General features: G+C 37.9%; 85 protein-coding genes, 1 tRNA gene, 1 pseudogene and 2 CRISPR repeat arrays. Of the genes and pseudogenes, 75 read left to right on the forward strand and 12 right to left on the reverse strand.

The window, feature by feature from the left end:
• Nucleotides 1-49: 49 nt before the first annotated feature.
• The 4 genes from NPA36_RS07265 to NPA36_RS07280 all read left to right on the forward strand — a co-directional run bounded on the left by NPA36_RS07265 (nt 50) and on the right by NPA36_RS07280 (nt 3,730).
• Nucleotides 50-123: transfer RNA gene (locus NPA36_RS07265), tRNA-Pro, on the forward strand.
• Between the two features lie 145 nt (nt 124-268).
• Nucleotides 269-730, forward strand: a complete 462-nt coding sequence (locus NPA36_RS07270) for a CtsR family transcriptional regulator (protein WP_256945461.1) — start codon at nt 269-271, stop codon at nt 728-730.
• Nucleotides 731-809: 79 nt separating this feature from the next.
• Nucleotides 810-3,320 carry an ATP-dependent Clp protease ATP-binding subunit gene (locus tag NPA36_RS07275; protein WP_256945462.1) on the forward strand — a complete coding sequence of 837 codons (2,511 nt, stop codon included), beginning with the start codon at nt 810-812 and terminating at the stop codon, nt 3,318-3,320.
• A gap of 86 nt (nt 3,321-3,406) precedes the next feature.
• Entirely contained in the window at nt 3,407-3,730 is a 324-nt protein-coding gene (locus NPA36_RS07280) for a hypothetical protein (RefSeq protein WP_256945463.1), read from the forward strand.
• Between the two features lie 505 nt (nt 3,731-4,235).
• On the opposite strand, the gene NPA36_RS10245 is transcribed toward NPA36_RS07280, so the two are convergent.
• Nucleotides 4,236-5,117, reverse strand: coding sequence for a PucR family transcriptional regulator (locus tag NPA36_RS10245; protein ID WP_256945464.1), 882 nt, complete (start codon nt 5,115-5,117; stop codon nt 4,236-4,238).
• A gap of 293 nt (nt 5,118-5,410) precedes the next feature.
• On the opposite strand from NPA36_RS10245, the gene tadA reads away from it, so the two are divergent.
• The 6 genes from tadA (at nt 5,411) to csn2-St (ending at nt 15,429) form a co-directional block, all read left to right on the forward strand.
• Nucleotides 5,411-5,911 carry a tRNA adenosine(34) deaminase TadA gene (tadA, locus tag NPA36_RS07290; protein ID WP_407932805.1) on the forward strand — a complete coding sequence of 167 codons (501 nt, stop codon included), beginning with the start codon at nt 5,411-5,413 and terminating at the stop codon, nt 5,909-5,911.
• Between the two features lie 101 nt (nt 5,912-6,012).
• On the forward strand, nt 6,013-6,813 hold the full coding sequence (locus tag NPA36_RS07295) for a formate/nitrite transporter family protein (protein WP_256945466.1): 801 nt from the start codon (nt 6,013-6,015) through the stop codon (nt 6,811-6,813).
• 58 nt (nt 6,814-6,871) lie between these two features.
• Nucleotides 6,872-9,019: a CRISPR direct-repeat array (repeat unit 36 nt; unit sequence GTTTTAGTGATAGGAAATTATGGAGAGTGCAAAAAC).
• Between the two features lie 500 nt (nt 9,020-9,519).
• A complete protein-coding gene (gene cas9 / locus NPA36_RS07300; protein WP_256945467.1) occupies nt 9,520-12,939 on the forward strand; it encodes a type II CRISPR RNA-guided endonuclease Cas9 in 3,420 nt (1,139 codons plus the stop codon).
• Between the two features lie 224 nt (nt 12,940-13,163).
• Nucleotides 13,164-14,084 (forward strand): type II CRISPR-associated endonuclease Cas1, encoded by a 921-nt coding sequence (gene cas1 / locus NPA36_RS07305; protein WP_256945468.1) that lies wholly within the window; start codon nt 13,164-13,166, stop codon nt 14,082-14,084.
• Entirely contained in the window at nt 14,074-14,397 is a 324-nt protein-coding gene (gene cas2 / locus NPA36_RS07310; RefSeq protein WP_256945469.1) for a CRISPR-associated endonuclease Cas2, read from the forward strand. Before cas1 ends, cas2 begins: the two co-directional genes overlap by 11 nt.
• Entirely contained in the window at nt 14,398-15,429 is a 1,032-nt protein-coding gene (gene csn2-St, locus NPA36_RS07315; protein ID WP_256945470.1) for a CRISPR-associated protein Csn2-St, read from the forward strand.
• Between the two features lie 114 nt (nt 15,430-15,543).
• Here the strand turns inward: csn2-St and NPA36_RS07320 are convergent, their stop codons facing one another.
• A complete protein-coding gene (locus NPA36_RS07320) occupies nt 15,544-15,726 on the reverse strand; it encodes a hypothetical protein (protein ID WP_256945471.1) in 183 nt (60 codons plus the stop codon).
• 418 nt (nt 15,727-16,144) lie between these two features.
• Nucleotides 16,145-18,224: direct repeats of the CRISPR family, unit length 36 nt; unit sequence GTTTTAGTGATAGGAAATTATGGAGAGTGCAAAAAC.
• Between the two features lie 583 nt (nt 18,225-18,807).
• Here NPA36_RS07320 and NPA36_RS07325 point away from each other — a divergent pair.
• Nucleotides 18,808-18,954: a hypothetical protein gene (locus NPA36_RS07325; protein WP_256945472.1), complete on the forward strand. Its 147-nt coding sequence runs from the start codon at nt 18,808-18,810 to the stop codon at nt 18,952-18,954.
• Nucleotides 18,936-19,247 (forward strand): phospholipase D-like domain-containing protein, encoded by a 312-nt coding sequence (locus tag NPA36_RS07330; RefSeq protein ID WP_256945473.1) that lies wholly within the window; start codon nt 18,936-18,938, stop codon nt 19,245-19,247. The genes NPA36_RS07325 and NPA36_RS07330 overlap by 19 nt, the downstream gene beginning before the upstream one ends.
• A gap of 133 nt (nt 19,248-19,380) precedes the next feature.
• Here NPA36_RS07330 and NPA36_RS07335 read toward each other — a convergent pair whose 3' ends face one another.
• Entirely contained in the window at nt 19,381-19,863 is a 483-nt protein-coding gene (locus NPA36_RS07335) for a DUF3955 domain-containing protein (protein ID WP_256945474.1), read from the reverse strand.
• Between the two features lie 353 nt (nt 19,864-20,216).
• Here NPA36_RS07335 and NPA36_RS07340 point away from each other — a divergent pair, with 353 nt between their 5' ends.
• The 3 genes from NPA36_RS07340 (at nt 20,217) to NPA36_RS07350 (ending at nt 25,118) form a co-directional block, all read left to right on the forward strand.
• Nucleotides 20,217-21,821: a PTS transporter subunit EIIC gene (locus tag NPA36_RS07340; RefSeq protein ID WP_256945475.1), complete on the forward strand. Its 1,605-nt coding sequence runs from the start codon at nt 20,217-20,219 to the stop codon at nt 21,819-21,821.
• Nucleotide 21,822: 1 nt separating this feature from the next.
• Entirely contained in the window at nt 21,823-23,154 is a 1,332-nt protein-coding gene (locus tag NPA36_RS07345; protein ID WP_256945476.1) for a 6-phospho-alpha-glucosidase, read from the forward strand.
• 575 nt (nt 23,155-23,729) lie between these two features.
• Nucleotides 23,730-25,118, forward strand: coding sequence for a gluconokinase (locus NPA36_RS07350; RefSeq protein WP_256945477.1), 1,389 nt, complete (start codon nt 23,730-23,732; stop codon nt 25,116-25,118).
• A gap of 198 nt (nt 25,119-25,316) precedes the next feature.
• On the opposite strand, the gene NPA36_RS07355 is transcribed toward NPA36_RS07350, so the two are convergent.
• Together NPA36_RS07355 and NPA36_RS07360 are read right to left on the reverse strand one after the other, a co-directional pair.
• Nucleotides 25,317-26,033, reverse strand: a complete 717-nt coding sequence (locus NPA36_RS07355; RefSeq protein WP_256945478.1) for a MurR/RpiR family transcriptional regulator — start codon at nt 26,031-26,033, stop codon at nt 25,317-25,319.
• Complete coding sequence (locus tag NPA36_RS07360) at nt 26,033-26,542, reverse strand: glutathione peroxidase (RefSeq protein WP_256945479.1); 510 nt, start codon at nt 26,540-26,542, stop codon at nt 26,033-26,035. The genes NPA36_RS07355 and NPA36_RS07360 overlap by 1 nt, the downstream gene beginning before the upstream one ends.
• Nucleotides 26,543-26,687: 145 nt before the next feature.
• Between NPA36_RS07360 and NPA36_RS07365 the strand changes: the two genes are divergently transcribed.
• From NPA36_RS07365 to NPA36_RS07375, 3 genes are all read left to right on the forward strand, one after another.
• A complete protein-coding gene (locus tag NPA36_RS07365; protein WP_256945480.1) occupies nt 26,688-27,977 on the forward strand; it encodes a DUF2974 domain-containing protein in 1,290 nt (429 codons plus the stop codon).
• A 27-nt stretch (nt 27,978-28,004) separates the two neighbouring features.
• Complete coding sequence (gene gloB, locus NPA36_RS07370) at nt 28,005-28,706, forward strand: hydroxyacylglutathione hydrolase (protein WP_256945481.1); 702 nt, start codon at nt 28,005-28,007, stop codon at nt 28,704-28,706.
• 65 nt (nt 28,707-28,771) lie between these two features.
• Complete coding sequence (locus NPA36_RS07375; RefSeq protein ID WP_256945482.1) at nt 28,772-29,203, forward strand: pyridoxamine 5'-phosphate oxidase family protein; 432 nt, start codon at nt 28,772-28,774, stop codon at nt 29,201-29,203.
• Between the two features lie 235 nt (nt 29,204-29,438).
• On the opposite strand, the gene citG is transcribed toward NPA36_RS07375, so the two are convergent.
• The 4 genes from citG to NPA36_RS07395 form a co-directional block, all read right to left on the reverse strand.
• Nucleotides 29,439-30,353 (reverse strand): triphosphoribosyl-dephospho-CoA synthase CitG, encoded by a 915-nt coding sequence (gene citG, locus NPA36_RS07380; protein ID WP_256945483.1) that lies wholly within the window; start codon nt 30,351-30,353, stop codon nt 29,439-29,441.
• Complete coding sequence (locus NPA36_RS07385) at nt 30,346-31,044, reverse strand: GntR family transcriptional regulator (protein WP_256945484.1); 699 nt, start codon at nt 31,042-31,044, stop codon at nt 30,346-30,348. Before NPA36_RS07385 ends, citG begins: the two co-directional genes overlap by 8 nt.
• 395 nt (nt 31,045-31,439) lie before the next feature.
• Nucleotides 31,440-33,077, reverse strand: a complete 1,638-nt coding sequence (locus tag NPA36_RS07390; protein WP_256945485.1) for a phosphoenolpyruvate carboxykinase (ATP) — start codon at nt 33,075-33,077, stop codon at nt 31,440-31,442.
• 245 nt (nt 33,078-33,322) lie between these two features.
• Nucleotides 33,323-34,669, reverse strand: a complete 1,347-nt coding sequence (locus NPA36_RS07395) for a CitMHS family transporter (RefSeq protein WP_256945486.1) — start codon at nt 34,667-34,669, stop codon at nt 33,323-33,325.
• A 375-nt stretch (nt 34,670-35,044) separates the two neighbouring features.
• Between NPA36_RS07395 and NPA36_RS07400 the strand changes: the two genes are divergently transcribed.
• From NPA36_RS07400 to mscL, 34 genes are all read left to right on the forward strand, one after another.
• Nucleotides 35,045-35,380 carry a hypothetical protein gene (locus NPA36_RS07400; RefSeq protein WP_256945487.1) on the forward strand — a complete coding sequence of 112 codons (336 nt, stop codon included), beginning with the start codon at nt 35,045-35,047 and terminating at the stop codon, nt 35,378-35,380.
• Nucleotides 35,381-35,392: 12 nt separating this feature from the next.
• The gene (locus NPA36_RS07405) at nt 35,393-35,788 is read left to right on the forward strand and encodes an acetyl-CoA carboxylase biotin carboxyl carrier protein subunit (RefSeq protein WP_256945488.1); all 396 of its coding nucleotides are present in this window, start codon (nt 35,393-35,395) and stop codon (nt 35,786-35,788) included.
• Nucleotides 35,789-35,819: 31 nt separating this feature from the next.
• The gene (locus NPA36_RS07410) at nt 35,820-36,941 is read left to right on the forward strand and encodes a sodium ion-translocating decarboxylase subunit beta (RefSeq protein WP_256945489.1); all 1,122 of its coding nucleotides are present in this window, start codon (nt 35,820-35,822) and stop codon (nt 36,939-36,941) included.
• Nucleotides 36,942-36,995: 54 nt separating this feature from the next.
• Nucleotides 36,996-37,136, forward strand: coding sequence for an OadG-related small transporter subunit (locus tag NPA36_RS07415; RefSeq protein ID WP_256945490.1), 141 nt, complete (start codon nt 36,996-36,998; stop codon nt 37,134-37,136).
• A gap of 93 nt (nt 37,137-37,229) precedes the next feature.
• Nucleotides 37,230-37,538: a citrate lyase acyl carrier protein gene (citD, locus tag NPA36_RS07420; RefSeq protein ID WP_256945491.1), complete on the forward strand. Its 309-nt coding sequence runs from the start codon at nt 37,230-37,232 to the stop codon at nt 37,536-37,538.
• Nucleotides 37,526-38,413, forward strand: a complete 888-nt coding sequence (citE, locus tag NPA36_RS07425; protein ID WP_256945492.1) for a citrate (pro-3S)-lyase subunit beta — start codon at nt 37,526-37,528, stop codon at nt 38,411-38,413. The genes citD and citE overlap by 13 nt, the downstream gene beginning before the upstream one ends.
• A 2-nt stretch (nt 38,414-38,415) precedes the next feature.
• Nucleotides 38,416-39,951 (forward strand): citrate lyase subunit alpha, encoded by a 1,536-nt coding sequence (citF, locus tag NPA36_RS07430; protein ID WP_256945493.1) that lies wholly within the window; start codon nt 38,416-38,418, stop codon nt 39,949-39,951.
• A complete protein-coding gene (gene citX / locus NPA36_RS07435; RefSeq protein ID WP_256945494.1) occupies nt 39,941-40,489 on the forward strand; it encodes a citrate lyase holo-[acyl-carrier protein] synthase in 549 nt (182 codons plus the stop codon). Before citF ends, citX begins: the two co-directional genes overlap by 11 nt.
• A gap of 16 nt (nt 40,490-40,505) precedes the next feature.
• Nucleotides 40,506-41,900, forward strand: coding sequence for an oxaloacetate decarboxylase subunit alpha (locus NPA36_RS07440; RefSeq protein ID WP_256945495.1), 1,395 nt, complete (start codon nt 40,506-40,508; stop codon nt 41,898-41,900).
• 353 nt (nt 41,901-42,253) lie between these two features.
• Nucleotides 42,254-44,308 carry a BglG family transcription antiterminator gene (locus NPA36_RS07445; protein ID WP_256945496.1) on the forward strand — a complete coding sequence of 685 codons (2,055 nt, stop codon included), beginning with the start codon at nt 42,254-42,256 and terminating at the stop codon, nt 44,306-44,308.
• Nucleotides 44,305-44,586, forward strand: coding sequence for a PTS sugar transporter subunit IIB (locus NPA36_RS07450; protein WP_256945497.1), 282 nt, complete (start codon nt 44,305-44,307; stop codon nt 44,584-44,586). The genes NPA36_RS07445 and NPA36_RS07450 overlap by 4 nt, the downstream gene beginning before the upstream one ends.
• A gap of 22 nt (nt 44,587-44,608) precedes the next feature.
• The gene (locus NPA36_RS07455; RefSeq protein ID WP_256945498.1) at nt 44,609-45,973 is read left to right on the forward strand and encodes a PTS ascorbate transporter subunit IIC; all 1,365 of its coding nucleotides are present in this window, start codon (nt 44,609-44,611) and stop codon (nt 45,971-45,973) included.
• 23 nt (nt 45,974-45,996) lie between these two features.
• Nucleotides 45,997-46,854 carry a transketolase gene (locus tag NPA36_RS07460; RefSeq protein ID WP_256945499.1) on the forward strand — a complete coding sequence of 286 codons (858 nt, stop codon included), beginning with the start codon at nt 45,997-45,999 and terminating at the stop codon, nt 46,852-46,854.
• Between the two features lie 3 nt (nt 46,855-46,857).
• Entirely contained in the window at nt 46,858-47,826 is a 969-nt protein-coding gene (locus tag NPA36_RS07465; RefSeq protein ID WP_256945500.1) for a transketolase family protein, read from the forward strand.
• A gap of 351 nt (nt 47,827-48,177) precedes the next feature.
• Complete coding sequence (locus NPA36_RS07470) at nt 48,178-49,224, forward strand: Gfo/Idh/MocA family oxidoreductase (RefSeq protein WP_256945501.1); 1,047 nt, start codon at nt 48,178-48,180, stop codon at nt 49,222-49,224.
• A 282-nt stretch (nt 49,225-49,506) separates the two neighbouring features.
• Nucleotides 49,507-50,886 (forward strand): MATE family efflux transporter, encoded by a 1,380-nt coding sequence (locus NPA36_RS07475; protein ID WP_256945502.1) that lies wholly within the window; start codon nt 49,507-49,509, stop codon nt 50,884-50,886.
• 32 nt (nt 50,887-50,918) lie between these two features.
• Nucleotides 50,919-52,238, forward strand: a complete 1,320-nt coding sequence (locus tag NPA36_RS07480; protein WP_256945503.1) for an HdeD family acid-resistance protein — start codon at nt 50,919-50,921, stop codon at nt 52,236-52,238.
• Nucleotides 52,239-52,417: 179 nt separating this feature from the next.
• Nucleotides 52,418-53,767 carry a carbohydrate ABC transporter substrate-binding protein gene (locus NPA36_RS07485; RefSeq protein WP_256945504.1) on the forward strand — a complete coding sequence of 450 codons (1,350 nt, stop codon included), beginning with the start codon at nt 52,418-52,420 and terminating at the stop codon, nt 53,765-53,767.
• Nucleotides 53,768-53,902: 135 nt separating this feature from the next.
• Nucleotides 53,903-54,787 (forward strand): carbohydrate ABC transporter permease, encoded by an 885-nt coding sequence (locus NPA36_RS07490; RefSeq protein ID WP_256945505.1) that lies wholly within the window; start codon nt 53,903-53,905, stop codon nt 54,785-54,787.
• A 10-nt stretch (nt 54,788-54,797) separates the two neighbouring features.
• Nucleotides 54,798-55,676 (forward strand): carbohydrate ABC transporter permease, encoded by an 879-nt coding sequence (locus NPA36_RS07495; RefSeq protein ID WP_256945506.1) that lies wholly within the window; start codon nt 54,798-54,800, stop codon nt 55,674-55,676.
• Between the two features lie 54 nt (nt 55,677-55,730).
• Nucleotides 55,731-57,902, forward strand: a complete 2,172-nt coding sequence (gnpA, locus tag NPA36_RS07500; RefSeq protein WP_256945507.1) for a 1,3-beta-galactosyl-N-acetylhexosamine phosphorylase — start codon at nt 55,731-55,733, stop codon at nt 57,900-57,902.
• Nucleotides 57,899-58,072 carry a DUF6903 family protein gene (locus tag NPA36_RS07505; protein WP_256945508.1) on the forward strand — a complete coding sequence of 58 codons (174 nt, stop codon included), beginning with the start codon at nt 57,899-57,901 and terminating at the stop codon, nt 58,070-58,072. The genes gnpA and NPA36_RS07505 overlap by 4 nt, the downstream gene beginning before the upstream one ends.
• A gap of 15 nt (nt 58,073-58,087) precedes the next feature.
• A complete protein-coding gene (locus tag NPA36_RS07510) occupies nt 58,088-59,542 on the forward strand; it encodes an arylsulfatase (RefSeq protein ID WP_256945509.1) in 1,455 nt (484 codons plus the stop codon).
• 128 nt (nt 59,543-59,670) lie between these two features.
• Nucleotides 59,671-59,892: a hypothetical protein gene (locus tag NPA36_RS07515; protein ID WP_256945510.1), complete on the forward strand. Its 222-nt coding sequence runs from the start codon at nt 59,671-59,673 to the stop codon at nt 59,890-59,892.
• Nucleotides 59,893-60,087: 195 nt separating this feature from the next.
• The gene (gene tmk, locus NPA36_RS07520; RefSeq protein ID WP_256945511.1) at nt 60,088-60,735 is read left to right on the forward strand and encodes a dTMP kinase; all 648 of its coding nucleotides are present in this window, start codon (nt 60,088-60,090) and stop codon (nt 60,733-60,735) included.
• Between the two features lie 36 nt (nt 60,736-60,771).
• A complete protein-coding gene (locus NPA36_RS07525) occupies nt 60,772-61,101 on the forward strand; it encodes a cyclic-di-AMP receptor (RefSeq protein WP_256945512.1) in 330 nt (109 codons plus the stop codon).
• Nucleotides 61,102-61,110: 9 nt separating this feature from the next.
• On the forward strand, nt 61,111-62,073 hold the full coding sequence (gene holB / locus NPA36_RS07530) for a DNA polymerase III subunit delta' (protein ID WP_256945513.1): 963 nt from the start codon (nt 61,111-61,113) through the stop codon (nt 62,071-62,073).
• A 67-nt stretch (nt 62,074-62,140) separates the two neighbouring features.
• Nucleotides 62,141-62,947 (forward strand): PSP1 domain-containing protein, encoded by an 807-nt coding sequence (locus NPA36_RS07535; RefSeq protein WP_256945514.1) that lies wholly within the window; start codon nt 62,141-62,143, stop codon nt 62,945-62,947.
• A gap of 48 nt (nt 62,948-62,995) precedes the next feature.
• Complete coding sequence (locus NPA36_RS07540; RefSeq protein WP_256945515.1) at nt 62,996-63,343, forward strand: DNA replication initiation control protein YabA; 348 nt, start codon at nt 62,996-62,998, stop codon at nt 63,341-63,343.
• A gap of 320 nt (nt 63,344-63,663) precedes the next feature.
• Nucleotides 63,664-64,410 (forward strand): tRNA1(Val) (adenine(37)-N6)-methyltransferase, encoded by a 747-nt coding sequence (locus NPA36_RS07545; RefSeq protein WP_256945516.1) that lies wholly within the window; start codon nt 63,664-63,666, stop codon nt 64,408-64,410.
• Nucleotides 64,394-64,750, forward strand: a complete 357-nt coding sequence (locus tag NPA36_RS07550; RefSeq protein WP_256945517.1) for a GIY-YIG nuclease family protein — start codon at nt 64,394-64,396, stop codon at nt 64,748-64,750. Before NPA36_RS07545 ends, NPA36_RS07550 begins: the two co-directional genes overlap by 17 nt.
• A 5-nt stretch (nt 64,751-64,755) precedes the next feature.
• Nucleotides 64,756-65,676: a 16S rRNA (cytidine(1402)-2'-O)-methyltransferase gene (rsmI, locus tag NPA36_RS07555; RefSeq protein WP_256945518.1), complete on the forward strand. Its 921-nt coding sequence runs from the start codon at nt 64,756-64,758 to the stop codon at nt 65,674-65,676.
• Nucleotides 65,677-65,678: 2 nt separating this feature from the next.
• Nucleotides 65,679-66,695 carry a YdcF family protein gene (locus NPA36_RS07560; RefSeq protein ID WP_256945519.1) on the forward strand — a complete coding sequence of 339 codons (1,017 nt, stop codon included), beginning with the start codon at nt 65,679-65,681 and terminating at the stop codon, nt 66,693-66,695.
• Between the two features lie 381 nt (nt 66,696-67,076).
• The gene (gene mscL, locus NPA36_RS07565; RefSeq protein WP_256945520.1) at nt 67,077-67,454 is read left to right on the forward strand and encodes a large conductance mechanosensitive channel protein MscL; all 378 of its coding nucleotides are present in this window, start codon (nt 67,077-67,079) and stop codon (nt 67,452-67,454) included.
• Between the two features lie 51 nt (nt 67,455-67,505).
• Here mscL and NPA36_RS07570 read toward each other — a convergent pair whose 3' ends face one another.
• Nucleotides 67,506-68,633, reverse strand: a complete 1,128-nt coding sequence (locus NPA36_RS07570; protein ID WP_256945521.1) for an NAD(P)/FAD-dependent oxidoreductase — start codon at nt 68,631-68,633, stop codon at nt 67,506-67,508.
• Nucleotides 68,634-68,779: 146 nt separating this feature from the next.
• Here NPA36_RS07570 and glmU point away from each other — a divergent pair, with 146 nt between their 5' ends.
• Both glmU and NPA36_RS07580 read left to right on the forward strand, forming a co-directional pair.
• Nucleotides 68,780-70,156: a bifunctional UDP-N-acetylglucosamine diphosphorylase/glucosamine-1-phosphate N-acetyltransferase GlmU gene (glmU, locus tag NPA36_RS07575; RefSeq protein WP_256945522.1), complete on the forward strand. Its 1,377-nt coding sequence runs from the start codon at nt 68,780-68,782 to the stop codon at nt 70,154-70,156.
• Between the two features lie 99 nt (nt 70,157-70,255).
• Complete coding sequence (locus NPA36_RS07580) at nt 70,256-71,233, forward strand: ribose-phosphate diphosphokinase (protein WP_256945523.1); 978 nt, start codon at nt 70,256-70,258, stop codon at nt 71,231-71,233.
• 444 nt (nt 71,234-71,677) lie between these two features.
• Here NPA36_RS07580 and NPA36_RS07585 read toward each other — a convergent pair whose 3' ends face one another.
• Nucleotides 71,678-72,379 carry a Crp/Fnr family transcriptional regulator gene (locus NPA36_RS07585; RefSeq protein WP_256945524.1) on the reverse strand — a complete coding sequence of 234 codons (702 nt, stop codon included), beginning with the start codon at nt 72,377-72,379 and terminating at the stop codon, nt 71,678-71,680.
• A 302-nt stretch (nt 72,380-72,681) separates the two neighbouring features.
• On the opposite strand from NPA36_RS07585, the gene NPA36_RS07590 reads away from it, so the two are divergent.
• The 12 genes from NPA36_RS07590 to NPA36_RS07645 all read left to right on the forward strand — a co-directional run bounded on the left by NPA36_RS07590 (nt 72,682) and on the right by NPA36_RS07645 (nt 85,472).
• Nucleotides 72,682-74,853 carry a transglycosylase domain-containing protein gene (locus NPA36_RS07590; RefSeq protein WP_256945525.1) on the forward strand — a complete coding sequence of 724 codons (2,172 nt, stop codon included), beginning with the start codon at nt 72,682-72,684 and terminating at the stop codon, nt 74,851-74,853.
• Between the two features lie 258 nt (nt 74,854-75,111).
• Nucleotides 75,112-75,939, forward strand: coding sequence for an exodeoxyribonuclease III (locus tag NPA36_RS07595; RefSeq protein ID WP_256945526.1), 828 nt, complete (start codon nt 75,112-75,114; stop codon nt 75,937-75,939).
• A 393-nt stretch (nt 75,940-76,332) separates the two neighbouring features.
• Entirely contained in the window at nt 76,333-77,721 is a 1,389-nt protein-coding gene (locus tag NPA36_RS07600; protein ID WP_256945527.1) for a DUF2130 domain-containing protein, read from the forward strand.
• The gene (locus NPA36_RS07605) at nt 77,718-78,182 is read left to right on the forward strand and encodes a phage tail protein (RefSeq protein ID WP_256945528.1); all 465 of its coding nucleotides are present in this window, start codon (nt 77,718-77,720) and stop codon (nt 78,180-78,182) included. The genes NPA36_RS07600 and NPA36_RS07605 overlap by 4 nt, the downstream gene beginning before the upstream one ends.
• A gap of 28 nt (nt 78,183-78,210) precedes the next feature.
• Complete coding sequence (locus tag NPA36_RS07610; RefSeq protein WP_256945529.1) at nt 78,211-78,558, forward strand: tRNA-binding protein; 348 nt, start codon at nt 78,211-78,213, stop codon at nt 78,556-78,558.
• A gap of 16 nt (nt 78,559-78,574) precedes the next feature.
• The gene (locus NPA36_RS07615) at nt 78,575-79,408 is read left to right on the forward strand and encodes an HAD family hydrolase (protein WP_256945530.1); all 834 of its coding nucleotides are present in this window, start codon (nt 78,575-78,577) and stop codon (nt 79,406-79,408) included.
• Between the two features lie 291 nt (nt 79,409-79,699).
• Nucleotides 79,700-80,527: an alpha/beta hydrolase gene (locus tag NPA36_RS07620; protein ID WP_256945531.1), complete on the forward strand. Its 828-nt coding sequence runs from the start codon at nt 79,700-79,702 to the stop codon at nt 80,525-80,527.
• A gap of 106 nt (nt 80,528-80,633) precedes the next feature.
• Nucleotides 80,634-81,800 carry an ATP-grasp domain-containing protein gene (locus NPA36_RS07625; protein WP_256945532.1) on the forward strand — a complete coding sequence of 389 codons (1,167 nt, stop codon included), beginning with the start codon at nt 80,634-80,636 and terminating at the stop codon, nt 81,798-81,800.
• A 27-nt stretch (nt 81,801-81,827) separates the two neighbouring features.
• Nucleotides 81,828-82,568 (forward strand): esterase family protein, encoded by a 741-nt coding sequence (locus NPA36_RS07630; protein ID WP_256945533.1) that lies wholly within the window; start codon nt 81,828-81,830, stop codon nt 82,566-82,568.
• A 48-nt stretch (nt 82,569-82,616) separates the two neighbouring features.
• Nucleotides 82,617-83,786, forward strand: a complete 1,170-nt coding sequence (locus tag NPA36_RS07635) for an ATP-grasp domain-containing protein (RefSeq protein ID WP_256945534.1) — start codon at nt 82,617-82,619, stop codon at nt 83,784-83,786.
• Nucleotides 83,787-83,861: 75 nt separating this feature from the next.
• Nucleotides 83,862-84,443, forward strand: coding sequence for a hypothetical protein (locus NPA36_RS07640; RefSeq protein ID WP_256945535.1), 582 nt, complete (start codon nt 83,862-83,864; stop codon nt 84,441-84,443).
• Nucleotides 84,444-84,992: 549 nt separating this feature from the next.
• Entirely contained in the window at nt 84,993-85,472 is a 480-nt protein-coding gene (locus NPA36_RS07645; protein WP_256945536.1) for a hypothetical protein, read from the forward strand.
• Between the two features lie 146 nt (nt 85,473-85,618).
• Here NPA36_RS07645 and NPA36_RS07650 read toward each other — a convergent pair whose 3' ends face one another.
• Nucleotides 85,619-86,509 carry a LysR family transcriptional regulator gene (locus NPA36_RS07650; RefSeq protein ID WP_256945537.1) on the reverse strand — a complete coding sequence of 297 codons (891 nt, stop codon included), beginning with the start codon at nt 86,507-86,509 and terminating at the stop codon, nt 85,619-85,621.
• Nucleotides 86,510-86,665: 156 nt separating this feature from the next.
• On the opposite strand from NPA36_RS07650, the gene NPA36_RS07655 reads away from it, so the two are divergent.
• The 9 genes and pseudogenes from NPA36_RS07655 to NPA36_RS07695 all read left to right on the forward strand — a co-directional run.
• Nucleotides 86,666-87,232 (forward strand): sugar O-acetyltransferase, encoded by a 567-nt coding sequence (locus NPA36_RS07655; RefSeq protein WP_328516871.1) that lies wholly within the window; start codon nt 86,666-86,668, stop codon nt 87,230-87,232.
• Nucleotides 87,233-87,301: 69 nt separating this feature from the next.
• Nucleotides 87,302-87,823: a cyclophilin-like fold protein gene (locus tag NPA36_RS07660; protein ID WP_256945538.1), complete on the forward strand. Its 522-nt coding sequence runs from the start codon at nt 87,302-87,304 to the stop codon at nt 87,821-87,823.
• Nucleotides 87,824-87,950: 127 nt separating this feature from the next.
• Entirely contained in the window at nt 87,951-88,751 is an 801-nt protein-coding gene (locus NPA36_RS07665) for a carbohydrate deacetylase (RefSeq protein WP_256945539.1), read from the forward strand.
• Nucleotides 88,752-88,957: 206 nt separating this feature from the next.
• The gene (gene kduI, locus NPA36_RS07670; protein ID WP_256945540.1) at nt 88,958-89,797 is read left to right on the forward strand and encodes a 5-dehydro-4-deoxy-D-glucuronate isomerase; all 840 of its coding nucleotides are present in this window, start codon (nt 88,958-88,960) and stop codon (nt 89,795-89,797) included.
• 14 nt (nt 89,798-89,811) lie between these two features.
• Entirely contained in the window at nt 89,812-90,603 is a 792-nt protein-coding gene (locus tag NPA36_RS07675; protein ID WP_256945541.1) for a gluconate 5-dehydrogenase, read from the forward strand.
• A gap of 59 nt (nt 90,604-90,662) precedes the next feature.
• Entirely contained in the window at nt 90,663-91,454 is a 792-nt protein-coding gene (locus NPA36_RS07680; RefSeq protein WP_256945542.1) for a hypothetical protein, read from the forward strand.
• 59 nt (nt 91,455-91,513) lie between these two features.
• Complete coding sequence (locus tag NPA36_RS07685; protein ID WP_256945543.1) at nt 91,514-92,278, forward strand: IclR family transcriptional regulator; 765 nt, start codon at nt 91,514-91,516, stop codon at nt 92,276-92,278.
• A gap of 24 nt (nt 92,279-92,302) precedes the next feature.
• Nucleotides 92,303-92,950 carry a bifunctional 4-hydroxy-2-oxoglutarate aldolase/2-dehydro-3-deoxy-phosphogluconate aldolase gene (locus tag NPA36_RS07690; protein ID WP_256945544.1) on the forward strand — a complete coding sequence of 216 codons (648 nt, stop codon included), beginning with the start codon at nt 92,303-92,305 and terminating at the stop codon, nt 92,948-92,950.
• Nucleotides 92,951-92,952: 2 nt separating this feature from the next.
• Nucleotides 92,953-93,168: pseudogene (locus NPA36_RS07695) on the forward strand (PfkB family carbohydrate kinase); the annotation flags it as partial.
• Between the last annotated feature and the right edge of the window lie 229 nt (nt 93,169-93,397).

The raw sequence follows: 93,397 nt of genomic DNA on the forward strand, positions 1-93,397 counted from the left end.
CTACGAATCAAGCGGTTACAGGTTCGACTCCTGTTGGGTGCATTTTTTACGGGAATTAGCTCAGCTTGGTAGAGCACTTGGTTTGGGACCAAGGGGTCGTAGGTTCGAATCCTGTATTCCCGACTAAGAGTAAAGCTTATCGTTAGATAGGCTTTTTTTGTTTTTTCTAATTGAAGTGTATGGACCAGAACTAATTACTTTTCAAATCAGCAGATATCTTGTATAATAAAAGTCAAATATAGTCAAAGTAAAACGAAGGAGGTAAATGATGCAAACTCCCAACATGTCAGATTTAATTGAAAATTATTTGAAAAATGTGTTAACCAGTCAAGAAAAAGTTGAGATTAGAAGAAGCGAAATTGCCGACCGATTCAATTGTGTCCCTTCACAAATTAATTATGTTATCAATACTCGTTTTACTGTGCAGCAAGGCTATCTTGTGGAAAGTAAACGTGGAGGTGGGGGCTACATTCGAATCATGAAAGTTAACCTTGTCAGTGATATCGAAGTGATCCATTCTCTCTTGGCTATTTTACAAGAAAAGTTATCTGCTAAACAGGCACTTCATATGGTGCATAACTTATATGAGAATGATATTGTTTCAAAACGTGAAGCAGAATTGATGCTGGTAGCTATGGATCATGAGGTTTTGGTCCATGCTGAGGAAAAGGAAGATCTAATCCGTAGTCAAATGATGAAGGAATTTTTGAACAACTTAAAATATGAATAGTTGTATCGATAGAGTAGTGGTGGTTGTTTAAATAAATGCTCTTATGGCATGATTTTAAACGTTTAAAGGAGGAAAAAGAATGAGTGAATTATTTACTGAAAAAGCTAAAAGTGCGATGGTCTTATCTGCTCGTGAAGCTATTTTGTTTAAGCATCAATCGGTTGGAACGGAGCATATGTTATTAGGACTTACTATGGAACAAGAAGGCATTGCTGGAAAAACATTGAGAGCTTTTGGCATTACTCCAGAAGTTATTCGTCAAGAAATAGAAGCATTAACTGGTTATGGTTCTAATAGAAAACAAATGGATCCATATTTAATGCCTTACTCACCTAGAGCTAAAAAAGTTGTTGTTTTTGCTTCGTCAGAAGCTAGTCGCTTGGGTGCACCATTAATTGGAACGGAACATTTATTATTGGGTCTTTTAAAAGAAGAGGTTTTAGCTACCAAAATTTTACGTGATGCTGGTTTGGATCCAGTTGAAGTAGCCAAAGAAGTTTACAATAAAATTGGTATCCGTCAACCGAATCGTTCTGCTGGGCGAAATGGTAAACAACAAGCACAGGCTAAGGAAAGTGGTACACCTACATTAGACTCTCTAGCCCGTGATTTGACAGAATTAGCTCGTAGCGGAAAAATTGACCCGGTTGTTGGGCGTGATGATGAAGTGCGTCGTATTGTTCAAGTCATTAGTCGTCGTACTAAGAACAATCCTGTTTTAGTTGGGGAACCCGGTGTTGGGAAGACAGCTATTGTCGAAGGCTTGGCACAACGAATGGTTTCTGGACAAGTTCCCGAAGAAATAGCTAAGAAACGCTTGATGATGTTAGACATGGGTGCCTTGGTTGCTGGAACAAAATACCGTGGTGAATTTGAAGAACGTATGAAAAAAATCCTGGATGAAGTTTATCGTGAAAATGATGTAGTACTCTTTATTGATGAGTTGCATACCTTGATTGGTGCGGGTGGGGCTGAAGGGGCTATTGATGCTTCTAATATTTTAAAACCTGCTTTGGCACGTGGTGAGTTGCAAGTTATTGGGGCAACTACACTTGATGAATACCAAAAATATATTGAAAAGGATGCTGCCCTAGAACGACGCTTTGCATCCATTCATATTGACGAGCCTACACCAGAAGATTCTATTGAGATTCTGAAGGGATTACGCTCACGGTATGAAGAACACCATCATGTTGAAATCACTGATGATGCTATTGAAGCGGCAGTTCAGCTATCTGTTCGTTATATTACTTCTCGTAGATTGCCAGATAAAGCCATCGATTTGATGGACGAAGCTGCAGCTAAGGCACGCTTGGATATTACCCAAGCCAAGACACCACTTGCCAAATTAGAAGAAGAATTAGACTTGTTGGCCAATCAAAAAGAGACGGCTATACAAAATCAGAACTTTGAAGCTGCTGCTAAAATTCGTAAGAAAGAAAATACGAAGCGTGAACGTTATGAAAAATTACTCAAAGCTAGTCAAGAACAAGAAAAACCTAACTTTATCACGTCTATTGATGCCAATGATGTAGCCGAAGTAGTGGCACAATGGACAGGGATTCCATTGAAACAAATGGAGAAGAAAGAAAGTGAACGACTAGTTTACTTAGAAAAAGACTTGCATAAACGTGTCATTGGACAAGAAGAAGCAGTTTCTGCTGTGGCTCGCTCTATTCGCCGTGCTCGTTCTGGTTTGAAAGATCCAAATCGTCCAATTGGTTCTTTCCTCTTCCTTGGACCAACTGGTGTCGGAAAAACAGAACTGGCAAAAACGCTAGCTGAATCCATGTTTGGTGATAGTGATGCTTTAATTCGAATTGATATGTCAGAGTATATGGAAAAACATTCTGTATCTCGTTTGGTAGGTTCTCCTCCAGGCTATGTTGGTTTTGACGAAGGAGGTCAGCTAACCGAGAAAATTCGTCAAAGACCTTATGCGGTTATTCTGCTTGATGAGATTGAAAAAGCCCATCCGGATGTGTTTAACATTCTTTTACAAGTATTGGATGATGGTCATTTAACGGACTCCAAAGGACGAAAAGTTGATTTTAGAAATACCATTTTGATTATGACGTCAAATCTTGGGGCGACAGCTCTGAGAGATGAAAAATCAGTTGGTTTTGGTGCCAAAAGTGTTCAACACGACCATGTTGCCATGGATAAACGCATTCGTGAAGAATTAAAAAATACCTTCCGACCTGAGCTTCTCAACCGTATAGATGAAACGATTGTCTTCCATAAATTAACGAAGGATGAGCTGCATGAGATTGTTGGTTTGATGACCAAGGAAATTGTTAAACGTTTGGCAGATTTAACCATCCATTTGAAAATTACAGCTGGAGCTATCGATGTGGTTGCTAAGGAAGGGTTTGATCCAGAATATGGAGCTCGACCAATCCGTAGAGCTATCCAAAAACAAATTGAAGACCCATTGAGTGAAGCCATGCTTAGTGGCAATGTTAAATTCGGTGACCAAGTAACGATTGGCGCTAAAAAAGGAAAAATTTATATTTCATCTAAATCGCCTGAGGATAAAACGTTAACCACTAAGACGAAAACAGCAGATAGAGAAGTTGTAACTATCTAAAAAAACATGCTTTTGAAACGCTATCATTCGATAAAAATCATGAATTGTGGTAGGATGATAGTACAAAAGAAAAGGGGTTGATTTACATGGCAAAGTGCAATAAAAAAGTTGTATGGTTAGGAATTGGTATAGCAGTAGCGGCCGCTTCAGCTGCACTACTTTTAGCATCCAATGATGAAACACAAGAAAAAATCACTGCTTTTATCAACAAGCAGAAAGTTAAATCTTACGTTCGTGATAATCTGAATGGCAATGAAAAAGCTATGAAGATGATTGACAATATGAACGATGGGGATATCAATAAATTTATGTCTTTATTGGCGAAAACATCTGACTTGAAAGATAATTTTTTAGATAATGTTGAGTCTGCAAAAGATTTTCTGGTGGAAAAGAAGAAACATCTTTTCTAGATAAATCTCAATATGAACAGCGTGCAATGACGATAATCATTCGTTTATTGCACGCTGTTTTTGTATTAAGTGTGTTGAGGAAAAAAGGAGTAGTATGGACTCTATATAATTCCTATTAATCAAACTATCGAGTGTAGCATATAATGGATTCTCCTATTGTCTGTCTTGGCTAATTCAATCAAAGGAAACAGTAGATGCTTGATATCAAGTTATATCTGGACTAATGTGGTGTGGAAAATAATAAAAAGGATTGCTAAAATAAAGATAAAGATGGTCGGATACTAACAATTTTGCTTATTCACGGAAACGATGAAGCGTATGAAGTGACTGATCAGGAGGATGTCTTTTCAATTGAGAGAGATGAGATTGAAAAAGTAATATGGAAATCAAAAACAAAATCAAGAGTTGATGAATAGCCCATCCTAACATATTTTGTTAGAATGGGCTATTTTTGGCGGCGGATGTTGGCTTACCTACCGTTTTAATCTAGAAAAGAAGATTATATTTAACAGGTTGACTTTTGTAGAATGAAATAGCAAGCTGCTAGGTCATCGATTTGCTTTAAGGAAAATCCGCTTAAATCTTGGAATCGGTCAATTCGGTATTGTAGGGTGTTTCGGTGTAAGAATAATTGTTGAGCTGTTTTGCTTAGGTTTCCTTGTTGGTGCCACATGGTTTCAATTAATTCTTTGCTGGAGTCAATTTGGGTTAAGGAATGTTCTATGATGGTGACTAATTCATCTGTTGCTTCAATCGCATGTAATAGTGACCAAAGAAATAATGGAGAGAAATCAATCAATGATTGTCGGCCAGATTCTGCCAAATAACTATAGAAAATATCTCTTTCTGCCATAAAAACTTGAGACCAATTGTAAGAATTATGCCAACAGTGACCATGCATAATGTGCAACTGAACGCCAAAATCTTCCTCTAGTGCCGGTATTAATGCTTGTAAGTCATCTTTTAATGGCATGAGGGTACTTTGGTCAACAACTAAGACGAAGAGATTGTCTGAGAGTTGGAAGCTTGCTAGTCCGTTCGGGAAAAGTTCTTGAATCGTTTCTAGCCATTCCCATGATAAAAAGGATTCTTGCTCAGATTTTTGCAATTGGAAGTAGATAAACTGAACGACTGAAAAAGTTTTTGGTCTGTTCAAGTTTTTTCCTTGCAGGTATAAAGACCAATCAGTCTCTCTTGATACACCAAGAGTGGAGCTATTAGTGGGTAGAAGGCTGTTTAATAATAATCGTTCACGTTCAGTTAACTGATTGAGCGCAATATGGAGCCATTCGGAGTCCGAAATGGGGATGGCTATGTCTTGCGACTCTGTTTGGTTGTGGTGGAGTATTTTAGAGGTTGGGAATGCTTGTTGGATAGGGTGAGTCACTTTGGGCCTCCTTAATTGGTTGTTCTTTATGGTTTTATACTAAAGAAATGATTGGAGAATTTTATATTGTCGAGTTTTTGCACTCTCCATAATTTCCTATCACTAAAACAAATAAGTTGAGAAAGAGACACAAAAAATTTTTGTGCTTACTATAATCTCTTACTACTAGGAATATTTGGAATTAGACAAACATAAAAGGTAACGTTACTCCTGTCTTTCTATTTAGTATACTATTTTTCTATATTTTTTGGTATGATTTATTTGTTATGTATGTATTTGGAGGTGGAATTTTGCTGACTGAGGTTGAACGAGACGAGTTTTTTATGAGAGAAGCCTTATTAGAAGCCAGTAAAGCTTTTGATTTGGGTGAGGTGCCAATCGGGGCAGTGGTCGTTCTTGGAGACAGGATTATTGGTAGGGGACACAATTTGCGTGAACTTGAACAAGATGCGACCTTGCATGCGGAAATTAAAGCCATTCGACAGGCAAATCATAGTCTAAAAAATTGGCGTTTAGAAGAGTGTGAACTTTTTGTAACTCTGGAACCTTGTCCTATGTGCAGTGGTGCGGTTATTTTATCTCGACTGAAACGGGTTGTTTTTGGTGCTTTTGACCCTAAGGCAGGAACTGCTGGAACTTTTATGAATTTATTAGAAGATAAACGCTTCAATCATCAGGCCCAAGTAGTGTCGGGAGTTTTGGAAGAAGAGTGTAAGATCGTTTTACAGACCTTTTTTTCACAACTTCGTCATCGAAATAAACAGCGTAAACAGGAGAAACTAGGAGAAAAATGAAAAAATTGCAAAGGTAAACGGTTGCTTTCATTAAAGGGATACCTTATTGTGAATAAAAGTGATATACTCTAATCACTAATGAAAAAATAGGAGTGAAAAAATTGGAAGTACAACATCGTGGATTAATTTATAGTATTATTAACAGCATCCAAAAGAAATCCGAGTTATTTGAACATAGTTATGCTAGATATGCAGCTCGCTCAATGCTTGCTACGCTTTTCTTATCAATGGGAGTCGCTATCGCATCATATATCGCTAATCGTGCAGATGGTATTGTAATGGGATCAGGTAAGTTTTTTTATGCCTTTATGTTTAGTTGGTCTCTTGTAATGATTATTTATATGAATGCCGAATTGGGTACATCTAATATGATGTATATGACAGAAGCTATTCACCGAAAAATTTTAAAACCAGGTCTAGCTCTTAAAATTTTAGGAACCTGTATTTTGTTTAATTTCATTGGAGCTGTGGTATTTACTTTCTTACTATCTTTCACAGATGCCTATTCACATGTCACTCCTGACCATTACTTAATTCAAGCAGCGACTGCAAAATTGGCTAAACCACCAATGACCCAATTGATTGAAGGGATTTTCGCCAATGTCATTGTAAATACTGCTGTTTTCGTATCCATTCGAATGAAAGATGATGCCGGTAAAGTTATCTCCATGATTTTTATTATCTTTATCTTTGCATTTCTAGGTTTCGAACACGTTATCGCTAACTTTTCAACATTCTCATTAGCCTTTTTTGCAAATGGTGGTCCAATAGAAGGAATGACTGTAGGTAGCGTGCTATCTAACTTCTTTTTCTCAGGAATTGGCAATTATATTGGTGGTGGTCTATTAATCGGTTTGCTTTATAGCTGGTTAAACCAATCCACTGATTTGTATTTGGATTAATAATGAATTTAAGCACCGTCTATTCGTACTGGAATAGCGGTGCTTTTTGGTGTGTGGTATTTTAATGATTTGGAATTGTTGAGAGTGCAAAAACCAGCGCCCACGATTACAATAATTTTTTTAGGTTTTAGTGATAGGAAATTATGGAGAGTGCAAAAACAGTACAAGTCTTTAATAACATACCAATCAAGTTTTAGTGATAGGAAATTATGGAGAGTGCAAAAACAAAGATAAAAAGGGGTGATACAATGACTAGGTTTTAGTGATAGGAAATTATGGAGAGTGCAAAAACACTTATTCAAGCATAAATTTAAAACGCGCTGTTTTAGTGATAGGAAATTATGGAGAGTGCAAAAACACATATACTTTAAGGGTGTACCTTTCAACTGTTTTAGTGATAGGAAATTATGGAGAGTGCAAAAACCCGCGGCTGGAATATACACACAAGAATTGCGTTTTAGTGATAGGAAATTATGGAGAGTGCAAAAACATCGCCAATGTTAACCGTTTCTGGTAATAGGTTTTAGTGATAGGAAATTATGGAGAGTGCAAAAACAGGCAAGGTATTTCCTGTCAATGTGCCTAGGTTTTAGTGATAGGAAATTATGGAGAGTGCAAAAACACTCCTCTCCACCTAGCCACTTTGTTATGAGTTTTAGTGATAGGAAATTATGGAGAGTGCAAAAACGGGACAAAGTCTTTATAGTTCGCGTAATCAGTTTTAGTGATAGGAAATTATGGAGAGTGCAAAAACACTTGTCGCTGTAATGATTTCCCCCGATTCGTTTTAGTGATAGGAAATTATGGAGAGTGCAAAAACACAGTTCGACTCTTTGGAACTCACACTACGGTTTTAGTGATAGGAAATTATGGAGAGTGCAAAAACTAGCGAATCCTTGTACTAAATATGCACCTGGTTTTAGTGATAGGAAATTATGGAGAGTGCAAAAACTATCAACTACCTTCATCAATTCAGTTATGAGTTTTAGTGATAGGAAATTATGGAGAGTGCAAAAACTACCCCAGCCAGGATTGTGAACTCGGTGAGGTTTTAGTGATAGGAAATTATGGAGAGTGCAAAAACAGAGAGGTTAAAGGTTAGGTTCCCGCAAGCGTTTTAGTGATAGGAAATTATGGAGAGTGCAAAAACGTCAAGCAGCTAGAGAATCTGACGGCTTTGGTTTTAGTGATAGGAAATTATGGAGAGTGCAAAAACGGTGGTTATGTCAAGCTTATCTGTCCACATGTTTTAGTGATAGGAAATTATGGAGAGTGCAAAAACAACCACCGTTTCTAGTTCTGTGGCCGTATTGTTTTAGTGATAGGAAATTATGGAGAGTGCAAAAACAAAACGATATTTGAATCAGATCAGTTACATGTTTTAGTGATAGGAAATTATGGAGAGTGCAAAAACTACTTGAAGAAAAAAGAGGCAATCGAACACGTTTTAGTGATAGGAAATTATGGAGAGTGCAAAAACAGGAACGCGACTACATCAAGATGAAGGCGGTTTTAGTGATAGGAAATTATGGAGAGTGCAAAAACGAACAGAAAACATCTAAAGAGTTACTGAAAGTTTTAGTGATAGGAAATTATGGAGAGTGCAAAAACACAGCTTTTTATTTTCCATGTCTATTTTGAGTTTTAGTGATAGGAAATTATGGAGAGTGCAAAAACTGAAGTTTGAAGCTCATGCCAATGCCGCTGGTTTTAGTGATAGGAAATTATGGAGAGTGCAAAAACAAGCCACAAGAAACCTTTCTACCTGATAACGTTTTAGTGATAGGAAATTATGGAGAGTGCAAAAACCTAATTGATAACCGTCACCACCTTCACCACTGTTTTAGTGATAGGAAATTATGGAGAGTGCAAAAACTTGTCGTTGATGAAGTCGAACAGCGTGTTAGTTTTAGTGATAGGAAATTATGGAGAGTGCAAAAACAAATCAAGTAAATATTGATGCTTTGTTTCAGTTTTAGTGATAGGAAATTATGGAGAGTGCAAAAACCATAAGATGTGAGAGGCAAAAGTGCTTCACGTTTTAGTGATAGGAAATTATGGAGAGTGCAAAAACTGGAGCCAATTACAATCAGATGGTATGGCAGTTTTAGTGATAGGAAATTATGGAGAGTGCAAAAACCAAACGTCACCATAGAATTAAAGAATTTTGGTTTTAGTGATAGGAAATTATGGAGAGTGCAAAAACCTCAAATTGTTTTAAAATTATCGATTTTTGCTTTCCTGTCAAAATGATAAGCTTATGTTACTGAAGATAAGTCACTATTTGACGTCTCAAAATGGATATCTTCTTTGAACACTGTGCTTAACGCTTTTATAATAACATATCTTTGTTCATATTCAAACATTCGAAAAAAATATAGTGCTGATCAAAAGTTAGAGTTTCAAAGATATTATCTAAGAACTAGAAAGTAGAAAATAAGTTGGACGGTATATTTTACTATAAAACAGCGATAACTCTAGAAAAAAGCACATAATAATCTGAAAATTAAAAAATAATTATTGCACAAATGGTTAGAATAGTGTATTTTATAAATATATAGCGTTTACAAAGACAAAAACCTAAGAGAAGTTTATGGTGGAAAGTAAGGACGTTCACCTTTTTTTGTATTAGGGGCTTTATAGAAGCTTAATAAGAAAATTTTCAAGGTATAGGAATTTATAGAAGAATGAAAGCGAGGAATAATAATGAAACAGTATAGCATTGGTTTAGACATTGGCATAGCCTCTGTAGGATGGTCTGTCATCAATAGCGAAACGGGATATATTGAAGATTTAGGTGTTCGTTTATTTAGTTCGAGAAACAGCGATGCGAACAAAGAAAGAAGAAATGCTCGTGGAACTAGGCGCTTAAGTGGTCGTAGACGTACTCGACTTAATGATGCGAAATTTTATCTTCAGAAACATGGCTTTAAAAGAGATAGTAAGCATCAAGTTGAAAATCCATATGAATTGAGAGTCAAAGGGCTAACAGAGGAGCTTAATAAAGAACAGATCTATGCTGCTATTACACATATCTTAAAAAAACGAGGTATTAGCTATTTAAGCGATGAGGATGCAGAATCTAGTGGCACAGATGGGAAAACTTACACTGAAGAGGTCAACCGGAACCGACAGTTGTTAAAAGAGTTTACACCTGGACAAATTCAACTGCATCGTTTGAATGAAAATGCTAGAGTTCGAAGTGGTGTAAATCCTAAAGGAAATTATCAACTAAATATTTTTACGGTTTCCGCTTATGCTAAAGAGTTAGAAAGTATTTTAAAAACGCAAGCCAAATATCACCCTGAAATTACAGACGAGTTTATCAATTTTTTTGTTGGAAAAGATAATGCACAACACTTAGGTTTGGTCTATCGGAAACGACCTTATTATCATGGTCCAGGAAACGCTGAAAATCCAAGTAAATACGGACGTTGGGCAGATTATCCAACAACTGGAAAACCAGCTGATAACATTTTTGATAAGTTAATTGGAACGGATCTAAGAGGCCTTGTTCGTGCCAGTAGCAATAGCATATCTGCACAAAAATTCAATCTATTGAATGATTTGAACAATCTAACCTTACCTCGTGAAGACCACAAACTAACTACTGAGGAAAAACAAGATATCCTTGCTAAACTTCTACATGAGGATGTAAAGTCATACGGACCAAATGATTTGGCAAAATCATTGGGATTTACAGCTAAGGAGATTAATGGGTGGCGGAAAGATAAAAATGAAAAACCATTAATTCATAGCCTAAAGCGGTATAGAAATTGGCGAGGGATTTTTGCTGAGTATGGTATTAATATAGCGACTATTAATGATGCTACTCTAGATGAAATCGCCTTTATCACAACGTTGAATACAGACTTGGATGCTATAGTAGCAACAATTGAAAGTCGAATACCAGAATTAGACGAAAATGTTAGAAAAGTTGTTGAGGAAAGATTTAGTGACCTACGAAAAAAAGAATCAGAACAAACCTGGCATAGATTTTCTTCTAGTACACTTAATCTACTAATTCCAGAACTTCTTCATACATCAGATGAACAGAATACTATTTTAGAGCGCTTAGGTGTTAAACAAACGAATAGAAACCAATATGCAGCTTATCACAAGTTGCCTACAAAAGAGATTATTCAAGAAATTTTCAATCCGACAGTTTCCAAATCCATTAATCAAGCGCTCAAAGTTTTTAATCAGCTAATAAAAAAATATGGAAAAGAAAACATTGTTTCGGTAGTTGTAGAAATGCCACGTGACAAGAATGAAGATGATCAAAAGAAGATTATATCTACTATCCAAAAGAAAAATGAAGGAAGAAAACTAGATAGTAAGAAGTATTTTTTAGAGAAATCTGGATGGTCTGAAATAAAATTTGAGACAGAGTTTAGAAAAAGTCGTTTTGCTCAAAAGCTGTTTTATTATTTTGAACAGGATGGAAAATGTGCCTACACAGGAAAACCCATTCAACCTGAAGAGTTATTAAGTGGTGTTACGGAAGTTGATCATATTATCCCTCTATCAATTAGTTTTGATGATTCGTTGAACAATAAAGTCTTAGTTACCGCACATGCCAATCAAATAAAGGGCCAGCATTCACCGTATGAAGTGATCGGGGAGAATAAGTTGATTCAACGATCATGGTCTGATTTTGAAGAGTGGGTGAAAAAGAATAAGTCCTTCAACAAATATAAGAAGAGAAATCTGTTGGATACCAGATCCATGTTAGACCCAGCTGTCAGAGATGGATTTATTGCTAGAAATTTAAACGATACTAGATATGCCAGTCGAGTTGTTCTTAATACCATTCAAAGTTTCTTTAATCAACAGAATGCTACAAAGGTTTATGTAATCAATGGTTCATTTACACACACGTTGAGAAAAAAATGGGGTAAAGATTTAGACAAAACAAGAGAAACACACCACCATCATGCAGTTGATGCAACATTATGTGCTGTTAGACCATATGTTAACGTAACTCCGTTTGAATTTGAATATTCTGATGAAGGAAAATTATCCCGGGTTGTAGATTTAGACACTGGTGAGATATTGACACCTAGAGAATTTATGCAAAAAGATTTTTACGACAAGAAAAATTACGTACCACAATGGGACAACTTTATTGAACAGTTAGTACCATTGAAACTGCATAAGCGCATCAAATTTTCTCATCAAATTGATAAGAAATCTAACCGAAAAGTTGCTAACGCTACATTGTATTCAACGAGAGGTCGAATTGAACTAGCGAAATCAGCTAAGGATAAAGAAAAAATTGAAGATTATATAATTGGTACTATTAAAGATATATATACTGATGAAGGATATAAGGCTTTTATCAAACAAAAAGATAACCTTTTGATGAAAGATATTGATCCCAAAACCTATGAACATTTGATGAAAATTAGTGCAGAATATCCTGATACCATTGAGAAAGTAGAATCAAGTGGCAAAGTCACTAAAGTTGGTGTTTCACCATTCAAACTTTACTGTGAGGACAATGGAATCCCGGCTATTCAAAAATATTCACGAAAAGGAAATGGACCAATTATAAGAAAAGTGAAATATTATGATAAAAAATTAGGTTCACATATCAATATCACTAAGAATCAAGAGGGGTACTTGATAGATAAGACGGATAATGGTAGAAAAGTATGTCTCACAAGTCTAAAGCCATGGAGAGCGGATGTTTATTACAATCCAGAAACAGAAAACTTTGAATTAATGGGTATCAAGTATAATCACCTAAAATTCTATCGGGGTGCATACGGAATTCCTAGAAAAGATTATGAAAATTTAAAAATTGAGGAAGGTATTGGGGCTAAGAGCGAATTTAAATTTAGCTTGTATAAGAGGAACGTAATCCAAATTGAAACAGACAAAGAAATATTTGAAGGCTTATTTAGTTCAAAAATTTCTGGAAAAAATAAAATAGAAATAAAGCCAATTTGTAAATCTAAGTGGGAAAGCAATGAACTATTAAAAGTGATCGGTAAGTCCGATAGTTCGGGACGCGTTAAAATAGTGATTAAGAATAGGACATTAGCAAAAATAAATACCGACATATTAGGAAACCAACACAAGATAACATCCGAACAATTAACAGGGATTATTGAGGATTAATGGGTTAATATAGTAGAATGGGTGGTAAAAGTTGTAAATACGCTTGTATGTTGTAGATGCTATAGTATTATTTGAATGTAGCTAAGACTACCACATTCGACAGAATGTGCTCAAGTAATTTTTATGATTAGAAATTATTGGAGAATCTGCAAAGATAAGGCTTTATGCCGAATTTACCGCCCGTGTATTGGGCGGTTTTTTGTGCATAAGTAGGAGGGGTAATCGTGGGTTTTAGAACAGTATTTGTTAAAAATGGTGAACGCCTAAAGTTGAAGCTTGATAATTTAGAAGTAAGCAAGGAAGGGGAGTCATTTACAATTCCTTTAATGGATATTGACACCGTTATTCTAGAAGGAGATAAAACGACCATTACAACACGAATCATGTCAAAATTGGCTAAATACCATATTGATCTAGTCATATGTGATAATACTTACCTACCATGTGGCATATTTTTGGGAATGGGCCAATACCATAAAAGTGCCAAGCGAGCTATTTGGCAGGCAGATTGGGAAGAATTGTTAAAACAAAATGCCTGGACGAGTATTGTTTCTCAAAAAATAAAAAACCAAATTGATGTTGCAAGGCATCTGGATGTTGACGAAGAACGGCTGCAATTAATGCAAAATTTTTTAGAAAACATTTTTCTAGGGGACGAGACCAATCGGGAAGGACATGTCGCTAAAGTTTACTTTAATTCTTTATATGGGCAAGGATTCACTAGAGATGACAATACTTTACCGAATCATTGTATGGATTATGGCTACAGTATTGTGCGTGCCCAAGTAGCTCGGAGTGTCTCGGCACTTGGTTTATTGCCAATGCTAGGTATTTTTCATCGTAATGAATACAATAGCTTCAATCTCGTTGATGATTTGATGGAACCATTTAGACCAATTATGGATTATTATATTATCAGTCAGATATTACGGACAGAAGTAGAGTATCTAACCTATGAGACCAGGCTTAAATTAATTGATTTCCTGAATCAAAAAATTAAGATAAAAGGGAGAAAAGTATATATTAATCAAGCTATTGCAGATTATGTTAACTCTTTTATCCGTGCCATGGAACAAAACGATGTAAGGCAATTATTATCAATACAATTCACAGACTATCTGGAGTGTGAGGAAAGTGAGATTTGAGCAATTGAGACTATTATGCATGTTTGATCTTCCCATGGAAACACCGCGTGAACAAAAAGATTACCGTATTTTTAGAAAGTCGTTGCTAGAGAATGGATTTACTATGATGCAGTATTCCATATACTATCGTACCTTGCCAAATCGGAGTGCTTTGAAGAAGTTTGAAGATATTTTGAAGAAGAAAGTTCCTAAAAATGGAAATATTCGACTAATTTATGTAACTGAAAATCAGTTCCAAGAAATGCTTTTGTTATCAGGTAATCGAAGTCGTCAGGAAGCGGTCGTAGGTATAAATAGACTGGTGGTGATTTAATTGCAAATTGAAATTAGAAATATTCATGAAAGTTATGCATTTGATTTATTTGACTATCTAATATTTGTTGGTAGTAATCAAGTAGGCAAACAACGAATATTTAGTTTGATAGATCGGTACTTTGCTTCCGCAAGTTATAACGAAGTGGAAGAGGAATATTTTGGTGATAATGGGATAGAGATATGTATTGAAGGAAAGAAAATAAGAGTTAACTCCTGCTTATTTATGAGTTTATCCAATGTAGATGATCTATTACTACAGTTCAAACTTACCAAGAAAAGTCTTTTGTATTCTAGCTTGTGTGATTTGGGACAGGACATAGAGGTAAGCCAACAGATGATGCATGTTAATGACGAGTTGCTTAAACTTGAAGCGATGATTGGTCATAAACAATCATCTGTTTTGGGAAATATCGGCTACTTGATTTCTGATTTAACCTTTGAGGATATCATTGGAAAGTTAATGACGACTTCTTATAAAAAGAATAATCGAGAGATTCCAAGCTATTTATTGGATGGGGAGGATATGATTGATGGCTTTTTAAAGCTCGTTGAGCAGTATATGTCTATAACAGGAAAGCAAGTATGGATTTCAATTAATAATCCCGAAAATTTTCTATCCGTTGAGGGAACTCATAGATTGATTGAGGGGTTGAAGAATTTAGCTAGAATTAGCAAACAACTATATTTTTTTGTTTTCCATCAAAGAAATAATACGCTTTATGATGTGGAAGATATCCATCATACAGTTGTTTGTGCAAGTGATATTCAGCAGCTACCTGATTTTGAAACTTTTCTGCAGAGTGTTGAAAGGAACTATCCAGGGAATTATCAATTTGATTCTGAAGAGTTAGCGGAATCCTTTTATAGAATTTGTTCCGAAATTGGAGTTAATAAATCTCTGAAATATCCTAGCATGACTAGAGATGTAGTTTTATTGAAGGTGATATGCGAATTATTTGAGGAAGATATTCAATTTGAGACATCAAATAATGACATATCATTTCTTGAGCAGACGTATTTGTTAAGTTAACCATTTTGGGATTTAAAAAAAGTTTGAGGTTTTGCACTCTCCATAATTTCCTACTACGTAAAGCGATTTATATAAAAAATAGCAACCTTCCTAAAAAACTTGTTAGGAAGGTTGCTATTCGTCAACTCTTGATTGTGTCGACGATTTCCATACTACTTTTTCAATTTCATCTCTCCGAATTGAAAATACGTCTTCTTGATCGGTCACTTCATACGCTTCATCATTTCCATGAATAAGCAGAATCGTAAGTCGTCTACCTTCTTTTGTGAGAACAACATCATACAACTCTATTTCCATTTGTATCTTTTCTTCTCCTTTCTATGAGTCTGAAAATATTTATCAGCTTCACTTCGTTCTTATCTTCACCAATCCAAATTATTAACATTTTAGTGGGTTCTCCAGTTTTCAGTATCAAAACAACATAAGATTACCCTATTCATGATGCCACATATAATTAGTGAGACTAAGTTTACTGTTCTCTTTAACTCTATTTTAGCATTCCTATCTGAACCTTTCCACACTACTAAGTGCTTTTCGTCAAATTCATTATTAATAATACTTAAGTTTCTGGGACGAAATTTTAATTACTTAATTGTAAATCTCAACCAAGACGGTTAATTTCTTTGGGAGCGCAACCGATAAGCACTCTGGTAAGCTTGATTTATCGTATTTGTTTCATTGAGTAAACGTGATAATAAATAAGTTACATTCTACAGTTTTAGTGATGGGAAATTATGGAGAGTGCAAAAACGCGCCTGAACATCTTGACGACTACATCCACGTTTTAGTGATAGGAAATTATGGAGAGTGCAAAAACAAGTTCAACAGCTCAAGTTGGTGCTACATTGTTTTAGTGATAGGAAATTATGGAGAGTGCAAAAACCGTTGATATAATTAATACACAACTTCCATTGTTTTAGTGATAGGAAATTATGGAGAGTGCAAAAACTAGCACTCAGAACGGTATGTAACGCCTTTTGTTTTAGTGATAGGAAATTATGGAGAGTGCAAAAACATATTCAAGGCTTTACTTGCACCAGTGAAAGTTTTAGTGATAGGAAATTATGGAGAGTGCAAAAACCCAAGATATCAAATGGAGTGAGCTAGTAGAGTTTTAGTGATAGGAAATTATGGAGAGTGCAAAAACTAGAGAAGCAGCAAGGTCTACTGGTGTGGTGTTTTAGTGATAGGAAATTATGGAGAGTGCAAAAACCAGGGTAGTCAATCAATGTCAACCCGATTTGTTTTAGTGATAGGAAATTATGGAGAGTGCAAAAACCATCTCCCCATCTATCTCATAAACTTTCAAGTTTTAGTGATAGGAAATTATGGAGAGTGCAAAAACTAGTGGGTGGTCCCTCCACTGGGGTCCTTTGTTTTAGTGATAGGAAATTATGGAGAGTGCAAAAACAACCACCCATCAGGCTGTGCAAATCCTAGTGTTTTAGTGATAGGAAATTATGGAGAGTGCAAAAACCAGACAATTCTGGGAATTTCCGCTCTTGCGGTTTTAGTGATAGGAAATTATGGAGAGTGCAAAAACAGTGCAATCTAATGCACGAGCATAAGACAAGTTTTAGTGATAGGAAATTATGGAGAGTGCAAAAACGCAGTCCTAGCCTTGAATATTCAGGTTCATGTTTTAGTGATAGGAAATTATGGAGAGTGCAAAAACACTTAATTGTTTTTGAACTTTACACAAAAGTTTTAGTGATAGGAAATTATGGAGAGTGCAAAAACTCTTTGAAGTCGATGATGACTACTTGGAAGGTTTTAGTGATAGGAAATTATGGAGAGTGCAAAAACGAAAACAAATGATAATCTGGTACGTTTCTTGTTTTAGTGATAGGAAATTATGGAGAGTGCAAAAACCACCGCCCGAATTATTGACAAAGTTAGCGGGTTTTAGTGATAGGAAATTATGGAGAGTGCAAAAACTAGGACCACCTGCAACAACAAACAAACCAAGTTTTAGTGATAGGAAATTATGGAGAGTGCAAAAACTGTTCAAGCTATCTAGACAATCCTCTTTTTGTTTTAGTGATAGGAAATTATGGAGAGTGCAAAAACCCTTTTCCATGAACAAATAGCATTTTCTGGGTTTTAGTGATAGGAAATTATGGAGAGTGCAAAAACAGTGCTCTCATCCAAGAGAGGACCTCAGTGGTTTTAGTGATAGGAAATTATGGAGAGTGCAAAAACAAGGCTTGCTCTATATCAATCGAGGAGTATGTTTTAGTGATAGGAAATTATGGAGAGTGCAAAAACTCGCCGGTCTGTATGGTGTGTTTCACAATGTTTTAGTGATAGGAAATTATGGAGAGTGCAAAAACAATTGTCTGTTTTATCTGTTGTGGATAATGGTTTTAGTGATAGGAAATTATGGAGAGTGCAAAAACAGTTAACGTTACGGCTCAGAGAGCCAAAGCGTTTTAGTGATAGGAAATTATGGAGAGTGCAAAAACAGATGGGGCATACCGTGTAACCTTCATCCTGTTTTAGTGATAGGAAATTATGGAGAGTGCAAAAACTGGTAGGTGGCACGCTACCCGTGTACTGTCGTTTTAGTGATAGGAAATTATGGAGAGTGCAAAAACAAACTGGTTGCACCACGGATTGTATTTGAAGTTTTAGTGATAGGAAATTATGGAGAGTGCAAAAACTAAGGCAACCCCAGAAGCTTCACCAAAGTTGTTTTAGTGATAGGAAATTATGGAGAGTGCAAAAACTTGTTCTCAATCGAACTCAAACTGATTTTAGTTTTAGTGATAGGAAATTATGGAGAGTGCAAAAACCTCAAATTGTTTCAAAATTATCGATTTTTGCTTTCCTGTCAAAAAGATAAGCTCATATAATAGAGGATAAGTCACTATTTGACGTCTCAAAATGGATATCTTCTTTAAATACTTTGCTTAACGCTTTTATGATAACATATCTTTGTTAATATTCAAACATTTGCAGAGCTTAAAGTGCTATATAATCGTTATTATAATCAAGAAATTTAATAAAACATACGTCGAGCCAAAGTATTCACACTTTAAAATGCAGAACATTTATACAACTATAGTGATGATGCTAATAAAGTACATACTGACAATCTAAGAAACAAATACAAGATATCATCGGAACAATTAAAAGGAATTATTGAAGATTAATGGCATAATCAGTAGAAATAGTTGATAAAAATGAAAAAACGCTTGCATTTTTTTAGGATTATGGTATGATATAAATGTAGTTAAGACTACCACATTCGACGGAATGTGCTCAAATAATTTTTAGTGATAGGAAATTATCGGAGAATCTGCAAAAATAAGGCTTTATGCCGAATTTACCGCTCATTTATTGGGCGGTTTTTTTGTACTAAGGAGGAGATGCTAAATGAGTAATGAAGAGCGAATCTATTGTATGGAGGATGGGCGTATTGTCTCTTTAGTTGCTTCTTACAAAGACTATTTTTCAGATGAAATGTTTGTGGTATTAATTTGGCTACTGTGCAAGAGGGAGTATTGGTATTACCATATTTAAATAGAGTGATGTTCAATCAGCTAACCTCCATCACAAATGGTGAGAAAATTACCTTGATATTACCACACAGTTCCTTAGTTTCTGAGGAAAGTAAACAGATTTATCAGGAGCGGGTAGATAAGCTAGCCATGTTAGGCTATACTATCAAATTCAAAAAGCAATTATCGCAGTATTTTGCCATTTTGGATAATAATATTGTCTGGATGTTACCGAGTGGTTCAGAAAATACCGTTGCTTTAAGAATATTATCCAAAGAAATTGCCAAGCGCCTGCTTGATTACTTCGGGAAATAGACTTTATCTTAAAGTAATAATCTCTGTATCTTTTATTTGTTCAGCCATTAAATTAAAAAAAATATAACTTCCCACTAAGTAAGCAGGACAAATATCCTGATTGCTTAGTGGGAAGTTTTTTACATATTAATTCTTACTTTTTCTTACGAGCAAAGAATTCTGTTAGAGACTTAATGGCAACTGCTAGAATGACTAAGCCGCCACTGATAATGAAGAGCATTCCAATTGGAATTAAAAAGAAGTTTTCGTGTAAGAAACCTTCCGCATCAATATACTCTACTGAAATTGATTTTATAAAGAGTAGAGTTGCTCCAAAAAATAGGAGAAAGGCGCCAATAGAGCTTGTGATGAGGTTAAATTTAGCTCTTCTTGTTTCACTACCATCTTTAATTAGTTTTTCTGTCATCTTGTTCACTTCCGGACCCCCTAAAATTAATTCGTCAAGAGTGATATGGTAAATACTAGAAATAAGGATTAACATCTCCAAGTCTGGGAGGTTACGATTATTTTCCCAATTGGATACGGCTTGCCTTGTGACGTTTAAACTTACTGCAAATTTTTCCTGTGTTAGATTATTTTTTGTTCTGACCTCTTTGATTTTATCTCCAAATTCCAAAGTATTCTTCCTTTCCTTGACCTGTATTCATCATAGGCTGATGGGGCTCTATTAACAAGATAGGTGTGCTTGCAGTCCACGAAAAGTAAGGGGAAAGAGCTGCTTTACATCCTGTTTTGCTTATTATATCGGTGTTTGTAGGTAGGTGTATGAAAATAGAAATTTTAAAAAATAATGCACTTTTTTTGATTTATCTCAGAGTAGTATAGACAAATTCTTTTTCTTTAGCAAGTCAACCAGCTCTGAAACCTGTTCCACAAGATGAAATAGAATTCATTGTTACCGTTTTCTATTTCAAATAGTGGCATTCAGTTTTATACTAGCTTTATCAATTAAAAAAAGGAGTTACATGTATGAAAGCAAAATTAATGGATATGATGCAAAAGTTTTCTAAAGCAATGTTCGTTCCGGTTTTAATCTTACCAATTGCTGGGCTCTTAATTGCTATCGGAAATATTTTTACCAATCCAAGGCTGATTGCCCAATTTCCATTTTTAGATAATCCATTCACCATGGGGTTTGGGAGTATTTTATCAGCAGCATTATTACCGATACTTACTAACTTAGGGGTTATCTTCTGTGTGGGGATTGCTTTAGGTTTGGCGAGAAAAAAGAAGGCTGAAGCGGCTTTTACGGCATTATTAGGCTATTTGGTATTTTTATTTGCTATGAACAAGTTTTTGGATATTCAAGGGATGCTTGTGGCTAGTGATAGTTTAAGAGGCTCTGGACAAACCATGGTGATGGGGGTTCAGGTTCTGGATATGGGTGTCTTTCTTGGAATTATTCTTGGAGTCATTGTAGCTCTCGTGCATAATCGGTTTATTGACACCAATTTTAACAATGCTTTCCAAATTTATGGTGGAGCTCGTTTTGTTTTTATTGTCTTAATTCCAATCTTAGTCGCATCAGCTATTCTATCTTCCATGGTTTGGCCAATTGTGCAACATGGGATTGATGCTTTAGGCTTGGTAATTCAACAATCAGGAAACTTTGGGGTTTTCCTTTATGGGTTCTTAGAAAGACTATTGATTCCAACTGGGTTGCATCACTTAGTCTATACGCCTTTCCTATACACGTCTCTTGGCGGTGTAGCTGAAGTTGGTGGGCAAGTATTTGAAGGTGCGAGAAATATTTATTTTGCAGAAATTGCTGACCCTGCTGTAAACATTCTATCGAACAGCGTTATCTGGGATGCGCGTGGAATTTCTAAAATGTTTGGCTTAATCGGTGCTTGTTTGGCTATGTACCAAACGGCTAGACCAGAGAATAAGATGAAAGTTAAAGCTATTCTAATTCCAGCAGTTTTCACATCATTTATCGCTGGTGTAACGGAACCGATTGAGTTTTCGTTTATGTTTGTAGCGCCTTTGCTATTTTTACTTCATGCAACCTTGAGCGGATTAAGCATGGTGGCCTTGAATGTTTTAGGTTCTAGAGCAATAGGTCCAAATGGTTTTATCGACTTTCTATTGTACAATCTACCATTAGGAGTTGAAAAAACAAGATGGCCAGTCTATATTGGAGTAGGGATTGTCTTCTTCTTTATCTATTACTTCATCTTTAAGTTCATCATCACTCATTTCAACCTTCAAACTATCGGGCGAGAGGTAGATAGTGACAAAGAAACAAAACTCTATTCTAAAAAAGAATACGAACAGATGAAAGCCGCTGGATCCCCAGAACAAGGCAGTAAGGATACTAAGCTTGGGGAAACTATTGTCAAAGGCTTAGGTGGAGCGGATAATATTTTAACTATTGATAATTGTTATACACGGTTACGTCTGAAAATTAAACAACCGGATTTGATATTGGAAGACGTGCTTAAGAATGAAACAGGTGCAAAAGCTATTATTCAAAATGGTGAAAATGTACATGTCGTATACGGCTTAGAAGTCGGTCAAGTAAGAGAAAATCTTGAGAACTACTTAGGCCGAAATTCAGAAAGTGAGGAGTAATATGCAAACTTTTAATGTAGTCATTGCGGGAGGAGGTAGCACGTTTACACCTGGTATTGTGATGATGCTGCTAGACAACTTGGATCGTTTTCCAATAAAAAATTTGAAGCTATATGATAATGACCCTGAAAGACAAGGGGTTCTTGGACAAGCATTGGAAATTCTTTTAAAAGAACAAGCACCTCAAATAAACTTTTTGTATACTAGTGACCCAAAAGAAGCTTTTACGGATGTTGATTTTTGTATGGCTCATATTCGCCAAGGCAAATATGCTATGCGTGAGATGGACGAAAAAGTTCCACTTCGTCATGGAGTTTTTGGTCAAGAAACCTGTGGCCCTGGAGGTATGGCTTATGGCATGCGTAGTATTACTGGTATGTTGGAAATTATTGATTATATGGAGATGTACTCTCCAGAGTGTTGGATGCTTAACTACTCCAATCCAGCAGCCATTGTTGCGGAAGCTTGTCGTGTCTTACGACCTAAGTCACGTGTGTTAAATATCTGTGATATGCCAGTAGGAACTTTACGTAGAATGTCACAAATTATCGGCAAGTCACCTCAAGACTTGGAAGTTCGCTATTTTGGTCTAAACCATTTTGGTTGGTGGACTAGTGTCAAGGATAAGGAAGGGAACGAATACCTTGATACCATTCGTGATTATGTAGCAGAGAACGGTTATTTGACGCAGGTTGAAGTGGATACGCAGCACACTGATCCTTCATGGCAAGCGACACACCGTAAAGCTAAGGACTTGTTGGCAGTTGACCCACAATATTTGCCAAACACCTATTTAAAATACTATTTTTACCCGGATTATGTCTTCGACGAGATGAAAGATAGTCCAGACTACACTCGTGCTAATGAAGTCATGGATGGTAGAGAAAAGTATGTCTTTGATCAAGCAAGAAGTATTATTCAAGCAGGGTCTGCGAAGGAATCCGCCTTTGAAATCGATGCCCATGCTAGTTTTATTGTTGATTTGGCTAGAGCTATTGCCTTTAATACACATGAACGCATGGTGATGATTGTTGAAAATAATGGTGCAATTGCTAATTTCCCAGATGATGCTATGGTTGAAGTGCCCTGTATTGTAGGGACGGATGGACCAGAGCCTTTAACGCAAGGAAAAATCCCTGCCTTTCAACAAGCGTTGATGTTCCAACAAGTGACGGTTGAAAAATTAGTTGTCCAAGCTTATGTTGAAGGTAGCTACCAAAAAATGTGGCAAGCCTTAACCTTATCTAAAACAGTGCCTAGTGCACAAGTTGCCAAAGAATTATTGGATGACTTGATTGAAGTCAATGGCGATTTTTGGCCAGACCTAAGTTAAAGTAGGCTAAAAAGTCTGTAATAAAATTCATTCTAAAGCATAAAATAGTTCTGCAGAAATCTATAAAAAATGGGAACGGTGGCGGAGCTGGGCAAAAAGTCCATGCTATTATTTAAACAAAAGAGTTTTGCAAAAAAGGTTATCAGAAATAACGGTGTAAAGCATAGCTGGCGTACAGTGAATGTTTGGCGCTTTCGCCGATTATATCCACGTAGACAGCTAAGCCAGTGAGACCTTGGCTCACGGCGGTGCCACCGTTCTCATTTCTGATAACCTTTTTTGCAAAACTCTTTTGTTCTTTAAAAAATAGATATCAGTCATTATGGACTTTTTGTCCAGCCCCGCTACCATTTTGATTCCTGACAAACATTAGCAAGGAACTTTTTTGTTTAGATGATCAATTCAAATTATCCTAGCTCTTATAGGAGTGGAGATAGGTTTAGTTTTGTGGATAAGTCTTTTTAGTGAAAAACGATAAAAATATGTCTTAAAGGTCAAATATGGTTTTAATAATGATAGAATTAGATATACGATTTAATAAAATTCCATGACGTTGTCAGGTGGAGAGGTGCCGAATGAACCATTTATTTTTAGGAATTGATATAGGAACAACAGCCATAAAGTTGGGGGTTATTGCTGACAATCAAATCATTTACCAAAATCAGATACGTTTAACTACTTACCATGAAGAGAACCGTCACTACCAGCTACCACAAGAGATTTTGGATAAACTAACGGATTTATTACTGGATATTCCAAAAGAGATGAAGCCTCAGCTGAAGAAAATGGGGATTTCTTGTGCTATGCACAGTCTTATACTACGCCATGAGCAATTGGAGCCTTTAATTTATTTATGGTCAGACCAACAAGCTGCAAAGGTAATTCAAGAGTTTAAAACTAAGGAGTTGGCTGAAACATTTTATCTTGAGACAGGAACACCTATTCATAGCATGTCACCATTTGCAAAAATTGCTTATTTTAAAGAGAGTTTGAAGAAGGAGGTCTATCAAGGTGTTACTTGGTCTGGCATAAAAGAGCTGGTTATGGAATTTTTAACGGGTCAAGCGGTACTTGATTACGCAACAGCTTCGGCGACAGGTTTATTTTCTAGTGCAAGCTTAGACTGGTCTGCCCAAGTTTTAGAGTATCTGGAGCTTGATCCTAGTCATTTGTCAAAGTTGGTGGATTCTAAGCAAGGTTTTCTGATTAGTGAGGATCGAGCTAGAGACATAGGCTTGCCACTAGATTTATTGGTTTATGCAGGAGCTAGTGATGGCTGCTTGGCGGCATATGCTAGTTATTATCTTACCGGAAATGCTAGTAGTTTAACGATTGGCACCAGTGCTGCCGTTAGAAAAGTTGTGACAGAGCCTCGTTATGATTGGGGTGGACAAAATTTTTCTTACTATTTGACAGAAAACTGCTATGTGATTGGAGCGCCCTCCAATAATGGCGGCATTGCCTTGGATTGGTTAGCCGGAATCCTGTATGATAGCCGACAACAATTATATGACATTCTTCCTACTGTTTTAGCAGAAACGCCAATTGGCAGTCATGGACTTGTCTTTAAACCATTTTTAAATGGAGAAAGGGCACCTTATTGGCAACAGAATCTTAGTGCTAGTTTTCAACAGTTGACCATCAAGACGAGTAGACAGGATATCATTAAAAGTGTGGTTGAAGGGATGCTCTTAAATATTAAGCAGTTGGTTGACCTATTAGGTATTAAAGAGACAGTCTCGATGAGTGGAGGGTTCTTTCAAATTCCGGGAATGAGCCAACTTCTAGCCAATGTCATTGATTGTCCCTGTTATTTGTCTGAACAAAATGAGCCGATTTTTGGACTTTACTATTTACTAGAGGCACCAAATTTACAACAAATAACTCCTCATCAGGAAAAGATTGAGCCACAACCTAGGGAAGCTGAAGCTTATCAAGAGTTGTCGGAAAAATACTTTTCCTAACGGTTTGAGTCCCCAGAGTATCTATCGGAAATTCTTTTGTGATTTAGAAATAGAAGTTACACTTTACGGCATTTTTACCTATGCTCTGTTTCTGAACGATAAGTTTAACACTTACAAAACAATAAACACTGTGTAATCCCTTGATAATAGAGAGATGTCACAGTGTTCTTTTATTTTAGCGGAGTATAGATAATACCCTTAAGTTTTCGTCAGCTGATGAACCACCAGTTCTAGCAAAAGAATTAAGTTGGCGAAAAAGTGGTTTTGGTGACGATTTTGACTGTCAGTTGGAGAATCGTCTTGAAGTTGTAACGTAATGCTTGCTAATTTTGCGGCACTCGAATTGAGATTGCCAGTGAAGAGTACCGTTGGAATATTAAAAGTATTTACAAAACGCATTTTTTCGATAACTTTTTCAGTTTCCCCAGATTTGGAAATACAGATGAGCATGCTCATATTGTCGGTATTATTGGTGATGATGCCTGATGAGTCGGTCGCATTGACAAACAAAGACCTAACCCCGTTGACCAGTAATTTTTTATGCAGGTACTCTCCGATAATTCCAGAAAACCCATTGGCATAAATGGTGATGTATTGACGTGGGTCTTTGCTATATATTTGCTTTATTTGTTCAATGGCATCTTGATAAGCCCCTATATCAAGGTTGAAGGGTTTCTGATTAGTTAGGGCAAGTGTCCCGTGATGACTCTTTAAAAAGTAAAACAACTCTAAATAGCCTGAAAAATTTAATTTTTGCGCTAGTCGAACGAGGGTGGCGGGTGATGTATATTGAGATTGAGCGATTTGCCTTAGGGACATGCCTTCTAGTTGATCAACATGGCTTGCTAGGTAAAGTAGAAGGTCGCTTTCAGTAGTTGTTAAGGCTTTTCCTTTTGTTAAATATTCTAAATCCATCAAGAAGCTCCTTTATCATTAGCAGTACTTCTTTGATGTAAGGCCTTTGAAATGGCTGGTGCTATGTCTTTTGGCTCAACGGTCGGGCCAAAGCGTTCGATGACTTGGCCATTTCGACCTACTAAAAATTTAGTGAAATTCCATTTGATAGGACGTGCCAAAAAGTTGCCACTAGATTCTTTTAGAAACTGATAGAGGGGGTGGGTTTCAGAGCCATTAACTTTGATTTTCCCAAAAGTTGGGAAGGATACGCCATAAGTCAATTGACAAGATGTAGATGCTTCTTGGGCTGACAGAGGTTCTTGACCAGCAAATTGATTGCAAGGGAAACCTAAGACCACAAAACCTTCCTCCTTAAATGTTTGATAAAGCTCTTCTAATCCTTGGAATTGTGGCGCTAAACCACAGCCACTAGCTGTATTCACAATCAATAATACTTTATCCTTATAGGTAGATAAGGAGACTTCTTGGTTTGAAACATTTGGAACAGAATAGTTAAAGACATTCATGTGGGGTACCTCCTATTTAGTGTGTATGACTGATGTTTAAACATTCTTACTGGTGTATGTCACCCTTAGTATATCAAACTTTGGCAACAAACATGATATAATAAGTTTAATCAGTAGACAAAGACAAGGTGTGAGGAGAGAGCTTATGTCAAATACGATTCAGTATGTAAAGCAATATGCAAATGTGACATTTGACCAGATGCCACTAAACGCAATAGATATTTTAATTTTGACCGAGATTGGGTATCTAGAATTTGAAGATATCATATCTAACAGTTTGGACCAACGTCAGGGACGAACATTAAAAGAAGCGGCTGATCTGTATATGACCGTTAAGGATGAACGACTGAAAAATAACTGGGTATTAAATACCAAAAATAGAGTGACACTTCTCAGTGAAGCTGGTCAAGTTAAGCGGTATGAAAGTATTTATATGTATGGTTATGTTAATGAAATCGATTTAGAAATTCAAAAGCAATTTTCTGCCATAATGTATGGTGGACTTCCTGATGGGGTAATTCTGGCTTTTCGTGGCACGGATGATACGCTAATTGGTTGGAAGGAAGATTTTCAAATGACCTACCTGAAAAAGATTCCTTCACAAGAGTCAGCAAAAGAATACTTACAAAAGTTAGTTGATGTTGGTCAGGAACCATTTATTATTACTGGGCATTCCAAAGGTGGTAATTTGGCTGTCTATGCGGCTGCTACTGCCAAGCGACAAGTTCAAAAGCAACTTCAAGCTGTCTTTAGTTTTGATGGTCCAGGAACTAACAAAACTCTTGTTCAAAGCCGAGGCTATCAAGCAATCCGAGATAAAATCCATGCCTTCATTCCTCAAGACTCAGTTGTGGGAAAAATGTTAGAAAGCGATGTGGTTGCAACTGTCGTAAAAAGTAATGCTCTGGGCTTGATTCAACACAATAGTTTTACTTGGCAGATCAAGGATAATAAGTTTGTCGAATTGCCAGAGACGACTAAGAGTAGTGCAGAGATTGACAAGACCTTAACAACTTGGATGTATTCCTTAAGTGATGAAGAGTTAAAAGAATTTTTTGACATCTTCTTTGGATTATTGTTTCAAACTGGTGTTAAAACCTTAGGAGATGTATCTGCAGATATCTTTAAAACCCTCCAAGCCGTATTAAATGAAAGTCGCCAATTGGATGATAATAAACGTGAAATGATGATAAGAATTGCTCGATTATTATTTGATACTCGTTATGAAGTTTGGGCGGACAACTTTAAAAAGCAAGTAGAGAGCTTGGGGTTATCAAACTTTGAGTTACCTCAAGTTGATTTGGCAGCCATGAACCCTGTAGACAAACTATTGCCAAAGAAAACGGGAAATATCAAATTAAATCCAGAATTGTCCGAAGAAAGTGAACGATTGCGTTTAGAGTACCAAAAGAAAGGCAAAGAAATGAAAAATTAAGATTTAAGAAATAATGGAGGTGTACCCATGCAAGTGATTGGATTAAAGGCATTTAAGGATAATTATATTTGGGTGATACAAGAAGGAGAGCAACTTGCTATAGTTGACCCAGGGCAAGCAGAACCTGTTCTAGACTTTTTAAGGAATAATCAACTAAGCCCAAGCGTTATTTTGCTTACTCACGAGCATAATGACCATATTGGTGGTTTAGCACAAATGCTTGAGCATTACCCAAATTGTCAGGTGATTGGGCCTAGTGAAGTCAGCGGTTTGGTAGATAAGGTTGTGAAAGATGGCGATAGTTTTGACTTGTTTGGCTATCAAGTTGAGGTCTTCAAAACAGCAGGGCATACGAAAGAACATATCTCTTACTTGGTAGATGATAAACTATTTTGTGGAGACGCCTTATTTTCTGCTGGCTGTGGTCGTGTATTTACTGGAGATTTTCAAGCACAATTTGAGGCTTTGCAAGTCTTTAACAGCCTTGGTGATCAGATTTTGGTTTATGCAGGGCATGAATATACGTTAACCAACCTTGCGTTTGCTATGGAGATAGAGCCAGATAATCGGGAGATTGCTGACGTCTATAAAAGAGTGAACCAGCAAAGAGAAGATGGACTAGCTAGCTTACCATCAACAATTGGGCTAGAAAAAAAGATTAACCTTTTTATGAGGGCTAAGTCAGTTGAAGAGTTTACTAAATTGCGTAAGAAACGAGACCAATTTTAGGTAATTATACTGCTTCGTAAAGCTGTTGTGATATAATGAACGTAAACAAGATGGGAGTGGTGATGATGGAAACCAATGACATTTTACAAATATTAGAAGAGATGGGGGTTGCGGTCTTCGCAACGGTTGATGCTGAAGGAAAACCACATGCGAGACATGCACATGTAGGGGTTGCAAACGATAAGGGTATCTTTTTCATGACTAGCCCTAAAACAAAATTTTACGCACAGATGATGGGAAATCCAAATATTGCTATTACGATGATGACCCAAGAAGGCTATTTGATTCAAGTTATCCGTATTGAGGGCAAGGTACGTAAAATTGGACGTGAACGCTTGGAAGAAGTTTTGGTAGGTAACGAATACGTTCAACATGTCTACCCAAACGAAAGTGATATTCAAGAAGTACAAGTCTTCCAACTATATGAAGGAGATGGTTTCTACCACAGTATGACTCAAGGACACAAGTATACCTTTAAGATTCAAGCGGATGATTAAAGGTTGGGTAAAAACAATGAATCAGATATAAGGGTATAGTTTGCTGTTAAGATTATAGGCAAAAAGTTTGTAATAAACTAAAAGCATTCTAAATCATAAAATAGTTCCCCAGAAATCTCTCGAAAACTCTATTATTTTATTATTAGAAGAACTTTTAGTCTACTCATACTCTACAGATAAGGTATTAAAAAAGTCTAGCTACTTCGACGTTATGAAGTAGCTAGACTTTTTGTGATTAGGCTTCTAGTTGAAGGTAACAATTTTCTAATAGGATAAAGAATATTCCTAGCGACAGTAGGTCAGCTGCGCCTCCAGGGCTTAAATGCCGTTGGATTAATAGTTGGTCATAAGTAGTTAAATAATTCAGTAAATCTTGGTCTGATAGGAGCTGCTCATGAATTTCACCAGTCTCTTTTTTTATCGTTTGCCAAGCCTCAATACCACCTCGATGAATGATATTGCCATCTTCTACCTGACTCATTAACAACAAGAGAGCCCGCAATAGAACCAGTTGATTACGCTCATGGCCTAAAGGTAGGTCGCTCCATAAGTTTTCTCTTAGATAAGGAAGCAAAAGGTCAGTTAGATTAGGGTAGCCTTGACCGGCTTCACCACGGATACCAGTAATACCATGCGTCAGATAAAGTTTTTCACCATACGAGAGTTCCTTCTTATGGCTCAAACTAGCAAAATCCTGCTCTATCAAACTCACAGTCATTTCGCCAGCCAAAGCACAGATAGCGGCACTATCTACTTCAGAAAAGGCCAGTTTTTTCTTATCCTGCAAGTAGTAACCACAAGCCCCTAGTAAAACAGCAAATGAAAAATTAGCACCTTTATGGGTGTTGATACCATCCGTCGCCTCCAGCATGGCAATTTCTGCTTTCTTACCTTCTTGCCTTAGATGAGCAAACAATTCATCTAAACCTTCTTTTTCCTTATAGCCATAGGATAGATAGGCTTCAAAAAAAGGAGAAAGGGCCACAGCACTGTCAATAAAGGTAAAAAAAGTCATATCTTTATGGGCGCCATTTGTTAAGCGATCAACCAAGCCTGGTTTGGGGCTGAGGGCTGCTTCATAAAAAAGAGCACTAGTTGCTAAAGGGGCAATTTGCTTAAGTGAATGAATTTGTTTTCTCTTATTAGTCAATCTGACGACGCTCCATTTCAGAAAGGATAAAGATCAAGGAGCGATCCAAGTGCTCATGTGTGATAAGCGTAATCTGCTCAATATTTTTGTTTTTCATACCACGGTAAATGAGCCGGTGTTCATCTAGAGCAATCTGACGTCTTTTGGACGAACGAATAGAAATATCTCTAAAATAGAGTAAGTAAGCTTGGAGTTGGGTTACAATGGCAGCTAATCTGACCATTTGGCTTTTTTGATAGATAAAGGCATTAAAATCAGTAAAATTTTGTAATACTTCGTCTATTCGGTCATGTCTGCTGTCTTCTTCTCCTCGCTGTAACAGCAAATCCATTTCGTGGAAGTCCTCATCGGTCATTTTTTCCATAGCTTGTATAGTAGCTAGGGTATCTAGAGATTTCCTGATTTCAAAAATCTCAACAGCATCTTTTCGGCTGATGCCTTTGACAACGACACCAATTCTTGGCAGATGGTCAACTAATTTTTCTTTTTCTAATTCTTTTAAAGCGAAGCGAATAGGCGTACGGCTGATATTTAAAACATCAGAAAATTCCTTTTCATTGATACGTTGTCCGGCTGGTATATCGCCTAAGACAATTGTTTTTTTGAACGCTTCATAGACAGATATTTTTAAAGGGACATTTTGTGAAATATCAAGATTCTTTTTTACGGCCTCAATAATAAGTGAACTCATATTGCCTCCCATAAGTACAATCATTTTAAAGTATCATATAGCAAAAGCTAAGAAAAATCCAATATTTTGTGAAAAATGTATTATCATTCGATTATGCTATTTTTATTTTTTTGGATTAGGACAGAACTATCTTATTAGGAATAGATTTTTTCAAGGATAGAAGAAACTCCAGCCTATCTGTCAAAAATCACGGTGTAAGGCATAGCTAGCGTACAGCCGTTACACGGCGTTTTTACCGGATTACGGATGACTAGAAGTCTGAGACCTTAGCTCAGATCAATGCTACCATTTGATTTTTGACAGATAGGCTGGAGACACGGGTAGATACATTACCTAATTTCTGTCATAAATTGTGAGAACAACCATATCTAGAGATTACTTTTACAAACTTTTTATTAATTTAAATGACTGATAACAGTCTTCAAGTTGTCAATCGCTTCAGTAGGTAATGGATGGCTCTCATGGTCTTGGTTAAATTTGACCAAATAATCCAGACGGGCTTGTAGGCGGTCACGAATTAGTCCTACATATTTTGCATCAAATTCCGGTACGTCATATCCATCAACTTCAAGGTAGTCAAACCCCTTAACCGGGCCAAATGGTTTAAACTCAGCAGTGCGGTCAACGACAGCTTCAATGGAAGATAGAGAAGCTGCAGGGGTAACTTTCTTACCTAGGTAGAAACCAGTATTGATAATATAACAGTCAACCCCAGACTCAAATAAGGTTTCGAATTTTTTATAGTCATCTACCAGTGGGTAAACACGGAATGGGTTGGCATAAGGCTCGATAACTAGAATATCGACTGGTCCAGCAGCATTTTCAGCATTGGTCCGTTTGGTCATTAAGGTACAGCCCATGGTAGAAGCAAGGACTGGATCGGTTACTTTGACTAGTGGTGGTAAAGCATCATCTTTCATAATCCAAAAAATGGATTGGATTGGGTGAGAGATTTTGTCAACGCGATTTGGTGTGGAGTAACGAGATTTGACGGTGCGTCCATTTCCGTTACGGATATCTTCAGTTACCAAAGTTCGTTTGCCTTCTTGATTGAGGGTTAAGCCACAGTTTTGAACGGTGACAAAGTAATCTTGTTCAGGATGTCCTGCAGGGTAGTCATTGGTTTTATCAAAATATGCTGGTTCTAAGGCAACAGAGGAGCCGTCTTGTGTAGAAATAACGAAGGCATCATCGTGAAGCACTTGAATATCATATTTTTGATTATGTTTGGCATGGGTTAGGGTTGATTTACCAGATCCGGAAAGACCGAAGAAGGATGCTACATAATTGTCGTCGGCTGTTTTGAAGCTCTTTAGTCCACCGTGACATGAAACATAATGATTTCTAGCAGCAATTCCCCAAGCTAAGGTCAAGGTACCTTTTTTAATTTCACCAAAGTAGTTCATTCCTAAAACGCAAGCGACATTATGTTCTGTATCAAAATAAGCTAGCCCATGCGGGTAATCGGGGTGACTCCAAGTTGGGTCAAAGAAGAGATAGATATCATTTTCATCATATTCTTTGGAATTTTTTAGACGTTCTGCATACTCTTCATTTAACATTTGGAAGTTCAGTAGCCAAGAGTATAAGTTGTTGATTTCGTGCTCTGGCATGGTAATGTGGGCTCTGACCATAAAGTCTTCATCCAAACCAACAACTGCAGTAGCTTTATAAAATGGGAAGAAAGAAGCTTGATAGATAGCTTCACGAATAATCGGCAGCAATTTGTCGTCTTCTGCTGGGTTTTCACCATAGATTCGTCTTGCTTTTGCTGTTCGTCCAACGATGGCTCCGTCATTGGTTAGGAGAACTTTTGCATCGTCTGGAAGACCTAATTCGCTTGCGTGAGCAACTGGTAGGTCAAGTGGAATAGTGTTGGCAGCCACCAATGCTTTTTCATAGGCGTCACGTAGACTAGTGATCTCAGTGACATTGTTGGTGTAAAAGGCAGTTTCAATAGTTGTCTTTAGTGGTGACAACTTTGGGTTGCTTTTACGAATACTATCAGTAGAAAAACGTTCAATTGTAGCCATAATCATCAACCTTTCTTTACTTGTTAATTTTTTATATAAGCTAATTATACACTATTTTTCTTAAAATGTAAGTGTTTTCTTTTTTTGCTTTATGAGTCTGGTTTCGGCAGGCTCTGTGGTGCTTTACATATAAACCTTTATTCATAATGGACATTTATCTAACCTACACTTGAAAAATAGCAAAGAAAAACCACCAAACGATAAGGCTTAGAACTATACACGTTTGGTGGTAGATATATTTTAGATTATTGAGGTAGGTAGAATGGTAAATGACCGAATAGGACAATGGTTACAACGAAGATAACAAAGATTCCTAAGGCATATTTAGCAGATTCTTTTTGCCACTCACCCATATCTAAACCAGTTAGACGAAGCAATAGGTAGATGAAGGCAACTAATGGGCTTAGTAAGTGGAATGCTTGACCCATTAGGGAAGCTAGAGCCATTTGCATGTTAGTGAATCCATAAGCTGAACCAGCTTCTGCAAGGACTGGTAAAACACCGAAGTAGAAGCCATCGTTAGAGATGAAGAATGTACCAGGTGCAGAGATGAAGGCAATGATTAGTCCCCAGAATCCAGCTAATTGTTTAGGAATTAAATCAACAAAGCTGTTAGCTAAAGCGACTGCCATACCAGAGTCTTGGAATAATCCCATGAATACTCCAGCAGCAAATACTAAGATAACGACTTGAACTGCATCTCCAGCATTTGCAGCAATACGAGCTGATTGGTCTTTTAGTTTAGGGTAGTTAACCATTAAGGCAATACAGGTACCCACTAAGAACAATAGTAGTGGTGGAACTGAGATAGCTTTAATGAATGAACCAGAAACTAACCAAGCAATTAGACCAATTGTAAGAACAGCGTTGAAGATAAAGTTTTGAGGGCGACGGATTTCTAAAGTTTCAGGATCGTCAATTTTTGTTAATTCTTCTAATTCTTGATCAGACAATTCAATAACGCCTAAACGTTTGCGTTCTTGTTTACCCATACGAACGGCAACGTAGAAGATAACATATAGAACAGAAAGTACCATACCTGGCATCAAGTAAGATAAGATATCGGCTTCAACGTTTAGAACGGACATGGCACGAGCTGTAGGTCCGCCCCATGGTAGCAAGTTCATGATAGTGTTTTGTAGGATAATCAATACCCCAAGGTTCATCATCCGCATGTTTAGTTTTTTATAAATTGGAATAAATGCAGAACAGCAGATTAAAGTGGTTGTTGTTCCATCACCATTAAGTGAAACAGCAGCTGCTACAACAGCTGTAGCGATTAAAACTTTTAAAGGATCGCCTTTTGCAAAGTAGATCATTCTTTTGGTAACTGGATCGAATAATCCGGCATCAAGCATAATAGAGAAGTAAAGAATGGCGAATAAAAGCATGATTCCTGTTTTAGAGGTCGTGGCCACCCCATTTAATACGAAATCACCAATGGTCCCTTCGTTGGCTACGCCAGCGATGACCGCGATCATTGCGAAGATTAAAGGAATAATAACTAAGGCAGTAAATGGTGACATTTTCTTTTTCATGATGACATACATAAAGACGATAATCATCCCGTATGCTAATACAGTTAGTAACATTTGTTTTCCTCCTAAGATTTAAAATTGTAAAAAGTATGATGACAGAAACCGTTATCTGAAACCGTTGCCACTGTCTTGCAAAAAAATAAAACCGAAAGCATTTTTCAAACCTAAACATGTTTAACGTTATGTACATAGAATAATAAAAAAGTTGTCATAATGAAAGAGGCTTTTCTAAAAAGAACATAGAAAAAACACTTTTAAACCAAAAACGATAAGAACTTCTATAAAAAACGCAAAAAAATCAGATTATGAGCAAAAAACAATAGAGACATTAAAAGAACACTGGAAGTGCAATATATCTCTATACCTTTCCTACTAGTTTTCGCTAAAATAGGAGTATAGGAATCAGAGATTAGAGAAAGGAGATAGAAAATGAGTTTCTTCAAAAGATTGTTTGGGAACAAAGAAAAAGAAGATAGTCGTCAACAGATTCAAGAACAAGCATTAGTCACAAAAGAAATAGACGAAGAAAATCAATGGCGAGCGATTCCAGCATTTATTGAAGCCAATCCAGAAGACCATTTATTAGTCAGCCAGATTGCAACAGCCATAGCGTCAGGAGATAATCCAAAGTCGACCTTTGTCATCAAGAGTATTAAACAGAAAAATCCTGAAGCTACACTAGTTTCTATAGTAGCTGCAAGTCTGGCAGGAGAACTTGCAAGCGATAGCCATTTTAAGGTCAAAAAAATATCCATTAAAAAATAGGAGGAAAAGAGAATGTTACGTAAGTTCAATATTAAGATTGATGGGAAAGAATATTTAGTAGAAATGGAAGAAATCGGTGGTGTGCCACAAGCACCAGCTCCAGTAGCACCGGCTCCAGTAGCAGCGCCAGCACCAGTTCAAGAAGCACCAGCGGCTCCGGCAGCACCAGCACCGGCTCCAAATGTACCTGCAGGAGCGGATGCAATGAAATCACCAATGCCAGGAACAATCTTAAAAATCTTGGTTAACGTTGGTGATACAGTGAAAGAAAACCAACCATTAATGATCTTAGAAGCTATGAAGATGGAAAATGAAGTTGTTGCTGGTCACTCAGGAACTGTTCAGGCGATTCACGTAACCCCAGGTACTGTTGTAAATGCTGGTGACGCCTTAATTACATTAGGCTAAAAAAACTATTACTGTAGAAGGAAGTGAGTATATGGAGACTCTGATTCAAGGGATTGTGTCGATTACCCCAGGACAAATTATCATGATGGTAGTCGGTTTTATATTAATGTATTTAGGAATAAAGAAAGAGTATGAACCAACCTTATTAGTACCGATGGGTTTAGGAACATTATTAGTAAACTTTCCAGGTACTGGAGTGTTAACGCAAGTGGTTAACGGCGTGGAACAGGAAGGTGTTTTCGATGTCTTATTCAATTTCGGTATTGGAACTGAGTTATTCCCACTACTAATCTTTATTGGGATTGGAGCAATGATTGACTTTGGTCCGCTATTGCAAAATCCTTTCATGTTACTCTTTGGTGCAGCAGCACAATTTGGTATCTTCTTTACCATCGTAGTAGCGGTTATCTTTGGATTCGATATTAAAGAAGCGGCTTCTATTGGTATCATTGGTGCAGCTGATGGCCCTACTTCAATCTTTGTTTCAAATCAACTAGCACCAAACTTGCTTGGACCGATTACGGTTGCTGCTTATTCTTATATGGCACTTGTGCCGATTATTCAACCAATTGCTATCAAAGCGGTAACGACTAAAGCGGAACGTAGAATCCGTATGACTTACAAAGCTGAAGATGTTTCAAAGCTAACTAAGATCTTATTCCCAATTATTATTACTATTGTAGCTGGTTTTATCGCACCAATTTCCTTACCTTTGGTTGGCTTCCTAATGTTTGGTAACCTCCTAAGAGAGTGTGGCGTTTTAGACCGTTTATCAAATACGGCACAAAATGAATTGGTTAATATTGTAAGTATTCTATTAGGGTTAACCATTTCTGTTAAAATGCAGGCTAGTCTATTCTTAAATACACAAACTCTAATGATTATCTTGTTTGGTTTAGTAGCTTTTGTCATGGATTCGGTGGGTGGAGTATTGTTTGCCAAATTATTAAATCTCTTCCGTAAAGAAAAGATTAACCCAATGATTGGAGCAGCAGGTATCTCAGCATTTCCTATGTCAAGCCGTGTTATTCAAAAAATGGCGACAGAAGAAGACCCTCAAAACTTCGTATTAATGTATGCAGTTGGTGCCAACGTGTCAGGACAAATTGCATCTGTTATCGCAGGTGGTTTATTGCTAGCATTCTTTAGCTAATTCAACATAAATAACATCCAATAGAAATCAAAATGAGAGAAAAGAGGTGGACATATGTCGTTTAATGTAGAACATTTTTGGACAGCAATGTATTTGATGGGGTTTGGAATGGGCGGTATTTTCCTAGTGTTATTCATTCTCTATCTAGCATCACAGGCTTTATTAAAAATTTTTCCAGCCCATAAAGGTAAGTAAAGAAAAGGGGAGCGTCACAAAACGACTCCCCATTCATCGATTGGAAAATGATACCGTTTTACAAAACAAAAATTTAGTTATGAGGTGAAAGAAGTGGAAATTTTGACAACAGCTGTTGCCGGAACTGTCGAATCAAGTGATATTATGGTAACTATTGAACCAAATCCTAATCACAATCTCGATATCACTCTTGAAAGTAGTGTAGAAAAACAGTTCGGCAACCAAATTCGTAAGGTAATTAAAGAAACAGTAGAAGCTCTTAAAGTAGATCAAGCCATTATTACTGCAGTCGATAAGGGAGCTCTTGATTGTACAGTTCAAGCTCGTACCATCGCAGCCGTTTATCGTGCAGCTGGCAAGAGTGAATTTGATTGGAAGGAGATTGACACATGGAACGCTTAAGAAGAACAATGATGTTTGTCCCTGGTGCTAATGCAGCTATGTTAAGAGATGCGACCATTTATGGTGCTGATTCAGTCATGTTTGATTTGGAAGATTCCGTTTCATTAAAGGAAAAGGATACAGCACGCTTACTAGTTCATTTTGCTTTGAAAACGTTTGATTACTCTAATGTAGAAACAGTTGTGCGTATCAATGGTTTAGATACTGTTGGGGCGCAAGATGCTGAAGCCGTAGTGATTGCTGGGGCAAATGTGATTCGTTTGCCTAAGACAGAAACAGCACAAGATATTGTGGACGTTGAGGCTGTAATTGCAGCAGTAGAAGAAAAATACGGTATCCCTCTAGGAACAACTAAGATGATGGCTGCGATTGAATCGGCTGAGGGTGTCTTAAATGCTAGAGAAATCGCCAAAGCTTCTGATCGTTTGATTGGGATTGCGCTAGGTGCCGAAGACTATGTTACCAACATGAAAACTAAACGCTACCCTGATGGACAAGAGTTATTCTTTGCTAGAAGTATGATTCTACATGCCGCTAGAGCCGCAGGAATTGCAGCCATTGATACAGTTTATTCTGACGTGAATAATGAAGAAGGCTTTAAAGCTGAAGTAGAACGTATCAAACAACTAGGCTTTGATGGCAAATCAGTCATCAACCCACGCCAAATCCCAATTGTTAACAGCATTTATGCTCCGACAGAAAAAGAAATTGAAAATGCTAAGCAAGTTATCTGGGCTATTCAAGAAGCAGAGGCTAAAAAATCAGGTGTTATTGCTTTAAACGGTAAGATGATTGACAAACCAATTGTAGAACGTGCCCAACGTGTGATTGCCCTAGCAAAAGCTGCTGGATTAGTATCTGAGGAGGAATTATAATCATGGTCTTAAATAAAGAAATGCGAGATATTCCTCAAGAGTACGCTGATCAATTTGGCGTTTACCAAGGAGAACTCGCAAACATTAAAAGTTATCAAGAATCAAGTCGTAAGATTAACCCAGTAAAACCTGGCGACAAAAAACTCTTAGGTAGTATTAGAGAAGCTATTGAAAAAACTGGTCTTAAAGACGGCATGACCATCTCATTCCACCACCATTTCCGTGAAGGAGATTATGTGATGAATATGGTTATGGCAGAAATTGCCGCTATGGGGATTAAGAATTTAAGTATTGCACCTAGTTCTATTGCCAATGTACACGAACCATTGATTGACCATATCAAAAATGGTGTTGTCACTAATATTACTTCAAGTGGTTTACGTGATAAAGTTGGGGCAGCTATTTCTAAAGGTATTATGGAAAACCCAGTTGTTATTCGCTCACACGGAGGCCGTGCCAGAGCTATTGCTAGTGGGGATGTACATATCGATGTGGCTTTCCTAGGCGCACCTAGTTCCGATGAGTACGGTAACGCAAATGGTACAGTCGGAAAAGCAACTTGTGGCTCATTGGGATATGCTATGATTGATGCCAAATACGCTGACCAAGTGGTTATCATTACGGACACCTTAGTCGATTACCCAAATACACCTATCAGCATCCCTCAAACAGACGTAGATTATGTTGTTGTGGTAGATGAGATTGGTAACCCATCCGGAATCGCAAGCGGAGCGACTCGTTTTACTAAAAACCCTAAAGAATTATTGATTGCTAAATATGCAGCTGAAATCATTACCAAATCTCCTTACTTCAAAGAAGGATTTTCTTTCCAAACAGGTACTGGTGGAGCTTCTTTAGCCGTATCAAGATTTGTCCGTGAAGAAATGATTAAACAAAATATCAAGGCTCGCTTTGCTTTAGGTGGTATCACCAATGCCATGGTTGAGTTGCTAGAAGAAGGTTTGGTTGAAAAACTAATTGATGTGCAAGACTTTGACCATCCATCAGCAATTTCATTAGGGAAAAACGCTAACCATTATGAAATTGATGCCAATATGTATGCATCTCCATTGAGTAAGGGTTCCTTCATAAACCAATTGGATACTGCTATCCTATCTGCACTAGAAATCGATACGGATTTCAATGTTAACGTTATGACAGGTTCTGATGGGGTTATCCGTGGAGCATCAGGTGGGCACTCAGACACAAGTTTTGCTTGTAAGATGAGTTTAATCGTTTGCCCATTGGTACGTGGTAGAATACCGACAGTTGTTGATAAAGTGAATACCGTTATCACCCCAGGAACTAGTATTGACGTTTTGGTGACTGAGGTAGGGGTTGCTATTAACCCTAATAGACCAGACTTAGTCGAACACTTCAAAAACCTAGATGTACCACAGTTTACGATTGAAGAGCTCAAAGAAAAAGCTTATGCCATTGTAGGTGACCCTCAACCAATTCAATACGGTGATAAAGTTGTTGCCCTAATTGAATATCGTGACGGTAGCTTGATTGATGTCGTGAGAAATGTTGATTAATCTATTTGATGGACCACAGGTAAACTTGATGGATATGTTGGCAGCTCGGGAAAGAAGACAAGAGCGTCAGTTAGAGCTCTTGTCTAAAGCCCCCGATAAGTCTTTGATTTCCATAGGGTTAAACATCCCTGGTCCCGTTAAAACTTCTAAAGGCCTAGAAAAAATCTTTAAACAAGTCTTAGTGTTACTTTTACAAGAGTTGGAAAAATCTGGTATTGACGTAATAGAAAGCCATATTCTTGATGAAGATACGGGTAACCAAGCCTTTCTAGTGGTTGAGTCCCCAGCTTTAGACCTGAAAAAAATCACTGTAAAAGTGGAACAAGCCAATCCCCTAGGTAGATTGGTTGATATGGATGTTCTTTATTTAGAAAAAGGACAACTCGAGCTAGTCTCAAGAAGTGACCTAGGTATGGAGCCAAGACAGTGCTACATCTGCCAAGATAATGCTAAAAACTGTGCTAGATCAAGAAAACATTCTATAGAAGAGATTAGAAACCATATAGAAACAATAGCCGGGCAAGACCTGTTGCTATAAAGAAAGGAGTAGCTATATGACCAAGAAAATCCGTTTCACGGAAACGGTCTTAAGAGATGGCCAACAAAGCCAAATAGCAACACGAATGAAAACTGAGGATATGCTACCTATCATCCAAACCGTGGATGAAGCAGGATTTTATGCCTTGGAAATGTGGGGAGGAGCAACCTTCGATTCTTGCGTGCGTTACTTGAACGAAGACCCATGGGAAAGACTACGTCAAATCCGTGCCCTCACAAAAAATACCAAGCTTCAAATGTTATTACGTGGTCAAAACCTACTAGGCTACAAAAACTACGCTGATGATGTTGTTCGATTGTTTATTGAAAAATCCGTTCAAAATGGGATTGACATTGTACGTGTATTTGATGCCTTAAACGATACAAGAAATCTTGCAACTTCCATTACAGCTACTAAAGAAGCCGGCGGACATTGCCAAACGGCTATCTCCTATACCACTAGCCCAATCCATACGGTTGATTACTTTGTTAAGTTATCAAAAGAAATGGCAAACTTTGGAGCAGATTCTATTTGTATAAAGGATATGGCAGGCGTATTAACACCAGCGACTGGCTATGAATTAGTGTCTAAAATTAAAGATGCTATTGACTTGCCATTAGAAGTTCATACCCATGCAACAAGTGGTATTTCAGAGATGACTTACCTAAGAGTGGCTCAAGCTGGAGCTGATATTATTGATACTGCTATCTCATCATTTTCAGGTGGTACTAGCCAACCTGCAACTGAATCTATCGCTATTGCTTTAGAAGAAATGGGATTTGACACCAACCTTAAGATGGATAAATTGACTGAGATTGCTGAATACTTTAACCCTATTCGTGACCGTTTTCGTAGCGAGGGGATCTTGAATCCAAAAGTTAAAGATACAGAGCCAAAAACATTAATCTTCCAAGTACCGGGTGGCATGTTGTCTAACTTATTGAGCCAATTAACTGAACAAGGCTTAGCAGACAAGTATGACCAAGTTTTGGCAGAAGTACCTAAAGTACGTGCCGATTTAGGTTACCCACCACTAGTAACACCGCTATCACAAATGGTAGGTACACAATCCTTGATGAATGTTATTTCAGGTGAACGCTACAAGATTGTGCCAAATGAGATTAAGGACTATGTCAGAGGCTTATATGGACACCCACCTGTAGCTATCGATGATCAAATCAAAGAAAAAATTATCGGACAAGATGAAGTTGTAACCGTTAGACCAGCTGATCTTATCGCACCACAACTACCAGCCTTACGAGAAGAAATCAAAAACTATGCAAAATCTGACGAAGATGTCTTAATGTATGCTGTTTTCCCTAAACAAGCCCAAGACTTCCTTGGCAGAAGAGAAGACCCATTCTATGATGTGCCAGTTCAAGAGGTTACTGTAACGATGGATATGGCTTAAAGGTGTAGAAAATTTCTTCATTATCCTTAGTTTAAATGAACCAAACCAACCTACTTAGAAAAGAGTTAAAACTCCTTTCTAAGTAGGTTGGCTTTTTTGATTGGTATATATTTAGATGTTTTTGCTTTCTATAAATAATAAAGTGGAATTTCAATCACGATTTTCCAGGAGACAAAGGCAAGGCCTAGTGTCCAACTAAACGAGCTTGGCATTCTATGCTAGAATAATTTAACGTTGATGAAGACGCTTTTAGACTTCGGTCCAGTCAAATTCAAATTTCAAAATTAGATTGTGCCCAACTCTTGTGGGTTTATAGATAGACTTATTATATATTATAAGTGGGGAGAGAGAAAATGATAAATTACAAAATGAGTTGTTTGATGGATATACCTGCTGATGAAATATCTATGTTTGAAGCTATTAAAACAAGTGGTATGAACTATGAAAACCTACTAGCAGAAGTTGAAAAAATAAACCAAATTGCGAATACATTTGAACTCCCATCTATTCTTATAAGAGGAGATACCTTCAAGATTCCTAAAGAGATTGAAAGGAGATGGTTGGATCTTGTTTTTGAAAAAAGAGAAGTCGAGTGCATCTATTCAGAGCAAGAGAGACAATGGATGATTTATCTTTTGGTATTCATGGGAAATGAAGAGTATTCAGTATTTCATTTTCAAGAGTTTTTTATGGTAAGTAAGAATACTATTTTAAGTGATTTGCGAAAGTTAAGAGAACAATTAAGTCAATCGGAGCTATCTCTAGACTATTCGAGAAAAAAAGGCTTTGTCCTAAGCGGAGTAGAATTAGTTATACGGTCAGTAGCCTATCAAACAGTTAGTAATCTAATTGGCTGTGAGCATGGTGAACGTCTCTTAACAAAAGGATTGTTCACCAAAAATAAAAGTTTCTATGCAACGGTTCGAAAACATTTTTCAAAAACGATTAGAGAGTTTGATTTGGTATTTGTTCCCATTCGATTTGAAGAGATGGCTTACTTTAATGCCTATCTTCTTGGTCGAAGTGAAGTTCATGAGATCTGCATTGCTGATAAGGATAGAAAATTATTACAACAGTTACTAGTCTACAAAGCCAGCAGTTGCTTTCTATCAAACTTTTCAACTATTAAAAATGTTGATATGGAATGTGACTATTTTACGATTATTTTTATGACGGTAATACAAGGAGAAACTGAGGATAAGTCACTAGAATTTCTATTGGAATGTGCCAGCGACATTATTCATGAAGTGGAAAGACTAGCAGCTATTGAATTTAGAAATTATAGAAAATTATTACTAGCTTTATTTTATCATCTTGTTCCAGCATATTTTCGTATTCGATTCCAGCTTTCTTTTAGTAATGTTTTAATTGATGAGATAAAAATGCAATACAGTGAAATCTTTGAAATTACTAAGTTAGCACTACTTCCCTTAAAAAGGCTTGTTGAGGTTAGCATTCCTGATGATGAGATTGGCTACTTTTCGATTTTATTTGGAGGAGAAATAAGAAATCAAAAGGAGCGAAAGCAAGAGGCACAATTAAAGGCAGCTATCTTATGTCCAAGTGGTATCAGCTCTTCATTAATCATGAAATCTGAATTACAAGAGTTATTTCCACAAATTGATTTTCGTGAAGCACATTCAGTAGAGAGTTTTACCTCGCAAGAATGGGAAACAGAATTTGATATGATCTTTTCTAGTGTTCCTATTGATACAAAGAAAAAACTATATGTCATAAACCCAATAATGACACAACTTGAAAAAAATGGATTAATGGCAACTGTTCAAAATGATTTTCTTTTCCCACGAACAAAGATCCCTTCCGTTAAGGAGATTATTGATCTCATTCTACCTTATGTTGACTTAAAGAAAGGTAACTCGAAGGAAAAATTATATAACATTGTAAAAAGAAAAATAAATACAGAAATGAAAAGAAGGGAAGATAATCGACCGATGCTATCAGAATTATTAACGCTTGATATGATTCAATTATCCGATGCAACCATGAGTTGGGAGGAGGCAATCGAGCTTGCTGCAAAACCAATGAAAGATACAGGAAAGATTGAAGATAGCTATATTGTAGCAATGATAAACAAGGTAAAGGACTACGGCCCATTTATTCATATTGGCAAAGGCGTTGCCTTACCACACGCACGACCTGAGGATGGCGTGAACCAATTGGGTATGTCCTTATTGAAAGTGGAAAAACCAGTTTTGTTACTGGACGATGAAAAACATGCTATTCAAGTATTTATCTGTTTAGCTGCCATTGATAATGAGGTTCATCTAAAGGCTTTGGCAAGTTTAACCAGAATTTTGTCAAATAAAGAAAAACTTGATGCTTTATTATCGGCTAGTTCAAAAGAAGAAATCTATAACATTATAAGAGATGGAGGAGAAGAGGAATGAAGTTTGCAGCAGTTTGTGGATCAGGATTAGGATCAAGTTTTATGGTAGAAATGAATATCAACACTATATTGAAGGAGTTGGGCGTAAGTGATGTAGAGGTTGCCCATTATGATTTAGGAAGTACGACTCCAGAATTAGCAGATGTTTTCTTTGTTGGAAGTGACCTTGCTGATAGTGCACAACATTTGGGTGAGGTGGTTGTTTTAGACAGTATTATTGATATGGAGGAATTAAAAGAAAAGGTTCAGGCAGTATGTCAACAAAAAGGTTTGCTTTAAAAAGATAAGGAGGAAAAAGTAAATGGATAAAGTGTTAGATATTTTAATAGATATTGCAAGTACGCCTGCAATATTAGTTGCTCTTATTGCTATATTAGGAAACATTTTACAGAAAAAAGATATTGCTACGACTGTTAAAGGTGGTATCAAGACCTTTGTCGGTTTCTTAGTCGTTACGGCAGGGGCAGGTGTTATCGTTAGTTCCTTAGAACCATTCGGTGAAATGTTTAAAGTGGGCTTTAATATGCAGGGAGTTGTCCCTAACAATGAAGCTATCGTGGCAGTAGCTTTAACTAAGTATGGAACCTATACAGCACTGATTATGCTAGCTGGTATGGCCTTTAATATCTTGATTGCAAGAATTACAAAATACAAATATATCTATTTAACTGGTCATGCAACCTTGTACATGGCGTGTATGATTGCAGTGATTTTAAGTGTTACTGGTATGAATATGTTTAATATGGTGCTATTTGGTGGTCTTACTCTAGGGATTTGTAACACTATTTTCCCAGCTATCGCACAACCATTTACCCGTCAAATCACAAAAAATGATTCCGTAGCTATGGGGCATACAGGAAGTGTTGGATATGCTTTAAGTGGTTTTATCGGAAAGTATGTTGGTAATAAAGAAAAATCTACAGAAGATATCAAGTTTCCAAAAGGTTTGTCTTTCCTACGTGATTCAACTGTCAGCATCACTATTACTATGGCAATCGTGTATGTTATTGTAGCTATTTTTGCTGGAAGTGAATTTGTTACTACAAATTTAAGTAATGGCACCAACTACATTATCTATGCCATCCAACAAGCAGGGTCTTTTGCAGCAGGAGTATTTGTTATCTTAGCAGGGGTACGTCTAATTCTGGCAGAAATTGTTCCAGCATTTAAAGGAATTTCTGAAAAATTAGTACCAAACTCAATTCCAGCTTTGGATTGTCCAATTGTCTTTCCATATGCGCCAAATGCTGTTTTAATTGGATTTTTAACTAGTTTTGCTGGTGGGATTGTCAGCCTAATCATCATGGTAATGACTGGAACAACTGTTATTATTCCAGGAGTTGTTCCTCACTTCTTCTGTGGTGCAACAGCTGGTGTCTATGGAAATGCGACTGGTGGTGTTCGTGGAGCGGTTATAGGTTCATTTGTCCATGGAATTATTATCAGTTTTATGCCACTGTTGCTAATGCCAGTTATGGGGGATCTTGGCTTCCAAGGCTCAACCTTCTCAGATACTGACTACGGGGTAGCAGGTATCTTCCTAGGCAACCTAGCTAAATCTGGTGGACAGATTGTTGTTATTTCTGGAATTCTTGCTGTATTAGCAATACTAATTGGTTTAACGATGTTTAAGAAAAAGAACCAAACAACAAGCGTTTCTGAATAAAAGATTCTCTAGGAGGTATTTTTGTGACAATCAGTGATGACCAATTAAAGGAACTAGAATTGTTAGCGACAAAGATCCGTTTAGATACACTGAAAAGCATTCAACATATGGGGCAAGGACACTTAGGGGGATCTTTCTCAATAGTAGAATTATTAGCAGTACTGTATGGCAAGCAGATGAAAATAAATCCAAAGAACCCTAATTGGCCAGACCGTGATTGGTTGGTATTATCAAAAGGACATGCTGGAGCAGGTTTATATAGTGCTTTGGCAAATGTGGGGTATTTTGATAAAGACTGGCTCTTTACTATCAACGAAGGTGGAACCAGATTGCCATCACATCCAGACCGCTTGCAAACTCCAGGGGTTGATGTGACCACAGGCTCATTAGGGCAAGGAACCTCCATGGCAGCTGGAATTGCCACTGGACTGAAACTGGCAAATAAAACCAATGACGTGTATTTGATTGTAGGAGATGGAGAGTTGAACGAAGGACAATGTTGGGAGGCTTTCCAATATATTGCCCATGCCAAGTTACATCATTGTATTGTCATCATTGATGATAATAAAAAGCAATTGGATGGTCCAACTGCAGAAATTATGAACCCATTTGACCTACAAAAAAAGATGCAAGCTTTCGGTTTTCATACCTTGAAAGTCAAAGGAGCAGAGATTAAGGCCATTGATGCAGCAATTAATGACTGTAAAAGTATAGAAAATAAGGCTGTTTGTATCATTCTCGATAGTATTAAAGGGCAAGGTGTGCCATATTTTGAAACGCTTGAGGAAAATCATTCGGTTAAGTTTAACAATGACCGGGTTAATCAAGCTGCTGAACAAGCTGTTCAAGAGCTAGAAGCAAAAATTGTGCAAGGGGTGTAGGAGATGTTTACACTAGTTAAATCAAGAAAAAATGGTAAAGAACTTCGCACCTGTGTCGTCGATACGCTTAATGATTTGATGAAGGGTGATAAAAAAATTCTGGCTTTGGATGCAGATTTAGGTGCTGCTAGTGGCTGGACTAATCTAGCGAAAGAGAATCCACAACAATTTATTAATATGGGAATTTCTGAAGCCAATATGGTAGGCGTTGCTGCTGGCTTAAGCCTAACTGGCTATACACCATTTATTCATACCTTTGGCCCATTTGCCACAAGACGAGTATTTGATCAACTCTACATTTCTGGTGGTTATGGTGGGAATACTATCAATATTTATGGCTCTGATCCTGGATTTGCAGCTGCACAAAATGGTGGGACCCATACGACATGGGAAGACATGGCCTTGATGAAATCAATTCCTAATTCTGTTGTTTGTGATGCCGCAGATGAAGTACAAATGGAGTGGATTATTAAAGAATTTAGCCAAATAAGAGGAGTCCACTATGTTCGTGGGAATCGTAAGAGTGTTCCTGCTGTTTATGAAAAAGGTTCTACTTTCCAATTAGGAAAGGGAAATCTTCTGCAAACAGGGACAGATGTGCTTATGATTGTTGCTGGTCAATTAGTTTCTGAAGCTTTACAAGTTGCTGAACGACTAGCAGAAAAAGGAATCAGCTGTGAAGTGATAGATATGTTTACCATCAAGCCTCTTGATAAAGAATTGATTTTGAAAGAAGTGAAAGGCAAACAACAAGTGGTCACTATCGAGAACCATTCAATAACGGGAGGTTTGGGCAGTTCAGTAGCAGAAGTTTTGGCGGATAATGGCATAGCAATCCCACTTAAACGAATCGGGGTTGATGAACGCTTCGGTCAAGTAGGAACAGAACAGTTTTTACAAGAAGAATATGGATTGAGCGCAGATGCTATCTATGATGTGGTAGAAGGTTTATTCCAAAATAAAAAGTTCTAGATAATGTGAAAGGCTATACATCATCGTTAACGAAAATGATGATGTATAGCCTTTTTTGATAGGTAGTCATTTGAGTTTCTGATGAATATTCATGCAAAGAGATGGGGAGAAAATAATCATGTACAAAATAAATTTGTTTTTTAAGTTACGAAAGAGTCTCCAGATAAGCGTTAGAAATATCGGAGTAAAGCATAGCTGACGCTCGGTGTCTGTAATAACATCGATTTTGTCTAACCTCAATAGATTACATCTTATTATTTTGAAAACTTGTTTTAGCACCTCAGTTAGAAGTATAATTTAAAGGAAGTTAGATGGTTAAATAGTAAATTCTAAAAGAAAGCAGGTAAAAAGATGACTACATCAGAAAAGCTAGTGATTGGTTTTTATGGTAATGGAAAAAGCACCAATCGTTACCATATGCCATTTGTCGACAGTAGAAGTGAGAAAATTCGTGTAAAGACGATTTATGAAAGAAAGTTAGGCAGCTCTGGGTGGAGTAATATCCCGGGAGTATATTACACAGATAAAGTGGAAGAGTTGTTGGCTGACCCTGAAATTCAAGTGGTGGTGGCGCCCCTACCTCCCGAAGCTCATTATGAAGTTGCTAAGCAGATTATTGAGGCAGGCAAGCATTGTGTTATGGAGAAGCCATTCACCCAAACGCTGGCTCAAGCTCAGGAATTGTTTGATTTAGCAAAGGAAAAAGGTGTCATGATTCAATGCTATCAAAATCGTCGCTTTGATAGTGATTTTCTAACGGTACAGAAAGTGATTGAGTCTGGAAAGTTAGGAAAGATTCAAGAAGTTGAGATGCATTTTGATTATTTTCGTCCCGAAGTCCCTCTTAATACACATACATTTGAAAGAAGCCAGTCTTATTTATATAATCATGCCTGCCATACTTTGGATCAGGTAATTTCTTACTTTGGGGAGCCTGATAGAGTTCATTATGATGTTCGTCAATTATTGGGTAGTGACCGTATGAATGATTATTTTGATTTGGATTTATATTTTGGTCATGAGGCAGACACGCTTAAGGTTTCGGTCAAGTCTAGCTTCTTCCGTATAAAGGAAAGACCAAGTTTTGTAGTATATGGAACCAAAGGCATGTTTATTAAAGAATTTAAGGACCGCCAAGAAGCAGACTTAAAGAAATTTTACCTTCCAGATCATGAAGACTTCGGAGTGGACTTGCCAGAACATTATGGAACCCTGACTTATGTGGATGATGCAGGCAACTACCATGAAGAAAAAGTTGTCTCAGAACAAGGAGATTATGCTCGCTATTATGATGCCCTATACGAAACCATCATGCACGGTAAAGCCCCACTAGTCACCCCAGAACAAACCATCCTTCAAATGGCAATGCTAGAAGAAGGGATCAAGGGATTAAAATAACAACTATTTATTGAAGGATTTATTTGAGGATAGCTTTCTTAATCATAAAGTTCTGTAAAATTAATGCAAAAGAGTTCCCGAGAACTACATCAGAAATAATAGCTATGAAGTGAGACCTTGGTTCAGGGCGTTGCTGTCGTTTCGAGTTCTGATGTAGTCCTCGAGAACTCTTTTCTGATTTAGAAATAGATTTTATTCTTTACGGACTTTTTGAACAGTCTTCTCCTTGTATTTTAGTAGTAAGCCGAAACAAATTACCTTATAATAGAATAAGGTGATGAAATGAACAAAAAAGACGCAATAGATATGACAAAAGACCCGATTAATCAGGTCATCTTAACTATTGCAACTCCATTAATGATAAACAATTTGATACGTACACTATACAACTTAACGGATGGCTTATTCGTAGCACAGTTATCAGCAGAAGATTTTGCAGCTACCGCATTTATCTGGCCCTTGAACTTTCTATTTATTTCGTTAGGGTTAGGACTTAGCGTAGGCTCTACCTCTTTGATTGCTCGATTTTTAGGAGCCGAAAAGATTGAGAAAGCTCAAACCTACGCCAACCAAGCCATGCTGCTAACCTATAGCCTAGGGATCGTTTTGTCTCTTATTGGCTATATCTTTGCACCGAACTTTGTTCAATGGATGGGAGCGAGCGGTACTTTTGCTGATAAATCGACAGTATACTTAAAGATAAATTTCATAGGCTTATTTTTTGATTTCGCCTACTTTGGGTATCAGTCAATTTTAAACGCACAAGGAGAAACAAAAATTATCACAAAAATCAGTGCACTTTCCGCAATAGCCAATATCATCTTGGACCCAATCTTTATTTTTGCGCAAGTACCACTAATTGGTATTGCTGGTTTGGGTTGGGGAATTGAAGGCGCGGGTTGGGCAACGGTCATCTCTAAAGCTCTACTATTATTTTTTGCCATACTAGCAGTTAGGCGTCAATCTGTCTTACGTGCTCCATTCAAAAAACTTACGGTCCAAGTCAGAGTTATGAAAGATATCCTACGAATTGCCTTACCATCTGCAGTGGGGTATGGTGGCGCTGCGCTTGGTTTTACTGTTTTAAATGGTCTGATTCAATCATATGGTACCCAGACTTTAGCAGCATATTCCATGGTTAACCGCATATCAGACCTTTTGACCCAGCCACAGATGGGGATCGGTTCAGCCTTAACCGCTATTGTTGCCCAAAATATGGGAGCTAGACAGGTCGAACGCTCTAAACAAATTTTTCGTCAGGCGATGTTTTTGATTTTAGGGATTTCCTTACTAGGTTCAGTAACTATTTTTCTATTTAGACAACCAATTCTATCGCTTTTCATTACTGATATGTCTGACCAAGTTCTTTGGTCGGAAGCAGTCGAATACTTAAATTATACAGCATTTATTATTTTCTTTATGGGCATGTTCTCTGCCTTGACTGGGTTTTTCCAAGGCTGTGGTGAAACACGTTATTCCATGCTTATGTCTATTGGTAGATTGTGGCTTGTCCGCCTACCCATTATCTGGCTCTTAAGCCATTACACAGATTTAGGTTCTACTGGTATTTGGATTGCCATGCTCTTATCCAATGCGATTACTGTTATTCTTGGTTATGGCATTTATAAGTTGAAGGATTGGAAGCAACTACAAATACGCTAATGTTTAGTATTTAAAAAGGAGAGGGACTCATTATGAAGGTATCAACAAATCACTTGGAGAAGGCTAGGAGAAGAACACTCATTGTTATTGCCCTTATTTTAATAGGAGTTGGTTTAGCCTTATCCATATATAGAGAAGCCGTTGCTATGTCATTGTTTAGTTTATGGGGGATTGTTCTGGTAGCCTTATCCGTATTTGATTTGCTTAAGCTCCCTATATCTGCATTTCGACAAAAAGATCAGCGACTTATAGTCAGTGCATTCCGTTCACTAGTTCAACTGGCTGCAGGGATTTTCTTTTTTACCAATGCCTTTTTTCCAGTTGTGACGGTGGCATGGTTAACCTCTCTTTACTTATTTTTAATGGGGATTCTGTATTTGTTTAACTTTATCCTAATAAAAAATGATGGTGTGAATGGCTATTACCGTGTTCTAATCGATGCTATTATTCATTTATTATTTGGCTTTACTGCTGTTATGAACATTTCAAGCAGTGCAAATTTAGTTTATCTTATCTTAGGGATCTATTTAATTTTTCTTGGTCTTACCTACCTTAGAGATGGTTTAGAGGTTATGTCTACACCCAACCTTCAAAAAGCCAGACGTCGCATTCGAGTGAGTCTTCCAATCATTTTCACGGCTTTGATCCCTCGAAGGACTCTGGATAGTATTAATGAATTTCTGAGTCAAGGGCAAGAGGAAGAAGATAGAAAAATTCAATATTTTAAGGCGGAAGGATTAAATACCAAACCGGACTTAGAGGTTTGGATCCACACAGCACGCAGCGGTTTTGAGATGTTTGGACATGTTGATATTTCCTTTAAGGGGATGACCTACTCATATGGACATTACGATGTAGACTCGTCCAAACTCTTTGGAACTATAGGGGATGGTACCTTATGGGAAGTAGAAACTAGCAATTACGTCAAATGGATAGAAAGCCGAGAAACCCGTTCAGTTTTTCGCTACGGTTTAGTTCTAACTGACCAACAAAGCCTGGCCGTTGAAAAACAGATCAATCTCATTAAAGAAGATACCAAGCCATTCCAGTTAACCAGTCAAACACAAAAAGAAAGTTACCTAGGTCAAATGGCAGCTCTTTATCCCGTTAAGATTTACAAATTTACACGTTCTCGGTTTAAAACATATTTTGTCTTGACCACTAACTGTGTCCTGTTGGCAGATACCATTATTGGTAAGACAGGTATTGATATCGTGGACGCAGCGGGGATTATTACACCGGGAGCCTATCAATCCTATTTTGATAAGGAATTCCAACGACCTTATTCAAATGTTATTACACGTTCAGCTATCGTAGATGGGAAATTAGAGTTAGAAACCAGCGAAAATTAAGAAAAGACTCAGATAGGAGAAGGAAAGATTTTTTCTCTTATTTGAGTCTTTTCTATGATAAAAATCGAAAAATTGAGCAATAAAGCAAATAAGTAAGACAACATTGTTATTGTGAAAGCGGTTAATTTACGTTAGTATAAGAGTATCAAATGTATCAATAAAATTTAGGGGGAAGAGAAATGAAGAAGAAATTTTGGTTGTCCAGTGCAGCAATTCTTGCTTCACTAACATTAGTGGCATGTGGGGGAGGTAATACATCTGAAAGTAGCTCTACAAGTGAGGCTAGTTCAGCAACAGGTGATAAGGTAACATTGAAATTTGCGGCCTTAGAATCAGGGTATGGGGCAGAGATGTGGCCAGAAATTATTGAGGCCTATCAAAAAGCTAATCCAAATGTTACGGTTGAGTTGAATCAAAATAAAGAAATCGAAGACGTTCTTAGCCCACAAATGAAAGCGGGAGACTTTCCTGATGTGGTTATGGTTTCTGTAGGTCGTCAAAAAGCCTTACCTGAAACACTTTTAAAAGAAAAAGCAATTGCGGATATTTCAGACGTGTTCACTAAAAAAGTTTACGGTGAAGATGTAACAGTTAAAGATAAAATCTTGAATGGTGTTGTAGGCTCAACCATCACAGATCCATATGCAGATGGCAAACAATATATGGCTCCAATGTTCTACGCACCAACAGGAATGTTCTATAATAAAACCCTCCTTAAAGAAAAAGGTTGGGAAGTTCCAAAAAATATGGATGAAATGAAAGCCTTAGGAGAAAAAGCTAAAGCAGAAGGCATTGCTTTATTTACTTTCCCAGGAAGTGGTTACTTTGATAGCTTCTTACCAGTCTTATTAGCAAATTCAGGCGGACCTCAATTGTTTGCTGATGCAATGAGTTATAAAGAAGGGGTTTACGTTTCAGCAGATGCAACTAAAGCATTCACAGCTATGGGTGATATTTTAGCTTATGTTGAACCAACAACAGTTGCTAATGGCAATCCACAAAACTACATGAAGAATCAACAATTAGTTTTAGATAACAAAGCAATATTCATGCCAAACGGTACTTGGGTAGTTGGAGAGATGGCGGACGCTCCACGTGCAGAAGGTTTTGAATGGGGAGTTGCAGCTCCACCGGCAGTTACTACTGGTGGCGATCAATACGCATACTCATTCATTGAACAACTTTGGGTTCCAGAAGGCGCTGAAAACAAAGATGCGGCAAAAGAATTCATCACATATCTTTATTCTGATGAAGCAGCAAAACTTTTTGCTAAACACAGTGCAGCTCAACCAATCAAAGATGTTGTTAACATGCTTGATGCAGAACAAAAAGCTTTGTATGAGTTTACGAACACTGCAACTGGTATCATCAATGGTGGATTCAAAGCTACAAAACCTGTTGAAGGTGTAAGCATTAAAGAAGTTATGTACGATACAATCGATTCTGTTGCAACTGGTGAGAAAACAGTTGAAGAATGGCAAAAAGCTATTGAAGAAGTTAGCGCTAAATTTAGAGCGGCTTTAGAATAAAAGACCTAATAACTGAAATAAATAAACAGAAAAGGTGGGTCTCACAGTACCCACCTTTCTTTATTCCAAAAAGTAATTTTTTAGACTTTTACAAAAATGAAATAAGATAATATGTATATTACAGGGGGAAATGTTATGAAAAGACATCGCAAAAAAGAGCGGACTAGGTTTATTTTAATCTGTATCGCCCCCGCTCTTTTGCTATTTCTAACTTTTCTAATTTATCCAACCATAGAGGTTTTTCGCATGTCCCTCTATCGTTGGGGAGGTTATTCAAAAAATAAAGAGTTTGTTGGATTCGATAATTTTAAAATCATGTGGTCAGATGAAAACTTCATTCGTTCATTTCAAAATACCATTTTGTTAATCGTTGTGGTTACTATGTTTACAGTCATCATTGCAGTCTTGTTTGCGACTATATTATCGACAGAAAAAATTCGTGGAAACAACTTTTTCCGGATAGTCTTCTATATTCCTAATATCCTTTCTATTGTTGTTATCGCCGGTATATTTTCTGCTGTTTTTGATGCTAGCTCCGGATTGCTCAATGCTATTTTACCGCAAGCATTAGAAAGGCTTTGGCTGGGAGATCAAAAGATTGTTATTTATTCGCTAGGTTTTGCTCTAATTTGGCAAGCGATTGGATACTATATGGTAATGTATATGGCAAGTATGGCAAATATTCCAGACAGTTTGTATGAAGCTGCTGAATTAGATGGGGCTGGAAGATTGGCTAAATTCTTTAATGTGACCTTCCCTTTAATTTGGAACAACATTCGTACCACCTTAACTTTCTTCATTTTAAGTACCATCAATCTAAGCTTCTTGTTGGCACAAATTTTAACCAATGGTGGTCCAGATGGCGCTTCCGAAGTTTTCCTAAGTTATATGTTTAAACAAGCTTATACTAATTCAGTTTATGGATACGGTATGGCGATTGGTGTAGTAATCTTTATCTTCTCATTTGGTTTGTCAGGTATTATCAGTCGTATTACCAATCGAGAAATTCTAGAATATTAAGGAGGCTACTATGAAAAAGAAAAAATGGTCGACAGAAAAATTATATACCATCTTTATTTATGTAGCCTTAGCTACGCTAGCTATTTCTATTGTGGTGCCTGTAGGATGGGTCTTTATGGCATCCATCAAACAAAATTCTGAGTTTTATGGTTCACCTTGGACCTTACCACAAGGATTTCACTTTCAAAACTTTGTAGATGCGTGGAATTCCGCAAAAATGGGTAGCTATTTACTGAATTCTATCATTGTAACCGGAGTAGCCTTACTGATATTAGTGGTTGTAGCTATTCCAGCATCCTATGTGTTAGCGAGATTTGATTTCCGTGGCAGAAAAGTAATCAACACACTTTTAAAGGGCGGTTTATTTATCAATGTTAACTATATCGTAGTGCCAATCTTTTTAATGTTGTTAGATTGGGATAATGGATTGAAAGCTATTGGCTTTAAGAGTCTTTTCTTGAATAACATATTTGTTTTAGCGTTGGTATATGCATCTACTGCACTACCATTTACGATTTACTTATTATCCTCTTTCTTCAGAACACTACCTTCAACCTTTGAAGAGGCAGCTTCTATTGATGGGGCAGGATACTTTACCACTATGCTCAAAGTTATGACGCCAATGGCTAGACCAAGTATTATTACGGTCATCTTATTTAATTTCCTATCGTTTTGGAATGAATATATTATTTCACTAACCTTGATGCCTGGGGATAATAAGACACTGCCAGTAGGGTTAATGAATCTCATGCAAGCTCAAAGAGGAGCGGCTCGTTTTGGCCAAATGTATGCGGGTATGGTTATTGTTATGCTACCAACCTTAATCTTATACATTATGGTGCAAAGTAAGCTAACTCAAGGGATGACCTTAGGTGGCTCGAAAGAATAGGAATCCCAAAATAAAAACAAGAATCAAACCACAAGCAAGATTAGGAGGATTAGAATGGGCACCAGTAAAGGAAGATTAACATTACCTAGTGAATCTAACTTTTTACAAGAAACAAAAGAATTACTAGAACGATGGGGCGCCGATGCTATTCGAGATAGCGATGGTACAAAACTAGATGAAGATATAAAACAATTAGATGCAAAAATTTATACAACGTATTTTGTTGCTAGAGGTCACAATGATTTTGCGACCGAACATATGGAGGAGTGTCAACAACTCTACTTAATGTCAACCTTTAACCTAGCCAAAGATACCCAAGTCACTATCGATTTTATGGATGGCTATTTTAAGGAACAATTAAAACCGGATTATATACATGATGCTAAAAAATACTGGGAGGTTATTGACCGTACTAGTGGGAAAATCGTTCCGACTGATCAATGGTCACTAAATCAAGAAGAAAATACAGTTATCGTCAATCAAGCTATACCTTATCATGAGTATACTGTATCTTTTTTAGTGTACGCTATTTGGGATCCGACTCAGATGTATAACCATATCACCAATAATTGGGGTGACAAACCTCATGATATTCCTTTTGATCTTAGGCAGCCGGCCTCGCATAACTATGCTAAAAAATATTTGAAGCAGTGGCTCAAAGATAATCCGGATACAGATGTTATTCGTTTTACAACCTTTTTCTACCATTTCACACTAGTTTTCAACAATCTAGGCAAAGAAAAATTTGTTGATTGGTTTGGTTATGGGGCTAGTGTATCGGTTGCAGCCTTGGATGCCTTTCAAGCGGAATATGGTTATGCTTTACGACCAGAAGATATTGTGGATCAAGGTTACTACAACACAACCTTTAGAGTTCCAAGTAAGGCTTATCAGGATTATATGGACTTTGTGCAACGTTTTGTGGCTCAGGAAGCCAAAGAATTAGTCGATATCGTTCATGAAGCTGGACGTGAAGCGATGATGTTCTTAGGCGATAACTGGATTGGAACGGAACCTTATGGTAAGTATTTTGGGCAAATTGGTCTAGATGCAGTTGTCGGTTCTGTTGGTGGTGGAGCTACCCTACGCATGATTTCTGATATTCCACACGTTAAGTATACTGAAGGAAGATTCTTACCTTATTTCTTCCCAGACACTTTCTACGAAGGAAATGACCCAGTAATTGAAGCCAACACCAATTGGTTAACAGCTCGTCGTGCTATTATGAGAAACCCTGTTGATAGAATCGGTTATGGCGGCTATCTTAGTTTAGCCTATAAGTTCCCTGAATTTGTGAACTATATTGAGTTGGTAGCTGATGAGTATCGTGGTATTTACGATATTGTTAAAGGAACAAAACCATTTACTGCCTTGAAAGTAGCCATCTTGAATTCTTGGGGAGCCATTCGTACTTGGCAGACACACATGGTCGCTCATGCCTTGCCGTATAAGCAAATTTATTCTTATTTAGGTGTGTTAGAAACCTTAAGTGGTGCTGCAATGGATGTTAGATTCATTAGTTTTGAAGATATTTTGGCCAATGGAATTGCTGATGATATTGATGTGATTATTAATGCTGGTGATGCTGAGACAGCCTTTTCTGGGGGCGATATTTGGACCAATCCAAAACTTGTAACGACTATTAGAGAATGGGTTGACCATGGTGGTGGTTTTGTTGGTATAGGTGAGCCAACAGCTCATCAATTCCAAGGTCGCTATTTCCAATTGGCAGATATTCTTGGCGTTGAAAAGGAACGTGGCTTTAGTTTGTCAACGGATAAATACTTTACACAGCAGGTAGATAGTCATTTTATAACGGATGGACTTGATATAAGTGAATGTATTGATTTTGGCGAAAGTATGAAGAATGTCTATGCCTTAAGTGAAGCGACAGAGATAGTTGAATATTCTGATGGGGAAGTTCACTTGGCTGCCAACCAATATGGCAAGGGGCGGGGTGTTTACTTGGCAGGCCTACCTTATAGCGAAGTTAATGCTAGATTGTTCATTCGTGCTCTCTACTATGCAGCCGGTAAAGAGGAGTCTTACACTATTTGGAATTCTGATAATATTTTTGTAGAGGTCCATGCTTACCCTGAAAAAGGAAAGTTTGCTATCGTTAATAATAGCAATACAGAACAAACGGCAAAAATTTATGATGGACAAGGAGAAGGTCGAGACGTCACTCTGGCAGCAAGTGAAATTAGATGGGAGGAAATCATATGACAAGTAAAGTTCGAGCATGGATTAGGCTAGCTTTATTTTTTGTATGTTTATACTTAGTCATTATTGGACATTCTAATATTGGCAAACAAGGCTTAGCAATTGAATTAGCTGGTTTAGCAGGACTATTGCTTTTACTTTGGGACTATAACAGACCTTACCGCGTAAAATAAGAGGAAGGTGCAGACATGCAGAAAAATGTTGTCTTAATCGTTGTGGATCAAATGCGTTTTGATGCTTTGGGAATAAATGGCAATCCGATGATTGATACACCTAACTTAGATGACCTTGCTAGCAACGGCATTAATTTTACCAACATGTATTCAGCTACGCCGACTTGTATTCCAGCAAGAGCTAGTCTCTTAACAGGTTTAAAAGCTAGCCGACATGGTCGTGTTGGCTATGAAGAAGGAGTGCCTTGGAATTACCAACAAACCATGCCAAAATCATTTACAGATCTAGGCTATCAGACGGAATGTGTTGGGAAAATGCATGTCTATCCACCTAGAAATCGTCTAGGATTCCAACACGTGACTCTGCACGATGGCTATCTACATGAAAGTCGCCTGCTTTCAGAAGCAAGTAATCTTTCCAGTTCAGCTACTGATGACTATCTATCTTGGCTGAAGGAGAAGTTAGGATCGGATGTTGATTTAATTGATAGTGGATTAGATTGTAACTCATGGGTCGCAAGAACTTGGCCGTATGAAGAAAAATATCATCCTACCAATTGGACCGTATCCCAAGCTATCGAAACGATAAAACGAAGAGATCCAATGAACCCACTTTTCTTAAAGGTATCTTTTGTCAGACCACATTCGCCTTTGGACCCGCCAAACTATTATTTGAGAATGTATGAAGACAAAATGAATGACTTAGAGGAGCCAGTTATTGGCAAATGGGCGAATGAGATTGGCATAGACGAAAAATTTTCTATAAATTTTAAAAAAGGTCGATTAAATTCTAAAGATCAAAAACGAATGATTGCTGCTTACTACGGTTTAATCACCCATATTGACCATCAAATCGGTCGACTGCGTATGGCTTTATGGGAACATGGCCTAGCTGATAATACGCTAATTGCCTTCGTTTCTGACCACGGTGACCAATTAGGTGAGCATCATTTATACCGCAAGGGTTATCCTTATCAGGGTAGTGTTCATGTACCTTTCATTATTTATGACCCTAGCTTGCAAGATACGATGAATCAAGTAGACGTTTTGTGTGAGCTTCGAGATATTTATCCAACATTGATTGACTTGGCAACTGGCTATACTGTCAAGGGAATTGATGGTGTGAGCCTTAAACCGAGTCTCTTTAAGGATAATAAAGTAAGTCATCAAAAAGAATATTATCTACATGGTGAACATACTTTGGGGAAGGATTCTAGTCAATTCATCATCACCAAGGAATGGAAGTATATCTGGTACTCTATGAAGAATAAAGAACAACTCTTCCAATTGGAGCAAGACCCTAATGAAGAGATTGATGTGAGCGAACTTGCTGTTTATTCAGCTGTTTTAGAAAGGTTACGCGGATATTTGATTGATGAGTTGACAGGTAGAGAAGAGGGATTCGTCCAAGGTGGTCAACTAGAGCCGGTAAAGACAGTGAAAAACGTTCTCAATCACATTCGCAAATAAGTAACCATGAAGTTATTCCCCCCTTAGGAGAAAGGGTGCTTAAGCTTAAGACTAGCACCCCTTTCTCTTAATTTTTTTCTAATTGTACATTTCTTTAACTTTTGGTAGGCCCACTATCAGTTTGGTTTATGCCTAACACTCACTATATTGCTTATATGGTTGGAATTATCTTGCTAGCTCAAGTGATCCTAGTTAGCCTAAATCACCTCATTCAGGTGGTCATCCCCAATAGATTGCTGAGCTTCTTAGGTGTTATTGCTCTAGTTATGTTAGGAAGCTATCTGGTTACCGGACACCCTATTGTAGAGGGGATTAGCTCTTTAAGGCAGTTGCTCCTCTTAATGATATAGTTTAGAGCTAAGCTTCAAAAGAACATGTATTGTATATGGAATGTAGATGAAAGAGCTAGGGAAAATATATTTACTTGCACAGTAACTAGTACGGATGCACTCAAAATGAATAGAAGAAGCACCCACTTGATATGTGGGTGCTTTTTTGATGTGATTAGCGTATAATAAAGTTAATAAGGTGAAATGAGGGGTTATGTGAAAGGACTATTTATTACAGTTGAAGGACCTGATGGAGCGGGAAAAACATCCGTTATTCAAGCTTTGTTGCCAAGGTTGCAAGAAGCTTTTGAAGTACCTATTATTTCTACACGAGAACCGGGTGGTAGCCGTATTGCTGAAAGGATTCGTAGCATCATACTAGATGTTGAGCATACAGAGATGGACAACCGTACGGAAGCCATCCTCTATGCGGCGGCAAGACGTCAACATTTGGTAGACCGTATTCTTCCTAATTTGGAAGTAGGTAACATTGTTATTTGCGACCGTTTTGTCGATAGCTCTATTGTGTATCAAGGGGTAGCCCGTGGTCTAGGGAAAGAAGAGGTTCGTCAATTAAACTTATTCGCTACAGAGGGGCTTTTGCCTAAAAAGACCATCTACCTAGATGTGCCTGCTGAGGTTGGGATTGAACGAATTCATAAAGCTAGAGGGAACCGTCAGTTTGACCGACTCGATCAAGAGGAACTTTCTTTCCATAAAATGGTAAGGCAGGGTTATCTAGACCTCATACAAGAGGACCCTGAGCGCTTTATTATGATTGATACTAGACAGGACTTGGACAAGGTTGTTGAAGAGGTTTATCAAGAAATCAAGCATGAAATTACAAAGTTTTTAATGCAATAGGCTAGCTATGCCGTTATCAAAGAGGAGTGAAGAAAAATGAAATTAATTATTGCTATTGTTCAAGATAAAGATAGTCATATTTTAGGGAATGAGTTCTCAGAAGCGGATATCCGAGCAACTCGCTTGTCAACAACGGGAGGCTTTTTACGTGCTGGAAATACTACTTTTTTAATAGGGATTGAAGATGAACGGGTACAAGAAGTGCTTGACTTAATTAAAGATAATTGTCAAGCGCGGGAACAATTCAGTGCACCTCCAATTCATTTGGACTCTGCTATTGATACGTCTATTTCTTTCCCAATTCCTGTGACAGTAGGTGGGGCAACTGTCTTTGTTTTACCTATCGATGAAGCTCACCGGTTTTAGTAGGTGAGTATGAAAGATATCGAAAAATCATTTATCCATACCATCCAACAGGGGCGGCTGGTTCATGCCTACTTATTTGAAGGAATGAGAGGGTCGGGTAAGGCTGAAACGGCCATATTTATTGCTAAGAGTTTATTTTGTCAAAATCCTAAAGAAGATGGACTGCCTTGTCAGGTTTGTGATACTTGTAGACGGATTGATGCCGGAAACTTTGTGGATTTGGTAGAAGTGAGGCCGGATGGACAGTTTATCAAGGTGGACCAAATTAGGGAACTCCGCCAAACACTTTCGCGGTCCGGTATGGAGAGTAACTACCGAGTATGTATTATTCACGATGCGGATAAGATGACAGTTGGGGCTAGCAACAGCCTCTTGAAATTTTTGGAAGAGCCGGAAGAAAATGTTTATCTTTTCTTGTTGACTGAGAACTTACGGATGATTCTTGCAACCATCCAATCTCGTTGTCAGATTGTTCGATTTCATGGAGTTCCTAAAACTGTTTTTATTAAGGAATTGGAAAAGGAAGAAATTCCTTTTAAAAAGGCTAACTTTCTTTCCTATGTCACTAATAGTCTAAGCCAAGCGGTAGAATGGGCACGTGATGAGCATTTTTTAGATATTCAAACGGCTTCTTGGATGTGGTTTGATTTGTGGATGACCAATCGCCAACAAGCATTTGTCGAAGTTCAAACACGGTTAGTGCCGATTATTAACTCTAAAGAGGATGCACAATTATTTTTGGAAATGCTACAATTCTATTGTCGAGATACTCTCCTAGTTTCATTTGGAAAAGTGGATCAGTTGGTTGAGGGGGATAAAGAAAGCTATTATCAAAAATTATTGAAGAAATATCCTGTGCAAGTATTCATAGATTTTACCAAAGAAATTAGCCAAGCTATGCAACGGATCCAAGCTAACGTGGGTATCCAAGCGACTCTAGAGCTCTTAACCATAAGTGGAGTTTTGACATAGATTAATCACTAAGGCAAGCGCCAATTTCATCTCATGTATTCGTGCTTTTGTGAAGGGAGTGTTTGTTATGAAAAAAGGAATAGGGATCCGATTTGAATATTTAGGCCCAATTTACTACTATCATTCACCATCTTTTGAACTTAATGTGGGTGATGATGTCTTGATTGAGCGTAATGGGTTGATTGAAGTGGGGAGTGTTGTTTGTTTTAAAGATGATTTACAGGAAGATGATTTTTTGGAATCCTCTGTGGCCTTTAAACGCCTATTAACTGAAAAAGACCTTAAACAGGTCAGTAGAAATGCAGAAGAGGAAGTGGAGATTTTTTCAGTTACCAAACAAATTGTTCTTGAACAAAACCTAGACATGAAAATTCTAAAAGCAGCCTATACCTTTGATCGAGACCGTTTATTAATTCAATTTAGTGCTGAGAAGCGTATTGATTTTAGGCAACTGGTTAGAGATTTAGCAGGTCGTTATCACACTCGTATTGAATTGCGCCAAATAGGGGTGAGGGATGAAGCTAAGATTATTGGTGGTATCGGACCGTGCGGCAGACCTTTGTGCTGCTCTAGTTTTTTAGGAGACTTCACGCCCGTTTCCATCAAGATGGCAAAGGACCAAAACCTATCCTTGAATCCGACCAAGATTTCGGGTTTGTGTGGTCGTTTGATGTGTTGTTTGAGTTATGAGAATGAAGTTTATGAATCAGCTCGTAAGAAAATGCCTGATTACGGGCAGTTTATTGATACACCTGATGGCAGTGGCAAGGTTGTTGGCCTAAATCTTTTACAGATGATAGTCACTGTTCGGTTAACGAATGAAGATCGGTCTGTCGAACTATATTATGGAGGAGAAGAGCCTCAATTAGTTTAGTTGTATAGTAAAAATAAATAGTAAAAGAAGATAAAGTGGGGAATAGACATGCCTAATCGACAATTGTATGATCGATTTCAGCAACTACAGTCAAATATGCTCAAACAGATGGAAGCATTAAACAGTATAGAAAAAGAAATGCAAGACCTGATCCAAACCAACCACAATTTGGTTATGGAAAACAAACACTTAAAAGATAAATTAGATTCTATGGTAGAACCACAAGCAGAAGTTTTACCAAGTGAAGCTCAGGAAAAAAAGCTAAGCCAATCATTTTTGAATTTGGAAAATATTTATTTTCAAGGATTCCACGTCTGCAATGCCGATTATGGTAAGCGGCGCAACAATGATGAAGAGTGCATTTTCTGCACAGATAAGCTTTATGGGCATAAATAAGTTCGGGGCTTGCTAAAAAAGTTAGACTAACATTTCTGCTTGCAAACGGAAATAAGTAAGAAATCTTTAGTTTATTCACTTAAGCCGTAAAAGAGTCTTCAGTTCCTCTGTCGGAAATCATGGTAAAGCACTCCAGCGTATAGTAGCTGTTTCGGCTTTTAGCCGAATTACAGATATGTAGCTGGTTGAGCTCTGAGATCAAGCTTCAGAGCGGTGCCACCGTTTTGATTTCCGACAGAGGGGCTGAAGACTCAAATATATTGAGCAAAATTTTTTTCTCCAATTCCATTTATTGAAAAATAGTAAGGTAGGTTGAAGATATGTTGAAAGATGGCGAGCGTTTGGACCGATTAGAAAGAGAAGGGCTGGGGATTATTCAAAGTCCACAAGTGTTTTCTTTTTCCATGGATGCAGTTTTGTTGGCAGATTTTGCTGCCATTGCCCATACTCGACCAGCTAAAATTGTTGACCTCTGTGCTGGGAATGGAGCGGTCAGCCTTATGCTTAGCGCCAAAACAAAAAATCCTATTCTAGGAATTGAGATTCAAGAAGAGCTAGTCGATATGGCAAAGCGTTCGATTGAGTTGAATCAGTTACAAGAGCAAGTCCATATTTTGCAAGGCGACGTACGTCAATTGTCTTCCCTTATCGAAAAAGATTCGGTAGATTTTATTACCTGTAACCCACCTTATTTTAAAGCTTTGGAGAGCAATCAAGTACATAAGAAACTAGCTCATACACTTGCTAGGCACGAAATCTTTCTTCCGCTAGAGGAATTACTGTCCGCCATTTCGCAGGTGCTTAAGATGCGAGGAAAGGCTTACCTTGTTCATCGGCCAGACCGCTTGTCGGATATTATTGATTTGGCAAGAATGTATCGCCTAGAACCAAAGCGAATTCGGTTTGTTCATCCTCGTGCACACAAGGAAGCTAATATTGTTCTAATAGAGTTAATGAAGGATGGTAGTCCAGGTGGGGCAAAAATTTTGCCACCATTAATTGTTTTTGAGTCAGAACAAGTGTATACGCAGGAAGTGAGGGAAATCTATTATGGCACCAAATCATGATTCTCACTACACCTATATGTTGCTTTGTAACAACGGGAGCATTTATACAGGCTACACCCGTAATTTGCAAAGAAGGTTGGAGGAACACAACTCAGGTAAGGGCGCTAAGTACACTAAGGCGCACAGACCAGTGACCTTGCTTTATGCCAAAGAAATGGCTACCAGAAGTGAAGGACTACAATTAGAGGCCAGATTAAAAAAGCAAACAAGGCAGGATAAAATTTTCTTTTTGCAGTCTAAGGGTGTGACGACTTTGACAAATCAGCAAAAAGGGCTTATTGAGTGGCTGCCGAATCAGAAAATGACTTTGAAAACTAATGGAGTAGAAAAGGAGGGCTAGATAAAGTGGAAAGACAAAAAAGCTTTGAACACCAAGAGATTGGTAAACTCTATTTAGTGCCAACACCGATTGGAAATCTAGAAGATATTACTTTTAGGGCCATTAGAGTTCTACAGGAAGTTTCTCTGATATTGGCTGAAGACACGAGACATACCAAAAAATTGCTTAATCATTTTGATATTGATACACCGCAACTGAGTTTTCATGAACACAATAGTCGCCAGCGTATACCGGGACTTGTAGTAGATTTGCTAGCAGGGAAGTCGATGGCTCAAGTGAGTGATGCTGGCACACCTTCGATTAGTGACCCAGGCTTTGAATTGGTACAAGCTTGTATTGAAGCGGGCATTCCTGTTATCCCACTTCCTGGCGCCAATGCTGCCATTTCGGCTTTGATTGCCTCTGGTTTAGTTCCACAGCCTTTTTATTTTTTTGGATTTTTACCTCGTCGCAAGAAAGACCGTATTGAACAACTGGAGGCTTTAAAATCACGGTCAGAAACAGTTATTTTGTATGAATCGCCTTATCGCTTGAAAGAGTGTTTTAGTCAGATTGCCCAGGTTTATGGCGAGCATCAAATGGTGGTCTTGTCTAGGGAACTCACAAAAAAACATGAAGAATTTATTCGTGGCTCTGCGAAAGAATTGATGGATTTGCTAGAAGAGGAGACGTTAAAAGGAGAATGTTGCATTCTTATCGGATCTAAATCTAAGAATGAAATGCGAATCAACCGCTTAGACGAAGAGGAAGACCCTGCTGAAACTTCAGAAATGTCTGTGATTGACTTTGTAGCTTATCTTCAAACTAATCAGGACTTATCTCAAAAGGATGCCATTAAAAAAGTTGCTAAAATAAGACAGATGCGAAAGCAAGACGTTTACCGACTCGTTCATCAAGAAGAGCAAGCAGAAAATGGAGAGGCATAATCATGTGGATATCATACCTAGTTGTCGTATTCTTCACGATTGGCCTAACCATGTTCGTTATGGACCGACGCAATATTATCTACATGCATTTTATTATGGCAGGCTTAGTAGCGTTGGCCTTATTTATTTTGAGATTTCCCGTATCTGATGCAACCCAACCTTGGCTTTTGCTCTTAAAAGATGCCTTGCTTTGGGTTAGAATAGCTCTGCCACTTGCTTTTGCAGCGCTTGGTTTAGGCTTTATATGGAACGGCTTCCTCTTGATTCGTAGGGAGCATTTTAAATTCCTTTATTTTTTACTAGTGATTTGTGGTGTAGGTATGGTCTCTTTCGTGATCATGGTCTATTTAAACGATTATTGGTTAAAGTCAGTCCATTTAGGAAAAGCCTTGACCGTCATCAGTTATGGTATTGGTTTTTTTGGATTAACCTTTATTGGTTTCATCTTGGCAAGCGCCTTATATCGGATTGTACCAGTTCGGTATAATAAAGATTTTATTTTGGTTTTGGGAGCAGGACTGTTTCCGGATGGCAAAGTAACCCCCTTACTGGCACAACGATTGGATAAAGCTGCTAAATTTTACTGGAAACAATTGGTTCGAAATGGGAAGGCAGCCAAAATTATTACCAGTGGTGGGCAAGGGATTGATGAGCCTATCCCAGAAGCGTTGGCTATGAGAAATTACTTGGTGAATGAAAAAGGAATTCCAGCCAATCTGATTTTGATGGAAGACCAGTCTGCCAATACGCAAGAAAATTTTCAGTTCTCTAAGCAGTTGATGAATCAAGAAAAAACAATCTATAGTGTTGCTTTTGTGACCAATGAATTTCATGTGTTACGCTCGAGTATTTTTTCTAGAAAGGCTAGTTTGGATGCGGAAGGGCTAGGGTCTAGGACCGCTCTTTACTATATTCCCTTCGCCATGATTCGAGAGTATTGTGCTCTCTTATGGATGAATTGGCGTAGTACTCTGGTTGGTTTGTTCTTTTCTTTATTGTTAGGATTGACCAGAATATAATGCTAAGCAGAAATTGGTTTGGGAAAAGACCGTTGCATTATTTACACTACAGAGTCTCCACTTAAGAGTCGGGAATAAAAACGGTGGCACCGCCGTGAGCCAAGGTCTCACTGGCTTAGCTGTCTACGTGGCTGTAATCGGCTGAAGCCGAAACATCCACTGTGCGTCAGCTATGCTTGACACCGTTATTCCCGGCTCTTAAGTGGAGACTCTTTCGTGATTTAGATATTGAATTTATTTTGGACTTTTACACAAACCAAGACTTGTAATAATTTAGACGATTTTTAGTCACTTTTAGGGTATATTACTTGTTATTTAAGAAGGGATGGGGTAAACTACTTCTGTAAAAGATTAAATTTTTTATAAGAAAGAGGGATATGTATGATTAAAGAGTTTAAAGAATTTTTATTACGTGGGAACGTGATTGACTTAGCCGTTGCAGTAGTAATTGGGGCAGCTTTTTCAGCCATTGTTACGTCATTAGTTCAAGATATTATTGAACCAATTATTGCAGCTTTATTTAGTGCAGAGGCTATTTCAAAAGTTACTGTAACGATTGGATCAGCAGAACTAGGTGTTGGTGCATTTGTTGGTGCTATTATTAACTTTATCATTGTTGGTTTTGTTCTATTCTTAGTTGTTAAGGGCGTGAATGCGGCAACAAGTTTCAAAAAACCTAAAGAAGAAGTTGTCGAAGAAGCAGCTCCTACTGCAGAAGATTACTTGAAAGAAATTCGCGATTTATTAGCTAAAAAATAAAATTAAAGGGTCTACTAGTCATTGTTCAAATGGTTAGTAGACCTTTTGTTTTTAACACATCGTATCAATATAGTTTTCTGGGCTATAGTGGTCGCTAGGAAAATCTGTTGAGATACCTCTTATCGTATCGCTGAGGAGTTTACCAATTAAAGCACCTGATGTTAGACCGGATGAACCAAGACCACTAGCAAGACTGATTTGTGGGAATTGGCTTAATGTTCCGAAAAATGGCTGAAAGTCTGATGTATAGGCTCTGGTTCCAATACGGCATTGTTGGATAGGTAAGTGTTTTAAAATAGAAAGTTGTTGGCTAGCCTGATGGAGCATCTTTTCTTGTAAGGAGTGATCTGGTGTCAGATCAAAACCACCATCATTTTCATGAGTGGCTCCAATCACGATTCGACCATTTGCAAAAGGTAGGATATCTATCTCACCATCTAGCATAAAAACTGGCCAGGAGCTGGTATCAAGGTTATTGGGAAGTTGGAGTTCGATTAGCTGCCCTTTTTGTGGCCTGACATCAGCCTTTAAGCCAATTGGGTTTAATAAATCATTAAGCCAAGCGCCGCAAGAGAGGATGACGTGGTCAAATGTGTTCTGCCCTTGCTTGGTCACTACTGATATAGTGCCCTCTTCTCTACGTAAGGTCACTTGCTCTTGGTAGAAAATAGCACCGTTGCGGATAGCTATTTCCAATAAATATTTTCTTAACAGAGCGCCATCAACTCGTCCACCGCCACTTGCGAAAACAGCTGGTTCCTGACCAATCCAACTTGGAATTTTTTCTTGGATGCCTTGAGGAGACAGCAATTCCAACTCTCCTATCATGGGTGCCTCTTGGCGTCTTTTTTTAGCGATACTTAGTAATTTTTCAGCTTGTTGAGGTGTTTTCTTAAAGACTAAGGCACCAACTTGCTGATAAGGGAGGTCTGTTATTCCGTCCTCTTTTAAGTCTTGCATTAAGCTTGGATAAAATGCAGCGCCATCTGATGCTAGGCGATACCAGATTTGGTTGCGTCGTTGGGACAACCAAGGACTAATGATGCCAGCAGCAGCCGAAGTAGCTTGGCCGATTTCTTTGTCAAAAATAGTGACCTTATATCCTGATTTTGCTAGGTAATAGGCGCTTGTAGCTCCGACAATTCCGGCACCAATAATTGCAACTGAGGTTTTTTTCATAATCTAAACTCCTTACCAATCTTTGTGTAGCACTAGTATAACACACAGAGTCTCTATCGAAAATGTTGAAAAATCAAGTGATTTGAGCTACTATTGAAAGGATAATAAAAAGAAAAAATTAAATGAATTATTGAAGGAGTTTTGACATGACAAATCGTTTTGGGATTATTTTAGCTGCTGGTAAGGGGACTAGAATGAAGTCCTCACTCTATAAGGTTTTGCACCCTGTTTGTGGCAAGCCAATGGTAGAGCACGTGGTGGAGCAAGTAACAAAAACTGGTGCTGATCAATTGGTGACTATTGTTGGGCATGGGGCTGAAACAGTTAAAGAATATCTAGGTGATCGCACGGATTATGCATTGCAAGACCAACAATTGGGAACAGGTCATGCAGTTCTACAAGCCGAAGCCCTTCTTGGTCAAAAAGATGGTCAAACCATTGTTATCTGTGGGGATACTCCATTACTAAGAGCAGAAACCTTAAACAATTTGATTAAAGCTCATGAAGAAACTGGTGCTAAAGCAACTATTTTAACCGCATTTGCTCAAGACCCAACTGGTTATGGACGAGTTATCCGTAATAGCCAAGGGGCTGTAGAAAAAAATGTTGAACAAAAAGATGCTAGTCCTGAGGAAGCAAAGGTTCAAGAAATCAATACGGGAACGTACTGCTTTGACAACAAGCTCTTATTCCAAGCTCTACATCAAGTAAAAAATTCCAACGCACAAGGTGAATACTACCTACCAGACGTTTTGGAAATTCTAAAAAATCAAGGACATATTATAGGTGCCTACCAAATGTCAGATTTTGACGAAGGTATGGGGGTTAATGATCGACTAGCCTTATCAAAAGCAGAAGCCTTGATGCGCCAAAGAATTAATGAAGAGCATATGCGTAACGGAGTTAGCCTAATTGATCCAGCAACCACCTACATTGATTCAACAGTGGAAATTGCTAACGATACAGTGATTGAACCTGGTGTTATGCTGAAAGGAACTACCAAAATCGGCTCTAACTGTATTATTGGAGCTCACTCTGTTATCAGAGATTCTATTTTAGAAGATGGTATTGTTGTTAAGTCTTCCTCTATCGAAGAATCCATCATGAAAAAGGGCAGCAACATTGGCCCATTTGCCCACTTGCGCCCTAAAGCAACGATTGGTGAAAATGTTCATATCGGAAACTTTGTGGAAGTTAAGAATGCTGTTTTGGGTAAGGATACCAAGGTGGGACATCTGACTTATATTGGTGACGCTGACCTTGGAGAAGATATCAATGTTGGGTGTGGTACAGTTTTTGTTAATTATGATGGCAAGAATAAACATCGTTCGACTATTGGAGACCGTGTCTTTATCGGTTGCAATGCCAATATTGTCTCACCTGTAACAGTTGGCGATAATGCTTATATTGCAGCAGGGTCAACGATTACAAGAGACGTGCCAAGTTCTGCTCTGGCTATTGCTCGTAGCCGTCAAGAAAATAAAGAAAACTACGTGGATAAACTTCCGGGCAACCAAAAGTAATTTAAATGAACAAAAACACGCTTTACTATTCAAAAATGTGTTATAAACAGGTATTATATAGGTATAGACAAAAATAATGAGTAATCGGAGGTTATCAAGGTGGGACATTATTCTGATCCTAAGTTAAAGTTGTTCGCATTAAATTCCAATCGACCATTGGCAGAGAAGATCGCAAGCGATGTTGGGCTAGAACTAGGGAAGGTATCAGTTACACATTTTAGTGATGGAGAAATTAAGATTAATATTGATGAAAGCATTCGTGGTGACCATGTTTACATCATCCAATCAACATCAAACCCAGTTAATGATAGCTTAATGGAATTATTGATTATGATTGATGCACTAAGAAGAGCTAGTGCCAAAACAATCAACGTGGTCATTCCTTACTATGGATACGCTCGCCAAGACCGTAAGGCACAATCTCGTGAACCAATCACAGCAAAATTAGTAGCAAACATGATTACACAAGCAGGCGCTGACCGTGTGCTAACACTTGATTTGCATGCTGCTCAGATTCAAGGATTCTTCGATATCCCTGTTGACCATTTGATGGGCGCACCTTTACTTGCTAACTACTTCTTAGAACGTGGTTTGGCGGATAAAGATATTGTTGTCGTTTCCCCTGACCATGGTGGTGTGACACGTGCTCGTAAATTGGCAGAATTTCTACATGCACCGATTGCTATCATCGACAAACGCCGTCCAAAGGCAAATGTTGCTGAGGTAATGAATATCATTGGTGACGTGAGAGGTAAGAAATGTATCTTGATTGATGACATGATTGATACTGCCGGAACGATTACACTGGCTGCTCAAGCCTTGCAAGACGCAGGCGCTATTGAGGTTTATGCTTGCTGTACTCACCCAGTCTTATCAGGACCAGCCATTGATCGTATCAACAACTCTGTGATTAAAGAATTGATTGTAACTGACTCCATTGAAGTCCCAGAAGAAAAAACTGGCGGTAAGGTTACGCAAGTTAGTGTGTCCCAACTGATGGCAGAAGCGATTCGCAGAATTCATGAAAATCGTTCTGTTAGCCCATTATTTATTGAAAAATTTAAGATGATTGACTAATTAACTATGGCTGTGCTTTAGACCGCAGCTAAGAAAAACTGCAGGAATCGAATGTGATTCTTGCAGTTTTTGTTTGTTTTTGAGGCTGGTTAAAACGTCAGCAACGAATTGTATCTATTTCTAAATCATAAAAGAGTTTCCGAGAAATCTATCCGAAATCGAAACGGTGGCACCGCCGAAAGCCTTGGTCTTTCGGCTTAGCTGTCTACGTGGCTGTAATCGGCTAAATCCGAAACATCCACTGTGCGCCAGCTATGCTTTACACCGTTATTTCGGATAGATTTCTCGGAAACTCTTTTATTTTTTTTTGTGATATGTACTTTTTATCTAGTCTACCACCATTTGGTTTTCTGACAGATAGCTTGCAGACTCGTATACAAAAAAGAAGGGAAAGACTTTTTGCCCATCCCTTCTTGTCAGATTTTTATAAAGAACTATAGCCAGTTAAGTTAAATACTCATGGAAATGTTCCACATCCAGATAAGTAAAGAGCTTCTTCTCGTAGTTAATGAGCTTATCTTCTTTCAGACTTTTTACTACGGTACCAGTGGTTTCGCGTGTTGTTCCACTCATTTTTGCTAATTCAATAATGGTTAAAGGATAGGGGATTGTAATGGTGCCATCTTCATTTTCTTCACCTAAATCTTCCATCCAAATGGCTAGTGCCTGTACAATGCGTTCGGTAGCACTTGGAGTAGTTGTGTTGCGGATGCGGATTTCATGGTAGGATAATACACGTGACAGATTCTTGTAAATATAAAGTAGTTGCTGTTTATTACCAAGAACAACTTCTTCAAAAATTTTTGAGGAAATATAAAAAATTTCAATATCAGTGGCAGCATAGGCCGTGTAACTATAATCATCGTCCGTGAAGAGTCCCCCATATGGGAAAAATGTGTTGTGTTTAACATAATCAATATAAGAAAAGTTTGCTGATGGGTCATTTTTTTCGAGACGAATAAGGCCCGAGTAGAGGTAATAAACCCTGTCTCGATGATCCCCTTCATAAAATAAAACCTGCCCTTTTTTATACTCTCTAAGATAAAGATGTCGTTTAATTCGCAAAAATTCATCCTCTGAAAGTCGAGAAAAAATGGGTTCTAGGTGCAGGTCGTTCATGATTTTTTGCGAATGACTTGTTCGCATAAAAACATAGCCTCCTTTTCAAACAAAATCTGTGGAAAAGCTTACATGAATAGTTTATCACGTTAAAAATGTGAATGCACCTAAAAAGTAAATTTTAATGGTTTTCTTAAGTGTTTCTACTTTTTTGAATTTAAAGCCTGAGATATGGTAAAGTATAGGATAATGAGTAGTTTGGGCTCCAATAAGGGGCTGGGTAAAAAGTCCATGCTGCTTTTTAAACAAAAGATATTAGTCATTATGGACTTTTTGCCTAACCCCCATACCGTAAGCTTTTATTTTTGCCAAGCTAAAAGGAGACTCTTATGTTTAAAAAATTCACTAATAAAAATAATCAATTACAAACAGAAAACCAATCATCACCAGAGCAAGAAATTCATTCTAGGACACAAGCCCATGAGGTGGAGGAGTCCCAAAAATGGACTAAGAAATTTAAATCCAACCCAGCTGTTGTTGGACTGGTAACGTTTTGGAAAAAGTACCATTTGACCAAGCTTTTGATGGCTTTTATCTTGACCTTGATAACTCTTGTGACCGGCTATCTGGTTTATTCTGCCAAGACGGCGGATGTGAGTAAGTTAAAGGCTGGCTTGAGCCAAGAGACGATTGTCTATGACCGAACCTCTCAAGAAGCTGGAACACTGAATGTGGCTAAAGGAGAGTTTGTTCCTTTAAGTCAAGTGTCATCTAATGTTGTTGATGCCTTAGTTTCAACGGAGGACAAGCGGTTTTACAGCCATCATGGGGTGGATCCGATTGGAATTATGAGAGCCTTAGTTGGTTACGTGACCAACTTTGGTGAGATTGTCGGTGGTGGGTCAACCATCACCCAGCAGCTAGCTAAGAATGCCTACTTAACAGCCGACCAAACCTTATGGAGAAAAGCCAAGGAGCTATTTTTAAGCTTTGAGATTGAAAAACGCTATAGCAAAGATGAAATATTAGAAATGTATCTCAATAATTCCTACTTTGGAAATGGTGCCTATGGAATTGAGAATGCTGCTAAACGGTATTTTGGTAAGCCGGCTTCAGATTTAACAGTTTCGGAAGCTAGTATTTTAGTAGGTGCTTTGAAGGCACCGAGTTACTATAATCCAATTGACAATCTGGACGCTACTATTAATCGAAGAGCAACAGTTCTCCAATTGATGGCAGATAATGGTAAGATTTCTCAAGAAACGGCTGATGCTACGGCATCGGAAACCATTTATCTTGCGGATACCTATGTGGCTAGTTCGTCCTATCGTTATCCTTATTATTTTGATGCGGTTATTGATGAGATTGTCAACAACTATGGGATTAGTGAGGAAGATTTATTAGATAAGGGTTACCAAGTCTACACTGGCTTAGACCAACAATTGCAGTACGATATGGAAGATACTTTCCGCAATAACTGGGTCTTTCCAGATGCCGAGGATGGTACCAAGGTCCAAGGAGCTTCTGTGGCCCTTGACCCAACAACGGGTGATGTCCTAGCAACAGTTGGTGGACGCGTAGAAGACAACCATACCTTTAGAGGATTTAACCGTGCTACCCAAATGCATGTACAACCAGGTTCCACCTTCAAACCACTAGCTGTTTATACAGCCGCCTTGGAAGCAGGGTACACACCTGAATCCCTTTTAACCGATGAACGCTTGTCATATGGAGAGGACAAGTATACTCCAGAAAACTGGAATTTTGCTTATCAAGGAAAAGTAACCATGACCGAAGCTATTAGCCAAAGTTGGAATGCTCCAGCAGTATGGCTCTTAGACCAAATCGGACTTCAAAAAGGAATTGATAAGGTGCACCAGTTTGGGATTCCGACAGTTGCCGACGACAATTATCTAGGAATTGCTCTAGGAGGTTTGACAGCAGGGGTGTCGCCAATTCAAATGGCATCAGCCTATACCGCCTTTGCCAATGCGGGACTTCGTAGTCAGGCTAGATTTGTTACTAAAATCGTAGATGCTACGGGGGCTATCATTGTAGACAATACAACGCCTAAGCAAAACCGTGTTACCAGTCCGCAAGTAGCCGATCAAATGACTAGTATGCTTTTAGCAGTCTTTGCCCCAGGCGGAGGGGGCTCTCATGCGTCTCCAACCAACTACCAGATTGCAGGGAAGACGGGGACAACAGAAAGTGTGTCCGACCAAGTTGGTTCCAGAGACCAGTGGATGATAGGTTATACGCCAAATATTGTTGTTGCCACTTGGATGGGCTTTGACGATTCATCACAACATCTCTTGGCAGCAAGTAGTAGTGGCGGAATCGCTCCTCTCTTCCAAATGGAGATGTCAGGGCTCTTATCAATTACACCAGAAACTGACTTTACTGTGACTGCCGCCGGACAATCCGATAACCAAACAGAAACGGGATCTAGTGGAAATGATTGGCTCCAACAAGCACAAGATACTGGTCGTCAGCTATTTGAGGGCGTTAGAGACTGGGCAAATGATGCCTTCAACTGGTTGAGAAATCAAACAGAATAGAAAAATGCTTTTGCCTCTCAGAGCATGGACAAAAGTTCGTTTTCAGATTCTAACAAAAGAGGATTCAGCTATTTCTGATCAAAAATAGCTGAATCCTCTTTTGTGATTTAGACAAGGGATTTATCCTTATGAACTTTTTGCTAGCTTATGGAAGATGATGAATCACAATCTTTTCCTTTTCTTTATGGAGCATGATACAATGGATTTTAGAAGTTATCTAATTTCTACAAACCAATAAGCTAATTAAGGAGAATATCAGTGAAATTAATTTCTTGGAATATAGATTCATTAAATGCTGCACTGACAAGTGATTCAGCACGAGCACAATTATCAAAAGATGTCCTAAAAAAAATAGCCGAACTTGACCCACAAATTATCGCAATTCAAGAGACTAAGTTATCCGCAGCTGGACCAACAAAAAAACACCTAGAGTCTTTGGAAGACTTATTTGGCGATTATAAAGTCGTTTGGCGCAGTTCTCAAGAGCCAGCACGAAAAGGCTATGCCGGCACTATGTTTCTTTACAAAAATTATCTAGAACCGCTTGTTACCTATCCAAAAATTGGGGCACCTTCTACTATGGATGATGAAGGACGTATTATGACCTTAGAGTTTGACAATTTTTTTGTAACACAAGTCTACACACCCAATGCAGGGGATGGATTAAGACGTTTAGCAGAGCGCCAATTATGGGATGAAAGTTATGCTGATTACTTGGAAGCTTTAGCAAAAGAAAAACCTGTTCTAGCAACAGGTGACTTCAATGTGGCGCATAAGGAGATAGATTTGGCCCATCCGAATAGTAACCGCCAATCTGCTGGTTTTACGGATGAGGAACGTCAAGGCTTTACAAACTTATTGGGCAGAGGCTTCACGGATACTTTCCGCTATTTGCACGGAGATGTGCCATCTGTCTATACTTGGTGGGCTCAAAGAGCTAAAACAAGCAAGATTAATAACTCAGGCTGGAGAATTGACTACTGGTTAGTCAGTCAAGCTAGTGCTGATAAAGTTATCAAATCAGACATGATTGACTCAGGAACCAGACAAGATCACACACCAATCCTCTTGGAAATTGACTTATAAATGGTGTTGGTAAGGGAAACAGAGTAAAAAATTCTAATGAATAATACTAGCTTTAGAGTAGCAAAAGAGTTTCTAACTACTCTAGGTCAAAAATAACGGTGTTTAGCATAACTGACACACAGTGATTGTTGGGGCTGGGTAAAAAGTCCATGCTATTATTTAAACAAAAGAATTTTGCAAAAAAGGTTATCAGAAATGAGAACGGCAGCTATGCTTTACACCGTTATTTCTGATAACCTTTTTTTTGAAAAATTCTTTTGTGCTTTAAAAGTAACTATTAGTCATTATGGATTTTCTGTCCAAGTCCTGTATTAATTAGACAAGGATTTTTGTGATTAGATGGAAATATGCTAGAATGAAGGTGACAATTTTTACACGTTTAGGAGGAGAAGAATGAATCAGATTAAGTGTCCACATTGCGGTAAAGAATTTACCATTGATGAGGCTAGTTATGCCGATATCTTGAACCAAGTACGAAACAAAGAATTTCATGAGTCAGTTCATGAAAAATTGGAACAGAGTAAACAACAGTTTGACGTTGAGCTTAGTTTAATGAAAGAGCAAACCAAAAGTGATTTTCAAAAAGAGTTGGCAAAAAAAGACCAGCTGATTATAGCTTTAGAAACACAGACCAAAGCATTTGAGAATGAGAAAACCCATGCTGTTCAAGAAGTTTTATCAACGAAGGAACAAGAAATTCAATCACTGAAAAATGAACTTGCTCGATTTGATATGGAGAAGGCTGCTTTAAAGACCGAATTAGAAAGACAGCATGAAAAAAAACAAGCTCAAATGGATCAAGAAATTGCTGAGTTGAAGTCGCAAAACAAGGCTATTGAGCAAACGAAGGCTTTGGAGTTGGTGCAAGCTATTTCTGAAAAAGAAAAAGAGTTAGCCGAATTGACTTCCAAATACACCCTTCAAGAAAAAGAATACCAACTAAGTCAAAGCACCATCAAAGAAAAATATGAATATGAATTGAAACAAAAAGACGATACCATTGCTTTTTACAAAGATTTTAAAGCAAAGCAATCGACTAAGATGGTCGGTGAGAGTTTGGAACAACACTGTGAATACCAATTCAATTCCATTCGAATGACTGCTTTTCCCAACGCTATTTTTAGTAAGGACAATGATGCCAAAACTGGCAGCAAAGGTGATTATATCTACCGAGAATACGATGAGAACGGGCTTGAAATCTTGTCCATCATGTTCGAAATGAAAAATGAAGGCGACGAGACAGCCACTAAAAAGAAAAATGAGCATTTTTTAAAGGAATTGGACAAGGATAGACGTGAGAAAGACTGTGAATATGCTATTTTAGTCAGTCTCTTAGAAGCAGATAATGACCTTTATAACAATGGAATTGTTGATGTTTCCTATGCTTACGAAAAAATGTACGTTATTAGACCACAATTTTTCATTCCAATGATTACCTTACTTAGAAATGCTGCTATGAATGCTCTCAAATACAAACAAGAAGCTGCTCTCATGAAAGAGCAGAACATTGATATTAGTAATTTTGAAGAAGACCTCAATGTCTTTAAAACTTCTTTTGCACGAAATTATGAGTTAGCGAGTAGAAAGTTTAAAACAGCCATCGATGAGATTGATAAAACCATCAGTCATCTGCAAAAAACAAAAGATGCCTTACTTTCATCAGAAAACAACCTACGTATCGCGAATAACAAGGCGGATGAACTAACTGTCAAAAAATTGACTAAGAACAATCCAACCATGAGAGCCAAGTTTGAGAGCGTACAGGATGGTGTTGAAGAGTGACAGGAGTCATAAATTTTAAAGAGGTTTCTACAGCAGGCTTAGAAAGCTCCCCTTGTGCTGGAGCTCTGGCAGGTTTAAGAGCGAATGAAGCACGCTATTTTTGGAACAAGTACAAACATGAATTTACCACACAAAGAGCCCAAGAAGCTCCGGAAATACTAAGCTTTATTGAAAAGGTTTTGCAAGAACGTGACCTAACCTTTTCATATAAAGCTCTAGAAGTTAGTCAATTTCAAGTAGACGGAGTCCTCTGGTCATATGTATTTTATGAAAATGGCCTGTCTATTAATGTTCTTTATTCACTAGATGATGCTGGCAAACGAGCGGTCGGCTTTAAGTTGTCAGACGGTATGGAAATCCCTCAAGAATTTGAAGGGAAATTCAAATTTGCTAGACAAAAATCGAAATTAGCTGGTACCATTCGTGGCTCTTATTTTGTCGTAAAAGGAAGTTATCTATAAGCTTAAGCCAATTGAAAGGAGATGTTTTATGCCATCAGTAAAACCAGAAATCAGCCTGAAAGATTTGGATAAAGTAGATATTCGAGTTGGACAAATTCTCTCAGTTGAAGGTGTTACTCAATCGGATAAATTAGTCAAATTAACAGTAGATTTTGGAGACTTTCAACGAACCATATTGGTTGGCATGAAAGAAGAACGGAACAATCCTAAAGAAATTGAAGGGCAACAAGCTTTATTTGTAGTTAACATATCAGCTAGAGAAATGTTTGGTATTAAATCGCAAGGCATACTGCTTGATATTGGCTACCAAGATGGGATAGTGCCTGTTTTAGCGCAACCAGAAAAACCCGTTCCTAATGGTTCAAGAGCGGGATAAAATAGGGGGAAGTAGAATGGTAAAAGTTGTATTTTTAGATGTTGATGGAACGCTGGTTGATTACCATAACCGTATCCCAGAATCAGCTATAAAAGCTATTCGTCAAGCTAGGCAAAATGGCCACCTAGTCTATATCAGCACCGGCCGCAGCAAATCTGAAGTTTATTCAGAAATCTGGGATATTGGGTTAGATGGTATGATAGGTGGAAATGGTTCTTATGTTGAAGACCACGGTCAGGTGATTATGCATCAAGTTCTCTCAAAAGAAGATAGTAAAAACATTGTGGATTGGTTAAAGGCGAGAAATCTAGAATTCTATTTGGAAAGCAACTCAGGACTTTATGCCAGTCAGAATTTTGAGGAGGTAGGTCGTCCAACTGTCCAAGCATACTCTAAATCAAAAGGAAAAGAAGATGTTGAACACATCACTGTTCGTACAGCCTTTCCTGAAATGATCTTTGGTGCAGATGTATACAGAGACGACCTTAACAAAGTTAGTTTTGTCTTAAATTCCTATCAAGATCATCTAGATTCTAAAAAAGCCTTTCCGCACCTTAAGGCAGGAACTTGGGGTGGTGTTGGTGAAACAGCCCTTTTTGGAGATCTTGGCGTTGAGAATATCACTAAGGCGCATGCTATCGAAGTGCTTTTAGACCATTTAGGGGCGTCCAAAGAAGACACGTTTGCTTTCGGAGACGCAAAGATTGATATCCCTATGCTAGATTACTGTGAGGTTGGTGTTGCCATGGGAAATGGTGGTCCAGAAATCAAAGCCATGGCTGACTACATTACAGATGATGTCGAAGAAGATGGATTATGGAAAGCATTTGTCCATTTTGGATTGGTATAAATAAACAAAAATTTGGACTAGATAAAAAAATTTTCCTTCATAGATATTCAAGTCTCCAGCTCCTTTGTCGGAAATCAGAACGGTGCCGTGAGCCAAGGTCTCACGGTCTTAGCTGTCTATATGACTGTAAATCGGCTAAAGTCGAAACAGCCACTGTGCGTCAGCTATGCGAAACACCGCTATTTCCGACAAAGGAGCTGGAGATTCTATTATAGCCAAAACTTATATGTACTTATCAGTGATTCTCTACCCAGTACTATTTAATAAATCAACAAAGAAAGCGAGAAAGTTATGAGTCAATCTTATTATTATTTGCAGTTAAAAAGTCACGACTTGGTAGTGCCTTACAGCCATAAGACACGTCGTATTCGGGTACTCTTGCCCAAGCAGTATGAAGCAGACATAAACAAGTCCTACCCCGTTGTCTACCTCCATGATGGGCAGAATGTCTTCTACAGTAGAGAATCCTACTCAGGACATTCTTGGAAGATGATTCATGCTATCAAGAAAAATCCAGATTTAGCTAAAATGATCGTTGTAGGTATCGACAATGACGGTCATGAACGCATGAATGAATATTCTGCTTGGAAATATGGTTCAGGGCACCATTTACACCATAAAAATCTGGGAGGGAAGGGCTCAGACTATGCTGATTTTATTATGGGCACAGTCAAACCGTTTATTGATAGTCAATACAGAACTAAAGCTGACAAAGCTCATACCGCTATGATTGGTAGTTCATTAGGTGCCAATATTACACAATTTATGGGGGTTGAGTTTCAAGAAAAAATTGGTGGCTTAGGTATTTTTTCTTCTGCCAATTTTTTAACTAGAGAGCCTTTCAATCGTTTGATTGGCAAGACGCAATTAGATCCAGATCAACGTATCTTTATCCAAGTTGGTACCCAAGAGGCAGACGAGACTGACCAAGAACTTTACCATGGCAATGTTAAACAAGCCTATATGGACGAATCACTTTTATATTTTCGTCAACTCTTGCAAGCGGGCATCCCGCTTGCGCATATTGAGTTCCATTTGGTGGCAGATGCTGAACACAAAGAAGAGGTTTGGGCACATTTTTTGCCAAGCTGTTTACATTTTTTAAGCCAAGATTGGTGATTTTTCTAAGAACTTATATACAAATCATTGAGTTTTTCAATTATTAATGGTATTCTAATCGAAAAATAATAAACGATAGAATTTTCCATTAAAGGGGGCGTTATAGGTGAATGTTATTTTGATATCACCACATTTTCCTAAAGCTAATCAATATTTTGCAAAAAGTTTAAAAGAACAAGGAGTAAATGTGCTTGGGCTAGGACAGGAACCTTATGAGCAATTGCCAGATCAATTAAAGGAAAGCCTCACGGAGTACTTTCGTGTTGAAAACCTGGAGGACTTAGAAGAAGCCAAGCGTGCTGTTGCCTTTTTAATCTTTAAACATGGCCCGATAGATCGACTGGAATCTTTTAGTGAATATTGGTTGGAGTTTGATGCTCAATTAAGAGAACAGTTTAATATTCCTGGCCTTAAATCGAATCAGTTGACGAAAACTAAGCATAAATCAGCAATGAAGAAAGTTTTCAAGAAAGCTGGAGTACCAGTTGTTGAAGGTCGGCTAGTGAAAAGCGTAACGGGACTAACCAATGCCCTAAGACAGCTTGGCTTCCCCGTTGTCTTAAAACCAGATGTAGGTGTTGGGGCACAAGAAACCTTCAAAATAAGCAATCATGAAGAATTAGAGACATTTCAAGCTCAATGGGATGATCAAGTACCATACTTTGTCGAACCCTATATTGAAAATGGCCAGCTATGTACCTTTGATGGCCTTGTGGATGCGAATGGCACTATCGTCTTTCAGACAAGTTTTTATTACACGAGCCCAGCCTTGGAGTTGCTGCGAGACAAACTGGATTATGCTACAGTAGTGGAAAAGGAAATTGACCCTAAACTAGCAGATTATGGGAAGGCGATTGTTAAAGAGATGGGCATGAAGGAGCGCTTCTTCCATATTGAATTCTTCCGCTTGCCAAATCACGATTATATCGCTTTAGAATACAATAATAGGCCTGCTGGGGGATATATCTTGGATCTCTATAACTACGCCTATTCTTGTGACCTCTATACAATTTATGCCCAAATGTTGACAGGAAAATTACCTGAAACACTCAATTTACATCAAGAGTACGGAGTTGGTATCGCCAGAAGAAATCATATAAACTATCAACATCATTTGGACGACATCAGACAAAAGTACCAAACAGCTTGTAAACTGATTGAACAAATTCCAGATCTGTTTGCCCCATCCATGGGGGATATTTTTATTGCTATTACCGCTTCAACTCCTGCAGAGGTAGAAGAAATTATTTCATATGTAATGGAAAGTGTCTAATAGGCAACATATTAAGGAGCGAATGCTATGCACGTAGAATGGTTAAGTCATTGGAGTGGTCATTTAAACCGAGAAATGCCGCTCAATCGATATGGTTACTCGGGGATTCCTATCTTAGTTTTCCCGTCTTCAGGAGGCAGTCATAATGAATATGCCGATTTTGGTATGATTGAAGCTTGTCGATGGTTTATTGAGAATGGACTAGTTCAATTCTATACCTTGGCATCTGTTGACTACGAGTCCTGGTTGTGTCATTGGAAAAATAGTCATGACAGAGCTGTAATGCATGGTCAATATGAAAAATATGTTATTGAAGAAGCTATCCCTTTTATTAAACACAAGGCAGTTTGGTTTGACCCTATGATGGTGACGGGCTGCTCAATGGGAGCATACCATGCTGTCAATATTTTTTTACAGCATCCTGATGTTTTTTCTAAGGTCATTGCTCTTAGTGGGGTATATGATGTGAGGTACTTTGTTGGAGACTATCAATCGGATCAGTTGTTATATTTGAATTCTCCAGCAGATAATCTGTGGAACCAAACAGATTCATGGTTTTTGGACCATTATAGAAGTGCAGACATTGTGGTTTGTACTGGTCTAGGAGCATGGGAAGATGAGGGGTTGCCATCATTTTATACCTTAAAATCAGCCTTTGAAAATAAACAAATTCCTGCTTGGTTCGATGAGTGGGGTCATGATGTTAGTCATGATTGGATCTGGTGGCGCCAACAAATGCCCTACTACCTTGGAAAACTGTTGACTTAAGAACCACAAATCTACTACCACATAAGCATAAGATAAAGAGGTAACCATATGAACTTTATTGTAATTTCACCATTTTACCCACAAAACTTTCAAAATTTTTCTATTGAATTGAGTCATAAAGGAATACGAGTTTTGGGTATTGGTCAAGAGCCTTATGATCAGTTAGACCAAGCTTTAAAAGATGCCTTAACGGAATATTATCGGGTTGATGACTTAGAAAACTTGGATCAAGTAGTTCGGGCAGTGGCTTTTTTCTTCCATAAGTATGGGCCAATTGACCGAATCGAATCCCACAATGAATATTGGTTAGAACTAGATGCTGCTTTGCGGACACAGTTCAATATTTTTGGTGTTAAAAGCAAGGAGCTAGAAAAAACGAAGCTGAAATCTGCTATGAAAAAACTATTTAAAAAAGCCGGTGTACCGGTTGTTGAAGGTATAGTTGTTAAGAGCAAGAACCAGGGCAAGAAAGCTGTTCAAAAATTGGGCTATCCTCTTATTGCCAAACCAGACAATGGTGTTGGTGGTTCGGGAACTTATAAACTTCAATCAGAACAAGATCTACAGCATTTTTTAGAGGAGTGGAATGAAGATAGTCCATACTTCTTTGAGCAAATGATTGACTCACAAGATGTTTGTACCTTTGATGGCTTGGTCGACAAAGATGGGAATATTGTATTCTCTACTAGCTTGACCTATTTCTACACACCTTTAAGCGTGGTAGCACAAGGTTTAGACAATACGTTCTATATTGAAAAAGAGATTGACTCTAAATTAAAAGAGTATGGACAAGCGATTGTGGAGACGTTTGGCATGAAGGAGCGTTTCTTCCATATTGAATTTTTCCGTATGCCAGACGGAGATTATGTGGCATTAGAATACAATAACCGTCCAGCAGGTGGTTTTACCATTGAAGTGTATAATAAAGCCCATCACATCAATCTTTATGAACTGTATGCAGCTATGGTGGCGGGACAAGAGATCAAAAAACAAAGTCCTAATTCCCATTATTGCTTAGCGGCTTCAAGAAGATTTTCAAAAAACTATGCTCATTCGCAAGAAGAAATTCAAGAACATTTCCCACTAGAGTATCAATATGCTTACCAAGTCCCACAAGCTTTTGCTGGATTGCAAGGGGACCTGATCAATGTTTTAACCAGCTCAGAGTTTGAAAAGATCAAAGAGATGGTGGCCTACATTGGTCAACTAGACGACTAACTATTAACCTTGTCCAAAAGCAAAGTCCTCGTTATAATGAAGAGAGTAAATACTTTCCTAGAGGAGTTTGATTAGATGGCAAAAGAAAAGTGGAACGGTACTCCGCAAGAAATAGAGCGTGTCAAAGACTTGTATAAAGACTATCAAGTAATGCCCTATATTTCACCAGAACGAGACCTTAACGACTGGTTAGCACAAGTTGAATTATCTTCAAGTAAATTAGTTCCAAAACGGAATATGCTGATGCTAGAAGAAGGCTTACTTCCTGGACATATCATTGTTCTATGGCGAGTACAATTCGGGACTTATACGACGACAACGGTTATTTCAAAATATTTTGAGCATATGTATGGGGTAAACGGCAAACAAGCCATGGCTGAATTAATCGAAAAAGGAATGGTAGTAGAAGAAAGAGCTCTAGATTCCTTAGACCATCTAACAGCACCAATGCTTAAGAAATTCTTGAAGGATAAAGGTGTGGCAGGTCTATCAAAAATGACCAAAAGAGAGCTTGAAGAAAGTATTCATGCTAACTTTACCGAAGAGGAATTAGCCCCATATTTTGATATTCGAGGCTATCACTTAACTGAATTAGGTGAAAAAGTTCTTGCCAACCATCCTGAAGTGATTGAAAAGCATCCAAAGAAAAAGTTTTAGATTAGTGCTGGGTAAAAAGTCTGTAATAAAAAAAGCATTCTAAATCATAAAAGAGTTCCCCAGAAATCTATCCGAAATGGGAACGGTGGCACCGCCGTGAGCCTTGGTCTCACTGGCTTAGCTGTCTACGTGTCTGTAATCGGCTGAAGCCGAAACATCCACTGTACGTCAGCTATGCTATACACCGTTCTGTACGGATAGATTTCTGGGGAACTCTTTTATTTGGTTACCATTTGGACTTTTTATCCAACTCCTTATAGATACGTAGTTAGCTAAGTTGTGAGGTTAGTATCATGGCGACGCCACCGTTCTCGTTCCTGTTTCTTTTCTTGCAAACTCTTTTGTTGAATGAATGGTAGCATAGACTTTTTGCCCAGCCTCTTGTTTAGCCATCATTTGACGTTGCGCCTTATCTCTTTGAATATCTTAAGAAGGTTAAAATTTTTTTGTCATTCTATGAGCTGTCCTTAGTTAAGTTGATTTTATGGTGGTTATTGGGTAAACTGAAAATGTAAACGTTATTAATTGGGTTTTAAGGAGGAGAATGACATGAATAAGAATAGTATCACTGTGGTTGTTTTGGTTGCCATTATAGCTTTTTTTATGGGTGGGTGGCTCGGGCGAATGACAAATACCATGAAGTCATATCAGTTGATTGCTGTTTCAGAGAATCAAGATGTAACAGTTGATCAATTGCAGGTTATTGCAAGTGAAACCGAAATTGCCATTCTAGATTTACCAAACTTTACCGTACGTGACAAGAATATTAATGGAATGGTTAACTTCACCATATTGGTGGGAGAAGATGTAGTTGCCCAATATCAGCATTTCACTTATTTTGGAGAAGATGGCAAACTTGTCACCTTTGCAAATAGTGACACTGCAAACTATCATAAAAGAACCATCGTCTTAAAAGGCGGACATTCAAAATTAGGCTTATTAAAAGGTAGAATTGAAATTCCTAGAAAAAATCTACCAACCTTAGTTGAAGATATCCCTCTTGTGTTCGAAGAATTGAATAGTAATTAGTCAAAATAAAAAGATGTCTTAGTAAGAGTGCATAAAAAATTAAGCAACCTAGATAGTTTGGCTGATATTGTGTGATTTCCTAAAGTAAGTTAGGAATATTTTGGTGCATGGAATCGTGATGGAAAATAAGTTTAATCAAATAGTAGTCATTTAGGTGATACAAGAAATTGCTCTTGTAATTCTCTTAAAAATGTTTCAGCTGGTTTTGAGAATACTTGATACTTTTTCCAAATAATATATAGTGGGGTTTCTAATCGTGGTTCTAAAGGCCTAAAACAAAGTGTTGAAAATGGACTTGTAGTAACAAGTTTATCCAAGCAGAGGGCATTGCCCAAGCCTTCTTCTACCATAATAGCCGCATTATAAATCAAGTCATAAGTGGCTACTATTTTTTGATGCTTAGCATGCTCCCCAAGCCATCCTGATAATTCATTTCCCTCTAATGCTTGTCTTGAACACAGTAGTGGTAAATTCTCTATGTTTTCTGACTGTATACTATCCAACTCTGACAGTGGACTATCTTTTCTTATAAGTAAACCCCATGTATCTGTAGTCGGTAGACGGAGGTAATCATATTTTTGAATATGAGCGGTACCGATAATAATGCCAAAATCTAATAATCCTTTATCCAAACGTTCCATAACGTCATTAGCATTTCCACTGTAAAAATGATATTGAATATTGGGATGCTTCTCTTGAAGTTTTTTGATGCTTTTGGCAATAAGATGCATATTATCTGTTTCACCGCCACCTATATAAATATTTCCGCTCAATTCATTATTTGTGCTACTAATTTCAGCTTTGGTTTTCTCTAATAAGTCTAGCATTTCCTCTGCTCTTTTTCGGAGAAGTATACCTTCATCTGTCAATGTGATGTTCCGGTTTCCTCTAATAAATAATTTCTTGCCTAATTCTTGTTCAAGATCCCTTAACATTCGAGACAATGGGGGCTGAGTCATATACAATTGCTCAGCAGCCCTACTTATGCTACCTTCTCGTGCTACTGCAAGAAAATACTGCAATACTTTAATGTCCATAATGCACCTCCTCATAGCCATAGTAGCACATCGTCATATACTTTTAAAGTATATGAGAGTATATACTATATGTATTTGATATTGTGTGTGCTGTGACTTATCCTATTATTAAGATAAGTCACAGCACACACAATATCGTTAAAGGGGAGAATCCGTATGAATTTACAAGAATTTTTAGATGAGATGAATCAAGGAAAATCGGTTGTTGGAGGGTCAGAAGCACATCGTTTTATGGTTAAGCTCAGTAATGAAGCCATGCGTTTAACTAGTGAGCTGAACAATCGTTACCATACTCCAGAAGAGGTTCTTAGTCTTATGGAAAAGATTACTGGACAACCGATAGATAAGTCTTTTGCAATGTTTCCGCCATTTTACACAGACTGCGGAAAAAATATTACTATAGGAAAAAATGTATTTATTAATGCGGGATGCAAGTTTCAAGATCAAGGAGGGATTACTATTGGAGATGGCTCTTTAATTGGTCATAATGCAGTGCTGGCTACGCTAAATCATGATGTGAATCCAGAAAAGCGAGGAAATCTAAAGCCAGCACCGATTATCATTGGTAAAAATGTATGGATTGGTGCAAACGTAACGGTATTGCCTGGTGTAACAATTGGTGACGGAGCTATTATCGCAGCAGGAGCAGTAGTAACAAAAGATGTTGCCGCAAATACGATTGTTGGTGGTGTACCTGCCAAGTTAATAAAAGCTATTGACTAATCGACAGCTATAAAATAATTTGTTAAGTATCAAATGTCATATTTTTAGATAAATGGAGTGAGGACATATATGAGAAAAACAATTGTTAGTCTAATGTTCATTGTGTGCTTAATTCTTTTGACCAGCTGTTCAAGTCATGTGGTGCAGAGTGACTTGCCTATCAGTAAAATGACAGAGACCAACTCAAATTCCACTATGGAGGAAAGAGTAGATACAGGAGAAGAGGCAATGAAAAATAATCTACTACCTATCACTATTCAAGTGAATGGAAAGAATTTTAAGGCACTCATGCAGGATAATGAAACAGCAAGAACTTTTATTGAACAACTGCCACTCACACTAACTATGGATGATTATGCCTCACAAGAAAAGGTGACTAGTTTACCTTTTTCTGTGACATCTACACAAACCCACATGCCTTCAACTATTAACGCTGGGGAATTATATCTTTGGTCAGACAGCAACTTAGTATTGTTTTATGAAACTTTTTCCAATTCCTATACCTATATTCCCCTGGGGTACATAGAAGATATCAGTGGACTTGAGGAAACTCTGGGCAAAGATAGTGTTCAAGTGACTTTTCAGAAGTAAGAATGGATATAAGATTACAATTTGGGCTATAATAGAATTGAAACATGGTTGGAGAAGAAGGCAAATGAGAATATCTTACCACTGTAACGAGTCAAATCTATTCAAAAAATAAGAAAGAGGGTTTCTTATGACAGCTCATAAAAAGTATTTGATTATTAATGCGGATGATTTTGCTTATACACCTGGGGTTACTTATGGAATTATTGAAGCCTATAAAAAGGGTATTGTTACATCGACGACTGCTCTTACTGTATCGGATTTTTTCGAGGAAGCCATGGAAATAAGAAATCTTTTGGCACCAAATTTACCTGTTGGAGTCCACTTGACCTTGAGTCTGCGAGGTTTTTCTCCGCTTCTAGATAGGGAAGATGTGCCAACTTTAGTAAATGCAGAGGTGACCTTCCATACACAGTATGAATTAGAATCCTTGGTGGATTTGAATGAGGTTTACCGTGAGTGGGATGCACAAATTGCAAGATTTTATCAGTTAGGTTACACGCCTGACCATATCGACTCACATCATTATGTCCATGGAAAAAACGAACAACTCTTTGAGATTGCGGTACAACTCTGTGAAAAATATAAATTACCTATGCGAAATGTTAGTCCAACTCTTGGTAGCATAGATAGTCCGGTAGATTATGGAAATATCAAAAGTCCAGATACCATACTTGCTTCCTTCTACGCTAGAGAGGTTACTAAAGAAAAACTCTTATCCATTATAGACCAAGTGGGAGCTAGCCAAGCAGGAACGATTACTGAGATGAACTGTCACCCAGCCTTTATTGACCCTGAACTTCAAAAGTATTCATCTTATGTAGACGAACGTGTGACAGAATACGCCTTACTGACAGCACCAGACATGTTTGAGGAAATTAAAAAACGAGGAATTGAATTGACAGATTTTTCTGTATTTCATGAAGATTAGTAGACAGATTGGAAAAAGACACTTTCTAAATAGGAAAGTGCCTTTTTTCTTTTTGATTGCATCACAATACAAAAGAAAACTTCCTTTAAAATAAGCTTTGAAAAGGCTTGCTTTTTATTTTAGATTAGATATAATGACATTGAACATTTCTTTAAAGGAAAATTGATTTCCAAATAAGAAATATAATTAAAGGTTAAGGAGTGTTTTTGATGAAGATGGAAACAAGATATGGAAGTAGCCCAGAGTTGATTAGACATTTTTCGACGGAGCAATTAAGAAAGGAATTCTTAGTTGAAAAGTTATTTGTTCCTGGAGAAATTTTATTAACCTACACCCACAACGACCGCATGATTTTTGGTGGAGTAACTCCAACCATTGATGAGTTGGAAATTAAGCTTTCTAAAGAGTTGGGTGTCAACTACTTCTTGGAGCGCCGTGAATTGGGGGTTATCAATATTGGTGGCTCAGGTAGTATTATCATTGATGGCAAAGAAGAAAGTATGAAAAAGCAAGATGGTTACTATATAGGAAAAGAAACGAAAGATGTTCGCTTCAAATCAGATGACCCAGATAACCCAGCTAAATTTTACTGCGTGTCAGTTCCAGCACATAAAATTTACCCGAATGTCAAAATTTCTATTGATACTATCACTCCAATGGTAACTGGTGACCCGAAAACATTGAACAAACGTAAAATTTTCCAATATATTCATCCTAATGTCTGTGAATCTTGCCAACTACAAATGGGCTACACCATTTTAGAGGAGGGTTCAGCTTGGAATACCATGCCATGTCACACACACGAACGTCGTATGGAAACTTACTTATACTTTGATATGGATCCTAATACTAAAGTTTTCCATTTCATGGGAGCGCCTGATGAAACAAAACACTTGGTCATGAGTAATGAACAAGCCACCATTTCACCTAGTTGGTCAATCCATACGGGTGTTGGAACGGCAGATTACACATTTATTTGGGCTATGTGTGGCGAAAATATTACTTATGATGATATGGATATGATTGATATGAACGACTTAAAATAAAAGGAGAAATGACAATGACTGGATTTAACATGGATTCATTCCGCTTAGACGGGAAAGTAGCACTTGTGACAGGGGCGGTTTATGGTATAGGTTTTGGTATTGCAGAGGCTCTAGCAGCAGCTGGTGCTAAGATTGTTTTTAATAGTCTGACAGAAGAGGCTGTTCAACAAGGAACTCTGGCTTATCAAGAAAAAGGGATTGATGCGAAAGGGTATGTATTTGATGTAACCGATGAAGAAGCTGTGAAAATCGCTATCCAGCAGATTAAAGAGGACGTTGGTTCTGTTGATATTTTAGTCAATAATGCAGGGATTATCAAACGGACACCAATGACAGAAATGACGGTTGAAGACTTCAGACAAGTGATTGACATCGATCTTAATGGTCCGTTCATCATGTCAAAAGCGGTTTTACCAGATATGGTCGCAAAAGGTCATGGTAAAATTATTAATATCTGTTCCATGATGAGTGAACTAGGGCGTGAAACCGTTAGTGCCTACGCTGCAGCAAAAGGCGGCTTAAAGATGTTAACCAAAAATATTTGTGCTGAATTTGGTGGCAATAATATTCAATGTAACGGCATTGGACCGGGCTATATTGCGACACCTCAAACCGCACCTTTAAGAGAAGATGGGCATCCTTTTAATGAGTTTATCATTGGCCGTACGCCTGCTGCTCGTTGGGGTACTGTTGAAGATTTACAAGGCTCTGCTGTTTTCTTATCTTCACCGGCCTCAGATTTTGTAAATGGTCATATTCTATACGTTGACGGTGGTATTTTAGCTTACATTGGCAAACAACCTTAAGCATAATTTTTAAATTTACAATGACTTACCTATCAAAAAATAAATGGGGTGATAATTCAATGATAACCTTATCTTTAAAAAATGATACAAACGTCATTGCTCAGGCTTGCCATCATCAAGAAGCCTATTTGGCATTTAAGGACTATGTTTATCAAGAGGGTGACTATATTGAGGTGACGCTAGACCAAGCTAATCAGCATATTTGGGTACAAGTAGATGAAGCTATTGAAGCTAGCTTAATTTATATGGGACAATTGACTTGGAAGTACCCCGTCATCTTTGATGAAAATTTAAAACGAGCTTATTCACCAAAAGCCTTTCTTGGTGAACGACACTATATTCGTGTTTGGCTACCAGAGGAAGTTCAAGTATATTCAGAGCGAAATTTGGCACGTAATGCCCACGATCAAAAAGATGAGTCAGGGGCTTATCCTCATGCCTATGCCAATGTGGAAACTCGCAATGATTCAACCTTCTTTGCTCGCAATGCTATCGATGGTATTTTAGCCAATCAGGATCATGGTTCCTATCCTTATCAATCTTGGGGGATTAATCAACGTAAAGATGCTGAACTTACAATTGATTTTGGCAGAGAAGTGCTTGTTAACAGTATCGCCTTAGTCTTACGGGGAGATTATCCACATGATAGTTACTGGACCCAGTTGACGTTGGCACTATCCAATGGGAAAGAACATATTTTACAAACCACTAATCAACTGGATAGACAATATTTTAAATTTTCAGAAACGAGCGTCACGCATCTTACTCTGAAAAATCTCATTAAGCATGAAGACAATTCACCATTTCCAGCTCTGACACAGATTGAAGTTTATGGAACTGAAAGCATCTAGTCATCGTGTTATACTAAACCTACAATAATGTGAAATGAACATAGGAGAAGGTGCAAGCAATGACGAAACAACAACCATATGGAACCGTTCTAATAAAAGCAGCCAAGATAATGGATTATTTATCCTTAGCCAAGATTCCACCTACTTTAAAAGATATAGCAGCAACATCAGAAATGACAATGTCAACCACTCTGAAAATTCTAGAGACATTGAACCTAATTGGTTTTGTGACTAAGAATGATAAGGACAAAACTTATACTATTGGTCCAGCCATGGCGAGATATGGCAATAAATACATGGAAGAATCAAAGTTAAAAGATATTTCCGGCCCAATTTTAGAAAATCTACAAACTAAAGTAGATGAGACCATCCATTTAGGCGTTGCCAATGGACACGAATTGATTTACATTGACAAGCTAGAGCCCAAACATCAGTCTATTTTTATGTCTTCCAAGATTGGCATGAGCCGACCATTATACAGTACTGGCATGGGAAAAATATTTTTATCTTCCTTTACGGAAGAGCAATTGTCAAATTATTTAGCAGAAACTCCGCTGCATGCCTACACGCAGCATACCATCGTTGAACCCCAACAGTTAATAGAAGAAATTGACCGTATCCGTAAAACGGCAACTGCTTTTGATGATGAGGAAATGGAGAAAGACTGTTTTTGTGTGGCAATGCCAATTCAAAAAGGAAATGACTTAGAAGGATCTTTTAGCGTAAGTATGCCAAAATTTAGAGCAAGCGAAGAAAGGGTACAAGAAATCATTTCTGCCATGTTGCAAGCAAAAAGCCAAATGGAAGAAGCTTTAACGAGTTAACAAGTGATAAAAGGAGCTACTTATATGAAACGAATGAGCATTTTAAAAAAATTAAAAGATGCTGGTGTGATTGCTGTAGTCCGTGCCAACACCAAAGAAGAAGCACTAAAAGCCAGTCAAGCCATTGTGGATGGTGGTATTGTAGGAATTGAACTAACGTATACTGTTCCTCAGGCAAATGATGTCATTTCTGAATTAATAGCAATCTACAAAGACCGTGATGATGTCGTCATTGGAGCAGGAACAGTCCTAGATGCCATCACTGCTCGTCTAGCCATTTTAGCTGGTGCAGAATATATCGTCAGTCCATGTTTTGATGCGGAAACGGCTAAACTTTGCAACTTATACCAAGTCCCTTATTTGCCAGGATGCTTAACGATTACTGAAATGCAAACTGCTCTGAAGTCTGGTGTAGATATCATTAAACTATTCCCTGGAAGTGCTTTTGGTCCGAAGATGATCTCTGCGTTTAAGGCGCCACTACCACATGTAAATATTATGCCAACTGGTGGCGTTAGCTTGGAAAATATGAGTGACTGGTTTGAAGCGGGAGTTGTAGCCGTTGGTGTTGGTGGGAATCTACTTGCGCCTGTAGCCAGTGGTGATTTTGCAAAAGTAAAAGAAACCGCGCAGGCTTATACAGATAAGTTGAAAGAAATCAGAGGTAAGTAGCTATGGGGCGCATTCTTACTTTAGGAGAGATTATGCTACGATTCTCCACACCAGTCGGAGATCGCTTAGGTGAAAGTCATCAACTTCTAGCCCACTATGGTGGTGGCGAAGCTAATGTAGCTATTTCTTTGGCTAACTTTGGTCACGATGTTTCTTACGCCAGTAAAGTTCCTGATAATGCACTGGGGTATGGTGTCAAAAAACATTTGCATGCTTACCAGTACAGAGGACCCCATGTCAAGGACATCCTATAAAAAACAGTGTAAAAAATACCATCACTTCCTTTAAGCTTGAAGTAAAGGAGGAGTGATGGCAAAAGAAAGCCTCTTCAGACGAGGAGCCTTTTGTCATACAAAATAACAATGACGAAGGAACTACAAGGATTTTTTATCTTCTATGAGCGGCACTTGAAAAAGCACTACCCCAATTGGATGTGCCGATATTTTG

Source organism: Granulicatella seriolae (genome assembly GCF_024543085.1).
GTDB classification, from domain to species: Bacteria; Bacillota; Bacilli; order Lactobacillales; family Aerococcaceae; genus Granulicatella; species Granulicatella seriolae.

Bases quoted from the DNA above. Each gene is read 5' to 3' on its own strand.
- NPA36_RS07270 (WP_256945461.1), top strand. From the start codon at position 269: ATGCAAACTCCCAACATGTCAGATTTAATTGAAAATTATTTGAAAAAT.
- NPA36_RS07275 (WP_256945462.1), top strand. From the start codon at position 810: ATGAGTGAATTATTTACTGAAAAAGCTAAAAGTGCGATGGTCTTATCT.
- NPA36_RS07280 (WP_256945463.1), top strand. From the start codon at position 3,407: ATGGCAAAGTGCAATAAAAAAGTTGTATGGTTAGGAATTGGTATAGCA.
- cas9 (WP_256945467.1), top strand. From the start codon at position 9,520: ATGAAACAGTATAGCATTGGTTTAGACATTGGCATAGCCTCTGTAGGA.
- NPA36_RS07320 (WP_256945471.1), bottom strand. From the start codon at position 15,726: ATGGAAATAGAGTTGTATGATGTTGTTCTCACAAAAGAAGGTAGACGA.
- NPA36_RS07325 (WP_256945472.1), top strand. From the start codon at position 18,808: ATGAGTAATGAAGAGCGAATCTATTGTATGGAGGATGGGCGTATTGTC.
- NPA36_RS07340 (WP_256945475.1), top strand. From the start codon at position 20,217: ATGAAAGCAAAATTAATGGATATGATGCAAAAGTTTTCTAAAGCAATG.
- NPA36_RS07345 (WP_256945476.1), top strand. From the start codon at position 21,823: ATGCAAACTTTTAATGTAGTCATTGCGGGAGGAGGTAGCACGTTTACA.
- NPA36_RS07350 (WP_256945477.1), top strand. From the start codon at position 23,730: ATGAACCATTTATTTTTAGGAATTGATATAGGAACAACAGCCATAAAG.
- NPA36_RS07355 (WP_256945478.1), bottom strand. From the start codon at position 26,033: ATGGATTTAGAATATTTAACAAAAGGAAAAGCCTTAACAACTACTGAA.
- NPA36_RS07360 (WP_256945479.1), bottom strand. From the start codon at position 26,542: ATGAATGTCTTTAACTATTCTGTTCCAAATGTTTCAAACCAAGAAGTC.
- NPA36_RS07365 (WP_256945480.1), top strand. From the start codon at position 26,688: ATGTCAAATACGATTCAGTATGTAAAGCAATATGCAAATGTGACATTT.
- gloB (WP_256945481.1), top strand. From the start codon at position 28,005: ATGCAAGTGATTGGATTAAAGGCATTTAAGGATAATTATATTTGGGTG.
- NPA36_RS07375 (WP_256945482.1), top strand. From the start codon at position 28,772: ATGGAAACCAATGACATTTTACAAATATTAGAAGAGATGGGGGTTGCG.
- NPA36_RS07385 (WP_256945484.1), bottom strand. From the start codon at position 31,044: ATGAGTTCACTTATTATTGAGGCCGTAAAAAAGAATCTTGATATTTCA.
- NPA36_RS07390 (WP_256945485.1), bottom strand. From the start codon at position 33,077: ATGGCTACAATTGAACGTTTTTCTACTGATAGTATTCGTAAAAGCAAC.
- NPA36_RS07395 (WP_256945486.1), bottom strand. From the start codon at position 34,669: ATGTTACTAACTGTATTAGCATACGGGATGATTATCGTCTTTATGTAT.
- NPA36_RS07400 (WP_256945487.1), top strand. From the start codon at position 35,045: ATGAGTTTCTTCAAAAGATTGTTTGGGAACAAAGAAAAAGAAGATAGT.
- NPA36_RS07405 (WP_256945488.1), top strand. From the start codon at position 35,393: ATGTTACGTAAGTTCAATATTAAGATTGATGGGAAAGAATATTTAGTA.
- NPA36_RS07410 (WP_256945489.1), top strand. From the start codon at position 35,820: ATGGAGACTCTGATTCAAGGGATTGTGTCGATTACCCCAGGACAAATT.
- NPA36_RS07415 (WP_256945490.1), top strand. From the start codon at position 36,996: ATGTCGTTTAATGTAGAACATTTTTGGACAGCAATGTATTTGATGGGG.
- citE (WP_256945492.1), top strand. From the start codon at position 37,526: ATGGAACGCTTAAGAAGAACAATGATGTTTGTCCCTGGTGCTAATGCA.
- citF (WP_256945493.1), top strand. From the start codon at position 38,416: ATGGTCTTAAATAAAGAAATGCGAGATATTCCTCAAGAGTACGCTGAT.
- citX (WP_256945494.1), top strand. From the start codon at position 39,941: ATGTTGATTAATCTATTTGATGGACCACAGGTAAACTTGATGGATATG.
- NPA36_RS07440 (WP_256945495.1), top strand. From the start codon at position 40,506: ATGACCAAGAAAATCCGTTTCACGGAAACGGTCTTAAGAGATGGCCAA.
- NPA36_RS07445 (WP_256945496.1), top strand. From the start codon at position 42,254: ATGATAAATTACAAAATGAGTTGTTTGATGGATATACCTGCTGATGAA.
- NPA36_RS07450 (WP_256945497.1), top strand. From the start codon at position 44,305: ATGAAGTTTGCAGCAGTTTGTGGATCAGGATTAGGATCAAGTTTTATG.
- NPA36_RS07455 (WP_256945498.1), top strand. From the start codon at position 44,609: ATGGATAAAGTGTTAGATATTTTAATAGATATTGCAAGTACGCCTGCA.
- NPA36_RS07465 (WP_256945500.1), top strand. From the start codon at position 46,858: ATGTTTACACTAGTTAAATCAAGAAAAAATGGTAAAGAACTTCGCACC.
- NPA36_RS07470 (WP_256945501.1), top strand. From the start codon at position 48,178: ATGACTACATCAGAAAAGCTAGTGATTGGTTTTTATGGTAATGGAAAA.
- NPA36_RS07475 (WP_256945502.1), top strand. From the start codon at position 49,507: ATGAACAAAAAAGACGCAATAGATATGACAAAAGACCCGATTAATCAG.
- NPA36_RS07480 (WP_256945503.1), top strand. From the start codon at position 50,919: ATGAAGGTATCAACAAATCACTTGGAGAAGGCTAGGAGAAGAACACTC.
- NPA36_RS07485 (WP_256945504.1), top strand. From the start codon at position 52,418: ATGAAGAAGAAATTTTGGTTGTCCAGTGCAGCAATTCTTGCTTCACTA.
- NPA36_RS07490 (WP_256945505.1), top strand. From the start codon at position 53,903: ATGAAAAGACATCGCAAAAAAGAGCGGACTAGGTTTATTTTAATCTGT.
- NPA36_RS07495 (WP_256945506.1), top strand. From the start codon at position 54,798: ATGAAAAAGAAAAAATGGTCGACAGAAAAATTATATACCATCTTTATT.
- gnpA (WP_256945507.1), top strand. From the start codon at position 55,731: ATGGGCACCAGTAAAGGAAGATTAACATTACCTAGTGAATCTAACTTT.
- NPA36_RS07505 (WP_256945508.1), top strand. From the start codon at position 57,899: ATGACAAGTAAAGTTCGAGCATGGATTAGGCTAGCTTTATTTTTTGTA.
- NPA36_RS07510 (WP_256945509.1), top strand. From the start codon at position 58,088: ATGCAGAAAAATGTTGTCTTAATCGTTGTGGATCAAATGCGTTTTGAT.
- NPA36_RS07515 (WP_256945510.1), top strand. From the start codon at position 59,671: ATGCCTAACACTCACTATATTGCTTATATGGTTGGAATTATCTTGCTA.
- NPA36_RS07525 (WP_256945512.1), top strand. From the start codon at position 60,772: ATGAAATTAATTATTGCTATTGTTCAAGATAAAGATAGTCATATTTTA.
- holB (WP_256945513.1), top strand. From the start codon at position 61,111: ATGAAAGATATCGAAAAATCATTTATCCATACCATCCAACAGGGGCGG.
- NPA36_RS07535 (WP_256945514.1), top strand. From the start codon at position 62,141: ATGAAAAAAGGAATAGGGATCCGATTTGAATATTTAGGCCCAATTTAC.
- NPA36_RS07540 (WP_256945515.1), top strand. From the start codon at position 62,996: ATGCCTAATCGACAATTGTATGATCGATTTCAGCAACTACAGTCAAAT.
- NPA36_RS07545 (WP_256945516.1), top strand. From the start codon at position 63,664: ATGTTGAAAGATGGCGAGCGTTTGGACCGATTAGAAAGAGAAGGGCTG.
- NPA36_RS07550 (WP_256945517.1), top strand. From the start codon at position 64,394: ATGGCACCAAATCATGATTCTCACTACACCTATATGTTGCTTTGTAAC.
- NPA36_RS07560 (WP_256945519.1), top strand. From the start codon at position 65,679: ATGTGGATATCATACCTAGTTGTCGTATTCTTCACGATTGGCCTAACC.
- mscL (WP_256945520.1), top strand. From the start codon at position 67,077: ATGATTAAAGAGTTTAAAGAATTTTTATTACGTGGGAACGTGATTGAC.
- NPA36_RS07570 (WP_256945521.1), bottom strand. From the start codon at position 68,633: ATGAAAAAAACCTCAGTTGCAATTATTGGTGCCGGAATTGTCGGAGCT.
- glmU (WP_256945522.1), top strand. From the start codon at position 68,780: ATGACAAATCGTTTTGGGATTATTTTAGCTGCTGGTAAGGGGACTAGA.
- NPA36_RS07585 (WP_256945524.1), bottom strand. From the start codon at position 72,379: ATGCGAACAAGTCATTCGCAAAAAATCATGAACGACCTGCACCTAGAA.
- NPA36_RS07590 (WP_256945525.1), top strand. From the start codon at position 72,682: ATGTTTAAAAAATTCACTAATAAAAATAATCAATTACAAACAGAAAAC.
- NPA36_RS07600 (WP_256945527.1), top strand. From the start codon at position 76,333: ATGAATCAGATTAAGTGTCCACATTGCGGTAAAGAATTTACCATTGAT.
- NPA36_RS07610 (WP_256945529.1), top strand. From the start codon at position 78,211: ATGCCATCAGTAAAACCAGAAATCAGCCTGAAAGATTTGGATAAAGTA.
- NPA36_RS07615 (WP_256945530.1), top strand. From the start codon at position 78,575: ATGGTAAAAGTTGTATTTTTAGATGTTGATGGAACGCTGGTTGATTAC.
- NPA36_RS07620 (WP_256945531.1), top strand. From the start codon at position 79,700: ATGAGTCAATCTTATTATTATTTGCAGTTAAAAAGTCACGACTTGGTA.
- NPA36_RS07630 (WP_256945533.1), top strand. From the start codon at position 81,828: ATGCACGTAGAATGGTTAAGTCATTGGAGTGGTCATTTAAACCGAGAA.
- NPA36_RS07635 (WP_256945534.1), top strand. From the start codon at position 82,617: ATGAACTTTATTGTAATTTCACCATTTTACCCACAAAACTTTCAAAAT.
- NPA36_RS07640 (WP_256945535.1), top strand. From the start codon at position 83,862: ATGGCAAAAGAAAAGTGGAACGGTACTCCGCAAGAAATAGAGCGTGTC.
- NPA36_RS07645 (WP_256945536.1), top strand. From the start codon at position 84,993: ATGAATAAGAATAGTATCACTGTGGTTGTTTTGGTTGCCATTATAGCT.
- NPA36_RS07650 (WP_256945537.1), bottom strand. From the start codon at position 86,509: ATGGACATTAAAGTATTGCAGTATTTTCTTGCAGTAGCACGAGAAGGT.
- NPA36_RS07655 (WP_328516871.1), top strand. From the start codon at position 86,666: ATGAATTTACAAGAATTTTTAGATGAGATGAATCAAGGAAAATCGGTT.
- NPA36_RS07660 (WP_256945538.1), top strand. From the start codon at position 87,302: ATGAGAAAAACAATTGTTAGTCTAATGTTCATTGTGTGCTTAATTCTT.
- NPA36_RS07665 (WP_256945539.1), top strand. From the start codon at position 87,951: ATGACAGCTCATAAAAAGTATTTGATTATTAATGCGGATGATTTTGCT.
- NPA36_RS07675 (WP_256945541.1), top strand. From the start codon at position 89,812: ATGACTGGATTTAACATGGATTCATTCCGCTTAGACGGGAAAGTAGCA.
- NPA36_RS07680 (WP_256945542.1), top strand. From the start codon at position 90,663: ATGATAACCTTATCTTTAAAAAATGATACAAACGTCATTGCTCAGGCT.
- NPA36_RS07685 (WP_256945543.1), top strand. From the start codon at position 91,514: ATGACGAAACAACAACCATATGGAACCGTTCTAATAAAAGCAGCCAAG.
- NPA36_RS07690 (WP_256945544.1), top strand. From the start codon at position 92,303: ATGAAACGAATGAGCATTTTAAAAAAATTAAAAGATGCTGGTGTGATT.